The following is a 112,251-nucleotide window of genomic DNA, read 5'->3' on the forward strand; positions in this document are numbered from 1 at the left end:
CCCACACCAAGGCGGCGATTGAAGAGTTGCCGCCTGAAGTGACGCTCTCCTTCGCGCCGGATGCGGGCAATTTGCAGTACTGGGTCAACAAGGCCCGCGAGCAGGGACATGAAGTCCTGATCGAAGTGCCGATGGAATCCTTTGAATATGGCCGCATGAAGATGCATCCGCAGACCCTGCTGGCCGGGGATACAGGGGATCGCAACCTGCCGCGCCTCGAACGCCTCTTGAGCCGGGCGAGCGGATATTTCGGCATCATCAACTACCAGGGCGCCAAGTTCGCGGAAGACCCGGGCGCTGTCGGGCCTGTGCTGCAGACGCTGCGCGACCGGGGCATCGCGCTGGTCGAGGATGGCAGCTTCAAGAATGGGGCCTTTGATCGGGCAGCCATGCGGACACAGGTTAAATTTACGCGCGCGGCGGCGACCATTGATGCGAAGCTGACAGCCGACGATATTCGCACCGAATTGCTGGGGCTTGAAACCCTCGCCAAGGAAAACGGCGCCTCCATGGGCGCGGGATATGCCTTCCCGCTGACCATCGAGATTGCCAAGGATTGGACTCAGGACATGCAGAAGCGCGGGGTCGTCCTTGCGCCGGTATCTGCCCTGGTTTCGGTTGGCCCTGCAGAAAAATCCCAGCCTAAGCGTGTCCAGACTGGAAGCCTGTCGCAGGCTCCGGTAAACCCGGAAGGGTGACGATACCCGCGCCTGATCCCGACCTGTACCGGCCGAATGTTGGCCTTGCACTGTTTTCCAAGGCGGGACACGTCTTCATTGGGCGGCGTATCAATGGCCGGGGCGCGTTCCAGTGGCAGATGCCTCAGGGCGGCATCGACAAAGGGGAGACGCCGCTCGTCGGCGCCCTGCGAGAACTGGAAGAAGAGGTCGGTGTGCCCGAAAAACTGGTCGATGTGCTCGAAGAGACGTCTGACTGGCTGTTCTACGATTTCCCGCCTGACCTGAAGAAGCGCCTGCCCGGGCCCTATATCGGCCAGCGGCAGAAATGGTTCGCCTTCCGGTTCAAGGGCTCTGACAGTGACGTCCGGCTCGACCGGCACACGCCGGAATTCGATGCATGGCGCTGGTCGCGGCTTGAGGACGTGCCGGCGCTTGTCGTGCCATTCAAGCGGCTCGTTTATTCAGAAGTGGCTAATCGGTTCCAGACTTGGACGGACCCGGTTTCCGGCCACAAGGAAGTTCAGGGCTGAACGGTTTTGACAGATAGAGGCGCCACCTGATGACGAAATCCCTGCTGATGATTCATGGGATAGGGTGTGGCGGCGAGGTCTGGCACCGGATGCAACCGGGCTTTGAGGCCGCTGGATGGACCTGTAGCACACCGACCCTGTTCCCGGACCAGCGTGTCCGCGAAAATCCTCCGGCGTCCCTGTCCGATCTTGGGCTCGATGACTATGTAAAATCCATGGCAGACACAGCCCGCCTGATGGCCGACGAAACAGGCGCGAAACCTGCCGTAATCGGCCATTCCATGGGCGGTCTGATCGCGCAGTGCCTGGTCGAGCAGGGGCTGGTGAGCCAGGCGGTCTTCCTGACGCCTGCCCAGCCCAAGGATTGCAGCGCGGTCACGCTGCCTGTCGCTTACACCTTCCTGAACATCCTGATCGGCCGGAACCGGTCCAAGGCTTACAAGGTCTGGGAGTCAGGCTTTCGCTATGGCGTGCTCAACAAGGTGCCGCGCCGCCGCCATGCCGAGATTTATGCCGATGCGCGCTATGATTCCGGAAAGGTATACGGCGACATTGCGGACGGAATCGAGATCGACGAAACCCTGTTCACTGTCCCTACGCTGACCATTGCGGCGACAGCAGATCGCGCAACCCCGGCCAAGGCCGTCCGCAAGGCCGGCGAGAAATATGCGAAGAGCCCGGTGGCCGGAGACTTCCTGGAATACAAGAACAATGCCCACTGGATCGTGGATGAGCCAGGAACGGACAAGGTCGTGGCGGATATTGTTGCCTGGCTGAAAAAGACCCGGCCCGGTCAGTAGCAGTTAAAGAAAAACCCCGACGCATCGCGCCGGGGTTCATTCGTCTTCGATGAAAACGGGCTCAGCCCTTGCCGGCCATGCGCAGGAAGCGGTTGCGCAAATCGGCATCCGATTTGAACACGCCCGTGAACTGCGTGGTGATCGTGCTGACATCCTTGTGGTGGACACCGCGGGTCGACATGCATTCATGCACGGCGTCGATGAGGACGGCCGTCCCCATCGGGGCCAGGCTATCGGTGATGGCGTCACAGATCTGGGCGGTCATGGTTTCCTGCGTCTGCAGGCGTTTCGAGAAAATCTCGACCACGCGCGCCAGCTTGGAAATGCCGACAACTGCGGCAGAGGGCATGTAGGCGACATACGCCTTGCCGAGGAAGGGCGCCATGTGATGCTCGCAATGGCTCTCCACGTCGATGTTACGCAGCATGACGATGTCATCATAGCCCTGCACGTCTTCGAAGGTGCGCGACAGGTATTTCACCGGGTCTTCGTCATAGCCGGAGAACCATTCCTTGTAGGCGTTGACGACCCGTTTTGGCGTGTCGAGCAGGCCTTCACGCCGTGGATCGTCACCGGCCCACGCGATGAGCGTGCGCACAGCTTCTTCGGCCTCTTGAACGGTAGGGCGCTTCATGGGCTCTGCGCGTGCCTTGTCTTTATTGGGAGTGATGGCGTCCATGGCCATAATTGAAGTTTCCTTCGACTGAGGGACGGGGGTCGAGCCGAGGCTTGGTCTGGGAAAGCGTGAAAAAGGCTCCCCTGCCCGGACTTAACGCCCGCCCGGAGTTGCTACCCTCAGGGCGATACGTGGAACATAAGGGCGAGAATGCCCTGTTTCCAGCCCTTTCTACGGTGACGTGGCGCGAGCGGATGACCCCGATCTTGGCTTTTTTGCCTGCTGATGATATCGCCTACAGCATGAAAACAACTCGATTTCCGTGTCCGTCTGCCTGCCGGTGTTGCTGTTAACGCATCAACACGCCATTAGGGCTGGCCAGCTACCCGTAGCGCCAGCGACACGTCCAGACTTCCGAAATCGAGCCCAAAGACCATGACAATCCGCCTTTACGACACCGCCGCGCGCAAAAAGCGCGTTTTCCAGCCGCAGGATCCGGCACGGGTGACGATGTATGTCTGCGGCCCCACGGTCTATAATTACGCTCATATTGGCAATGCCCGCCCGCCCATCGTGTTCGATGTGCTGCGGCGCCTGCTGATGAGGGTGTATGGGGACGATGCCGTGATCTACGCACGCAACATCACCGACATTGAAGACAAGATCATCAAGGCGAGCCTTGCGAGCGGTGAGCCAATTGCCGAGATCACGAAGAAATTCGCGGATATTTACAATGCGGATACGTCCGCGCTGAACGTGCTGTCGCCGAGCATCGAGCCCTGGGCGACCGATCATGTCGGCGAAATGATCGAGATGATCGAGAAACTCGTCCGCAAGAGCTACGCTTATGTCGGCAAGGAAGGCGTCTGGTTCTCCGTCAATTCCATGCCGGATTATGGCAAACTGTCCGGCCGCAAGCTTGATGACAATGAAGCAGGGGCCCGTGTCGCCGTGGACGCCGACAAGCGCGACCCGGCCGACTTCGCGCTTTGGAAATTTGCCAAGGAAGGCGAGCCAGAGGACGCGATCTGGGACAGCCCATGGGGCAGGGGACGTCCCGGCTGGCATATCGAATGCTCGGCCATGGCCGCCAAGCATCTCGGCAAGACAATCGACATTCATGGCGGCGGCATCGACCTCCAATTCCCGCATCATGAAAACGAGATCGCCCAGTCGGAATGCGCGCATGGCGAGATCATGGCGAATTACTGGATGCACAATGGCTTCCTCGATATGGGCGGCGAGAAGATGTCGAAGTCGCTCGGCAATGTCGTCCTGGTCCATGAGCTGCTGGAGCAGTGGCACGGGGAAGTGCTGCGCTTTGCCATGCTGAGCGGCCACTACCGCGCGCCGCTCGACTGGACAGAGGATTTGCTGAAACAGGCCAAGACCACGCTTGACCGGATCTATGGCGCGCTGCGCCGTGTCTGGGACGCTGAAGGCGGCCGGATTGATGATCGCGGCGTCTTCGATGCGCTCTGCGATGATTTGAATACGCCAGAAGCGCTCGCGTCTTTGTCTCGGCTCGCCGGTGAAGCCAATACGGCGGCCGACAAAGGCGATGTGGATGCGATGGCCACGGCGCGCGCAAATCTGCTGGATGCCGGCGAACTCCTGGGGCTTCTGACGCTCACGCCCAAGGCGTGGGAGCAGGGCGGGGATGATGACGGAAATGACCGTATCGACGCGCTGGTGCAGGCCCGCATTGATGCGCGCGCAGCCAAAGACTGGGCCGAGGCCGACCGGATTCGCGACGAACTCGCCGCCAAAGGCATCGAGATCATGGACGGTGCCGGTGGCTCCACCTGGCGACGCGTCTGATTGACATTTGGACTGCATTTGACCCGATGACGGAAGCTTTATTTGACCTTAACACGCCTCTCCTGTGTGGTCGGGTCACGGCCTGAGCGCCCCGTTTTCAATGCACGACGAACTTTCGCCGCCTGCCTCGTGTTTCTGCACGCGTCAGGCGGCTTTTTTTGTCACCGCGCCCAGCCTTGCGCGGCGCAGCTGCGAAGGCCATGTTTCAGGCGATGAGCGAACTTTATCACAATCGTGTTCTCGAACTGGCCGCGGAGATTCCGCATATTGGCGATCTGCCTGATCCGGACGGCTCAGTCCTGAAGGTTTCCCGTGTGTGCGGATCGACCGTGAAGGTCGATCTTACCCTGGATGAGGCCGGCGAGCGGATCACAGCCATTGCGGTCGATCCAAAGGCGTGCGCGCTGGGCCAGGCGGCAACCTCCATTCTGGCTGAGCACGCCATCGGCGCAATGATTGAAGAGGTGTTCGCGGCGCGAGATGCTTTGAAGGGCATGCTGAAGGATAACGGACCCCCGCCAGAAGGCCGGTTCTGGGAACTGCGCCATCTGGAACCCGTAGCCGATTATCCGCCGCGTCATACGTCCACCCTGCTAGCTTTTGAGGCGGCGGTTGCCGCAATCGAAGAAGCCTTGGCAAGCCGCGGTCTTGCGCGCGAGACGGCAGGCTGAGATGGCCGGGTTGCGGCGACGGTCGGCCAATGGTCTGCTCTGGGTCTACAAGCATGGGCCGAGCCAGGTGTTCTACGCCTTCGGCGCGCGGTGCCAGCATACACCGACCTGTAGCGAATATGGCGCCGAATGCGTGGCCCGCCATGGCTGGTGGCCGGGCATATGGATGGGACTGGCGCGGTTCATCCGGTGCCGACCGGGCGGCAGTCTTGGCAAGGACCCCGTGCCGGAAACATTGCCGGATATACCGGCTTGGCAGCCTTGGCGCTATGGCGAATGGTCGGCGCGCAAGGCCATGGAACGAATTGAAAACCGCCAGTCCTCATGCCATATGAAACGAGATGAGTGATATTCGTTGCCTTCCTGGCCCTGTTGGCCTGACCACACGAACTCGCCGGGGTGCCTGACGCGCCCCCTTGGCTGCGCCTTTGTGCGCGCCCGCTTCATGTACCCATAAACAGCCCGAAAGAAGCCCGGATAGGGTCCGAAAACCCCGCCACTGCGCGAGAAAAGCGTATGGGGTGGGAAATCTGGTGAAGTCGCGTTAAGCAGACGCCGGATAAAGGGCCTGACCGGAACCGAATTTGCCGCGCTGTACAGAGCGCAAGAATGCACGAAAAGATTAGACCATGATCAAAGTATCCCTGCCAGACGGCTCCGTCCGCGAATATGAAGAGGGCGCGTCGCCCTTTGATGTCGCAAAATCGATTTCCAATTCCCTCGCCAAGAAGGCGCTTGCCGCCCGGGTTGACGGCGAGCTGAGAGATTTGATGCGCCCGCTCGACGGCGACGCGAAGGTCGAACTCGTTACGGCGAATGATGCCGAAGGCCTCGAACTGATCCGCCACGATGCGGCCCACGTGCTCGCCCAGGCGGTGCAGGAACTCTATCCCGATGCGCAGGTCACGATTGGCCCAGTCATCGATGATGGCTTCTATTACGACTTTGCCCGCGAAGAGCCGTTCTCGACAGAAGATTTCGAAAAGATCGAAGCCAAGATGCGGGCGATCATAGACGCCGACTATCCCATCGTTCGCGAAGTCTGGGACAAGGATCAGGCAATCGAGACGTTCAAGAAGGTCGGCGAAGACTACAAGGCGCAGATCATCGACGACATCATCCCACCGGGCGAGGCGATCACGGTCTACAAGCAAGGCGACTGGTTTGACCTTTGCCGCGGCCCGCACTTGCCCAGCACGGGCAAGCTACCGAAGGCGTTCAAGCTGATGAAGCTGGCAGGCGCCTATTGGCGCGGCGACTCCAAGAACGAGATGCTCCAGCGCATGTACGGCACAGCCTGGGCCAATGAGAAAGATCTCAAGGCGCATTTGCTGCGCCTCGAAGAGGCCGAGAAGCGCGACCACCGCAAACTCGCGACGCAACTCGACTTGTTCCATCTCGACGGTCTCGCGGCCGCCGGGTCCATCTTCTGGCATCCGAAAGGCTACCAGATCTGGCTGCAGATCGAATCCTATATGCGCCGGCGCCTTGATGCCGCCGGCTATGAGGAGATCAAGACCCCGCAATTGATGGATTCCGCCCAGTGGGAGAAATCCGGCCATTGGGGCAAGTATCGCGAGAACATGTTCATCGTGCCGGACTTCATTCCCGAGGGTGACGAAGGCGTGGACATTTCGGTGCCGGAAGACGCCAAGCTGATGGCGCTCAAGCCGATGAACTGCCCGGCCCATGTCGAAGTCTTCAAGCAGGGCCAGAAATCCTATCGCGACCTGCCGCTGCGCCTCGCGGAATTTGGCTGTTGCCATCGCAACGAGCCGCATGGCGCGCTGCACGGGATCATGCGGGTCCGTCAGTTTACGCAGGATGATGCGCACATCTTCTGCCGGGAAGACCAGATCGTCGAAGAGTCTATCCGCTTCTGCCGCCTGCTCGAAAGCGTGTACCGGGATTTCGGTTTTGAGAATATCGCTGTGAAGCTGTCGACGCGGCCGGACGTGCGTGCCGGTGATGACGCCACGTGGGACCGCGCCGAGAAGGGCCTTGAAGAGGCCGTGAAAGCGGCGGGCCTGCCTTGCGAGATCATGCCGGGGGAAGGGGCCTTTTACGGGCCGAAGCTGGAGTTCCAGCTGACGGACGCCATTGGCCGTGTCTGGCAATGCGGTACGCTCCAACTCGACTATGTCCTGCCGGAACGTCTCGGGGCGGAATATACTGCTTCGGACGGGTCCAAGCAGCGCCCGGTCATGCTCCACCGCGCAATCCTTGGCTCGATGGAACGCTTCATCGGTATCCTGATCGAGGAATTCTCCGGGGCATTCCCGATGTGGCTGTCGCCGGTGCAAGTCGTGGTGGCGGCCATCACGGATGCGGCAAATGACTATGCCGAAGAAGCCGCTACCGCGCTCCGCAAGGCGGGCCTCCGCGTCGAGACCGATCTTCGCAATGAGAAGATCAATTACAAGGTCCGCGAGCATTCGCTGCAGAAAGTGCCGATCATTGCCGTAGTCGGAGGCCGTGAAGCCGAGGACCGTACGCTCGCGCTACGCCGTCTGGGCAGCAATGGCCAACAGATGATCTCTCTGGACGATGCCTGCATTGAACTTGCCCAAGAGGCGCTCGCGCCAGACCTGAAATCCGACTGATCCGGATCAGCAGGTGACAGGCACCGCGGAACAGGAAAAGATGCGTGGCATGAGCTACGCACCTTTTCTCGCGGCGGCCTTCCTGTTGTGGCCTTTCACCTGCATAGCCGGAACACAAGGCAATGTGCTCCTGCTCGCGCTTGCGGCCATTCCTGCAGTGTTTGTTGCACGGCCCGGCATCCGGCCTGCGCACTACTGGATGGCAGCTACTGCCTTCCTCGTCTGGGCCGTTGCGAGTGAATACTGGTCACCGGTCTCGCGCGGAATCGTCACTGGAAACCTGTTGGAAGGGGATTTTGCCATTCGGTCTGCCGGATTGCGGATCGCCCTGACACTGATGTTTGCAACTCTCCTCATTGCCGGGACATTGCGCATCGCGCCGGGGCGGGCCCAGATTTCCTCACGCCTCATGTTGGGCGCTGTGTCCGTACATGGCCTGCTCGTGCTGCTTAGCCCGTATCTTGGGGCGGCCGCCATGCCCTTCTTCTATGGGGATGACCCGCTCGAATATTCCTCGGGCTTCCAGAATCTTGACCGTGGCGCCAATGCGTTTGCACTCGTGCTTCCCATCCTTGTTGCCTATCTTGGTGCGCGGTCGGGTATCGCCTGGAAAGGTGTGGCGTTTCTGGTCGCCTTGGCCAGTGCGGCAAGTTTCGCCCTGCTTGGCGCTTCGGCCGCCATGTTCGGCGCCCTGCTCATGCTGGCCGCTTTCCTCATTATACGCCTGTTTCCAAACTATGGCCTGCGCGGCCTGTTTACGGCGGCGGCGGCCTATATCGCGCTCGCGCCCTTCCTGATCGGCGGCCTGCTTCACCTGCTGGAACGGTCCGGCAGGACCTTGCCGGGGTCGTTTCAGTCGCGTGCCTGGTCGTGGGAGGTCGTGATCGGGAAGATACAGGAGGCGCCGCTGACGGGACATGGCATCGAAGCTTCGAAATCCTGGCGGGAGACATATGCGGCCTATCCGGAATGGATGGCGCAATTGCCGGATTTCTGGGCGCACTACCCGGTTGTGCCGGGCCATCCGCACAATATGGCGCTTCAGATCTGGGCCGAAACAGGCTTGGTTGGTGCCTTGCTGATGGCGCTGGCTGTCCTGCTGGTCGGCTGGCGCCTCCCTCCGGGGGGCAGGCTGCGTGCAGATGTCCGCTATGCCATTGGGGGCATGCTGGCGGCGACCTTCTGCCTGTTCAGCTTCTCCTATAGTGCCTGGAATGAGGCCTTCTGGGCGACCCTAGCCCTGGCGGTTGCTGCGCTTGTTCTCCTGTCCCGCCGCGTAAGAGGATCGCTCGGATGACTCTGCCCACCATTACGGCGGTCGTTGTGACCTATCATACCGGTCCGCGGCTGCATGAATGTCTCTATGCGCTGAAGTCCGATCCGGACGTCTCGGAAATTGTGGTGGTCGACAATGGGAACCCGCCGGCGGAGCAGGACTGGATCGCTAATTTCGCTGCGGTGTCAAACAAGGTGCATATTGTCCGTGACGGGACAAATCCCGGTTTCGGGGCAGGGGTCAACAAGGGCGCGGCAGGGGCGCTGGGCAAGCTGCTCCTCGTAATCAATCCGGACGCCGTGCTGCGCCGGGGCTCTCTTGCGAGACTGGTCGGGGCGATGGACAAGCGCGCCGAGCCGGTGCTGGTCGGGGGCAAGATATTCGATATTCATGGCCGCGAAGAACGCGGGGCCCGGCGCAACACGCTGACGCTGATGCGCGCGATGGGATTTGGGAAGTGGACGCTCGAGAACGAGCCATCCCCCCGGGAATCCATAGAGGTCGGGGCCGTCTCAGGCGCCTTCTTCATGATGGATCGCCATGCGTTTCGCAGCATGGGCGGCTTTGATGAAGGCTATTTCCTGCATGTAGAGGATGTCGACCTTTGCCGCCGCGTGCTGAAGGCGGGCGGGAGTGTTGTCTACCAGCCCCATGCGGGCGCGCTGCATTATGGGTCGACATCGGACATTCCCTCTGATGCCGTGATCGAACACAAGGGACGCAGTCTAGTCCGCTATTTCAGGAAGTTCGCAAACGGCCCACTAGAGCGGTTGGTGGTCGTCCTCATCTCGCCGCTGATGGTACGCGCGCTGAGGGCGCGCCGCTAGACGGTCGGGCGCCAGTCCTCAGGGGCCAGTTCGAACCCGCCAAAATGAAATCCCGGCGCAACGATACAGCTGACAAGCGTCCAGGCGCCCAGCGTCTCGGCAGTCTGCCAATGCTGGGCAGGGATGACGCATTGCAGAACCTGCCCAGCGCGAAGGTCAGGACCCAGCGTGATGGCGCGCGCGCCTTGTCCGTCCGGAGGCGATTGTGTCAGGGACAATGGACCGCCAGCGTGCCACAGCCAGAATTCATCTGCGTCCACCCGGTGCCAGGCGGATACTTCATCGGCCTGTAGCAGGTAGTAGATCAAGGTCGATGTGGCGCGGCCGCCCTCTGGCGTGGGCGCCCGGAATGTCTCGCGATAGTGGCCACCTTCCGGATGCTTGATCAAACCCAGCATCCGGATGATTTCATTAGCCCCGAGATCGCCGGAAATGCCGCGCATCAGAAACGATCCTTGCGGCCCCGGATCTCGGCAAAGGTTTCCACCGCGTTGCCGGGGTGTCCCATGGCGGCCTGAAGGGCAGGATCATCCGCCCGCAGGAAGGGGTTCGTCCGGAGTTCCTTGTTGAGTCGCGTTGGTACGGTTGGCAGGCCCTCGGCACGGCGCTCATCAATCCACCGCGCATACTCCTTCAGGTCTTCATTGTCCGGATCGACCGTGACGGCGAACCGGGCATTCGCCTGCGTGTACTCGTGCGCGCAGTAGAGCATGGTCTCAGGCGGCAAGGCTTTCAGCTTGGACAGGCTGTTCCACATCATGTCCATCGTGCCTTCAAACACCCGGCCACAGCCGAGAGCGAAAACGGAATCGCCGACGAAGGCAACGCCCTGATCTGCGAAATGGTAGGCAATATGGCCCAGCGTGTGTCCGGGCACATCGAGCACACGGGCAGGCGCGCGACCAAACTCGACGATGTCGCCTTCGGACAGTTTCACATCAATGCCGGGAATCCTGTCGGCCTCTCCGGCTGGGCCATAGATGGTGCAGTCGGTTTGCTCCTTGATCCTGAGGTTTCCGCCGGCATGGTCCGGATGCCAGTGCGTGTTCAGGATATGGGAAATCGTCCAGCCCATCCGGGCCGCTTCGGCCAGGTATTTTTCGGCGTCCGGCGTGTCGATTGCGGCCGTATCGCCCGAATAGTGTTCGTGGACGAGGTAGCCGTAATTATCGTTCAGGCAGGGAAATTTGTGTATGTCGAGAGTAATCTTCGTCATCAGTGTCTCCTGCAGACCAGACTAGCACAGGCCTTTTCATGCGTCAGGATGCCGTCACTTTGCAACGTTTCTATGCGTCCCCGTTGGGATTGGCGGCAACGCGTATCCTGTCGGGCAAGCTGACGGACCTCTGGGGGGATGCGCGGGGCCTGTCCTTGCTGGGGCTTGGCTACGCCATTCCGGTACTGGAGGCTTTCGGCGCCGCGCCCGGCCGCAGTGTGGCGGCCATCCCGCTCGACCATGGCCCGGTTTCCTGGGATCCATTCGGGCGCGGCAATGCCGCCGTTGCGATCGGCGATGTCCGCCTGCCCTTTCCGGACGGGATGTTCGACCGGGTGATCGTTCTGCACGGTCTGGAGGAAGCGGGCAATCCGCGCGCCTATTTGCGGGAGATCTGGCGGATCACGGCGCCCGAGGGGCGGATCGTGCTGGCCGCGTCAAATAGGTCCGGACTCTGGTCTCGCGCGACCCGGACGCCGTTTGGTCAGGGCCGGCCATGGACACGCGCTCAGCTGATGAATCTGCTCTCTATCGGCTTGTTCCAGGTCACGGCGTCCAGCAGTGCGCTCTACATGCCGCCACTGGCGACCCCTCTCGTCGCATCTGCGGCAGAAGGATGGGAAGTGATGGGCCGAATGCTCGCGCCGGGCCTTGGCGGCGTGGTGCTGGTGGAAGCGGTCAAACGCCTTTACGCGTCTCCGGGGGGCGGTGCGACAGCACCAGTGACCGAAAAAGTGCGTTTGGCACGGCCTGTGACAAGCAATGGCCGCGAAAGCCATTGACGGCCCACCGCGCGCCTCGGTAGTTTAGAAATGACTAATTCGCATTATAGATCAAAGGATTGAGCGCCATGAAACTCGTAACAGCCATCTTCAAGCCGAGCCGGCTGGATGCGGTGATTGACGCGCTGTCCGAAGCGGGCGCGACCGGACTGACCGTCTCGGAAGTGCGCGGATATGGCCGTCAGCTCGGCAAGACGGAAGTCTATCGGGGCGCCGAGTATGAAGTGCGGCTCCTGCCGAAAGTCAAAGTTGAAGTCGCCTGCCCGGCGGCGTCGGCCGAGCGGTATGCCGAAGCCATCACCCAAGCCGCCAATACGGGCACGATCGGGGACGGCAAGATCTTTATCTATGATCTGGACAGCATTATCCGCATCCGTACCGGCGAACGCGACGAGCAGGCTGTGTCAGGCTAGTCCCTGTCTTCTGACTGGAAGCTCGCTTGTTCGGCGCCATGGTGAAGCTGCAAATTCAGCAGCACACCTTTGGCCACGGGAAGCAACCAGAGTGACAGACCGATCACCGCTGCGCACAACACGATGAACGCGATGATCATCGGTGCCAGCGGCAACGGGCTCATTGGCAGCAGGAACAGGAACGGGGCCAGCAGCAGCAGCACGCCAAAGCCGACAAAAAAGGCTGGGCCGTCGGCCGTATCAGCCTCCGACATGTCGCGCCCGCATACGGGGCAGGATTTGTTGAGCTTGAGATAGGAGCTGTACAGCTTGCCTTCGCCGCAATTGCCGCACCGTTGGCGGATGCCGGAAATAATGGGGGAGGGGTTGCTCATGTTCCAAGACCTTTTCTGGTCGTATGACCGGACAAATTTTTGTCTGCGTATGTTCCGTACATAGGAAGCGCGCCGCCTATGTCAGCTGCGGTAGATGGTTGCAGGGACATGTAACCCTTGACCTTGGCCGCTGCATTCCCCACCAGAGCGGGCGCAATCTGTCTGCAGGAACACTATGACCGAACCCGTCTTCACCAAGATCGCCATTATCGGCGCCGGCCTGATCGGTGCGTCCATTGCGCGGGCCGCCCAGGAGTATGGCGCGGCGGAGTCTGTGGTCCTGTATGATGTCAGCGATAATGTGCGCCAGCGCGCGGCAGGTATTGGTCTCGGCAATATAGCGGCGGATCTGGGATCCGCTGTCACGGAAGCCGATTGCGTGTTTCTTTGCGTGCCTGTGGGGGCGCTGGAGGCGGTGGCAGCCGATGCTGTGCCGCTGATGAAGGCCGGTGCCATTCTGACGGATGTCGGTTCGGTCAAGGAACAGGCCGCTTCAGCGCTTTCTGCGGCGGCAGACGGACGCGTCCATATTATTCCGGGTCATCCGATTGCCGGTACCGAGCAGTCCGGTCCGGAAGCGGGCTTTCCGACGCTCTTCCAGAATGCCTGGCACATCCTGACGCCGCTGGCGGAGGGGGATGCAGATTATGCCGAGGCGATCTCGCGACTGGAAGCTTTCTGGACGCAACTGGGCGCAACCGTCGAGACAATGGATGCGGCCCGGCATGACCGCGTGCTCGCCATTACGTCACATCTGCCGCATCTCATCGCGTTCAATATTGTTGCAACGGCATTCGACATGGAAACCGTGGAGCAGGGCGAAGTCGTGAAATATTCCGCAGGGGGGTTCCGGGATTTCACGCGTATCGCCGCTTCCGATCCGGTCATGTGGCGTGATGTTTTTCTGCACAACAAGGATGCGGTGCTGGAATGCCTCGGCCGGTTCTCCGAAGATCTCGCCGCCCTGCAGCGCGCCATCCGCTGGGGGGACGGGGAGACCTTGTTCAACGAATTTACCCGCGCCCGCTCGATCCGGAAGGCAATCATTGATGCCGGCCAGGATTCCGGTGCGGTGAATTTCGGGCGGAACCTGCCCAAGGGAGATGAGGATGAAAGCGCTTGAGCTGACGGAGGAACGCCGCGAGACACTTCGCGGGCATTTGCAGACCCTGTTTGCAACTGAATTCGACGAACGCCTCAGCGCCTTTCGCGCAGACGATATCATAGATTTGATGCTGAAGACGCTTGGGTCGGCCGTCTACAATCAGGCCGTGGCCGATGTGCGGATGCATCTGCAAGGCAAACTGGACGATCTGGATGGCGAAGTCTGGGTCGAGGATGCGGGCTGATGTGCACCTCACGCGCTTGTGTGTAGTGCGCGACTGAACCATCCGGCATGGTCCCGCGTATGAACCGCATGAGACATCAGATTTCCCGACGTTCGCTGCTCCTCACTGGCGCCGCCTCGCTAGGCCTTGCCGCCTGTTCCATCAATTCGACGTCGGAATCGGCTGATGCCGAAAATGCTGACAATGAGGACCAGTTTGCAGAGTCCAAATGGCGGCAGTTGACCGAAGAGGATTGGCGGGCGCGTCTCAGCGAGGCTGCCTTTGCCGTTTTACGGGACGAGGATACGGAGCGACCCTTCACATCTGACCTGAACAAGGAAGCCCGTACGGGAACCTATCATTGCGCGGGCTGCGACCTCGCCTTGTTCTCATCGGAGACGAAATTCGAATCCGGCACAGGCTGGCCCAGCTTCTATGATGTGCTGCCGGGCGCCATGGGCACCAAGTCAGACCGCAAGCTTATCTATGTGCGTACGGAATATCATTGTGCCCGGTGCCTGGGGCATCAGGGGCATGTGTTCGAGGATGGACCGGAGCCGACCGGCTTGCGGTATTGCAACAATGGCGTCGCGCTGACCTTCAAGCCGGCCTGATCCCGGATCACTCGATGATTTTCATTCCTTCGGGGATCACGAATGGCGTGGTGGCGACCCCGACGGTGCCGGCTTCGACCATTTCGCCGGGTCCGCCTTCCCGCCGCTCATAGGCTTTTGCCAATGAGAGATAGGGTGGGACATGGACCCAGCCTGCGCCTCCATCATTCTGCGTGATTTCGAAATGCAGGTGGAATGTCGTTGGCGTGCCGCCGAAATCGTTAGAGACGTAGCCGATATGCTGTCCCGCCTGGACGGTATCGCCGGCTTTTACCTGCAATTTGTCCATGTTCATGTGCATGTATTTGAAGATGCGGCCGCCTGCGCGCAAATTCACGCTGTAGGTGCCGACATGGGAAATGACGCCATCCGACACGGCAACGACCTTGTGGAAGGTGCGATCGCTGGCGGCCGTCCGGCGCAGCGTATTACATTCCTGCGGGGTCCCCACGCGGATGTCCTGACCCTGATGAACCTTTGGCTGGGGACAGTAAGGGGAGGTGCGATTGGCGCTCCGCACTTCGCAGAAATTGTCCCGCCAGGGATAGTCATAGTTGCGGGCATCGCACTGGTCGCCGCCCGCGACGCCGCCGCCAAAGCTGAAGACTTGCGATTGGAGGTATGCAGGCGCCTCCGCGATGGGGAAGACAAGGTCCGGCGCGTAAACAACCTGCTCCGGCGCGCCCTGACCCGAGCCGGGAAGAAGGGCACCAGCCTCGAAATAGCTGAAGGTCGGCTCGACGGGCTCCGGAAGGCTGGCTGTGTCTTCATCCTCGTCAATTGTATCTTCCGGTGTGACATCTGAATCATCCGGTTCGTCGACATCCGGTTCCGTATCTGGGGGCGTGTCCGGATCGGGGGCGACCACGGGACCTGTGTCCTCATCCGGATCAGTAGCCATGTCCGGAGCGTCGGTGCCATCTTCCCCATCTTCGTCCACCGGAGTCGTATCAGGAACAGGATCCGGCTCGTCGGCATCGAGCGAGTCCTCTATGGGCGTATCCGTATCTGCCGCATCCGTGTCAGTCTCGTCCGGAAGGGCGGGATCTGGGGTCTCTGAGGCGTTATCGCCTGCTGGCAGATCGTCTGTGTCGCCAGCCTCCGCATCCGTATCAATGGGCGGCTGGTCTCCATTTCCATATGGATCATCCACGGGGGCGGAGGGTGGCGGTGGGCCAGGGGCCCCCGGCGGTACGGAAGGCCCGGCATCCGGGGTCGCCGGGCTTGGCCCGCCATCTCCCGGAAATCTGACAAAGTCGCAGGCGGCCAGCATCAAGGCTGCGCTCGCCAGCAGCAGCAATCGTGTTGGTTTCATCAACGCGTCCCCGCAATTACAAGCTTGTTGGTCACCTCCAGAGCTTCTTGCTCCGTGATGCAGTCGGCTTCATCCCCCTCAATGGATTTGCACTCGAACTCCACAAAGTAGTCGGCGCCATAGCGCGAGAATGATACTTGCGCTCCACTCATGGTCGGGGTGTAGGTCAGGACAGGCTCGTCTTCTCCATCGCCGGACGTATCCGCTCCAATGACCTCATTCGTGCCGTTGACGATGATGTCGTAATCAATGCCGGGATAGGCTGCGAAATAGCCATCCGACATGGGTTGGAACCGGACGCCGCTTTCCGCACCTTGTGGCACGACTATCCCGGTCGGCAACAGGACGGGGACAGGTGGTGCAGTTCCGCCGGATTCTACCTGGAAACTGGTCTGGCGTTGTTCGGTCGGCGTGGCAGCGAGATCTGCGCGGGCCGCGTCCCAGTCAATCGTCGCCGTGCTGGCCACCATGACCGAGCTTTCGGACTCGTCTGGAAGGATCGTGGCCTCGTCTGGTGTGGCGTCTGGCGCTTCGGTCTCAACCGGGGCCGGCTCGTCACGGTCGCGCGCAACGAGGAAGTCACATGCTGCAAGAGACAGCGTGCATCCGCCCGCAATGAGTAGTGTACGGATAGATGTCATTTGCGTTTGTCCTCTCCGGGATGAGCTACGAAATCGGGGTCCGCATAGGCGACGCCGTCAATTGACAAGATACGCTTGCGAATGTCTTCGATCTGGCCGCGGGTGGGCTCAACGCCCGGAGGCAGCCTGTAGGTCAAATTGATTTCACCGGAATAGCTGGCGCCGACGAGGCGGAAATCCCTTAATGTCGGGATTTCCGCCGCCAGGTCTGCAAAGGCAGCCTCTGCTGCGGCGCGGTCGCGTTTGTAGTTCCGGCAGATCGTGTCGATTTCAGGCCGCCCTTTCAGGCGCACGATGAAGGTCGCTTCCGCGCCGGCCAAGCGAGGGTGCGTGGTCGCGGGGGTCGGCAGGGCCGGCGCGTCACCAGCGGCAGGCGCAGGGCGCAGCTGTTCCACACCCACCGACCCAGCGGGCGGGCGGCTGTCCGTCACCGTCTGCTCGGCAGTTTGTTTCTGTCCAGCCGCGGACTGCCGGCTATCCCGGCTATCATTGGCCACAACGACCAGCCCGACTGCGCTCGCCAACAGGGTGACCCCTGCGAGACCGAGCGGTCCGCCCAGATGGACAGGGGAAGGGCGGCGTTTCGGCATTATTTTTCGCCGCCACCGGTCGACCGCTCCGGCACCATGGCAAGGTCCAGCAGGCCTTGGCCGCATGGCCGCGTGCACATGTCCGGGCTGCCTTCAATGGGCGTCGTGCCCGGATAAAGCGCGCAGGCGCCAGAACATTGCTGGGCGGATCGTGGGCTGGCCGCAGCCAGAAGGGTCGCCTTCAACTCTTCCGGCGTGGCATCCGGGTCGCGCGCCTTCAGCAGGGCGAGCGCCGCCGAGACATGCGGCGCGGCCATCGAAGTGCCCTGTTCGAAGGCGTAGAAGCAATCATCCACAGCCTCGCCGGTGACCGGATCGTAGCAATTTGTTGCGGCCTTCGTGGAGAGCACACCGTCCGGCCGGCCATCGCCATTGTCGTCTCGCGTCAAATCCCCGCCAGGCGCCAGCAGGTCCACTTCAGGGCCGAAATTCGAGTATGGCGCGATATATCCCCGCGCGTCACCCGCGGCGACAGTGATGACATTCGCGCAGCCGCCTGGCGCATAATATTGCGTGGCGACCCGGGCATTGCCAGCCGCTGAGACAACGAGCACGCCACGATCAGTGACGGAGTCGATGGCGTCCTGGAGGGAGGCCGGGCAATACTCGAACAGGCCAATGGACAGATTGATCACATCGGCCGGATTGTCGTTCCAGATCTCATTGCCTTCTTCATCTTCAGCCGGGATCAGACCACCTGCCCAGCGGATGGCGTCATTGATATCGGACAGGCGTCCGCCGCATTTGCCGAGGGCGCGAACCGGGACGATCTTCACATTCCACGCGCCGCCTGCAACACCGGAGGCGTTGTTGGTGGCTGCTGCGCCAATCGTTCCTGCCACATGCGTGCCGTGGAACGTATCTTCCGCAAATGGTACGGATGGATCACAGAGATCGCCGGGGTCGTTCGGGTCGGCGTCGCGGCCGTCGCCATCATTGCCCATGCGCGGGTCGGAGACCATGTCCCAGCCGGGCGCGATATTCGGGGAATCCTTGATGTCGGGATGTTCCAGTTGCAGGCCGGTATCCACGACGGCGACGACGACCTTCTCAGACCCTTCCGTGCCCTGACGGGTCCAGAAGTCCTGGAAGCTGGCGCCGCCAGACGATTCGCCTTCGCCTGTGCCATTGTTCTGGAAATGCCATTGCAGCTCCCAGAGAGGGTCATTCGGCGTGATGGTCGTGTCGGTGATGACAGTCGGTGTCGCATCCGTGCCGGTGGTCGGAGAATCCGGGCGGGGCTTCCGGGCGAACTGGTTCTCGAAGATATAGTCCTTCTCGACATATTCGAACTGTCCGGACTCTCGCAAATCCTTGACGATACATTCTGTGGCCAAAACCGGGCTCGACTGTACCGTCACCATGTCCGGATTGTCCGGGCACTCGATTTTCGCATCGACGGCGAGGAAGTTCTGGAGCGCCCCGCGGGGCGATCCCGCAGGTGTGAACCGGGTCGGGCTCCCGCCATCCTCCCCAATCTGGATGACCATCTGGCCTTCCCGGGACAGGGCCACTTCGCCGCCCATGCCGTACTTGGACAATGTGTCCAGCATCACCGAATTGGCGTCGCGCTGAGCTTTGATGGCATCACGGCTGATCACCGACCGGCGCGCCAGTTTGCGGGCAGCGGCCTTTTCCTGAATGGGGGCTGATTCCAGCGAACGCGGATTGAGTGAGCGGGTCCGCGGCGCGGAGGCTGGCTCCTTCGCAGCCACCTGCTCCTGTTGTTTTGAAGCCTGTTCGATGTCCCGCAACGTCTTGTCGCGCGCCTTCGGATCAAGCTTTACCTTGGGCATGACGCGGGCGGGCTGGACTGACAGGCTGCGGGGGGCAGAAGGGGCTGAGGGCGCTGGGCTGGCTTCAGTCGCGGCCTCGGATTCCATCATCAGCGCGCTCTCGGGCTCAACCGCTTCGTCCGAGAATTCGTCGAACACTTCCGGGTCTTCCAGGAAGACCTCGTCATCCTCGACGACCGCCATGGCTTCGGCAGGGGGGATGTCTTTTGGTTTGGCGATGATGGACCCGACGGCGAACATCGGCCCCGCGCTGGCGGTTTCAAAGTTCATGTCATTGCGCAGCGTACCGGCAATGGCCCGGTCCATGACATCTGCTGCTTCAAGGGGTCTGGGGGAGTCCGGTTCGACAAGGGTCCGGCCACTCAGCTGGTCCATGGTCGCCTCGGCGAGATCACGGGCGCGTTCGAGCCGGGTGTCCTGTTGGTCGCAGGCGGTCAGCGCGAGCAGGCTGGCCAAGGCAGTTCCGAGCACAAGGCGGCCCGGCGTCGATATCAGTTTCCGCAGCATGTGAGATATCCCCGTGTGTTTCCCAAGATACTCCCAGCTCCATAGATTAACCCTTTAGCAAGATTATGACGAGGGTTGGGCATTGTCCAACGTAAACGCATTTTCCAGCTGACAGTTGCGAGCGCCTAAACGAAAAACCGACTGCCCTAGCGGCACCTTTGGCTTGCTGCTGGACATTTCCGGAAGACGGGCCGATGACATGAGAATGAGTGAGGGGCAGACGATTCCACCAGATATGTCCAGGCCAGACCGGCGCGGCGCCTTCTTCCTGTTATTCTTCTCCCTGATGGCCATTGGCGCCGGCAACACGATGCTGATTGCGGCCGTTCTGCCGCCGCTCACCCGGGAGATTGGCCTGCCGGACTGGATGGCCGGGGCCATTTTCGGCCTGTCTGCCTTGTGCTGGTCATTGATGTCGCCGTTCTGGGGCGGACGTTCGAACCGGTGGGGCAGGCGGCCCGTCGCCGCGCTGGGACTCGCCGGGTACGGCATGTCCATGCTGCTACTATTCCTGACCGGGTGGCTGACTCTGTCCGGCGTGCTGACCGGCACCTTCCTGATGTTCGCCTGCCTCGCCATGTCGCGCTCGATCTTCGGCTTGCTGGGCTCCGGCACCAATCCGGCCGCGCAGGCCTATGTCGCCGACCGCACCAGCCAGGCTGAACGCCAATCCGAAATTGCCTTCATCACGTCCGGGTTCAGTGTTGGCACGGTTGTCGGCCCCGCCTTCGCCGCGGCGTTGGTGGCGACACTTGGGCTGCTTAGCCCGCTCCTCCTGACGGCGGTGATCGCCTTCACCATGTCGGCGATGATCTGGTTCCGCCTGCCGGAAGAGCGCGACCCGGTTACGGATGCTACGCAGTTTGACGAGATTCCCGGCGCGCGGGGCCTGTGGCGGTCCGGGCCGGTCCTGCCTTTCCTCGTCTTTGCAGTCTGCCTGTCGTTGACGACCGGCGTCCTGACGCAGGTGTTCGTATTCTCCGTCATGGACAAATTGGGAGTCTCCGGGAAGGAGGCCGCGCAATTCACCGGGCCTGCTTTCACCGTGGGCGCCTTGGCCGTGCTGCTGGCGCAACTTGTGCTGATCCCGCGCCTGAAACTGAAAAACAAGACGCTGATGTGGGGCGGGTGCCTGCCGCTGCTGGTCGGCGCCATCCTGATGGTGTTCGCGAATGATTATGCGAACCTGATCTTGGCCCAGTTCTGCATCGGCCTCGGGCAGGGGCTTGCGCGACCGGGCTTCTCCAGTGGCGCATCGCTTGCTGTGTCACCCCAATTGCAGGGCAATGTCGCAGGCCTCGTGATTTCAGCCAATGGCATGGGCTTTATCATCACGCCGTTCTTTGGCCTGTTCGTCTACGAATATGTGAACCCGCACCTGCCATTCATTTTCTGCGCAGGCTTGCTCACGTTCATGATCCTTTTCGCCCGGTTCGGGCTGAAGGATGGCGTCGGCGAACCTGATGAAGAGTTCGACGACGCCTGATCAGTTCGTGCCTGACGGGGTGGACGCCACGCCGACCGTCGAGTCCGCAGTGACGAGCGCGAGCGCCTGTTTCGTCGGATAGCCGTCGGCGACAAGCCCTCGCGACTTCTGGAATGCCTGCAGGGCGCCTTTGGTCTTGCGGCCCGGGATTCCGTCCACGCCCCCGGCGTCAAAGCCCTGCGCATTCAGGGCGGCTTGCAGGATCTTGATCTCGCTCACGGTGAGGGGCGTCAGATGCGTGGGCCATGAAGCCACCGGTCCGCGTTGCCCGCCCATCGCATCGCCGGACAGGCCGACGGCGAACGCATAGGAGTCGGCATTGTTGTAGGTCTTGAAGGCCTTGAAATTGTTGAACAGCAGATATTTCGGACCTTCCGCGCCAGCAGGGAGCCAAAGCTCGGCGTAATTGGCGCCACCCGTCTCGAAGGCACCGCCCCGCGCGGGCACGAGGCCAGCGCTTGCCCAGGTTTCGATCCGGCGTTCATTGCCGTCTGCGAGGCCAAAATCGAACCCGGTGCGCGCGAGCACTTCAATGCCCCAGGGCTGGTTCAGTGTGTAGCCGGAATGGGCAAGGTAGTTTGCCGTCGAGGCCAGTGCGTCGGCTTCGTTTTCCCAGATGTCCTTCTTGCCATCGCCATCGAAGTCTTCGGCATAAGCGATGAAAGTTGAGGGCATGAACTGGGTGTGGCCCATGGCACCTGCCCATCCGGCGGTGAGATCGTCGCGGTCGGCGTCTCCCTGTTCGAGGATCTTCATCAGGGAGAACAATTCGCGCTCAGCCAAGCTCTGCCTGCGGCCTTCCACAGCCATGTTGGCGAGGACGTTTGGCGCGTCGAAATTCCCTTTGACGGCGCCGAAGCTCGTTTCCATGCCCCAGATCGCGACGATGGCTTCGCGGTCGACGTCATAGGCAGCTTCAAGCGCATCGAACAGGGCCGGGTTTTCCGCGAGGCGCGAGGCCCCGGTCCGGATGCGGCTGTCGCTCATCGGCACGCGCAGATAATCCCAGATCGGCTTTGCAAATTCGGCCTGGTCCTCGATCCCGGTCTGAGCAGGCTGGAAACTCGACCCCAGCCAGAGCTCCAATGGGGAGATTCCTGCCAGGACAGATTTCACGACCTCGCGGTCATGTCCGGCTGCAAGCGCCTTTGCCGAGAAGACGGTGCGCCATGTGTCCATGCCGGCATGGCCCGAGGAGGCGTAGGTGATGGGGCCGGTTTCGGGGGCAGGGGCAGCGATCGGCGGCGGCGCAGCCTGACCCGGCGTGTGGGCGCAGGCCGCAACCAGCCCAGTCATCGCCGCGGCCGCAACAATATGGGAGCGCCTCAGCGCAAACTGTACCATTCTACCAGCTCCTGAAACTGCACGTTCATGACAGCGTGCAACCTTGACTCTTCTTACCGGATTCATTACCCGCTCCGCTTTCCAATTCCTTATGATCCACAGGCTAGGCCCATGAAAGTCCGCTCGTCTCTCAAATCGCTCAAGTCGCGTCACCGCGACTGCAAGATCGTGCGCCGCAAGGGCCGCGTTTACGTCATCAACAAGACTGACCCCCGCTTCAAAGCAAAGCAGGGCTGACGTGAACATGAACAGGCAATGAGGCGGCACTATGGCTGCTGAAATTGCCCTGTTCGACCTTGGGCATGTAGTCCTTGATTGGGACCCTGCACGACTCTACGCGAAGATCATTGATACGCCGCAGGAACGCGCGACGTTCCTGACGGATATCTGCAACATGACGTGGCATACACGACATGATGCCGGCGCCAGCTTTGCCGACAATGCGGCCGACCTGATCCGGCAATACCCCCATTATGAATCGGAAATCCTCGCTTGGGGCCGGCGATGGATGGAGATGTTTGACGGCTATATGGATGGCACGGCCGAGCTGATTGAGCGGCTGGAGGCCCGGCAGGTGCCGCTTTACGCACTTTCCAACATGCCGGCAGAGCCGTGGCAGGAGATGCTTGACGAATTCGAGGTTCTGCGGCGGTTTCGCCATGTCGTCGTGTCCGGCCAGATCGGCCTGATCAAGCCTGGTGCCGCCATTTACCATCACACCCTCGAAAGAATGGGGCATCCTGCCACTGAAACTGTTCTCTTCATTGACAACAGCCTGCCGAATGTCGAAGCGGCCGATGCCCTCGGATTCCGGACGCATCACTTCAAGCATGCGCAGGGCCTGGAAGAGGCATTGGTGCGTGAAGGCCTGCTCTGACAGCAAGTTGAGGTTGCCGCGCCCGTTGCACGGCATAATATCGGATTGATGATAAGAGCGCTCCTCCTGGCAGTCCTGTTTCTTGCGGGCGCGGCACATGCCGAGCCATCGGACGAGATGTTCGAGAAACTGCGTAATGCCCCCAGCGACAGCGAAGCCAATGATGTCGCCATGGATATCTGGGCGTCATGGATGGAATCCGGGTCTCCGACTGTGGATGTCATCATGGAGCGCGGCGTCGATGCCCAGACCGCTGGCGATTTCGAGACCGCGCGCGCTTTTTATGACCGCGCCATCCTGATCAAGCCTGACTATCCTGAAGCGTGGAACCGTCGGGCCTCGATTTTCATGATGAGCGAGAATTATCCCGAAGCGTTGAGAGACCTGAACGAGACGCTCCGGCTGGAGCCGCGCCATTTCGGCGCGTGGTCCGGGCTCGGCATGATGTTCGAAAGCATGGGCTCTCCCCAACACGCGCTGGAAGCCTATCGCGAAGCCATCAAGATCCATCCCCGCATGCAGCAGGCTCTGGTCGCGGAAAAGCGACTATCCAAGCTGGCTGAAGGCCAGGGCCTTTGAGGCGGATGCTCACGGCAACAGCCCTTGGCATCTGCGCGCTCGGCACCGGGGCCTGCGTGACCAGCACAGCCTACAAGAACAAGGTCGAAGCGGCATACCCGCCGATTGGTCAGGCTGTGGCGGTTGGTGGCGAAACCGTCCATGTCATCCAGGAAGGGCAGGCGGGGCCGCCTGTCCTGATGATCCACGGCGCCAGCGCGAACGCGCGCGAATTCACCTGGACCCTCGCGCCCCGGCTGGAAAACACGCATCGTGTCTTCATGGCGGACCGGCCCGGGCATGGCTATTCTGGGCGTCCAGAGGACGCACACAATCTCGGCGTTCAGGCGGCCCAGATGGCAGGCGTTCTTGATGCCCTCGCGCCCGGGGAAAAGACTGTCCTTGTCGGCCATTCCTTTGGCGGGGCGGTCGCCCTCCGGGTGGCGCTCGACCGGCCTGATCTCGTCAAGGCACTCGTCCTGCTTGCGCCGGTGACCCATGAGTGGGGCGGCGGCGGGCAAGCCTGGTACAATTCCTTCGCCGCCCCGCCTCTGGTGGGGCCGGTGTTCAGCCAGCTTTTGCCCTTGGTCGGTCCGGGCCAGCTCGGCAATGGCATCGACGGCGTCTTTGATCCGGCGCCTGCGCCTGAAAACTATTCCGAGAATTCGGCTATCGGGCTTCTGTTCCGTCCGCCAAACTTCCGGGCCAATGCGCGTGACGTGAAAGCGCTGGAGGACCAGTTGGCTGCGCAATCGAAGCGCTATAGCGAGTTGGACATGCCGATCACCGTGTTTTCCGGCAGTGGCGACACGGTGATTTCCCCGAAGCTTCATGTCGGCCAACTGAAGAAACAGGTGGCCGTCAATCTGGTGATCCTGCCGCAGGAAGGGCACATGCCGCATCATGGCGAGGGGGAAGCTGTTGCTGACGCCATTCGCCGTCTGGCCAGCGAGTGAAACTCCCGCTAAGACGCGCCTTCTTTTCTGATCCCGATTCCCAAGGAGCCTCTCATGGACGACGAAGCCTCGATCACCCATCTCACCGAAGCGACCCGCGAGAAACTCCGCCAGACCGTCGCCAAGATCGAGCGTCTGGAAGAGGAGAAGAAAGAGGTCGCCGAGCAGATCAAGGAAATCTACGCTGAAGCCAAGGCCTTCGGCTTTGACACCAAGGCCCTGCGCCAGGTGATCAAGCTGCGCAAGGTCGACCGGGCTGAGCGTGAAGAGCAGGAAATGGTGCTCGACACTTACCTGCTGGCCCTCGGCGAAGCCTGAGCGGGTTTGCCTCCCGCACAATAATCACCATATTCTCTGCTCATGGGCCGAGATGTCGACGAACGCAAGAAACGCGCGGCGCTCCGTAAACTACGGAAGGCGGCAGCGTTGGCTGAGCAGGGGCTCGGCCCGCCCTTGTCTGACTGGGAAAAGCAATTCCTTGAAGAGGTCGAAGAGCGGATCGAGACCTATGGGTCCGCGTTCGCGGATCCTTTGAAGGGGAGTGACGGCGAAGCGCTGTCCAGCCTCCAGCAGATGAAACTGAAAGAGATCGACAAGAAGGCGCGCGGCAAGGCGAAGACCGGCTTTGGCGGAAAGAAAAAGACCAGCAGTTTCAACAAGCGGCCAACACCGCGTGTGCGCCAACTGGACGATGATCTTGTTGATGACGACCCTACGCCCCCAACACCGGAGCCGCCTGTGCGGAGTGCGCCAAAACTGGTGCGCGCGTCAGACTTGAAACCGCCGGATCCGAAACCGCCAATGAAGGAAGCTCCCCAAGTCGAGCCTCCGAAGAAGCGCACGGCCTTCCGTGTCATTGAGGGCGGAAAGCAGACCGAGTAAACCCAAAGCCGAGTTTGGTGCGTATAGTTTCCTGGTTCCCGAAATTGGAAGGACAACTCGCATGAAGACGGTTGTGATCACAGGCGCATCGACTGGTATTGGCGAAGCGACGGCGCTTTATCTCGCCAAGCATGGCTGGTGCGTCTATGCGGGCGTGCGCAAGCAGGCGGATGCCGACGCGCTCCGTGCCAGTTCGGAAGGCGATATCCGTCCGCTGATCCTGGACGTGACCCGGCAGGATCAGGTGGACGCCGCCGTGCGGGAAGTGTCCGCAGCGCTGAAGGGCGAGACGCTGACCGGCCTCGTCAACAATGCCGGCATCGCGAATATGGGTCCGTTGGCAATCCAGCCACTGGATGAGTTCAAGGCGCATTTCGACGTTAACGTCTTTGGCCTGTTGCGCGCCTCTCAAGCCTGTGCACCGCTATTGGGTATGGACCCTGACCGGACAGGCGAGCCCGGCCGGATCATCAACATTACCAGTGTCGGTGGCCGGATATCCTCTCCGTTTCTCGGGGCTTACACCGCCACCAAGCATGCCGTCGAAGCCATGACGGATTCGATGCGCCGGGAACTCGTCATCTTCGGAATTGATGCCATCGCCATCGGGCCGGGCTCCGTGAAGACACCGATCTGGGACAAGGCCGAAGAGGCAAACGCCGATGGCGCGTATGCTGACAGCGCCTGGTCGAACGCCCTGAAAGAATTTGAACAGGTCATGCTGAAAGGTGGCCGGGACGGCCTGCCGCCGGAGCAGATTGCCAAGACGATCGAGATTGCGCTGGAGGACGCGACGCCGCGTGCCCGCTATGCGCCGGTGCCGAACAAGCTGACCAATTGGTATGTGCCGACCCTCCTGCCCAAGCGCATGCTGGACGGCGTGTTCTGGAAACGCTTCGGCATGAAGAAGCGTGGCAAGTAAATTTTCGCGCGGCCATTGACGGACCGCGGGGAAGGCGCGCGCATTCTCCTGAAAACAGAACGGGAGGAATACACACATGGCCAATCTGGACGGCAAGGTCGCCATCATCACGGGCGGTGCCAGCGGCATTGGGCTTGCGGGCGTCGAGACATTCGTCGCGGCGGGTGCGAAAGTCGTGGCAGGGGATATTCAGGACGAAAAAGGCCAGGCGCTGCAGACGCGCTTTGGTGATGACAAGGTCCTGTTCGTCCATTGCGATGTGACGGACATGACCGATCTTGAAGGCATCATGGGCAAGGCCGTCGACCATTTCGGACGTCTCGACATTCTCTGGAACAATGCGGGCCATGGTGGAACGCCCGATACGGTCGAAGAACTGGATCTCGACGCCTATGACCAGACCATGACACTGCTGCTGAAGCAGGTCTTCGCGGGCACCAAATTCGCGATCCCGCACATGAAGGAAAACGGCGGCGCGATCATCAACACATCTTCTATCAGCGCCGTCTGCGCCGGCTATGCGCCGATCACTTATTCGGTTGCCAAGAAAGGCGTTGCCCATTTCTCGAAAGTGGCAGCCGCAGAACTCGCAAAGTACGGCATCCGTGTGAATGCAGTCCTGCCGGGTTTCATTGCCACCTCGATCTTCGGCGCCTCGCTGGGCTTGTCGCGCGAGCAGGCGGACCAGATGGCGGCGATGCTTGTAGACGCAGGCGGCAGCATGCAACCCGCGGGACGGGTCGGGAAGGGCGAAGACATTGCCGAGATGGCCGCGTTCCTCGCCTCCGATGCGGCGAGTTTCATCACGGGCGGGGAATTTCTCGTCGATGGAGGCATGACGGTCGGTCCGCGCCATTCTTGGGATGAGACCGCCGGGGGACCTTTGCTGGACGCGCTGGGTATCACGCCAGAACAAGCTGAACAGATGCGGGAACAGATGGCAGGCTAGAGCGGTTGATGAGGCGCTACGGGTCTTCCGTCAGTGCCTCAAGACCCGGGATTGCCTCCACTTTCTGGAGCAGGGCGGGCAGCGTTTTCGCGCGGGCGACCGGGCGGCCCCGCTCGTCCGCTATTACGAATCCGGTTTTTGACTTACTGAGAGGAAATCGGCGCCAATGGGCGCGGGTCCTGAAAATCCAGACCTGGTCAGGTTCGCGCCCCGATGCGGCCCAGCCGGTCCACATATGATCGGCTGGCAATTCCCGCCAAAGGCGGTCGATCTCGTCAATTTCGGAAGGCGTAAAGCGGCCCATGGATTCTCGCCCCGATCAGTCTCAATCTTCAGACGTAGAGCCCGCCGGTGCGCCGCGCAACATTGAGGGCGCGCTTTGGATGCTCGCATCCGGCGTGACCTTCACGGTGTTCCTGACGCTTTCCAAAATTCAGTCAGCGAGTTTTGATCCGGGCTTTCTGGCCTTCTGGCGCTCCGGCGTGGCGCTCATCGTCGTGATCCCGGTGATCCTCCAGCAGGGTCTCACCGTGATGAAAATTCACCAGCCCGGCCTCATCTTGTTGCGGAGTCTGTTCGGGACGCTGGGCTTTGCACTCGGTTTCTACGCCGTGTCGGACGCGGTTGGCCTGCCACTGTCCGAATTCAATGCGATCAGTTTTTCCCGGGCCATGTTCGTCACCTTTCTCGCGGCAGTCATTCTGAAGGAACGGGTCGGCGTGCATCGCTGGGGCGCCACAATTGCGGGATGTTTCGGGGTCATGATTATGATGCAGCCCCAACTCGGCATCAGCCTGGGCATGGTTCTCGCCGTATCGGCGGCGTTCTGCCTGGCTGGTGCGATCACGCTGGTGAAATCCCTGACGCGTCTGCACAGGCCGGTGACCCTGTTGATCTGGGCAAACCTCCTGTCCTCGATCCTGTTATTGCCGCTCGCCATCCTGAAGTGGCCGGAAGTGGCGCCCTCTGTCATCGACTGGTCCTGGATCGGCCTGATGGGCGTATGCGGTGTGACGGGACAATATTTCTATATTCGCGCCATGAGTATCGGTGACGCCTCCTTTCTCTCGCCCATCGACTATATGCGGCTGCCCATGGCAGCGGTGGTCGACTGGACGCTGTTTCAGGCGTTGCCCGGCTTCTGGACCTGGGTGGGGACAGCGATCATCATTGGGGCGACCTTGTACATCACGATCCGGGAACAGCGCTTGCGGCGCGCGTCAGTGCGATCAACCCGGAAAACTTCTTGAGGTCGAGTATCAGTCGGCGGCTGTCATATCGACCGCGCCCCGAAAGGTCGCGCCCGCTGCGATGAAGCTGAGCACGGCCATGATGGCAGAGATCACACCGTTCCAGCCCGCCATTGACAGGCCGAGAATGTAGAAGGGGGCATCCGTACAGGAGGGTACCTGCATCGGCTTGCTGAAATCCTGGATAGCCATCGGATCAATCGGCCCTTCACCCGAGCAACCTGCCGGTGGGGGGAGCAAGCCCCATTCTACGCCGGAATGGTAGAAGGCCACCACAACGCCAACGACGAAGACGAGACCGATCATCATGTTGAGTGCCACAAGGAAGCGACGCTTTGGAATCCACCGCCAGAGGGCGAGGCCGGTCAGGGTCATGGCGATCAGCGCCCAATAGACTTCCCGTTGCCGCAGGCAGAGCGGGCAGGGGGCAAGATGGCCAAAGATCTCGAAGACATGCGCCGCCGCCAGCATGAAGCCAGACACAGCGACCGCGATAGCTGGCCACTTCCAGTCTTTGAGGAGGGATCGCATGAAGTCCATGTATCAGCTAAAGCCGGGCAGGGTCATGACCACAATGCGGCGCAAGGTCACTTTGTCGTTATGCCTCAGCCAAACAGACTGACGGCGCCGAACATGACCGCGCCGACAAGGCCGCTGACCCATGCCGTGCCGATGGTGAGGCCGGCTATGACCATGAGGCCGTCTTTCTGCATCAGGCCGAAGGAGGCGATGGCGACGGCAAAGCCCGGCACGGTATTGGTCATGGGCAGGGGCACGAGGATCGACGCACAGAATACGCAGAGGAACAGGCCGATGACCCGCTCGGACCGCTTGCCCGTGATCATGGTCAGGCGCGGCCGCACGATCAGTTCGACCCAGCCAAGCCATTTGCGACCGCCTGATGCCATCTGGGTCAGGCCCTTGCGGTCAATATGGCGAGTAGCGAGCTTTTCCGGCATCCAGGGTTGTTCCCGGCCCATCGCCATTTGCGCGGCCAGCGCCATCATGGGCAGCGCCACAACCTGCGGCACGCCATAAAGGAACGGAATGCAACAGGGTAGGGCCAGCAGGAACAGGCCGGCCCCAAACGCGCTCTCATCCAGTTGGTCGAAAATTTCCCGGAGCGAGAACCCTTTTTCGGGCGCCCGTCCAGCGAGCGCCTCGATGGTCTGCAGCAGGGTTTTTTCGGTCGGAAGTTCGGTGGAAGACATATTCCAGCTGTTAGATGTCTTTGATCGCTACGTCGAGTAGATTGACAGGTGACCCGGCTATGCGGCAGGAGAAGCGCTCCCTGCAAAGGGCCTCTGTGGCGGAATTGGTAGACGCGACGGATTCAAAATCCGTTTCTGGTGACAGAGTGCCGGTTCGAGTCCGGCCAGAGGTACCACATTAGCCAACCATCAATATTCGTACTTCTCGATATGTGTCAGCTTGAGCGTATAGGCGGCATCAGCCAGTTCGCTCTCCTGTGTCTCGGTGGTCAGGATGCCCTCGACCCAGACCGCCTGAGCGAGGTCCTTCAGCAGGATCGGCTCATCGGTCGAGACGAAGACGGTCTGGTTCGGCGGCGGCGGTGGTGCGTGGATGCAGGCGCCGAAATAGGGGACCATCAGGAATTCGGCAACTTCGGCTTTTGCACCATATTCGAACGGCACCGTGTATCCTGGTAGCCGGATGGTCTTGCCGTTGAGCTCCTTGACGGTGTTGAATGTGCCGATCTGGACCATGGCGTCTGCGGCTGAGCCTTCAGCGACGCCGCCTCCCCCATACAGCATGGACATCTGGCTCTGGTACATCTGCGCAAGGCGTTCTTCCTCGCCTTCGGGCATCAGGTCTTCCCAGCCGATTTCGGTCACGCCGCGGGCTTCGGCTTCGGCTTTCTTGCGCGCCTGATCGGCGGCGCGGGCGGCAATGGTCGCTTCGCGTTTTGCTTTACGCTCTGCTTCGCTCTCACCAATCTTGTCGCCCACCTGCGGGGCTTCCGCAGTCGATTCTGCTTCAGGGGCAGGGGTACCGGGATCAGTCGGTGCATCGGCTTGCCCGCAGGCGGCCAGCAAGCCTGTCATCAGGGCGGCGGTCAGGAGGGAAGAAATCTGTTTCATGATGCCAATCTAGGATGCGCGGGCGTGGCCCGCCAGTGGGGTTGAGCGGTTCAGAGTCGAATGGACAATCCATCGGCAAGCGACCGGCGAAAGGCCATCCAGGCCGGGATGGCCCCGGCGAGCAGGGCCGCGCCTGTCACCGCCAGCAGCGTATAGAGATCTGTCAGTCCCGGCCCGGTGCCAATCAGGGAAATGCCGTAATGCGCAGAGACGAGTGGGCCGACCACGGCAAGAAGCACGTGAATGAGCAGGATGCCGAGCGCCGCACCGAGGAAACCGACCAGGCCTGCCTCCAGTACCAGGAGCGCAAAGATGTGGCCCGGCCGGGCGCCGACCGCGCGCAGGATCGACATCTCCCGCCGCCGCTCATTCAGGCTGGTCAGGATGGAAGTGAGGATGGAGACGACGCCCACCGCGATGACAAAGATCGAGACCGCCAGCAGGGCGCGCTCGGCAATCGCGGTCACACTCCAGAGCTCTGCGAGCGCCTGTGACGGGATGATCGCCATCAGCGGCTCGCCCCGGTTCGTATTGATCTCGCGCCGTGTAGTGAGAATTGTGCCCCGGCGCTTCAGGCCGAGGAAGATGGCGGTGACGGTCTTCGGCGTCAGGTCGAAGGTCCGGATCGTCTCTTCGGTGATATTGTCGGCGAGCGGATTCTTCGCGCCGGTTTCCCAGCCGACATGAATTGCCGTAATGGCCTCCAGCGAGACATGCACCGTCTGGTCCACGGGGGTTCCTGTAGGAGCGAGGATGCCGACGACCCTGAAGGGGCGGTTTTCGTGCCCTGATCCAAAATCTGCCTGGCCGAGGCCGTGCGACAGGGTCATCGGACTTCCAAGTGTGTAATCCAGCTCGCGTGCCACATCGGCGCCAATGACCGCGTCGAACAAATCTTCGAATTGTTCGCCCTCGGCCAATAGGAGATCCTGATTGCGACCATATTTGTAATGGTCGAAATAATCCGGAGTCGTGCCCATGACGCGGAAGCCGCGATGGCTGTCGCCGAGGGAGATCGGGACGGCCCAATCGACGTCCGGCCGGGCAGCGATTTCCTGATAGGTCGGCCATGAAACCTCGGCCGTCGCGCTGCCCATCCTGAATACAGAGTAGAGCAGCAGATTCACGCTGCCTGTGGGGGCGCCGACGATAAGTTCGGTCCCCGAAATCGTATTGCCAAAGCCTTCGCGCGCGCCGGTGCGAGCCTTGTCCACGCCGAGGAACAGCGCAACAGACAGGGCCACGGCGAGGAGGGTCAACAGGACCGATGCCTTGCGGTTCATCAGGCTTTGCCCGGCCAGGGCGAAGATCGCGCTCATACAGTCATCCCCACGCGATTGATCTCTCCCAAATCCACCGACCGGTCGAAATGGGAGGCAAGGCTGGCATCATGGCTGACGAAGAGGAGCGCTGCGCCCGTGCGCCGGGCTTCTTCGCTGAGCAATTCGATGAAGCGGTCGCGGGCATCTGCATCGAGCGCCGAGGTCGGCTCGTCTGCGATCACGATCTCCGGGCCGCCGATCAGGGCGCGGGCCGCAGCGACACGCTGCTGTTGACCAACCGAGAGGTCAGACACGCGGCGCGCAAGCAGGGTTTCATCGGTCAGGCCAAGACGCGCCAGCAAGCGCCGGGCTTCGTCGTCTTCCTCGCCGCTGATGGCTGCGCGCCGCTTGGGCGAAAACCGCAGGGGCAGGATCACGTTTCCGACCACGGAGAGATAAGGGACGAGATTGAACATCTGGAAGATGACGCCGAGATGGTCAGCTCGCAGGCGATCGCGCGCTGCCGGTTTCAGGCTTGAGAGGTTCCGGCCGAGAACGTTTACCTGGCCTGAGCCAGCTTCCAGAACGCCAGCAATAATACCGAGCAGGGTGGATTTTCCCGATCCGGAGGCGCCGCGGAGGAACAGGCGCTCGCCAGCCTCAAGCCGAAAAGATGCAATGTCGAGCACGTCCTCGCCGGGCGCCCAGGCAAAACGCAAATCCGAGATCGAGACGACAGGCTCTGCCATGTCAGGATACGAAGGGCAGGAAAGGATTGTCCGGCGTGAGCGTCGCGGATGCGGTCTCGGCCGCTTCGCCGAGATAGACGGCATCGACTTCCTCAAAGGCCGGATATTTCTCAAAGCCGGTAAACATCAAACCGTCCAGCTGGCTTGGCCTACGACAATCCCAAACGATTGAAAGCGTGAGCGCAGCATGGTCGCCGGACCGGCGTAGGTCTGCTGACCGTTCGACCAGATCGCACCGCGCATTGCCCATCAGTTCGGTCAGACCTTCGGCATATTGTTCCAGCTCGGTCGATTTCTTCTTTGTCTTTTCAGACAGGCCGTAATTGGCCAGCGGCGCATCAACGGTGATGGTCACGAAATTGGTGTCGAGCGTCACAGCCAGTTCCGCCGCGCCATGCACATGCGCTTCGCCGCCAATATGCTCTTCATGGTCTTCGTCATGGTGGTCTGCTTCTTCCACCGCTTGCGGCATGGTGGTTCGGGCAAGGGAGGGTGCGTCATCGGCCAGAGTTTCCGCTGGAGGCGGAGAGCCTACAGCTGCCGGTTCCGGCTCATAGGGCGCTTCTGCACTACAGGCGACGCTCAATATTAATGCGGCGCAGGCCAGAAGCCAGCTGCTGCCCCGACCCCATGATCGATCCGTCATATCGCTCCCATCGTCCCGCCTGGGGAATTCAGTAAAACCGGAAAATCTTCTCGCAAGCCGAATAATGATACCATATAACACTTCTTCGCAAGGCCGCAGGACGCGGTTATAGACCGCACCTGACTGTTAACGGACCGGCTGACAGCTTTCCATGTTTGAATCCATGCAAGCCCCTTTGTTTTTCGGCTTGATCGCGGCCTTTGTGACCACGGTCGGCCTCATCGCTGTGGCGATGCGGGGCGATTGGAGTGCGCGGTTCTCTGCCGTCATGGGCCTCGCGGCGGCCGGTATGCTCGTCACGCTCAGCCTGTTGCACATCGCGCCGGAAGCGTTCGCCGAAAGCACGCGAGCGCCATACTTCATGCTGGGCGGGTTCCTCGGCGGGCTGATACTGAATTACGGCCTCAACACATTTTTCCCGGAAAGCGTGAATGGCGGCCGGATGGCGGCTGTAACCCCCATAATCGCGATTGCCATTCATTCTTTCATCGACGGCGTAATCTATTCAGTGACCTTCGCTGCGAGCTTTTCCGCAGGCGTCTATGCGGCGGTCTCGCTGATCTTGCATGAGTTTCCGGAAGGCGTGATCGCGTTCGCGATCCTGCGCCGGCACAATTTTTCGAACCGGCAATCCTTCCTGTGGGCCTTTCTGGCCGCATCCGCCACCACGCCCTTGGGCGTGCTGATGTCGTCGCCCTTCATGTATTTCCTGGGAAGCGAGGCGGTTGGCGCGCTTTTCGCGGCCTCTGCCGGCCTGCTTCTCTATGTTGCGACAGGCCCTTTGATGGCTCCGCTGAAGGAGGAGCCGCCGCTCCGCAGCCTGCTGGCCCTGTCGTCCGGGGTGGCCATAGCGCTCGTGCTATCCTTCTTGCCGGTACATGATCATGATGACGACCATCACGAGGCCATCCACATGGAAGCACCACACCCGCTGCCGGACGAGATCTGATGCGGCATCGGCTCATCGCCTTTCTGGCATGCTGCCTGATGGCCTGCCTTGCCGTCACCTCTGCGCCGCAAGCGGCGTTCGCCCACCCGGAAGACGAGCTTTGCCTGCCGGGAGGAGGGATGGACCCCGCTTTGTGCCGGGAGCTTCAGGAACTGGACCGCGCCGGCAACGCAACTGAAACGGGAGACGACGTTCCGGGCGGGGAGATCGAACTCGACCGATCCTGGCTCGAGACGGCGATCTTCTATATCCGCATCGGCTTTGAGCACATCCTGCCGATGGGCGTGGATCATATCCTGTTCGTGCTGGCCCTCTTCCTGTCCAGTCGGCGGATTAAGCCGCTGCTCTGGCAAATCTCCGCCTTCACGCTGGCGCACACTTCCACGCTCGGCCTTGCCGCAGCCGGCGTGATCGCGCCTCCGGCAAGTATCGTCGAGCCGCTGATCGCGCTGACCATCGCCTGGGCCGCCCTTGAGAACATTCTGTTCAAGGAGCCAAGCGGCTGGCGCCCCGCGCTGGTCTTCGGGTTCGGCCTGATTCATGGGATGGGCTTTGCGGGTGCCTTCGGGGATCTCGGTCTGCCGCCTGGCATCTTCTGGCCAGCTTTGATCGGCTTCAATGTCGGCGTGGAGATTGGTCAGTTGGCTGTGATCGGCATGGCGCTTGCAGTGGCCTTGATCATCAGGGGCGTCCTGAAACAGGCAGGCCGGGCAGACCTCTACCGGCCGGTTCTGGTCTGGCCCGTATCCGCGGCTATCGGAGTTATCGGGCTCTGGTGGGCCATCGAACGGGCTTTCCTTAACCCTTAGCCTGACAAAGTGCGCTCCGGCTTGGAACGGAACGCATTTCTATGATCTCTCGCGACTGGATCAGACATTTTGCCCCGGCTGTGCTCGCCTCTGCGATGGCAGGCTGGATCGGGTTTGCCGAACATGCGTCCGCCTATATGCCGCACGAGACGACGCCGGTTGTACGCAGGCCTGCTCCCATATCGGAGGAGCAGGACCTCGCCTCCAAGCAGGTCTATGCTGACGCCGCCGCCTGGCGCGGCGCGGAAGCCAAGCAGGCGCGCAACGCCATGATTGCAGCCTGGCTGGGCGGGCTGAACGATGCCGGTGTGGCCGACTATTCCGTACGCCATCTTGAAAAGGGGCTAATCTACGCGATCCGCTTCCGGAACCCAATCGATGGGGACGACATCCATGCGCTCTGGGTCGCTGTGCCGGATGGCCCGGACCTGCCGTCATCGGTCGTCCTGCGCGCGCCGCACCATGGCGCAACCGACCCGACCATTCTGGAACTGCAGTCGTGTACGTCGCGGCGGACCCTGCAGGTGTCTCATGGGGACCTGCCGACGGAGCAAGCGGAGGCCCGGGCTGTCTCGCAACTCAGCACATATCTTGATGCACCCGATCCGATGCCGATCACGGTGCTCAGCGAAGCGCGTGACATATGCCGCCAGATTTCCCGCGTCCTCCCGACGCCGGACAATTAGGCCGGGTCAGGCAATCTTGCTGAGACGTTCTGCGGCAGTCTCATCGGCATCCCGCATGGTGAACCGCTTGGTGAACTCGGTAACGCGCGGCGCGATTTCGGTCTGAAAACGTCTGCCATTGAACACGCCATAATGACCCACGCCCGGCTGGATATAGTCGGTCTGCATGTCCTCTGGCACCTTCGAGCAAATAGTGTGCGCAGCCTGTGTCTGGCCGATGCCGGAAATGTCGTCCTTCTCGCCTTCAACGGTCATCAGCGCGACGTCGCGGATCAGCTCCGGCTTGACCAGATGCGTGCCGCGATAGCGATAGACGCCGCGCGCAAGCTGGTGCTCCTGGAAAACGCGCACAATGGTCTGCAGGTAGAATTCCTCGGTCAGGTCGAGCACGGAGAGGTATTCGTCATAGAATTCCCGGTGCTTGCCAATATTGTCCCCATCGCCCTCGACGAGATGATTGAAGAAATTCCAGTGCGCATCGACATGGCGCGACCAGTTCATGTTCATGAAGGAGGCAAGCTGGACAAAGCCCGGATAGACACGCCTGAACATGCCCGGATACGGGCCGGGCACTGTGTGGATCATGTTCTCTTCGAACCAGGACAGCGACTTTTCTTCAGACAAGACATTCGGAATGGTCGGGCTGAGGCGCGTATCAATAGGGGAGCCCATGAAGGTCATCGAGGCCGGGCGGGCCGGATCATCTTCCTCGGCCATCATGGCAATTGCAGCAAGGACCGGGGGGCCCGGCTGGCAGACACCAAGCACATGCGCGCCGCCGCCAAGGAATTCCAGCATCGCGCGAATATGGTCGATATAATCGTCCAGATCGAACCGGCCGAGCCAGACGGGTGCCATACGGGCATCCTGCCAATCGGTGATGTAGACGTCATGGGTCGGCAGGAACGCCTCGACTGTGCCGCGCAACAGCGTCGCATAGTGACCGGAGAGGGGGGCAGCAATCAGAAGGCGGGGCTGCGGGCCCAGCTTGTCGGCATTGCGCGCCGCAGCCAGAGCTTCCGGGTCTTTCCGGAAGTGAACAAGATTGCACCAGGGTGAACGCCAAGCCGCCACGGGCGTCACTTCCACTGGTGCACTGTTGATGCGGACGGAGTCGATACGCCATTCGGGTTTGCCATAATAGCGGGTGGCGCTTTCAAATACATCCGCCATCGCGGTCAGCGACCGGCCATAATCGGTTTGGCCGAGCGGGTTTAGCGGAGAGCTCAACGCGGCCCGGCTGGCCCGGGCCGCAACGCGCATTGGCGCCATCGCGGCACGATTGATTTCGACAAGTGAATACAGCATGAGTTACACGCCTTCCATGTTGCAGTGCAACATATGTCTCTATCGGTGCAAGGGCAAACAGATTCGCCAGACACGCATGTGTCCGATCAGCCGTATGATGGTTTCCATCTTCGTGAAAATTGACCGAATTGGACAAGCGGTCACTTAACCGGGACAGGGTAAATTCCTCCCATAATGGAGTGACTGCCATGTTCCTTAAATGCCAGCCTAATCCCCATCGCGGTGGACGCATGACACGGGCGCTCGTTTATGAGCAGGCTCCGGGACAGCGTTTTGCCATTGATGCGGAAATCCTGCACAAACAGCCGGAATTGCTGAGTGATTTTGGCCGATTCATGCACGCGCGGTTCCGCATCCTGGATGCCTTGGCCTATTTCATCTGCCTTGCCGGTGTATTGGCGTCGCTTGCCTTTGTCTGGTGGATGTTCCTGCCGGGAATCGCGATCTGCACCATGATGCTGGCCGTCAACCGGAAGGCCGCCGGTGAGATCGCCCTGAAGGCCGCGCGCAAATCGGCTGATAATTTCCGCAAATTGCACGAAATGGGCTGTCTCTGGCTGGTCTTCGCCTGATCTGTCCTAGATCCGGATCATGCCGAGCACGGCCGAAACGATCGCTACCAGAGTGAACATCAAAGAGAAACTGACTGACACGGCGCGCTGCCCTTTGCGGCTGGTGCGCTCGCCTTTGTGTTTCTTCCCCGGTGTCAGCATCCAGCGGTTTGAGTAGAAGCCGAAAGCTGCCAGCAAGGCCGTCACTGCTGCAGCCCAGCTCGAGGCGAGCAGGAAGAACGCGCCCGACGCCAGCATCATGCCGGCGATGGGCGTGGAGGTCTGCAACAGCAATTCCCGCACATGCCGATCCGCCCGCGAGCCGTCCAGCTTGTCGAAACTGCAATTGGGCGACGCGATGGCCGCTACCCAGGATGAGCCGATGGCCATGGCCCCGGAAAGCAGGCCGAGATGCGTGGCGGTGGCGGCGATTCCTTCGAACATGTCGGGCAATATGCGCCGGATTCGCCGACCAGCCTAGAGAAAGCTTCGGGAGATAACGGACGCGATTATCTTTTCCTCGGCAGGAACCTGCCCGTCCAGCATCAACATGGCGAGGCCATGCACTATGGACCAGGCCTGGAGTCGCTTCACCATCTGCAATTCAGGGGGGGCGTCCGCAGGCAGCACATCTTGCAGCGTGTCCGCGAGCATCGCAAAGCCATTGGTTTGACCGTCCTGATCGCTTTCCAGCGCATTCGCCTGAGGCGCTTTGGACATCATCAATCTGAAGAGCGAGGGATTGGCCAGAGCGAAGCGGACATAGGCCCGGCCCATGGCTTCAAACGCGTCCATTCCGCCGCCGGTTTCTTCTGTCGCTCGCGCGAACGTGTCGGAAAGTTTTTCACTTCCCACCTGGCACAAGGCGCCCAGCAGGGCGGCCTTATTGGGAAAGTGCCGATACACGGCCGTGGCCGAAACCCCCACCTTGCGGGAGATTTCGCGGAGACTCAGCTTCTCGGCGGGGCGTTTGCTTATTTGGGCCAGCCCTTCTTCAATAAGGGCGGCGCGCAAGTCGCCATGATGGTAGCGATTGCCCTGAGTCTCGATGTTGACACTGTTATCATCCGTCGGCATGTTATCAATGTAAACATTGTGGTGCAGACCACAAGCGGAGGAGGGAGCGGCATGCACATGCCGCAACGTATTCCGCCGGGTTTTCAGAGAAATTTTCAGCTTGGCTGAGTGGGGGGACGGGGGACCGCTCTTTGCGGTCCCCTTCCACGTATTCCTAGAGCGCGGCCTCGTAGACCTTCGCATAATCATCTGCACTCATCGGCTTCGGATTGCCGAAATGGGCGAGATCCTTGAGCGCGTATTCGACGACGCCGGGCGCATCCTCTGCCGACAGCCCGATGGCGGACAGGGTGGCCGGAATGCCGATGTCAGCATTCAGTTCCGCAATTGCATCGCCAAGGTCGGCGCCTTGTTTCAGGCCCATGGCCTGGTGCAGGCGGACATATTTCTCATCGGCTGAGCCCTCGTGGAAGCGCAGGATATGCGGCAGGAAGATCGCGTTCAGTGTGCCGTGGTGCAAGCGTTTGTCATGCAGGCGACCCGCCGCGTGCGACAGGGCGTGAACACCACCAAGGCCCTTCACGAAGGCCAGCGCGCCTTCATAGCTTGCCATCATCATGTGCCAGCGAGCGTCGGCGTCTGACCCGTCCTTGACCGCCTTCTTCAGCCAGCCATTACCGACCGCACGGTACACGCCTTCATAAGCGATGCCTTCAGCTGGCGGGTTCACGGTGGGGGACAGCACGGATTCGATGCAGTGCGTGACGGCATCCATGCCGGTGGCCGCCGTCAGGCCCGCAGGCAGGCCAAGGGTCAGATCGGGGTCGCAGATGGCTGTCGCAGGGATCAGGTTCGGGGAGACAATTGTCTCCTTGCGGCCATTCTCAAGGACCAGGACGAGGCCAACAGAAACTTCCGAGCCTGTGCCGGACGTGGTTGGTATGGCGATCAAGGGTGGGATCTTGCCGATCTTCTTGGCGCCGCCGGTGATGGCAGCATAATTCTCCAGCGGTTCGTCATGGCTGACCATCAGGCCGATGCCTTTGGCATGGTCCATGGAAGAGCCGCCCCCAAGCGCGATCAGGCCATCCGCGCCGCATGCCTTGTAGGCGGCAGCGGCTTCCTTTGTCTGTTTCTCGGTCGGGTTCGGGACCGTCTCGGCGAAGACGCCGGCCGGGGCGACGCCCAGCGCATCCTCGACCTTTGCCAGGATGCCCGCTGCCTTGATGCCGGGGTCCGTCACGATGAAGGGGCGGGTCATGCCGAGCTTCTTCGCCGTCCCGGCCAGCTGTTTCAGCGCACCGGAATCGAAGATGCAGGTGGTGAGATAATTGATGACGGGCATGGCATGGTCCTCTTTGGGATGTTTCCTCGCCGACCATCTGCCCCAGCGGCAGCCCCTTGTTCAAGCCTGACCGTGGGAGAACTGGGATGGTACGCCGCAGCATATGGGCGAAAGCCGCCGAATTCGGAACGCACCGAGCCAAAATCACAGGAGAGGGGCGCGGAGGCAATTCGGAACAATACCTAATCGCGGTGCCATGCCGCGCGACACGCGCCCGCGCGTCAAAACGGGTAATTTTATACAGGAAAACATGGGGTTAGGTCTCTCGCATCCGGCGCAGGTAGGTGCGCCAAAACAGGAGTGACATGACATGAAACAGCTTCTCCTAGTCTCATTGGTTGCCGGGGCAACCTGGCTTGGAACGGCGCCTGCCGCATCGGCAGACGACAATCCCTGGATGGTGCGCGGACGCGTTATCGGGGTCTTGCCGGATGAATCCGGCGATCTCTCCGTTGCGGGGGCACAGCTCGCAGGAGATGTGGAGATTTCGAACCAGTATGTGCCTGAACTCGACATCACCTATTTCTTCACCAAGAACATCGCGGCCGAACTGATCCTTGGTGTGACGCCCCACGATGTGAAGGCGACCGGCGTGACGGTTCCCGGCGCGCTGGACAATGCCACCATCGATCTGGGTGATGTCACGCTGTTGCCGCCAACTCTGACGGTTCAGTATCATTTTGTGAACGACAGCCAGTGGAAGCCCTATGTCGGCGCTGGCGTGAACGCGACCTTCTTCTTTGACGAAGATCAAGGCCCGGTGGCGGACGGGATTGACTATGATACCAGCGTCGGCCTCGCCCTTCAGGCTGGCGTTGATTACGACCTTGATGGCGAGCCCGGTGGTTGGGCGATCAATGCAGACATCAAGAAGATCTGGATCAATCCGGATGTGACTGTGGATTTCACCACGGCGCTTGGCGCAACAGTGGATGCTGACGTGGACATCGATCCACTCGTGGTGGGACTGGGGCTCGGATACAAGTTTTGAGCGCCACCTCTTGAGGGCAGGGCTTCCCCATTGGTCCTGTCCTCACTCTCCCCCCTGGGCCGCGTTCTTTCCCGATAACGCGGCCTTTTTTCTGCTTTCTGCAGACCGGTCGTTGCACCCCTCGCCGGCGCGTATACAGATTGCGGCCATGGCTATTCTTTCTGTCAAAGATCTTCGTGTTTCCTTCGACACGCCGGACGGTGTGGTCGAGGCGGTCAAGGGCATCAGTTTCGATGTCGCCAAAGGCGAATGCCTCGGCATTGTGGGCGAAAGCGGCTCGGGCAAGAGCCAGTCCGCGCTCTCTGCTCTGGGATTGCTGGCAGGCAATGGCACGGCGACAGGCCGGATCGAGTTTGACGGCATCAATATGCTGGATGCATCGGACGCCACACTGCGGGAAATTCGCGGTGCCCGGATGTCCATGATCTTCCAAGATCCGCTGACCAGCCTGACGCCGCACATGACCGTCGGCGCGCAGATGCGCGAAGTGCTCGCCCTTCACAAAGGGTTGAAGGGGGAAGCTGCCGATCGGATCTGTGTCGATTGGCTGGAGAATGTGCGCATCCCCGAGGCGGCGCGCCGGATGAACCAGTTCCCGCATGAACTGTCTGGCGGCATGCGCCAGCGCGTTATGATTGCCATCGCCATGCTTTGTAATCCGGAGCTCCTGCTGGCCGACGAGCCGACGACTGCGCTCGATGTGACCGTGCAGGCGCAGGTGCTGGAACTGATGGACGAATTGAAACGCGAAACCGGTACGGGCATCGCTCTCATCACCCACAATATGGGCGTTGTGGCCCGTATGTGCGACCGCGTCATCGTTATGCGTCATGGTGAGATCGTGGAGCAGGGCAGTGTGGACGACATTTTCTACAATCCCCAGGCCGACTACACCAAGATGCTGCTCAACGCTGTGCCGCGCATAGACGAAGCCGATCGACCTGGCCGTCCGGTCCTGTCGGCGCCGCCTGCGCCCGAAATCGAGCCGGTCCTCAAGGTCGAGGACATGAAGATTCACTTCCCGATTTCGGTGAAGGGTGGCCTGTTCGGCAAGACCAAGCCCCTGAAAGCGGTTGATGGCGTTTCGTTTGATTTGAAACCAGGTGAAACACTGGGCGTCGTGGGAGAATCCGGGTGCGGCAAGTCCACGCTCGCGCGCGGCGTTCTGAACCTGATCCCGCCGACCGATGGTACGGTGGCCTGGCTCGGCCGCGACATTTCAAAGGCCAGCCGCCGGGAAATGAATGGCTTGCGCGATGATCTCCAGATCGTGTTTCAGGACCCCCTCGCCAGCCTCGACCCGCGCATGACTATTGGTGCTTCCATTGCCGAACCGCTGCAGGTGCACCAGCCGCGCCTGTCCCGTGCAGACCGGGAAGCAAAAGTGCGCGAGATTCTTCCCCGGGTCGGCCTCGATCCCAATTTGATCAACAGGTATCCGCATGAACTCTCAGGCGGCCAGAACCAGCGTGTGGGCATCGCTCGCGCCATGATCCTGCAGCCGAAACTGGTCATTTGCGACGAGGCGGTTTCTGCACTCGACGTGTCGGTCCAGGCGCAGGTCGTGGACCTGCTGATCGAGCTCCAGAAGGAATTCGGCCTCGCCATGATCTTCATCAGCCATGACCTCGCCGTCGTGCGCCAGATCAGCCATCGGGTCATGGTATTGTATCTCGGCCGCGTGGTGGAGTTGGCCGGGCGGGATGCGATCTATACCGAAGCGCGCCATCCCTATACCAAAGCGCTGATCGCCGCCGTGCCGAACGCCGACCCGACTGGCGAGCGCACCCGTGAACGCCTGCGCCTGACGGGCGACCTGCCGAGCCCGCTCGATAGCCGCGCATCCCTCCGCTTCATGAAGTCGAAACTCATCGATGACGGCGAGGCCGACCAGTACCAGCCACAACTGGTTGAAGTCGGCCCTGGCCATCTTGTGGCGGAGCATGATCCGGTGCTGGGCGGCAAAGGGCTGCGCGTCAGCTGATCTCCCGGCACAGGGCAGGGGACACCGGCCGTAAGCTTGGCTTAAGACGAATATGTCATGGTCAGGCTGTATTATTGCCGGAGTCTGCGCGTCTTGCCCCAATTGATCGGTCTTGTCCTAGTGGTCGTCCTCGTAATGGGCGGCCTTGTCCTGACGGGCGGGCATGGCGCCATGCAGGCGCTTCCCTTCGAGATTGCCCTGATCGGCGGGGCCGCCATCGGCACGATTCTGATCGGCAATTCGCCCAAGGTCGCCAAGGAGGCGTTTGGCGGGTTTGTAAAATCCTTCCAGGGCAGCCGCTGGCAGCGCCCCCAGCACCGTGAATTGCTCGTCCTGTTGTCGACTCTTATGCGCAAGGTCCGGCAGGGGGGCTTTGTCGCTATTGAATCCGATATTGAAGACCCCGACTCCTCGGCTGCGTTTGCGGCGGCGCCAACCGTGCTCTCGGACCCGTCCGTGCGGGACATGATCTGTGATTCCTTCCGCCTCATGGCGCTGGACCTGTCGGACCCGGCGCGCGCCGAGGCACATATGGAACAGTCCGTTGCGTTGCACATCGACCAGCGCATGAAGGCTGTGAATGCGCTCAACACCGTCGCAGACGCCCTGCCAGCGCTCGGGATCGTGGCGGCTGTACTCGGTATCATCAAGACGATGGGCTCGATCGACCAGTCGCCCGCGGTGCTGGGCATGATGATCGGATCTGCACTGCTCGGCACATTCCTCGGCGTCTTCCTTGCCTATGGGGTCGTCGGGCCTGTCGCAGCGCGGTTTGGCCAGATCGTGGAAGACGAGGCCCAGCCGCTGGATGTGATCCGGACCGTACTGTCCGCCTTTGGCGGCGGCGTGCAGCCTGGGATCGCCATTGAACTTGGCCGCACCGCCATTCCGGCGGACCAACGCCCGGATGCGGAATCGGTTGAACGGGCCCAGACCAGCGCCCGTTTTGCCGAGCGGGCTGTCGCTTAGGCGAGCGGCCATTCTACGTTGACCCCGGAAGAATGAAGCCGCATCACCCGTGAATGCCTGATATTCGTTTGGCCACGTTCAATTGTGAGAACCTGATGATGCGGTGCGATTTCGCGCGCTCCGGTCTCGCCAATGCCCGTAGCAGGCTGACGAATGTGGATGACGCGCTCATTGCAGAGCAGGTGGATGCCGTCTTCGATGTGCTCTCCGAGGATGACCGCACCCTGACGGCGCAGGCGCTGGTCGCCACGCATGCAGAAGTATGCGCGCTGCAGGAGGTCGAGAATCTCGTTACCCTGACCGCATTCGACAATCGCTACGTGTCCCGTTGGGCAGGCCGGCCTTTTGGGGAGCGTGTGCTGCACGAGGGCAATGACAGCCGCGGCATCGATGTGGGCCTGTTGTCCTCCCTGCCCATTGTATTCCAGCGCAGCCATGCCCGTGCCACCTTTGGCCGGTTGGGCATTCATCCACCCCGCGGCACCTCTGTGAACGATTATGTCTTCCGGCGTGACTGTCTTGAAGTGGATATTGAGAAGGATGGGCGCCAGCTGACCCTCTTCATCTGCCATTTCAAATCCATGCATGGGGGGCGCAAGCGCACTGTGGCGGTGCGGGAGGCCGAGGCGCAGGCCGTGCGCCGTGTTATCAGCCAGCGCTTCCAGAACCCGGCCGAGGCGGAATGGGTCATTCTCGGGGATTTCAATGATTACTGGGAAGTCGATGGCCGTCCCGCGCGCCCGCACGGGCTGGGACCCCTGGTCGGAGACGGGTTTGCTGTGGACCTTGCCAGCCGTGCGATTGCCAATCCGTATGAACGCTGGACCCATCATTACAGCGGGGACGACACCTATGGCGCCCTTGATCACATCTTCCTGTCCCCACGACTTGCAGCGCTGAATCCCGCCGCGAGTGTAGAGATTGTACGGGCCGGATCGCCTTATCGGGCCGAGAGATATGACGGAATCCGCTTCCCTGGCGTTGGTTGGGTGACGCCCAAGGCATCTGACCATTGTCCGATGGTGACGACTTTAAAATTTGAAGGTCGCCTTGCGGCACCCTAATTTATGTTGGCTGTGGTAAACATGGGGGCCGAGAGGCAGTGTCACGCTTTGATAATCTGATCGAGACGGTGGAGGCCTATCAGGCCCTCGCTGCCGAGAATTATGACCGGATCAGGACCCTGGCCGAGGAGGTGCGCAGTGGATTCTGCGACTATCTTGGGGCCAGTGATGGGGTCTGTGTCCACCTCGTGCCCCCTGCCGGGGCCTACAAGCCGAAGGCGCATGGCGATGCGGCCTTCTCGATCCCACCGCGTGGATTTCGCCTGCTTGGCCCCATTTCATTCGGTTTGGCGGTACGCGTCTCACGCGATACCGACTGGCTGAGGCTGGTTATGGAGTGTCGCAAGATTGGCGACAAGTTCAAGATCCAGATTGAGGATGGTTCGGTATATGAATTCAGCCTACCTCTGAAAGAGGCGAGCCCCGACCCCTTCTACGAACACCTCTATCAGCACATCCTGCTCTGGTTCTCCGACCGAGTCGAACGCTACAAAGAGGGCGATTATGGAACCCGTGAGATCGGGTTCGACTTTGCTGATGACATAAACGCGGCTCAAGCCTAGTTTTTTGATCGCCCAACGGGCAAAATGCACCACGAAACGGGGCTTTTATGGACCAATTCAACTTTGCACTGGCATCCGCCGGATCCAGCGAGCTGATATTCGCCTGTGCCCTGATCGGGGCGCTGGGCATCGGCGCGCAATGGGTTGCCTGGCGTATCCAGGCGCCAGCCATCGTGCTCATGGCACTGGCCGGCCTGGCGGTTGGCCCGCTCTGGACTGTCGTTTTCGGCGAGCCCCTGCTGAACCCTGAGAAGGTGTTCAATGGCGGCAGCAATGAATTGCTGCGGCCTATCGTGTCGCTGGCCGTTGCCGTGATCCTGTTCGAGGGCGGTCTCGTCCTGAAATTCGAGAACCTTAGGGACGCTGGCGCAGCTGTGCGGCGCATGGTGTTCCTCGGCGGCCCGCTGGCTTGGGCGCTCGGTACGTTCGCTGCCCATTATGCCGCCGGTCTCGATTGGGGCAGTTCTGTTGTGTTTGCGGGCGTGCTGGTGGTTACCGGGCCGACCGTGATCATGCCATTGTTGCGTCAGTCCAAACTGGGCGGGCGCACCGGCCAGTTCCTGAAATGGGAAGGCATCGTCAACGATCCCGTAGGCGCCCTGTTTGCCGTTGCTGCATTCGAAATTATCCGCGTGGCGGCGACCGGCGAGTCCATCCTGGGCAAGGGCGCCATGATCATCGTGGCTGCGGCGCTCGGCGTCGGGCTGGGCTTTGCCTTTGGGTGGGCGATTGTACGCGCTTTCCGTCAGGGTTGGACGCCGGAATATCTGAAAGCGCCCATCATCTTCGCGTCGATTATTCTCTGCTATGCGCTGGCAGAAATGATCGAGAAGGAAATCGGCCTCGTCGCCGTGACCGCCTATGGCATGACGCTGGCCAATTCGCGCCTCGCAGGCCTCGCAGAACTCCGAAAGTTCAAGGAAGACATCGCGGTCCTGCTGGTTTCGGGCGTGTTCGTCATCCTGACGGCCAATCTTACGCCGGATGTTATCCGTCGCGCCCTGACCTGGAATACGCTGGCCTTCCTGCTGACCATGCTGTTCGTCGTACGGCCCCTGTCGGTCTGGATTGCCACATTCGGGACGCTGAAACGCAATGAAGCCCTCCTGCTCGGCTGGATTGCGCCGCGCGGGATCGTGGCTGTGGCCGTCTCCAGCCTGTTTGCGACCCTGCTGGAAGATCTCGGTCGGCGCGGGGATTCACGGTTCTATTTCTCCGGTGCGGAACAGATCACCCCGCTGGCCTTTGCGATGGTGTTCGTCACCGTGGTCCTGCATGGCTTTACGATCGGGCCGCTCGCCCGGCGGCTAGGGCTCGCCCGCAAGGAACGGCCGGGGGTTCTCCTGGTGGGTGTGAACCCGTGGAGCATCGATTTGGCGAAAGTTCTGAAGGATGTCGGTATCGAGCCAATTCTGGCCGATAATAACTGGCGTCGGCTCCGGCCTGCACGGGAAGCGGGGCTTAACACCTTCTTCGGTGAAGTTTTGTCGGAAGAGGCAGAGGTCAGACTGGACCATGCGGCCTTCGACCAGGTGGTCGGGCTCTCAGCCAACGAACCCTATAACGCACTTGTTTCGGGCCATTTCGCCCCAGAGCTCGGGCGTCACCGCGTCTACCAATTGTCGGCGCAGGACACCGAGGAGGAAGATCCCCGGGCTATCGGCATGGGGACGCGGGGCCGCACGCTGATCCGCCGGGGCAGGGGCTATGACAGCCTGATCCGCGACCATTATCGCGGCTGGACCTTTGGCAAGACCAAGCTGACGGACGAGTATGACCTTGAGGATTACCGCGAGGATCGGCCGAAAGTGGATCTGATCGCTGAAATTCGCCCGGACGGCACGCTGATTTTCCTCGGGCCGAATCGTGAGGCCAAGGGCGGTGAAGGTGTCACCCTGATCAGCTTTGGTCCGGCCCGTGAGGTCGAGGTGGCAACAGAACCTGAAGAAATCGCTGCGGACTAGGCCCGGCTATATGCCGGCCGCCTGCAGGCCGGCGCCATGCTCACGCAGCCAGGCGCGCTGGTGTTTCCAGTCGTTGCAACAGGTTGCAACATGCGCCCAGAAGCGCGGGGAATGGTTCATTTCCAACAGATGCGCGCACTCATGCGCGGCCACATAGTCGAGCACTGCGGGCGGCGCCATAACGAGGCGCCACGAAAAGGATAGCTGTCCGTCGGCCGTGCAAGAGCCCCAGCGTGAGCGCGTATCCTTGACCGAAATGCCCTTGTAGGCAACGCCCAGCGAGGCGGCGTGGCGGTTGACGGCGCGGGTAATATCGGCGCGGGCCTGCTTCTTCAGGTAGCGTGTCACCCGCAAATGCAGCGTTTCGGGATCTCCGGGGGCACACAAGATGTTGGGCTGGCCCGCCATCATCCGGGCCACGCGTCCCTGACCTTGGGCGGTGAGGCGGCACGGGGCGCCACGATAGGAAATAAGGTTGTTTTCTTCGAATCGCACGACTTCCGGCAGATGCTGGAGGCGCGTCGAAATCCAGTCGATGCGCTCGGCCGCAAAGGCAGCAGCATCCTTGATCTGGCGGCGTGTGGGGGCAATCGCGACGGCTTCCCGGCGACGCTCGTCCAGCCTCAGGATCAGCCGCCGTGCCTTGGAATTGACCTCAAGACGGACGCGGATCTGATCCCCGTCCGGCCCACTCAATGTCACGGTCTGGCCATTGTTGTATGCCATGTTAATAATCTCACTCTAGGTGACGGGCGCAAATGGAACGCTGGCATCAATCATTAAAGGGACCAAACATGAAATATCTGCTCACAGGCGTTGCCGCCATCGCCATGCTTACGGCTTGCGGGGACAAAGACAAGCCGGTTGACGCGGCAGGCTCTGAATATGCCAGCGATGCCGCAAAGGACGTCAAGGCACGCAAAGGCGACCCGGCAACAGCGCCTCAGGCGCTTGCGGCCCTTTCTTTCGACCAGTCGGCCGACAGCCGGGTTTCCTTCGGCAGCAGCAAAGTGGACGGAGACAAGGCGGTTTTCACCGACGTGACCCTGCTGGCCGCCGATGACGACGAGTCTGACGATGATGACGGTGCCCACCTCTCCGGCGCCGATGTGAAGGCGAAGAAACTCGAATTTGACGGCCTCGCCATGATCGACGGCAAGGCAAGCTTCTCCAAAATGGTCATGTCCGACATCTCTCTGGTTCCGACGGATCCAGAAGAGGAAGAAGAGGGCAGCGCGTCCATCGGCTCGATCGAACTGGTGAATCCGTCGCCTGAGCTGGCCGCCTGGGTGGCAAGCGTATTCGCGGATGCCGAACCGGCTGACATGCCGACCGGCGAGGCGCTCGCCTTCGATCTGTGGGCGATGAACGACATGAACATGCAGATCGATGAGGAGGATGGCCAGAACGGCACGTTCCTCGTGGACGCGATTTCGGTCACCGGCATGAAGGATCAGAAAGCTGCCGAAATGCATCTGAAAGGTCTGAAGTTCGACATGTTTGATCCGGAGGATGATACCACGGTCAAGGCAAACCTCGGCAATGTCGACATTCGTGGCTTTGACTGGTCAGTCTTTGTCCCGCAGGAAGGGGAAGATCTGGAAGACAGGTTGGAGTCCGGCTTCATGTCTGGCCTGAACCCGAAAGATGCAGCCAATCCAGGCTACAAGTCTATCAGCTTGAAAGACCTGAATTTCGATGTGTCCGGGGTCAATTTCGACATGCCTTCACTTGTGTCCAATGTCAGCCATGACAAACAGGGGCGCGCGGTGAAAGTGGTTACCGAGCCGGTCAAGATGGTGCTCAATGCCGGAGACGGCGAACTGGGCCAGCAATTGGGCGCGCAGCTGGCGACGCTGGGTTATGAAAAGCTGGAACTGACCATGGCCAGCGAACAGGGCTATGATCCGGATTCAGACATAGTTACACTGGAAAAAGGCAAGAATTACTGGGAGCTGAAAGACGGTTTCCGGCTGAATTTTGGTGCCAAATATGAAGGTGCCAGTGCGATGGCCGCAGCGCAGGCCGAGCAGCATCTCGACGCGTCGGACCCGTCCGCCATGCTGGGCGAAGTGATGGACAAGCTGACCATTCACTCGCTCGACCTGTCGCTGGATGATGACGGCATCGTCAACCGCGCCTTCAACGCCTATGCGGCGCAGAGCGGGGAAGACCCGCAGCAACTACGCAATCAGACGGCTGGCCTTCTGGCCATGGCACCGATGATGGCGTCCGGCTCCGGCATCGACATGGAACTGGCCACAGAAGCTTCTACAGCCCTGTCCAGCTTCATTACCGATCCGAAGACGCTGACCATCAAGCTGCAGCCTACGACACCGCTGAAAGTGTCGGAACTTGCAGAGATCGAGGATCCTTCGACACTGACCAAAGCGTCGCTCGGCTTTTCCGCCACCAACGAATAGGATCAGCTGAATTCCTTGCGAAGCGCGCGCATCCCGGCTGGGTGCGCGCGCTTTTCTTTACCCACAGGTCGAGGCATAGACTTTTCGTCATGAAAATAGCCTTTTTTGGAGATGTGGTCGGAAAGCCGGGCCGGCAGGCTGTCCTGGACCATTTGCCGGGCCTGAAGGCGCGTTTGCGCCTCGATTTTGTAATCGTGAATGCTGAAAACTCTGCAGGTGGTTTCGGTCTCACCAGCGCTATTGCCGAGGAGTTCTTTGCCGCCGGCGCAGATTGCCTGACGCTTGGGGACCATGCCTGGGACCAGCGAGAGGCCCTGACCTATATCGAACGCGAGCCGCGCCTGTTGCGCCCGGCGAACTATCCTCCGGCGGCTCAGGCGCCTGGGAAAGGGGCCAATCTGTTCAGCTTGCCGGACGGCCGGCGTGTCGGAGTGGTTCAGATTCAGGGCAATGTCTTCATGAAGCAGACCCTAAGCAACCCTTTTGCTGCCGTGGATGAAGCGCTTGATTCCATGCCGCTGGGCGCCGTGGCCGATGCCGTTATTGTCGACATGCATTGCGAGGCGACCAGTGAGAAAATGGCGATGGGACACCATTGTGATGGCAGGGCCAGTTTGGTTGTCGGCAGCCATACCCACGTGCCCACAGCGGATACGATGATCCTCGAAGGTGGCACCGCCTACCAGACCGATGCCGGCATGTGCGGGGATTATGACAGCGTCATCGGCATGCAGAAACAGATCTCCCTGTACCGATTCCAGACCCAGTTGCCCGGCGAGCGATACCAGCCCGCCTTGGGGGAGGGGACGCTGTGCGGAACCTATATAGAGACCGACGATGCCACAGGATTGGCAACCCGGATTGAGGCCATCCGCATGGGTGGACGGCTGAGCGATGCGGTTCCAACCTGACGCCCCGGAAGGGCCGTCAAAGCCCTCATCAAGGAAATTGCGGCGATGGATACGATGACAACGCTCAGGCAAATTTTGCGTACCGGCACCGCCGACAGTCATGCCCGCGTGGATGACCTCATCAGCCGGCATGACCTGACCCGCCCGGACGGGTTGGCAGCTTTCCTGTCCATCAACCATCTGGCCTATTCCTGGCTTGCCGAGAACTTGCGCCCACAGGCAGGATTCACAGCCCCGCCCTTGCCATTGGCGGACATAGAAGGCGACCTTGCCACGCTGGGAATGCCTATACCTGTCTGGCGCAACACCCCCGCTATAAAGACAAATCATCCAGTGGGGCTGATCTATGTTGTCGCTGGCAGCCGGCTTGGCGGTACGGTCTTGCACAAGCGCTGGCGAAAGGGTGGAGATCCGCATGTTCAGCGTGCAGGGCGATTCCTGACTCAGATGACAGACCGATCATGCTGGACAGCTTTTCTCGAACAGGTTTCAGCTGCACAGATTGGCCAATCGGAGCGGAATGAGATAGTAGCTTCTGCAAATGCGTGCTTTTCGATTTTCGAAACAGCATGCCTGGAAATGACGAAAGAGACTGCCTATGGCCCGCCACAGCCCTGAAACTGACGGGCCCGCGAGCGATGTCAATTTGACGAATTGCGACCGTGAGCCAATCCACACGATCGGCCGCGTGCAATCGTTTGGCGCCCTGATCTCCATGTCATCAGACTGGATCGTGAACCATGCCTCGGTCAATGTAGATCAATTCATTGGTATAGAGGCGCATGATTTGATCGGTCGACGCCTTTCCGATTGCCTGTCCGCACAGGCCTTGCTGCTGATCCGGTCGCGTATGCCGATGCTGGCATCGCCGGATGCTGTCGAACGCATATTTGGCGTCGAACTGGCGGGTAATGACAAACGGTTTGACCTCTCTCTCCACCTGTCCGGCAGGTCGATCGTGCTGGAGTTTGAGCCGCACAATGACGGTCACGATACAAATTACGTGAATTTCGTGCGCCCCATGGTCGAGCGTATCTCGCGCGCGGAAACTTCCCAGAAATTGTGTGACGATGCCGCACGGCAAATGCGAAACCTGATCGGGTTCGACCGCATCATGGTCTATCGGTTCGCCGAAGATGGGACCGGCGAAGTCATTTCGGAATCACTGAAGCCGGGGATGGAGAGTTTCAAGGGCCTGCATTATCCGGCCTCTGACATTCCCAAACAGGCGCGCGCCCTCTACACTCGGAACTTGTTGCGCATTATTGCCGATGTCTCCGATCCCGGCGTGCCCATCCTGCCGGTCGTGAATCCAGAGGGTCTTCCGCTTGATCTATCGATGAGCGGATTGCGAGCCGTGTCACCCATTCACCTTGAATATCTCGCCAATATGGGTGTCCAGGCCTCCCTGTCGATTTCAATCCTGAAACGGGGCAAGCTTTGGGGGCTGTTCGCCTGCCACCACGAAACGCCTCGCACGCTAAGCTATGAGGTGCGCACGGCTGCGGAGCTTTTTGGCCAGCTTTTCTCTTTCGTGCTGGACCAGAAGGAATCAGACGAAGGCCGGGAAGAGCAGGGGCGTGCCCAGCTGCTACACGATCAGCTGATGGCCCAGCTTGCGGAAGATGCCTCCATCTCGGATAATTTCGAGACCATTATCAATGGCATCAGCTCCGTCATCCCTTATGATGGGGCGGTTGGCTGGGTTGAAGGCAAATTTGAATCGACCGGTCATACGCCGACCAAGGAGGAATTTCTTGGTCTCGTGAACTTCCTCAACACAACGGCGGCAAGCCGTGTCTATCATATCGATAGTCTGGTCAAAGTCTTTCCACCAGCGGCGGAGTTCGTGGACCGGGCGGCTGGCATGCTGGTCTTGCCGGTATCACGCGCGCCGCGAGATTATATCGTTCTGTTCCGGCGGGAGATTGCGAAATCCGTCACCTGGGCCGGCAATCCGGAAAAGCCCGTCTTGCAGGGCAAGCATGGGGATCGATTGACGCCGCGCAAGAGCTTTGAGGCCTGGCAGCAGATTGTAAGAAACACGTCTGCACCCTGGCAGCCGCCCGAAATTCGAGCGGCGGAAGCGCTTCGCCTGACGCTCCTTGAAGTGGTTCTGCGGATGTCCGATGCCGCCCTTCGTGACCGGGCCAAGGCGCAGGAGCACCAGGAGCTTCTGATTGCCGAGCTGAATCACCGTGTCCGGAATATTCTCAGCCTGATTGGCGGGCTGGTCGAACAGAGCGGTACGGAAGCGCGGTCCATTTCCGAGTTTACGCATGTTGTGGGCGGCAGGATTCATGCGCTTAGCCGCGCGCACGACCTCATTACGCGGGAGCAATGGGAGCCTGCTTCGGCGCGCGAACTGATTCGCATCGAAGCTGAAGCTTATCTCGGTGCAAATGCGGAGAAGGTAAAAATTCAGGGTCCGGACGTTCACTTGCGTCCCAAGGCCTTTACCGCCGTCTCCCTTGTCATACATGAGCTGTTGACGAATTCGGCAAAATACGGCGCGCTCAGCGAGGCGAACGGGACCGTCCTGATCATATTTTCCCAACTTCCAGATGGGGGCATGGCAATTGACTGGCTCGAGACGGGCGGGCCCCCCATCCAGTCACCGCCGCTGAGGCGGGGCTTTGGATCAACCATCATTGAACGGTCGATTCCCTATGAGTTGAGTGGCCGGGCCGAACTGAAATTTGAAGTGACCGGCGTGTCAGCGCGCTTTGAGATTCCGGCAGCGCATTTTGATGGATTCACGAATACCATTCAGGAGAAGACAGCGGCCCTTTCGACGGAAAAAGCCCGGCCCAGCCTGTCAGGCCAGGCGCTTGTCCTGGAAGACAATCTGATCATTGCAATGGATGCCGAAGACATGCTCGGTTCGCTTGGGGCAACGGAAGTCTTCGTGGCCGCCAATGTGCGTGAAGCGCTCGCAATCCTGGAAGAACATTCGATCCAGTTTGCCTTGCTGGATGTCAATCTCGGCTCCGAGACCAGCGAGCCGGTAGCCGAGGTACTGCACGCGCGCGGCGTCCATTTCGCGTTTGCGACCGGCTATGGGGATTCCATCGATCTGGCGAAACGGTACTCATCCGTGCCGGTTGTGAAGAAACCCTATGATGTGGCCTCCATTGAGGCGGCGCTGCCGGGATAAACCCAGGGCCCGTCCCGCGCCCGAGGGCGCGGGGACATTGCCTATTTATTCGGTTGCGGCGTGTAGCGCAGGTACGGCTTCACGGCCTTGTAGCCCTTCGGGAAAAGGCGTTCGATCTCATTCGGGTCTGTCAGGGACGGAACGATGATGACGTCGTCCCCATCCGTCCAGTTCACCGGCGTGGCGACCTTGTGGCCATCGGTCAGCTGGAGGCTGTCGATCAGGCGCAGGATCTCGTCAAAATTCCGGCCAGCGCTCGGGGGATAGATGATCGAGGCACGGATTTTCTTGTTCGGATCGACCACATAGACAGCCCTGACCGTGACCTTGGCGTCGGCATTTGGGTGGATCATATTGTACAGTGTCGCGACGCTGCGGTCAGGATCGGCAATGATCGGAAACTGGACGCTGGTATTCTGCGTCTCCTCGATGTCGGAGATCCATCTTTTGTGATCTTCCAGACTGTCGACGGAGATCACCAGGGCCTTTGCGCCGCGTTTCGCGAACTCGTCCTTCAGTTTCGCTGTATAGCCGAGCTCTGTGGTGCAGACGGGGGTGAAATCTGCGGGGTGGGAAAAGAACACAACCCAGTCATCCCCGGCCCATTCATGAAAGCGAATGGGGCCTTCTGTCGTGTTGGCTTCAAAATCCGGGGCGACGTCGCCAATCAGAAGGCTCATATTACCATACTCCTGTCTCTTGATTTCTGACCGGAAAATGGTGCCTAAGAGGAAGCAATCCAATGCGCGACATCTCAAGCTGTCGATAAGTTTTTCTAATGCCCGACCCGGGAAGAAGGAATTGGAATGAAACGCCTGATCCTGATGCGGCATGCCAAGACAGAGCCTTGGGGCGAGGGGGTCGATGATTTCAGCCGCGCACTGACGCCGAGAGGCAAGGAGGATGCCCAGCGCATGGCCGAGGAACTGGTGGCCATGGGGTGGAGCCCCGAGCGCATCCTGGTGTCGAGCGCCAGACGGGCCCGTGAAACCTGTTCAGAAGTAGCAAAAGTGGTCGAGGGCGAGAAAGTCCGCCCGATGGAGTCGCTCTATTTATCCGGTGTGCGCGGTCTGACCGAAGCGATCTGTCACAATGACGGGGCGGGCACACTTATGGTGATTGGCCACAATCCGGGCCTGCATGATTTCTCGATGGAAATTCTACGTGAAGCCGGCAGCCGGGATCATCAGGAGTCGATCCGGTTGATCGAGAAATTTCCGACGAGCTGCTGCGCCCTGTTCGAGAGTGATGAGGAAGGGGCGTTCGTGCCAGCCCATTTCCGTCTGGCCCAAATTCTGCGGGCAAAGGATTTCCGCGAAGCGGATGCAAACTCCTGATACAAAAAACCCTGCCGGTGAAGGCAGGGCAAGAAGCCGGATCGGGCAGGCGAGGTGAGAGAGGCTGGAAGCCTGCCAGACCTGGCTGGGATCAGTTGGATGCGTAGTGAACCTTGGTGAAGGTTGCATCATCCACATAGGCGACGATCTTCTTCATCATCTTGCTTTCACACTGGTTGACCACGAAATTCTTGGCGACCCCGAAGTTCTCGTGTTCGACAGCGCAGCGCGTGTGCACATCCTGGCGGATACGATCATATTCGGCTTTTGCGCCTTCTGTGGTCGACAATTGGGTGCGGTTCAGATCGATTTCCATCTTGAAGTCGTCGGAGGCAGCAAAAGCCGGTGCAGTGGCGATGGATGCGGCGAGGGCAATGGCGGTGAGTGAGCGGATCATGGTGAATCTATCCTTTATGTCTGGTGTGATTAGGGGGCGGGGAGACCGGCGCCACGATCGGTAGGGGAGACCGTTATCGCGGCGCCGGGAGGCAGGCCTAGTGGGCTTCGCGGCGGGCGAAGCGGCGGCGGCGGCGAACCAGAAGATTCTGACGATCCTCCGCTTTGACATCATTGGCCGGCCGGGTCCGGTGAGTTGCCTCTCCGGTCATGATGGAGAGGGCCATCATGTCTTTCGTGGCGGGGGCGGCAATGTCGCTCTGACGGGCGCGGGGGATCATGATTTTCAATTCCTTCTAGCTGTTTGTTGGCTGTCCTTGGCGAGACCATCCCGCCGCCGACACAAACAATCTAGGTTAGATATTATCGAAAATCAATAACTTTTTATCGAAAAATGATAAAATCGAGCATTTTCAAGGCTCTAATATTTGTTGAATATCGATATGCTTGGTCATAACACAAGTCAAGCGCATGAAAAAAAGCTGGAGAAGAGTTCATGCAAAGGATTGCACTGGATCGATACGTGTTCAGGCCTGCCCTTGCAGGTCAAAGCTGAGCTGGACCGGGACCCTACGCTTTGTCGCAATTTTCCGACTTGTCGTCGGTCGCGAAATGCCCAGCTGCCTCGGGGCCACCGCATCAAAGGGGAGGGCGCGTGACTCCCGATGAGGTGCAAGACGGCGCCTGGCTTCCCGCGCTGCCGCTACATGGTCGACCAAGCGCATGGGATAGGACTGCCCCAAAACAATGCCATGCTCGGACAGGACCGATTTCGGAGCTTCCCATGGGTTATGGAGATATGGGTCCGCCAGCTCCGCGAGTTCCGGGACCCATTTTCGGATGAAGGCGCCATTCGGGTCGCGCGTCAGGGATTGCCGGACCGGGTTTGGAATGTAGGAAGGGGTGTCGACGGATACGCCGATCACCTTGCGCGCGTTTCCATAGAACAGTACGGGGTCGAAATCCGTGCAGAGCCGCGCCATGATCTGGCTTGGCCGGGAGGGATCCAGCCAGAGATGGCAGGTGGCAAAGGAGAGCAGCAGGCTGCGCAGTCCGGCCTCGAGATGCCCCGTCGCCTGAAGGCAGCGCAGGCTGGCATCCAGCAACGGGAACCCGGTTTTGCCAGCTGCCCAGGCTGACAGGCGTGGATCCGCCAGGCTGGCATCGTCCCTGCCATGAGCGTCCAGGGGGTGTTTGAAGCCGTTCGCGAGACCCGGTCTCGCGGTGGCTTGGTGAAGCCGGGCCCGTTCGGCCAGTTTCTTGGTGAAGCGATCCAAAGCCGAGGCGAAGGTCTGGTCGCCATCTGCGAGCAGCGCCGTTCGCGCCTTCATCGCACCTTGCCAGATTTCCCGCTCAGATAATGATCCAATAGCCAAATGGGCAGACAGGCGGGATGCGGCCGCATTCTCTGCCATGATGGACAGGTTCGGCTTGCCCGCATTTCGGACGTCACCGGACAGGAAGCGTCGCAATTGGAGAATGGCATTCGTTCGACCGCCGGTTTGCCGGTCCGGACAAATATCCGGATCGAGCCCGAAATCCGAGGCAGCCGGCCAGGTCTCCGATGGGATCGCCAGCGCGGGCAGGGCCCCCGGCGCAGGAAGACGGGCCTCACGCATGCGCTGGAGCCACAAGGCGTCCCAATCGGTATGAGGACTGGTTAAGCCCTGAGGTCCGGCATGCTCTCTCAAAGGGATGCCCGCCTTGAGTGCCCAGTTGCGGACATCGCGCTCCTGCGCGGAGTCGCTCAGGCTATTTTGGAGGGAATGGAAATGAAGCGAGGCAATGCCATGCTGGGCATGCAGGCGGGAGAGAACCTCCGTCGGCGACCCGGAGCGCAAGCAAAGCTGGCTGCCCCGCTGGCGCAAGGCATGATCCAGATCGGCAAGGGATTCGATCAGGAAATCGAACTGCCGGCCAGACGTTTCCGGGCGGTGCCAATGTTCCGGATCGAAGAGATATAACGGCACAATTTGACCCCCCGCCGCACAGGCCGATGTGAGCGCGGCATGATCATGGACCCGGAGGTCGTGGCGAAACCAGACGATGGTGAGCTCAGGCATGGAACAAATATAGAACATTTCGCGAAAGACTCCAAACATTTCTGTCGATCTTCCAATTCATTGCGAAACCGAAACGAATTCAACTTCTGGTTTCTTGAGCGCGGGGATCACTAGCTTTCAATGTCTTCAATGGGCATGGATGGGGCGAATGCGCGGGCGAGATTCCCGCAACACCTTTTTGACAACCTCGCAGAACCGCCGCCCGATGACAGTCTGGCGGAGAGAGCAGCGGAGGCGTTCCCTTCGCGATTCCTCGGTATGTCGGCCAAGACTGGCCTTCACGAGGAGCAGACGCGGTTCATTGGGCAGCTGACGGCGATTCTGGGTATTGGCGGATTGATTGCACCGGGGGCGATACTGGCGTGTCTCGGCGGACTGAGTCTCGTCCTGTTTACGGCCATCATAGCGTACCGCCTTGCGCTCGCGCTGTTCGGCTCCAGCCGCGCCTATCTCCTGACCGACCCGGCGTCTCTCTCATTGCTGCTGCCAAAATATACGATTCTGATCGCGCTGAAGGATGAGGCGGCGTGTATGCCCCAGCTTTCCGATAGCCTGATGTCGTTGGAATACCCTCGCCACTTGCTGGATGTGAAACTGTTGCTGGAGACCGGAGATGCAGCCACAAAGGATGCGATCCATGCACAGATATGGCCGGAAGGGACAGAGGTGCTCGTCCTGCCCCCTGGCAGGCCGCAGACCAAGCCACGCGCCTTGAATTATGGCCTGGCACGGGCGCAGGGCGCCTTCGTTACAGTCTATGATGCCGAAGACCGGCCCAATCCCGGCCAATTAATGGAGGCGGCACGCCGTTTCGCTTGGGATCCGGATCTGGCCTGTGTCCAGGCGCCCCTGGCAGGGAGTGTCCGTTTTGGGAGCTGGTTGTCGCGGCATTGGGCGCTGGAATATGCCATTCAGTTCAACCGCCTGATGCCGGCCCTTGCCCGGCTGGGTATGCCCATTCCGCTCGGCGGTACAAGCAATCATTTTCGCGGACTTATGTAGCAAGCGCACCAACTTCGCGCCTTCCCAGAATCTGCCTGATTTGGGACTCTGTGTCCATGACACATCCAACTCCCCTGACGAAGTGGGGCACCTTAAAGCCCTCTAAAACTGATACCTTCGAGCACACCATCAACGGCCTGCTGACCAAGCGAGCCGAGTTGTTCAACGAAGCCGAGAGACTGAGAGACCGCACAGCCGAGATAAAGAACGACGTGGCCGCGCTGGACCGCGTTCTAGGGACGCTGGGCTATACCGGGGATCTGGATAGCATCATGCCGCGTCAGAAGGTCGTCAGGCTCTTTGGGCAGGGTGAGCTGCTACGTGCCTGCCTGCATGAGCTGAGGCACGCTGACGGCCCTCTTACGAGCCGGGAGATAGCTCGGAGCATCGTGGAGCTACGCGGCGATGACCCGAATGACAGGAAGTACCTGTCGGATATGACGCGGCGGATATCGAAGTGCCTCAGAAAAGAAAGAGCTGCCGGGCGGGTCAGAGCGAAGCAATGTAAAGGACGGTTCTTGATCTGGGAGTCCGTCTGAGCGACGATAGGCTCCCAAGGATGGAGGCCAAAATGCTCGATCAAATCGAAGTTGTTGAAAACCCACGCACACCGGGTGAGTGGATTGTTGAGGGTCAGACAGAGGATGGCGGGATTCGGCGCGCCGTCTTTATCGACGCAGACGCCAAATCCCGCGCTGAGGGCTACGCCGATTTCATGAGGTTTCTACATCAACAGAATCGACACATGTCTGCGGCCTAGAATGGTCATCTCGTGTGTGCCATGGCCCGTCGATCTGAGCCGCGTTTGATACATCATCCACGAACATGCAGCGCCACTCCCCGCCGGGTGGAAGACCGCGAGACGACTCACCCCCATACTGGAAGGTGAGCACTTTATCGCGACCATTCTTAGTGCCGAGCGTATGAGGGCAGACCTCGCGAGGGCGACCTTGGTATACGCACGTTACGGGCTTTTTGGCCAAAATGGCCTGCCTGAACACATCGTAGGACATAAAATAATTCCTTTTCTTGTTAGTTGCATTTGCAACCCCGAAAAGGCTTGACGATTCGCGCGGGTCGTTTCATCTCTAGACTGTGCTGCACACCAAAACCTTTCGAGGTTTACTTACGATCCGAGCCCGCCGCTGAGTGCGAATCAGTTGCGGGCTCAATCGTTATTGCAGCATGATTTGAGAGAAATAGGGAGTCCGCTTTGTTCTTCGTTCGTATTCCATGAACGTTACAGGAACAGTTAGCGCTGCCAGTAACCGGCGAACTCCCGGCTGACAGGTGCGGCCATCGCGTTCCCCAGAACTCGCATAGTCAGATCGCCATTGCTTTCGCGGCGGTGATCTTCCAGCCATGCGGCATGGGTGGCGTACTGGTGAAGGTACTTCGGTGAAACGAAGTGATGCTGACCGCGTACCATGCGGCGCAGGCGGGAGAAGAAGCTCTCGGCATTGTTCGTATGGGTGCCGCAGAGGTCGCTATAGGCTTCCTCGTGGTTGATCCGGCCCATCGCGTAACCGCGTGACAGGTGGTCCCAATGGTTCGCCTCATCGGCATAGATGATCGATCCTGGCTTGACCGTGCGGGCAACCAGATCGACGCCATCGGCTTCGGTCCGGGTCACGAAGGTCAGGGTGCGGCCCTTGCGTGCGCGGACGGCGACCACGACGCGGCGGGTGCCGGTCTGATAACGCTTGCGGCGACGGTCAACACGATCCTTGCGCAGGTTCTTCGGACGGATATGGCCACCGAAATACGCGCCATCAATCTCGACTTCACCTTGAACAGTCGCGCCTTCAACTTCGTCTTGCATGGACTCACGTAGCTTGTGCGCCATGACCCAAGCCGTCTTGTACTGGACGCCAAGCTCACGGCTCAGCTGGACGGCTGAGCGGCCTTTGGAGCCGTTCACGAACAGACAGATAGCGGCGAGAATGTCAGAGAATGAAAGCTTGCGGCTGGCGAAGATTGTGCCGGACGTAACCGAATACTGGCGATAGCAAGCCTTGCACTTGTACTTGCGGCGCGTGGTGATCTTGTAGGACTCGTAGCACCCACAGTCAGGGCACACAGCTACGCCATCCGTCTCCGGCCAGCGGAGAGCGCAGAACGTCTCATACGCTGCATCTTCGCCCGCCTTGTAGATTTGGCGAAGCGACAGGGTGCGCGCTGCAGCAGAGAGGAGGAAGTGTTGTGCCATTTGTCTCGTTTTCGATATCTATGCATCGTATATAGTGCATATTGGTATCGTAGACAAGGGCAAAAGTATCGTTTATGATGCATTCTATATCAGGAGCGATACATGGCAGACAAAAACGAATGGGAAGAGAAGGCCGCAAACCTTCTAAAAGCCCAGCTTAAACTCAAGGGAATCACGTATAGTCAACTGGTTGAAAAGCTGGAGGCTATCGGTGTTGACGAGAAAGAGGCGAACATCCGCAATAAGCTCAGCAGGGGGAAGTTCACTGCGGCTTTCTTACTGCAATGCCTGAGCGCGGTTGGGGTGAGTGAAGTCCGTGTCTGACGATACGGAAAATGCAGAAGAAGACGCCCTGTTTGCGAGGGTTCCTGCAGCGCTTTTGTTTCTAATGGCCGTATTAGCCATACCAGTCTGGATTTCTTACAGCCAAATACACAAAGACGAACGCATAGACGCTAGCTCCCACAAGGAGAAAGTAACCGTCGCGGAATGCGTATCGCCGGACTTTTCCAACGCGATTGAATGCCTGCGACAAGCGGCAGACTCCGAATACGATCAAACTGCAGAATGGTATGATCTGAAAGCCCAACAGGACATGGCCAAGTGGGCGCTGCTCATGTTCGTCGTGACGAGTGTCGGTGTGGGATACATAGCGCTTACTCTGCACACTACTAGCGAAACCCTGGAAGAGGCCCGCAATACAACTCGTGCCGCCGTTGATGGCGCCGCTGCTGCTTGGAAGACTGAAGAGTCCACCCGAGAAATCGGACAAAAGCAGGCCACCGCCTATCTGTATGCGACCTCTGCCAACGTGCCTGTCAGGCAAACGCTCACCCACGGAGTTGACAATGCTTTGCTTAGCGCCCTCCAAAAAAGGGCGATGCTTTCCGTCAAACTCAGGAACATCGGGCAGACAATGGCAAAAAACGTCTACCTGAAGTTTGAGCTGTGTGACGAACAGAATAGAGCGTGGGAGACCCACAGGGAATTGAAGGACTTCAAGTCCCTGCGAACATCGAACATTGCTCCGGGGCAAGATTTCGACGTCATAATCTACCAAGATATACTCAAGGATATCAGGGAGAGCGCGGCTAGCGAGGATCGATTGGAGTACCCACTTCAAATGCGAACGCTGCGTGGGGACATCATCTACGAAGACGTTTTCACAAACATCTTCAGGACCGCGTTTATATTCGTCCTGTTCTACGATATCACCAAGGAAGAGGCCCCCAAAGAGGAAATGCCTTGCCTGCTCATGCCTAACAACGCTCCAGCCTTCGAGAAGGTTGGCGTTGAGCATTACAACGATAGCTAGAAGCTTAATCATTTCCGTCTCCTATTTGGAGCCGGACGAAATGCGGCAGCGCTTGGTGCGCTTGCTACATAAGTCCGCATTTTCGGCGCACAGCCTTGCTGGCTACGGGTGGATGGGACGCATGGAATGTCACAGAAGACGCCGATCTCGGCCTGCGGTTTGCGCGTCTGGGAAAAAAGATCGGGGTCATCGCGCCATCGACAGTTGAGCTGCCGCCCCAACGCCTGGGTGTGTGGATTGGCCAGAGGTCCCGATGGCTGAAGGGCTTTGTCCAGACATGGCTTGTGCTGATGCGCGAGCCGGTGACCGCCGTGCGGGAAATGGGCGTGCTGAGATTTGTGTCCATGCAATTGACGCTGGGCGCCTCCATCCTGTCGGCGCTCCTGCATTTGCCATGGCTCGTCTGGTGCGCGTTCTGCCTCGTTTCTCCGGATGCCCGGGTCAGCCTGATCAGCTGGACGATGCTGCTCATATCCTACGCGGTCGGCGCTGTAACGGCGTTGACCGTGCCCTCAAACACTTTTGCGGTACGGATGAGGGATATCGTGACATTCCCGTTCTATTGGCCCCTTCAATTCATTGCCATGGTGCGAGCGCTCTACAGTCTGGCCAAGCGACCGCATTACTGGGTAAAGACCCCCCGAGAAATGCTGCCAACTCCCGCTGACGGCCAGGACGGGAACTGAGGACCTCCAGGGTTTCTAACGCAAGGTCAGTGCTTGGCGGTGCCTCCTGATAGGCATAAGGTCAGGGCATGTTCCGTTGCCCCTTCAGGAGTCCGATATGGCGTATGATGAATCTGTCGACCTAGAACAGTTCCGCGCAGAAACGCGCGAATGGCTGGAAGAGAATTGTCCGCCGTCGATGCGCACGCCGATGAAGGATGACGAAATCGTCTGGGGCGGCAAGCGCGAAAAGTTCAAGAACCCGGAAGCCAAACTCTGGCTGGAGCGCATGGGGGAGAAGGGGTGGACCTCTCCGGAATGGCCGGCGAAGTATGGCGGCGGCGGCCTGAACCGCGCCCAGAACCGCGTGCTGCAGGAAGAGTTGCGCCGCATCAAGGCGCGCCCGGCGCTGTTCTCTTTCGGTCTCTGGATGTTTGGCCCGGCCTTGCTTGAGTTCGGCAATGAGGAACAGAAGCTGCGTTTTATCCCAGATATCGTAAAGGGTAAGACACGCTGGTGTCAGGGCTATTCCGAACCGGGCGCAGGGTCCGATCTCGCAGACTTGCAGACGCGTTGTGAAGACAAGGGCGATCATTACCTGATCAATGGCCAGAAGGTGTGGACGTCTTACGCTGACAAGGCCGACTGGATCTTCTGTCTCGTGCGCACGGATACGAGTGTGAAGCATGAGGGCATCAGCTTTATCCTGTTTGACATGGAAAGCCCGGGCGTTGAAGCGCGGCCGATCCTGTTAATCTCCGGTGAGAGCCCATTCTGCGAAACCTTCTTCACGGATGTGAAAGTACCGAAGGACCAATTGGTCGGCGAGGTGAATGGTGGCTGGCAGATCGCCAAACGCCTGTTGCAGTTCGAGCGCTCCTCCATCTCCGCTGGCGGCTTTGGCGGCACGGGCGGATCAGGTATCCTCGGGCCGGAAGAGTATGCGAAGATGCATATCGGCACAGACAGTGAAGGCCGACTGATCGATGGCGACCTCCGTGGGCGGATTACTGACCACAAGATGTATGCCAAGGCGTTCAACCTGACCGTCCAGCGCCAGGCTGAACAGGCCAAGGCAGGCCAGCAGGTCGGGCACACCGCCTCCATCCTGAAATACGGTGCGGCTAAGATGAACCAGGACCGGCATGAGCTTCTCGTCGAGGCGCTTGGCACTGAAGGTCTTGGCTGGGAAGGGGAGGGTTTCGACCCGTCCGCCAAGAAGGTCACGCGCCAGTGGCTTCGCTCGAAAGGCAATTCGATTGAGGGCGGCACGAGCGAGATCAATCTGAACGTGATCTCGAAACGTGTGCTCGGACTCAAAGACCACAAATAATCATGTCGTCCACACAGATCATCCTTCTGTTTCTTGGCACGCCGTTCATGGTCGGAGTCCTGGCTCCGTTCTTCCGTGGGCGCTGGCTGGTGCAGTTTGCTGTGTGGGCTATGGCGCTGCTGTCTACCCTTGTCGTCGTCTACGTCTGGGCGGGCATGGAGGCAGCGCGTCTCGAACTGACAAGTATCAGGCTGGCACTTGCTGCGAGCGCCTTGTGGAGTACGGCCGGACTGGCCGGGCTTCTCGTCGGGCGCGAAGCGGAAAACGTGCGGCGCGATGCAAGGAACACCAGGGAAAAACGCAAGGCTTCGGAGATATTCAGATGACATTCCTTTTGACGGAAGACCAGGAAATGCTGCGCGACACCGCGATGGCATTCGCCCGCGACGAGATGCCGGTGACGCGCCTGCGCCAGTTGCGCGATAGCGGCGCAAATGGTGTGGACGCAGAAACGCGCCAGAAATTGGCCGAACTCGGCTTCTTCGGTGTAATCATTCCCGACGAGCCGGGCGGTGAGCATTTCGGGCTGGTCGGTCTGGGCCAAGTGCTGGAAGCGCAAGGCCGCACCTTGGCGCCTACGCCTGTTCTTCAGACGGCCCTGATTGCGGCAAGCGCGCTGCAGCTGGGCGGCAGTGCAGAGCAACAGGCCGAATGGCTGCCGAAGATCGCTGGCGGCGAGGCGAGCTTTGCGTTGGCGCTGGACGAGACGGCGCATTTTAATCCGCTGGGAATAGCCACCGAAGCTGAAAGCAACGGGCAGGGCTACACGTTGAACGGCATGAAGCGGTACGTTCCGGATGCCCATCATGCGGATACGCTGATCGTTGTCGCGCGCACCTTTGGTGAAGCGGGAGACCGTCACGGCCTGACGCTGTTCCTGGTCCCTGCGGACGCAAAGGGCGTTTCCATACAGGCGCTGCATTCCGTTGACTCGCATGGCGCCGCTCATGTCACCCTTGAAGATGTCATGGTGCGCGAAAGCGCAATCATCGGCGCATTGGACAAGGGCGCGGATGTACTTGAGCCTGTGCTGGACCGGGCTGCGATTGGCCAGGCTGCGGAAATGCTGGGAAGTGCGGATGCCGCTTTCGAGATGACGCTGGAATATCTCAACAGCCGGAAGCAATTTGGCCAGCTGATTGGATCGTTCCAGTCCCTGCAGCATCGCGCTGCCAAGATGTTTACCGAACTTGAACTGACGCGGTCCTGCATCTCAGCTGCGCTCTCTGCCGTAGACGAAGGCAAGTCAAATGTCGCTGAGCTTGCAAGCCTCGCCAAGGCGCGGGCCAGCGAACTGGTTCATCTGGTTTCAAACGAGTGCGTGCAGATGCATGGCGGCATCGGCATGACCGATGATGCAGATCCCGGTCTCTACATGAAACGGGCCCGTGTGCAGGAAGCGCTGTATGGGTCTGCGAGTTGGCATCGCGATCGCTATGCGCGGCTTGCCGGCTACTAGCCGAGAGTTCAGCGCAAAGAAAAAGCCGGGAGGGTGAAGACCTTCCCGGCTTTCTTTTTTGTCCCGTGAAGGGAACAGCGCCTAGCCCTTGAGGACAGAGCCCTTCTTGAGCGCTTTGGCGATCAGATAGTACATCACCGGACGATGCTTTGCGCGAACGGACTTGCCGTACTTCGCAACTGCGTCGGCAAGGGCAGCATCTGCCTTGGCTTCGTCCGTTACGCCGAGCTTCTTTGCAATGAAACCCTTCTTGATGCGGCCAAGCTCTTCCTTGTCCGAGGCCGCGACAGTCGCGGAATCGGCTTTGTAGATCGTCGGCCCACAGGCTTTGACGGCTGCATCCAGAAGCGCCATGTCGGAGCGTGTTTCACCAACCTTGTCTTTCAGGTCAGCGATGTACTTCTCCATCAGCACTTCCTTGGGTGAAGGTGCCTTGGCAGGTTTTGTTGTCTTAGGTGCAGCAGCTTTTTTTGGCGCCGCGGCTTTCTTGGCTTTGTTTGCTTTTGCCATGGGAGTTTCTCCTCAATGGGCCCGACGAACGGGCGTGTTTGAATTTACGCAGCTCACAACACGAATCAGTTTGAAACGCAGTTTGCACACTGACCCCTTTTTCCACAGCCTGCCAACCCCTTTTCGGTAGTGCAACCAATTCCTGATAAGTTCGAATACGGATTAAGTGGTGTGGATTTCGCTTTTGAGTTCAGGCGTTCGCAGGTCTGGATACGATTGATTGACCTCTGTGTGCGAGGCGTTCACACCCTTGGAGTTCTGTTGACTGTGAAATGAGGAAGAGATGTTCCGTTACCTGCCCTGGCTTGCGACTGTACTCTTATTGGCCTTGTGCCTTGTGTTCTGGAGACAGCACAATTGGTTGATATACATTGCTGTGGCCATGACGCCCTTGGCGCTCATAGGTCTGTATGACCTGTTTCAGCGCAAGCACACCCTGTGGCGCAACTATCCGCTTATTTCGCGCGTCAGATGGATCGCCGAGGAATTGCATCCCTTCCTGCGGTCTTACATTGTCGAAAGCGCAACAGAAGGGCGGCCCTTCAATCTGGAAGATCGCGCGCTGGTGTATCGCCGCGCAAAGAATGTCTCCTCTGTTGAGCCTTTTGGCAGTCATCTGGATATCGACAAGCCGCCCTATGAATGGTTGGCGCACTCCATTGCAGCCAGGCATCCGGAAGAAGCAGACCCACGTGTGCGGGTGGGCGCCCCGGGTACGGCGCAACCCTATTCTGCAAGTGTCCTAAATATTTCGGCCATGAGTTTTGGCGCGCTTGGGGCGCATGCCATTGAAGCCTTGTCGAAAGGCGCGGCCATGGGCGGCTTCTATCATGATACAGGCGAGGGTGGGGTCTCGCGCTATCACCGGCAGGGGGGAGGTGATCTCGTCTGGGAACTGGGCTCCGGTTATTTCGGATGCCGCGCGGCAGACGGATCATTCGATGCTGCGAAGTTTGCAGACACCGCCAGTGACCCGCAGATCAAGATGATTGAGGTAAAGCTGAGCCAAGGCGCAAAGCCCGGCCATGGGGGTGTGCTGCCTGGTGAGAAGGTCACCCCGGAAATTGCAGAGGCACGCGGTATTGAAGTCGGACTGACATGTATTTCTCCGCCTGCGCACTCTTCCTTCTCGACACCGATTGAGATGCTGGAATTTGTCGCCAGTCTGCGTGACCTGTCAGGCGGAAAACCGGTTGGTATCAAGTTCGCTGTCGGCAATCGCTGGGAGACGCTGGCGATTTGCAAGGCAATGCTGGAGACAGGCCTGCGTGTCGACTTCATGGTGGTGGATGGCGGAGAAGGGGGGACCGGTGCGGCGCCTGCGGAGTTCCTTGACCATGTTGGTGCGCCGCTAAGGCAAGGTCTGGTGCTGACGCGCAATGCGCTGGTCGGGACGGGCCTGAAAGACGATGTGCGTCTTGCCTGCTCCGGCAAGCAGATCAGCGCGTTCTCGATTGCCGCCTCCATGGCGCTTGGCGCAGATTGGGTGAACACGGCGCGTGGCTTCATGTTCTCGCTCGGATGTATCCAGTCCCTGAACTGCCACAACAATACGTGTCCCACCGGAATTGCAACGACCGACAAGACCCGCCAGCGCGGACTGGTTGTCGAGGAGAAGGCAATCCGGGTCAGGAATTTCCAGCGGAACACAGTCCAGGCCCTCATGGAAGTGGTTGGGGCGACCGGGTGCGTACATCCATCTGAACTGACACCGCGCCATGTGATGCATCGGGTGACGGAAGACATCGCCTACACCGCAGAACGCGCCTACCAGCTCGTGCAGCCTGGCCAATTGCTGAGCGCGCCGGATGAGACGCAGCTCGCACGGGAATGGCGCATGGCGCAGGCGCATAGTTTCCAGCCCGCCGACTAGAGGGTGCTAATCGGTCGGAACCAGCGGTCTTTCGTACGGTTCTATGGTACTGCTCACAAAGCGGGCAGGCTGGGGGTTTCTGCACACGGGCGCTACGCTGTGGCTTTGGAAGCGACAGGCCGCGCGCTAGACCCGATGAGACAGGATGGCAATGACAGAACAGAACATTCCAAAAAGCTCACGACTGGTCGCAGTTTCGAACCGCACGGCGGCTGGAGAAGAGAGTCGTGCCGGCGGGCTTGCTGTCGCATTATGGGACACGCTCGCGGATACGCAGGGGCTCTGGATCGGCTGGAGCGGCCGGATTCTCGACTTCCCCAGCAATCGCGCCAGGCGCTCGGAAGAAGATGGGGTTGAGTTCGCCCTGACCGACTATTCCCGTGATCAGTTTGACGGATTCTATCTTGGCTATTCCAACAGCGTCCTGTGGCCTGTCATGCACAACCGGATCGATCTGGCTGTGTTCGATTCCGCATTTTACAGGTTCTATGTCGAGATCAACGAGAAGTTTGCAGAGATTGTGCGGCGTCAGGCAGATAAAACAGACACGGTCTGGGTCCATGACTACCATTTCCTGCTGCTCGGCGACATTCTGCGCGAAGAGGGCTGGCAGGGAAAATGCGGCTTCTTCCTGCACATTCCTTTTCCCGCGCCGGAAGTGTTTCGGGCGATCCCCGAGCATCGCAAGCTGGCCCGGGGCTTATGCGCCTATGACGTGGTGGGCCTGCAATGCCGGAAGGATCTCGCCAATCTCGCGCAATATCTGGAAGAAGAGTTTGGTGCAGAAGAGCAACCGGATGGCAAGTTCAAGGTAGACGGGCGCCTTGTTCACCTGCTGCACTGTCCCATCGGGATCGACAGCTCAGGTTTCGCAGAGGCGGCAACCGCTGAGCCGGCCGCCCGTGCCGCGACGCGCCTGTCCCGGTTTCTCGGCGAACGGGATCTGGTCATTGGGGTGGACCGGATGGACTATTCCAAAGGGCTGCCGCAACGCTTTGAGGGCATGGCCGATTTGTTCGACCGGTATCCGGAGCTGCATGGAAAAATCTCGTTCACACAGATCGCGCCACCTTCTCGTTCCGTCGTGGAAGAATATGCGCAGCTCCGTGAACAACTGGACGCCCTATCGGGGCGGATCAATGGCGATTATGGCGATCTTGACTGGATGCCGATCCGTTATCTTGCACGCGGGTACGACCGGGAAGAGATTGCCGGTCTCTACCGCCTCGCCAAGGCCTGTCTGGTCACCCCCTTGCAGGACGGCATGAATCTTGTTGCGAAGGAATTTATCGCGGCGCAGGACCCCGAGGATCCGGGCGTACTGATCCTGTCGCAATTTGCAGGAGCCGCCGAGCAGATGAAGGAGGCGCTTATCATCAATCCCTATGACAGCTCCGCCATCGCAGAAGCGGTGAAGCAGGCCATCGAGATGCCGCTGGATGAGCGCCGTGATCGTTGGCAGAAGCTCTACACCAATATTGCCGAGCAGGACATTCACTGGTGGCGCCACCGTTTCATGACGGCTTTCGAAGGCGTGCAAGCATGAGCAATGCTCAGTCTTTCCCCCCGCTGCTGGACCGTAACGCAGCCCTGTTCCTCGATTTCGATGGCACATTGTCCCCGCTACAGGACGATCCGGACGCCGTGTTTCTCGAGCCCGGCATGGATGCCATTCTGATGAAAATATCGTCGATGCTCGGCGGGGCGCTGGCCATCCTGTCCGGACGCGATCTGACGGATCTGTCGAAACGCGTGCCAAATGCACTCTGGCGGTTTGGCAATCATGGTCTGCGCGCGGCGGCCCCCGGACATGCAACCACGGACAAAATTCCTACAGCGCCGGACGCTCTGGTAACCAGCCTGATTACCGTCGTGGACTCGCATGCGGGTGTGCGCCTGGAAGAGAAGGGGCCTGTCCTGGCGGTTCATTACCGCGCTGCGCCTGAAAAAGGAGATGAGCTGACCCGCCAATTAGAAGATGTCCTGTCACAGCATTCCGACTATTCCCTGCAATCGGGAAAGATGGTGCTGGAGGCAAAGCCAAGCGGTGCGAACAAGGGCGTCTGCCTGCAAGAGGCGATGGAAACAGCTCCTTTCGCTGGGCGTACGCCGGTTATGATCGGCGATGACAAGACGGATGAAGATGCGTTTCTTGTTGCAAATCGGCTCGGCGGTTGGTCGGTCAAGGTCGGTGAGGGCGACAGCGCAGCAAACTATCGGCTGGGGTCGCACCATGATGTGGCGGCTTACCTGCAGCAAGTGTTAGGAAAAGTATGAGTCTCGATCTTGGTATTGTTGGCAACGGGACGATTGCGGGCCTGATCAATTCGCGTGGTGACTATGAATGGTTCTGCCTGCCGCGGTTTGATGGCGAGCCTGTCTTCAACAAATTGCTTGGAGGAGGGGGCACATTCAGCGTCTGGATGGAGGGGCTGACTAAACGCACCCAATCCTATGACCGGAATACGGCAATCCTGCGCACAAGAATGGAGTCTGAGGACGGCGCCATCCTGGAGATCGTGGATTTTGCGCCGCGCTTCCAGCACAAGGGACGAACATTCCGTCCGGCCAGCCTGGTTCGCAGGTTCGAGGTGATTGCCGGGGCGCCCCAGCTGAAGATTTCCCTGACGCCCGAAACCGATTGGGGCGGGCGCAAGCTCAAGCCCATTCGCGGTGTGAACCATGTACGCTTCATCGACGATGAGTTTTCTTTCCGTGTAACGACAGATGCGCCAGTATCCTACATCCTGACCGAGACCAGCTTTATCCTGGACAAGGATACGACATTCATTCTCGGCGCCGATGAATCCCTGACGGATTCGCCGGGCGTCATGGCGCGGGACTGGGAAGAACGTACAAGACAATACTGGGCGAAATGGGCGCGGAGCCTGGCCATTCCATTTGAATGGCAGGACGAAGTCATTCGCGCGGCCATCACATTGAAGCTCTGTGTTTTTGAAGAGACCGGCGGGATCGTGGCGGCCCTTACCACCTCCATTCCGGAGCATGAGGGGTCATCGCGAAACTGGGACTATCGTTTCTGTTGGATACGCGATGCCTATTTCACCGTGACAGCCCTGAACAGGCTGTCCGGGATGGGCACACTGGAACACTATATGAGGTGGGTGCGGAACATTGTGGCCCACTCGAAAGGTGGCCATATCCAGCCAGTCTATGGCATCGGGCTTGAGGCGGATTTGAGTGAAGACCTGGCGCCGAACTTGCCAGGTTTCCGGGATTCCGGGCCTGTACGCCGCGGCAATCAGGCCGCCGAACACGTCCAGCATGACGTGTATGGACAGGTCGTTCTTGGCGTCTCCCAATCTTTCTTTGATCGTCGCCTGCTTGCTCAGCCCGGCATTGCGGAATTTGAACAGCTCGAGCCCGTCGGCGAGCGCGCCTTTGCTGTCTATGACACGCCGGACGCTGGTATCTGGGAATTCCGGACCATTGCGCACGTTCACACCTCGTCTGCCATCATGTGCTGGGCTGCGTGTGATCGCCTGTCCCGCATCGCCGAACGGCTGGGGCTCGACAATCGCGAGGCCTATTGGAGGGAGCGCGCCGACATCATCCATGAAACCATTCTGGAAAAAGCCTGGAATGAGGATGTGAAAGCCTTTACGGCCGCCTTTGGCGGAACGGATCTAGATGCGTCAGTCCTGTTGATGGCGGAAATTGGTTTCCTGCCTGCCAGCGACCCACGTTACGTCTCGACTGTGGAGGCCGTCGACCGCGATCTCCGGATGGGGGATCATGTGTATCGCTACAAGGTCGAGGATGATTTCGGCAAGCCGAAGACCGCTTTCACAGCCTGCACATTCTGGTTCATTGATGCACTGTACCGGGTCGGACGCGTGGAAGAGGCCCGCAACATGTTCGAGGCCGTTCTCGCCAGTCGAAACCATCTGGGTCTCCTGTCGGAGGATGTGGATCCGGAGACAAACGAGCTCTGGGGGAATTTCCCTCAAACCTATTGCATGGTTGGAATCATCAATTCCGCCGCCCTTCTGAGCAAGCCTTGGGCAGCCGTCACCGGATAATGCGCAGTTTGGGCGAACGCAGCGAGTTCGGCAGTATCAAACACTGAGTTTGTTGAAACGATCCAGCGTCTGTGCGTTGCTGAATGCATGGCCGAAGGTGAGGAATTATTCGACGAAATGCACGGGTTTGGCGAGGGTGTCCGGGCACCCTATGCCAGCTATGGCTGCTGGTTTGACAAGACCACGCCATCTGCCCTGCTGAAGAAGTCGCGCGATGCGCAGACCTTCTTCCGGCGAACCGGCATCACCTTCAATGTATATGGCGACGCGGAGGCGGACGAACGTCTTATTCCTTTTGATCTCGTACCGCGCATCATTGGCGCGAGCGAGTGGGCCCTGCTGGTCCGCGGGATCGAGCAGCGGGTGAAGGCGATCAATGCTTTCCTGTATGACATCTATCACCGGCAGGAGATTGTCCGGGCCGGGCGCCTGCCCGAACGCCTGATCCGGGAGAATGACGCCTTCCTGCCCAAGATGATCGGGTTTGATCCACCGGGCGGGATCTATACCCACATTGTCGGAATCGATCTGGTGCGGACCGGGCCGAACGAATTCTTCGTCCTGGAAGACAATGCCCGCACACCCTCCGGTGTTTCCTACATGTTGGAAAATCGGGAAACCATGTTGAAGATGTTTCCGGAACTGTTCGCTCAGATGTCGGTTCAGCGCGTCTCCGGCTATCCAATGGCGCTGCGCCGGTCGCTTGAACGGTCCGCGCCGCAGCAGGCGTCAGGACGTCCGACCGTGGCGATCCTGACGCCAGGCATCCATAATTCAGCCTATTTCGAACATGCTTTTCTCGCGGACCAGATGGGCGTTGAATTGGTGGAAGGCCATGATCTCCGCGTCGTGGGCGGACGGGTCGCCATGCGGACCACGCAAGGATACGAGCCGATAGATGTGCTCTACCGCCGGGTTGATGATGACTTCCTCGATCCTCTGAATTTCCGCTCGGAATCCATGCTGGGTGTGGCCGGTATCTTTGATGTCTATCGGGCAGGGGGCATTACCATTGCCAACGCGCCTGGCACGGGCATAGCCGATGACAAGGCGATCTATTCCTACATGCCGGACATCGTCGAATTCTATACGGGGCAGGCGCCGCTGTTGAAAAACGTGCCGACATGGCGCTGCGCGGAGGCAGACTCGCTCTCCTATGTGCTCGAACATCTGGACGAGTTGGTCGTCAAGGAAGTGCATGGGTCGGGGGGTTATGGCATGCTGGTCGGGCCGGCGGCCAGCAAGAAAGAGATCGCCGCGTTCCGGAAGAAACTTGAAGCGAGGCCGTCGAACTACATCGCGCAACCGACGCTCGCGCTTTCGACTGTGCCGGTCTTGACGAAAGCGGGCCTGTCGCCGCGTCATGTCGATTTGCGACCGTTCGTGCTCGTATCGTCGGATGGCGTTGAAGTGACTCCCGGCGGGCTGACCCGCGTGGCCATGAAGAAGGGATCGCTGGTCGTAAATTCCAGCCAGGGTGGCGGTACAAAGGACACTTGGGTTTTGAAGGAAGGATAGGTCATGTTGGGCAGGACTGCATCTGGCCTGTTCTGGATGGCCCGGCTGCTGGAGCGCGCCGAGAATACGAGCCGCCTCGTCGAGGCAGGCTTCCGCATGGCGCTCACCCGGTCGCAACCCGGGGAAGAGGAATGGCGATCCGTTCTGGTCACGGCGGGATGCTGCGATGCCTATCTTGAGCGCCATGACACGATCGAGGGAGAGAAGGTCGCCGACTTCGCCCTGCGGGACCGAAGCAATCCGTCGAGCGTGATGTCAGCCCTGCATGCTGCGCGCGAGAGTGCCCGCATGACCCGGACTGCACTGACGCGGGAAATGTGGGAGGCTATCAATGATTTCTGGATGGCCGTCCGCGATGTCCTGAAGCGCTCGCCTTCCGAAGCAGACCTACCAGAAATCCTGACCCTGATAAGGCAGCAAGGCGCGCAGGTAAGGGGCGCCACAACAGGCACCATGCTCCGCAACGACATCTACAATTTCGTCATGCTCGGCATCATGTTCGAGCGGGCCGACAACACCGCACGGATCCTCGATACCAAATACTATGTCCTGTTGCCGTCTAGCGCCTCGGTCGGCTCGTCTCTAGACAACGTACAATGGGAAATGATCCTGCGCTCGGCATCGGCTGAGCGGTCATTCCACTGGCTCAATGGCGGCAATATCACGCCGCGCGCCATTGCAGACTTTCTCATCTTCGACACACGCATGCCGCGCTCGCTGGCATATTGCTACGACACGATCACCTATCAGCTGGACTGGCTGTCCCGGCAGTATTGCCAGCGCCTCGAAACCCATGACCTGGCTGCCTCCCTGGAGGCGAGCTTGACGGCGACGACGATCGAAAGCGTGTTTGAAAACGGGCTGCATGAATTCCTGACAGATTTTCTGGTTCGCAATGCGTCGCTGTCGTCGCAGATCGAAAAAGACTTCAGGTTTGCGGAGTGACAGTATGCGACTGACTGTGGACCACAAATCGACCTATTCATACGAAACCGGTGTTTCCTATGCGCTCCAGCAGGTCCGTAAGCGGCCGGTCAGCTTGCCTTCGCAATCCATCCTGTCATGGGATTTGTCCATTGATGGCGCGCATTGGGAAACAAGCTACACGGACCATCACGGAAACCTGGTGGATTTAATCCAGCTTGAGCCGGGGGTCACGAGCGTTTCGGTGAGTGTGAAGGGTGAGGTGGAGACCCATGACACGTCCGGCGTGATGGGGGGACATAGTCAACTCGTGCCACTCTGGCTCTACGAACGACACACTGAGCTTACAGCGCCCGCAAAGGGGCTGCGTGCGCTGGCAGGCAAGTTCAGCCGCCATCCTGCACAGGATATTGGCGTTCTGCATGAGTTGATGGCAGAAATTGCAGGGGCGGTCGCGTACCAGACCAATGAAACAGACTCGCACACAACGGCAGAGGATGCGCTACAGCAGGGACGGGGCGTATGTCAGGACCATGCACACATCTTCATCGCCGTCGCGCGCCTGCTCGGCTATCCCGCCCGCTATGTCGGCGGATATCTCATGATGACGGACCGGGTGGATCAGGATGCCGGCCATGCTTGGGCCGAAGCCTGGGTGGATGGGCTCGGATGGACCGGATTTGACGTTTCCAATGGCATCAGCCCGGACGCGCGTTACATACAGGTTGCTACGGGGTTGGATTATAGCGACGCCGCGCCCATCAGGGGGCTTGTGTATGGCGCCGGACGGGAAAATCTCGTGGTGTCTATTCAGGTCCAACAGTAGAATGAGTCCAGATATCGATCGGAGAATCATCAGGTGACGTATTGCGTTGCGCTTCGGCTGGACCGGGGACTCATCTTCATGTCGGACACCCGCACCAATGCGGGCATCGACAACATCTCGAAATTCCAGAAAATGTTTACATGGGAGGTGCCCGGGCAGCGCGTCATTACCCTCCTGACGGCCGGCAACCTTGCCACGACGCAGGCCGTGATCAGCCTCTTGGATGAACGTCTCAAGGCACCTGAAGAACGCAATCCCAGCATCATGGCCGCCGACACCATGTTCCAGGTCGCCAGACTGGTCGGGGATACGCTTAAGGAAATCATTCGCACGCAAGGGGATGGCGGGCCTGAATCGGAGTCTACCTTTGGCGCGACGCTCATCGTTGGCGGTCAGATCGCCGGGATGGAGCCGCGCCTGTTTCTTGTCTACCCGGAAGGCAATTTCATCGAAGCCAGCGACGAGACGCCCTTCTTTCAGATCGGTGAGACCAAATATGGTCGTCCGATCCTGCTGAGAGCCTTCAGCCCGGAAATGACCTTCGAGGAAGCTGTCAAGCTGCTCTACGTTTCATTCGACTCGACCCTCAAGGCGAATTTGTCGGTCGGCATGCCGCTGGATTTGCAAACGATCGAAATGGACACCTGCAAGGTCGCGGACAAGCGCCGGGTCGAGGAGGATGATCCGTATTTCACGACGATCTCATCCCGTTGGGGAGATGCCCTCAAACTGGCGTTCAATTCCCTGCCTGACTACGAGTTCTGAGCAGGTCTAAAAAGTGGGTTCCGGAACGTGGTTCCGGTAGAGCTTTTTGGCGAGTTCGACACGTGCGAGCGCGTCCATGCCCTCGATATCAGCTTTCAGCGTCGCATTCAGCAATGGGCGGATGCCAATCCGGTTGGCCACCTGGATGGCCAGGCCGGGGCGCGCATTCAACTCCAGCAGAAGCGGTCCCTTCGTCTTGTCCAGCACGATGTCCGCGCCAAGATAGCCGAGCCCTGTCACATCATAGGCCTTGGCGGCCATTTCCAGCATCGTGTCCCAGTGCGGTACCGAGAAATTCCGAAGCGGGTTGGCCGTGTCCGGATGAATATCGGTTGTCTTGCCGTTCTGCATGCCGCTGAGTGTTTTGCCGGTAACGAGATCCAGTCCGACCCCGACGCCGCCCTTGTGCAAATTGGCCTTGCCGTCGGATTCGGCGGTTGGCAGGCGCACCATAGCGACGGCTGGAATGCCGCGCACCACAATGATGCGAATGTCCGGTACGCCGCCGAACGAAATCGGATTGAAGATTTCGTCGAACTTCACCCGGTATTCGAACATCGCCACGTCAGGTTGGCCGCTGAGGCTGTACATGCCGGACAGGATGTTATTGACGTGGAATCGGATATCTTCGAGCAGGGCGCGCTGACCATTGGAGCGTCGCCAGCCGCCGCGCATCGGTTCCATCAACACCTGGATGCCGTTGCCTTGTGAGCCATTGGCGGGCTTGATGACGACCCCGTCGGGCTTGTCGAGATAGGATTCCAAATGGCGCATGTGGAACGGGTTCGCGATCACGCCATAGAGTTCCGGCGTCGGGATATTTGCCGCGTTCGCAAGCCGCTTGGTCTCCCGCTTGTCATCGACCAGCCGGATGAGACGCCGCGGGTTGAGCTCATTGACGAGCCTGACGTTCCGCTCGTTGATTCCGAGCAGTCCGGCGCGCCGCAATGCCCGGTAACGTCCAATCATTTCCGGTCGTCCAGTTCGCGGAAGCGGATCAACTCGCTGAGCCGAAGGCCTGTATACTTGCCCATCATCAGGCAGATCGCCATGATCACCAGGAGCAGCTCAGGGAAGTTGAACATCAAATATTCGACATGCGTGTTGGTCATGACGAGATAGGCCGCCGCCGCCACGAGAAGGCTGCCGATACCCTGCTTGATGGCTTCAGTTGCAGAATATTCTTCCCATGCGATCGACATGCGCTCGATTGTCATCGTCAGGATGACCATCGGGAACAGGGAAATCGACAGACCGATCCGCTGGCCATTATTGGCCATGATCTGGGCAATGACCGCCATACAGATCACGATGAACACGACCACAGTTGCCAATCGGGGCACCAGCAGAAGTTTGAGTTTCTCCAGATAGAATCGGACCGCCAGGCCGAGCGCGATGAGCGCCGTGAACAGGATCACGCCGTTGACCAGCGCCGTTTCCCGGAATGCGATGCCGATCAGGACCGGCATGAACGTACCAAGCGTCTGCAGCCCAATAAACTGGCGCAGGAAGACCAGCATAAGGATGCCGACCGGAATCGTGACGAGCACCTGGTAGACCAATTGCGTGGTGATGGGCAGGCGGTTGAACGAGAACCATTGCATGGCCGAGCCCTGATCCTTGGCCATGCGCTGCACGACATCCGAGACGTCGGCATTCACCGGTTGCAGGCTGACCTGCAGGTCGAGGTCCGAAATGCCTTCGGCGCGGATGAAATCGTTTGTGCCATGCCAGATAGTGAAAAATTCGCTGGGGTCGGGACCGGGGAAATATCGCCGATCCATGCCGTCTGCATAATATTCAAGCCAGTGACGGATCTCTGCCCGGCGGCGCGCACTGTCCAGATAGACCCCATTTGCGACGCGCGCGGGAATGCCCTGACTGGTCAGGACGTCGCGGGCCAGGGCAAGGCGCGCGATCGGGCGTGCAAGCGTGGGCGACAACAGGGCCTCTACCTCGTCGACATCGCCGTCTACGAAGATTTCTTCGAGCACGAGATCGGCCAGGGATTCGTCATCGGCTGAGCGACGGCGCAAATCTGTCGACCAGACAAGAAAGGCCTGACGTTCAAGATCGTTTTCGGTTTCAGGCGCGGCGCGGCGGAGCTTGCGCTGCATGCTCTCGGGCAGGGGGCTGTCGACGGTCTCGCCCAGCAGGCGTGCCCTGTAGCGAAGCACTTTCCGGTCATTCGGATAGCGATAGGTCCAGATCGCGGTCCGGCCATCCCCTTCGCGGGAATTCAGCCGCAGGCCGAAGGCGCCATTGTAGAACTGCTCCTGCGAGACGCGGCGGTTTTCGCTGTTCGACGGAATATAGGTTTCCAGTCGGACCGGCTGGTTGCTGGTATCGAAATCCAGATAGATTTCAAAATCCCACGTCGTTGTCCGTTCTCCGGGCGTCATGGGGTAATCGAGTTGCAGAACCTTGGTCGCGAAAATTCCAAGCCCAATCGTGGCGAGGAGCAGCGCAAGCAGTCGGGTATGTGTAAAACTATTCACGGTCGTCGTTTTCGCAGCTGCCTTCGGCTATGAACGTCGACGAAGAATCGACAAGCACGCGTGAGGCCATGAATTCACGCCCCACCAGGAAGTCGTATTCGAAATCTTCCCGATCGGCCAGATTAACTTCGGCAAGTCCACTGACCCCTCCAATGCACAGCGGCAGGTGAATCACAGGACGCCGGATGGTACCGCCGGTCTTCAGCTTGATGAGCGCGAAACGGCGGACATTCTGGTCATATCTCACTGTGCGGCCATTCTTGCCGACAAGGCGAAAGCGGACCCAGTCATCTTTTCCGGCTTTGTTGTAGATATGCACATCGCGGGCGAATACGGAGCTGGAATCCGCACCGGTATCGAGCTTGCCCTTCATCTCGAGGCCGAGCTTACCGACATATACATTCTCGACATAGCCCATGACGGCTGAGTCGCTGGTGCGATCCCGGCTGTCGGCAATAGCCGAAATTGCGGGCAATGACAGAATGGCCGCAGCAGCCACGACATGTCTCAGATACTTCACGAGAATACGTTCCTCTTGCCTCGGGGGCGGCAGTTTTTGGTCCCCTAACACGCGAGCCATGTGGACGATAGCTATCGGCTCACTAGGTAGTCCCAGATCGGGACGCTAGGATGACTTAATAGTTCCCCAAACTGACCGATGTCGCCTCAAAAACCTGATTTCGTGGCATTTCTATGGTGAAGAAAGGGAGCGTCTGTGGTCTCGCCCTTGCACGCAGATAGAGTGGCATTGGGGGAATGTGCCAAATTCCTACAAAATTAACCAAAAAATAGAATTTTAAAAAAACTCTATTTCAAGTTGCGTTCTGAAATCACTGCTTTAAAGTGGTAATCGGAGGGAGAGAGCTGCGGCTGTCTCAAGAATGCAGTTGAGTGTTTTGACACGTCTTCGGAGGTGCGGTTCCCTCGCCTGCATTCAAATGTGCGAGTAGCGTGGGAGCCTCGAAGAATTCGGGGTCAGTAAGCAGGAAGGCTTTATGAGTCTGTCGGTGGATCAGGTTCTGGACCGCGTTCGCGAGAATGTGGGGCTATTCGTTCGAGATGGATCCATCCGAACGGAAGAGCAGGGCGCCCGTTCTGTCCCCTTGGCGGCGATATATCCCGAATGGCTCGGAGACGCGGCGTTTGCGCAGGCACACGGAGCCCGGTTCAATTATGTCGTCGGCGAGATGGCCCGCGGCATCGCCACACCGAAAATGGTCATTGAGGCCGTTCGCGCGGGGTGCGTCGGATTCTATGGCAGTGCTGGTCTGAAGCCGGAGACGATTGAAGACGGGGTGCGCGAGATCAAGGCAGGCATTGCGCCGGGCCAGACGGCTTGGGGCGCAAACCTGATCCATTCGCCTCAACAGCCCGGCTATGAAGCACGCGTCGTTGATTTGTTCCTGTCCATGGGCGTCCGTCGCGTTTCGGCTTCAGCATATATGCGCCTGTCGCCCGAAATTGTCCGTTATACCGCGAAGGGGCTGTCCCGTAGCGCGGAGGGACACATAACGCGCGCGAACCATGTCTTTGCCAAAGTCTCGCGCGCGGAAGTCGCCACCCAGTTCATGCAGCCAGCGCCGGACAAGATCCTGAAGGCGCTGGTGGCCGAGGGTCGCATCACGCCAGAACAGGCTGAACTGGCCGCGCAAGTGCCTGTAGCGCTCGATATTACGGCTGAGGCCGACAGTGGCGGCCACACGGACAACCGCTCTGCGGCACCTCTGTTTTCTTCACTCTCGCTCGCGCGTGACCGCGTCGCGGCAGAAACCGGGATCGAGGCCAATTCCATCCGAATAGGCCTCGGCGGCGGTATCGCGACGCCGCACGGCGTGGCGGCAGCCTTCCAGATGGGGGCAGCCTATGTGCTGACCGGCTCCATCAACCAGGCGGCGGTCGAATCCGGCCTGTCCGAACCTGCGCGGCAATTGCTGGCCAAGGCTGGCCCGGCAGATATCGGCATGGCCCCGGCGGCCGATATGTTCGAGCAGGGCGTTGAGGTCCAGGTGCTGAAGCGGGGCACGCTGTTTGCGATGCGGGCACGCAAGCTGCACGCGCTCTACAAATCCGGCGCGTCTTATGAAACCATGGACCAGAAAGATCGCGACTGGTTGGAAGGCGTGCTCGGGGAATCCTTCCAGAGCGCCTGGGAGCAGACGCGGGCCTTCATCACGGGGTCGAATCCAAAGGAGGCGGCCCGCGCCGCAACCGATGGTAACAAGCGATTGGCTCTTGTAGCGCGCCGATACTTGTTCATGGGCGCCCAATGGGCACGGGATGGAGCGCCGGACCGCGTGTCCGACTACCAGATCTGGTGCGGCCCCGCGCAGGGGGCGTTCAATGAATGGGTCGCCGGCACGTTCCTGGAGCCCATCGAGAATCGCACAATCCGCCAGATCGCCCTGAATTTGATGGAAGGCGCAGCGCGCCTGACACGCGCCGGACAGATGCGTGCCAGCGGCATTGCCGTGCCGCCTACAGCGTTCTCTTACACGCCGCGAAAGTTTCTCTGATATGATGAATGACAAGGCCAGCACATCATGAATTCAAAAGCTGCCATTCCGATTGCCATTGTGGGCATGGGCGCGATCTTTCCGGGTAGGGGAGATGTCACAGGTTTCTGGCGCGATGTGTTTGAGGGGCGGGACCTGTTGTCCGACGTGCCCGCGAGCCATTGGCTGGTCGAAGATTATTATGACAGCGACCCGCTGGCCAAGGACAAGACCTATGGCCGTCGCGGTGGGTTCATTGATCCGGTTGCCTTCGATCCCCTGACATTCGGCATCCCGCCCAAGACGATGGAAGGGACCGACACGGCGCAGTTACTTGCGCTGGTCGCCGCCTATGCAACGCTGCAGGATATCGAGCGGGACAGTGAAGGCCGGATCGACAAATCCCGCACCAGCGTCATCCTCGGCGTGGCGTCCGCAACAGAGCTGACCGCTCATATGGCGGGCCGCCTGCAGCGTCCGGTCTGGGTCAATGCAATGCGCGAAGCGGGCTTGCCCGAAAGCGAAGTTCTTGAACTCGCCGAGCGGATCGAGAACCACTACGTCGAGTGGCAGGAAGCCACATTCCCGGGCCTGCTTGGAAATGTCGTGGCCGGGCGGATCGCCAACCGGTTCGATCTCGGCGGCAGCAACATGGTCACGGACGCGGCATGCGCGTCCAGCCTGTCGGCGCTCAGCATTGCCCTGCACGAACTTCGCGCCGGAGACAGCGATACGGTCCTGACGGGCGGCGTCGACGCGCTGAACGACATCCTGATGTATATGTGCTTCTCCAAGACGCCCGCTCTGTCGCCGACAGGCGATTGCCGGCCGTTTTCGAATGCCGCTGATGGCACCATGCTCGGAGAAGGCGTCGGCATGCTGGCTCTGCGCCGACTGGAAGATGCCGAGCGCGACGGTAACACCATCCATGCCGTCATCCGGGGACTGGGCGGCGGCTCCGACGGCAAGGGCACCGCGATCTATGCTCCGGTTCCGGAAGGTCAGGCCCGCGCGCTCAAACGCGCCTATGATCAGGCTGGATATGGTCCGGACGCGATTGACCTCATGGAAGGGCATGGCACAGGCACCAAGGCCGGCGACAAGGCTGAACTTGATGGCCTTCACCTGGTTTTTAGTGATGTTGAATCCGACGAACCCTGGTGCGCGCTCGGATCCGTCAAATCCCAAATGGGACACTCCAAGGCGGCCGCTGGCGCAGCCAGCCTTGTCAAAGTCGTGAATGCGCTCAGTCGGAAGATCCTTCCGCCCACTGCCAAGGTCGAGGAGCCTGCAGATGTTATCAAGGACAGCAGCGTCTTCTACCTGAACACCGAAGCGAGACCTTGGATTACGACGAAGAAACGCCCTCGCCGGGCATCGGTAAGCTCTTTCGGCTTCGGGGGCAGCAACTACCATGTGACGCTGGAAGAATATGTCGGCAAGACCGCGCTGCGGCCGTATCGGGTATTCCCGGCAGAACTGTTCCTGTTCAGTGCGGACTCGCCTGACACCCTGGCGTCAGCAATCGAGGCCAGCGCATCGGGCATGGATGACGCATCGCTGGCGCATGCCGCTTCACAAACACATGCGGGCTTTGAAGCGAAAGCTCCAGCACGGGCTGCGATCATTGCTGAAACCGCAGACGATCTCAAAACCAAGTCGGAAAGCCTGGCGAGCCAGATTCGGGCAGGGGAAGTAGGCATTCGTCCGTTCAAGGCCGATTGCTTTGCCTCACTCGATGCGCCCGTGGATGGCAAGATCGCCTTCATGTTCTCCGGTCAGGGCAGCCAATATGTCGGGATGGGCTCTGATCTGGCCATGGCGTTCCCGGAGGCTCGGGCAGTATGGGATCAGGCAGCCAGCCACAAGCGCACCGGCAAGCTGAGGCTCGACAAATTGTCCTTCCCGCCGGCGGCATTCGATCAGGTCGATTTCGGCGCGCAGACCCAGACCCTAACGGAAATGCAGCATGCCCAACCGGCCATCGCAGCGGTGGCCTTGTCGCAGCTGGGCCTTCTGTCACAGCTCGGCTTGCAGGCAGACATGGCCGCAGGCCACAGCTTCGGCGAGATCATGGCGCTGCATCTGGCGGGCGTCATGGATTCCGATACGGCCCTCACGGTGGCTGCGGAGCGCGGTGCGCTCATGGCCAAGGCGGCGGGCAACACCAAGGGCGCCATGCTGGCAGTCCAGACCGATTCCGCGACAATTGCACCGGTATTGCAGAAGATCGGGCAGGGGCTCGTTCTTGCCAATGACAATGGCCCGGACCAGGTCGTGCTGTCGGGAGCGCAAGACATTGTGGAACAGGCGCGAGTAGAGTGCGAGACACTCGGCTTGAAGGCGCGGATGCTGCCGGTCGCAACCGCCTTCCATTCCGAGATCGTTGCCGAAGCGGTTCCGCCCTTCGCCAAAGTGCTCGCAAAGCAGAAATTACGCGCTCCGAAACTCGACGTCTTCGCGAACGCCACAGCGCAGAAATATGATGCCAAGGTCGCCGACCTTCCGGCCTTCATCTCTGACCAGCTGATCCAGCCGGTACGCTTCCGCGAACAGGTTGAGGCGATGTACGCGGCGGGCGCACGCGTGTTCGTGGAAGTCGGCCCGGGCGGCGTGGTCACCGGTCTGGTGGGCCATATTCTGGCGGACAAGCCCCACCTTGCGGTCTCACTGGATCACAAGCGCCGCAATGGCGTGAACCAGTTCCTGCTGGCCATCGCCACCCTCGGCGTCTCGGGCATCGACCTCGACTATGCCGGCCTGTTCGCCGACCTTCCGGCTCAGCCTCCGAAGCCAGCCCCCTCCAAGCACGCGGTGAAGATTTCCGGCGGCAATTACAACAAGCCTTATCCTCCGGCGAATGGCGCGGCTGGCCGTGCCCCGCCGAATCCGGAAAAGCCGTCCGGGCAGGATCGCCCAGCCGCACAATTTCAATCCACCAGCAATCCCGTCCAGGCGCTCTCTTCCCCACGCCCGGAACACAAAGTCCTTCCAGAACAGACAGGCAGTCCCATGACCCAAGACACATCCTCAAAAGGCCCGGAATACGCCGTGCAATCCCATTCTACTGTGGCGCCAGCTGCGACGGTCTCTGAGCGGATCATGCAGGAAGTGTCCCAGCGCCATGCCGACTACATGTCTGCCATGTCGACGGCCCATTCGGCTTTCCTGAACGTGGCCGCACAGATGGCGGGCCAGGCACCCCTCGAGCCCGCACGTACCCAGGCGCCCGTCGCCTTGCCAGCTCCCGCGCCAGCGGCTCAGGTACAGCCGCAACCCCCGGCCATGGATGTGAAACCGAATGGCGCCTATCGTGAAGTAGAGCCCGCGCCAGTGGCGCCAGCGCCAATGACTGCTCCTGTGCCACAACCAGTCCCGGCTCCAATTCAACCGCAACCGGCCGTTCAGCCTGCTCCGGTGGTGGCCCCGGCTCCAGTACCCTCTGCATCAGTGGGAGATTCCATCAGCCTGGTCCGCGGCATCATCGCCGAGAAGACTGGCTATCCGGAAGACATGCTCGAACCCGACATGGATCTGGAAGGCGAACTCGGCGTCGACTCGATCAAGCAGGTCGAGATCCTGTCGACCCTGCGCGAACGCATGCCAAGCCTGCCGGAGATTGATCCGGAACAGCTCGTGGAGTTGCGCACGATTGCCGCGATTGCGGGCATGATCGACGCGTCGGGTGTCGCCTCGGCGCCTGCACCGGCAATGAGTGCGCCTCCGGCGGCTGTGGCGGCCTCGTCCAATGGCGGCGTAACGGCCGACACGGTCCGGGCCCTGATCGCGGAGAAGACCGGCTATCCGGAAGACATGCTCGAAGATGACATGGACCTCGAAGGAGAACTTGGGGTCGACTCGATCAAGCAGGTCGAAATCCTGTCGGCCCTGCGCGACCAGCATCCGGAATTGCCGGAAGTCGATCCCGAAGTGCTGGCAGACCTTCGCACCATCCGGGCCATCGCAGATTTTTTTGCGTAAGGGGCGGCGGGGCGCCCGCTGCGCTCTCCCGTCCCGGCCCGCCGGCCGGTCCGGTTCCCACCTATGAGAGTTCCGTTCGGGTAGTCTCGCCTGGGCGCGCGCATCCCTTGGTGGCCGCCCAGGAGCTTTCAGCATGGGGACCGTTTGCCGTGTCGGCTGGGGCATCGGAGATCGCAACCGAATTGGTTCAGGCGCTCACCGGACGAGGGGCTCAGGCGGGCCTTCTGGGCGAGAGCGTTCAGGGTGTTCAAACTGTGATCGTAACCGAAGGCCTTTCGCATTTGCCGGTAACGGAACGACACTGGCGGGTTCTGGACCTTTGCAAGCGGCTATATGCGAGCGGTGTTCGGATTGTGATTTTGGAGTATGCGGGCGCTGGCGACTTTGCGCACACTTCCGGTCTGAAAGGCCTCTCCCGCACACTTCGTCAGGAGTGGCCTGATCGGTCCATAGTAACGTGGTCACTTCCTGCTGGCGCGTCGCTGAGCGCACAGGCTGAACTGGTACTTGGCGCGATCGCCTCCAATGCTCCCGAGGCAGATCTCGATGCGGCGGGTGCTTCGGTGATGGAGATCGGTGCCGCACCTGGGCTGGTGCAGGCAACTCCAGCAGATACGAATGTCTGGTTCGTACCGGGCGGGGCGCGCGGTGTGACCGCAGCCTGCGCATCCGAACTGGCGCGTCGGCAAGCGGGGTCGACCTTTGTTCTTGCGGGCCGGTCTGGCATCACGCCCTGGCCAGAAGGATTGCAACCAGCGACCGACATGAAGCTCCTCCGGGGTGCGCTGATCTCCGGAGCCAAGGCGCGCGGTGAAAAACCTGCCTTGCCGGACATTGATCGCCAGGCGCGCGCGCTGCTGGCAGGGCAGGAGATTCGTCACACGCTGGGCACCATCGCGGCGGCCGGGGCGCGGGCTGTCTACCTTCAGGTAGACATGTCTGACCGTGACAGCATTGTCGCTACCGCCCAGCAGATTACGGCTGAATACGGACCGATTACCGGCCTCGTGCATGGGGCAGGGGTACTGGCAGACGGGCTTGCCTTGAAGAAGACGCGAGACGATGTGGAATATGTCTTCGGGCCGAAGGTTGAGGGTCTGGCAAACCTGCTCGCCGCCATAGACCTTTCCCAGCTGCGCCATGTCGGTCTGTTTTCGTCCGCGTCCGCCATCTTCGGCAATACGGGCCAGAGCGACTATGCGATGGCCAATGCATGGCTCAGTGCCGTCGCGCGAAAGCTCGCAGGGCAACTGCCAGCTGCGACCGTCAAGAGTTTCTGCTGGGGCCCGTGGGATGGCGGGATGGTTGACGCAACATTGGCGGGACATTTCGCAACACGCGGCATTTCGCTGATTGGCCTTCAGGATGGTGCACGCATCTTTGCCGACCAGATTCTTCAGGGAGACAAGCAGGACATCGAACTATTGATCGGGGATGAGTGGGCAGGATGACAAGCGATTGCCGATTTGAGCCGATTGCTATTGTCGGTCAGGGCTGCGTGCTGCCGGGGGCCATGAGCCCGGCGGAGCTTGGCGATCTCGTCTTTGACAAGTGCGTGGTCTACGGCCCGGTACCAGCTGACCGGCTTGGGCTTTCGGAAGCAGACGTAGCCTCTCGAAACTATGTGTCCGGTACGGTTCAGGGATTCGAACATGTTTTCGACGAGGCGCGTATCCCGGAAGAGTGGCGCGCGGCTGCCAAGGTCGACCCGGTTTGCGCCTGGTCCCTGTACGCGGCGATAGAAGCGTGGACCGATGCGCGCAAGCCCAAGGTCCGCAAGGGCCGGGCAGGTGTCTTCGTCGCGAACCTCTCCTATCCAAGCGCTGGGCATGCGGATTATGCCGCTCGCCATTGGGCAGGGCAGGGTTCTGCTGACCCGCTCGCACCTTTCAATTCTTCTCTGCCGCCGCATTTGATCGCTCAGGCGCTCGGTCTGTCCGGCCCAGCTTTCTCGCTTGATGCGGCGTGCGCATCGTCGCTCTATGCGCTGGAGATCGCCTGTCGACGCCTTCAATCGCAGGCCATTGATTGCGCCGTCGTCGTCGGCGTCAATGCGGCCGACAATCTGATCCTCCACATTGGGTTCGACGCACTGAAGGCGCTGAGCCCGACCGGCCAGTCACGCCCGTTCGTGAAGGGCGCAGATGGCCTCATTCCCTCCGAAGGCGCCGTCTCGGTTGTCCTGAAGCGCCTGTCCGATGTGAAGAAGAAGGATGTCGTCCATGGCGTGATCCGGGGCATCGGCCTCTCGAATGATGGTCGGCGCAAGGGTTTGCTCGCCCCGTCCGGCGAGGGTCAGACTGAAGCCATGACGCGCGCATACGGAATGGCCGGTGTCGATCCGAAGAGCGTGTCCTATCTGGAATGCCACGCCACCGGCACGCCGACCGGTGATGGTGTCGAGGTGCAGGCATCGGCGGACATGTTCGTAGGCAATGAAAATCTCGCCATCGGGTCCCTGAAAGCCAATACCGGGCATCTTATCACGGCGGCGGGCCTTGCCAGCCTGCTCAAGCTGACCGAAGCGTTCAAGCGCGAAGCCCTGCCGCCTACACCGATCAGAGGTGACCTGATCGAAGTTGCCGGCCGGAACGGTATGAAAGTTCTGGGGGAGGCCGCGCCGTGGGAGCCGCGTCACGGGCTCCGCCGCGCAGCTATCAGCAATTTCGGTTTCGGTGGCAACAATGCGCATCTGGTCCTCGATCAGTATGATCCGGGATCGGACGCTGTGGAAATCCAGGCCAGCCAAGTGTCGAAACAGAACATTGTGATCTGCGGAACAGGCCTGCTTGCTGGTTCCGACAGGGGCGCAGATGCTGTCACGCGTCGGATCATGAACCAGCCGCTGAAACCTTCGGCGCCGTGCCGCAAGGTGGGTGCGGATCCGAAGACCGCGCGGACGCCGCCTACGGATTTGCTTGAGGCGGAACCACAGCAACTCGCCATTGTCGATGTGGTGGAAGAAGCCCTGCAATCGGTCGCGCCCGTAGCGTCCGACCGGGTGGGCATCTTCACCGCCATGGGCTGTGCGTCGGATTCGGCGCGGTGGTTGCTGAGAGAACGCTTGGCATCTCTGGCAGGATTCCCTCCGAACTCTGCGGAGCTTGCCACTGCGCAGGCCCGCATCGCACCACCGCTTCAGGCAGCAACCGTTCTCGGTGCCATGGCGAACATGACCGCCAATCGCGTGACCTATGCGCATGATTTCCAGGGCATGGGTTTCGCGGTATCTGCCGAGGCGGCATCCGGCCTTGCCGCGCTGGATCTCGCCATCGAAGCGCTGCGCTTGGGCCAGCTGGATATGGCCATCGTCGCGGCGGCCGATTTTGCCACCGAACCGGTCCGTGCAGCCGCACTCGCAGACATCGGCATCACAGTGCAACCTGGCGACCAGGCTGCGGCCATTGTCCTGAAGCGGAAACAAGACGCTGAAGCCGCATCGGACCGGATTTTTGGATCTGTCCATGACGTCGACTGGGCAAAGGGCGGGGAATCCGACGCAGGCATCATAAATCGCGTATTCGGCACGGCTCCCTGCGCTTCGGTCGTATTCGAACTGGCCCTGCAAGCGCAGCTCTGCGCACGAGGACACGTGCTGACGGCGGAAGGTGCGGTGCCGGACATCCGGGAAACCTCTCGTCCGGTCGACATCTCAGTTGAAGCGACGCCGCTCAACACCGCTGGCTCCGTCGCATTCCATCCTGCGGACGCGGTGCCCATACCGGACGCGCTGCGGCCGACACCCTTCCTGTTCTGGGCCTCGGCAAAAGACAAAGCGACGCTCGCCGCGCGCATGGCCTCAGGCAAGACCGGGGGCAGGGGCAAATGCCGTATTGCGATGGTTGCACCTACTGTGGAAGCGCTCGCTGAACAGTTGGATTCTGCGCAGCAGATGCTGGAGCAGGGCAAAGCCCCTGTCGGAGACGGCGTCCACTATGGCGAAGGCAAGCCTGAGGGCGAACTCGCCTTCATGTTCACTGGATCTGCGGCCGTCTATCCCCGCATGGGACGTGGTCTGCTCTCGGCCTTCCCGGAATTGCGCCAGCGTCTCGCCAAGCTCGACAAAGCGGACGAGATCGCCCCGCTGCTCGCCAAGGCCAGCCTGACGGAATTCGAACAATTGTGCGCTGGCACGCTGATGAGCCAGGCACACGCAATTCTGTTGCTGGACATTCTCGGTCTCAAGCCGGATGCGGCGCTCGGCCTGTCCCTTGGCGAGAGCAATGCCCTGTTCGCTTTTGGCTTCTGGCGAGATCCCGGCGCTCTGCTGGACGAGATTTCCGATGCCGCCATGTATGAGCGTCATATCGGCGGCGAGTTCGAAACGGCAAAAGAGGCGTGGGGCCCGAACGTTCCGGCGGACTGGACCAATTGGCGTGTCCAGGCGCCGGTTGATGCCGTTAAGCGTGAAGTCGCCAAACATACCGGCGTCGAGATCACGATCATCTATTCGCGAACAGACTGCATGATCGGCGGCCCGGCTGAGGCCTGCCGCAAGATCTGCGAATCTCTAGGGCCCGGCAGCGGCGCAAAGATGCACCAGCATCTGATTGTGCATGCCAAGGCCATGCAGCCCTTCGCGGAGACGTGGCGCAAGCTGCATACGCGCAAGATGCATGATGGGGGCGGGGTGCGCCTCTACGCCAATGCCATCAATGCCGCCTATGAGCCGACCAGCGAAACCTCGGCAGATATGCTGACCCGGCAGGCCGTCGATACGGTTGATTTTCCGCCTACGGTCGAACAGGCATGGAAAGATGGCGTGCGCACTTTCGTGGAGCTTGGCCCGCGCGACACGCTGACCGCCGCACTTGGAAATATCCTTGAAGGCAAGGACTACAAGGCGGTCGCCACCGACCGTATTGAAACAGCGGACTTGGCACAGGTCGCCGACCTTGCCGCCTTCCTGTTCGCAGATGGACGCGCGCCGAAGATGAAGCCCGTTGCAGCAGCGCTGGAGGCCGCGAGGCGCAACAGGACCGTGCGGCCTGCGCCTTGGGCGCTGACACGGGATGTTCCTTACGACATGCCTATTGTTCCGTCCCTGACCCCTGCGGCCCGGATGCCGGTTGCGCCGACTTTGGACACTGTAAGTTATCCTGCGCCATGCCATTCAAAAACCAGCACCACGCCGGTGCCATTCCCCGCGCCGCCGGCAGACCGTCCGCTGCCCGCGCCGCGCAAGGTGACTGCTGGAACAGAGCCACTTCTGCCGCGATCACCCGCAGGACCGCACTGGAACTATCCCGAGATCGAGAAATCCGCGCGTGAGAAGATGTCTGACTTCTTCGGCGCCGCATTCAAACCGCAGGACCAATATGCCCGTCAGGTGCGCCTGCCAGCGCCGCCGCTACTGCTTGTCGACCGGATCACTGGCATCGATGCCGAGGCCGGGGTCGAGAGTACCGGCATCATCTGGACCGAGACGGATTTGAAGCCCGATCAATGGTTTATCCATGACGGTCGCATCCGCCCTGGACCGCTGATCGAAAGCGGGCAGGCCGACCTGACCCTGATCGGCTGGATGGGCGCCGACTTCAAGAACCAGGATGACCGCGTCTATCGCCTTCTGGGGTGTGAGATCACCTTCCATGAGGGCGGCCTGCCGGAGCCGGGCGAGACGCTGCGCTTCCAGATCGAGATCACCGGGCACGCGACACTCGCAGGTGTCCGCATGTTCTTCTTCCAGTATGATTGTATGGCGGGAGACCGCCGCGTCTTTTCCGTGCGAAACGGTCAGGCCGGCTTCTTCAGCGATGACGAACTTGCCTCCGGCAAGGGCGTCATGTGGGACCCCGCCAAGGATGCACCGCCTACCGCAGGCCCCGCGCCATTTGCCGCCGAGGGCGCGAGCCGGAAGCGAGCTTTCAGTGCCAGGGATCTGGACGCTTACCGGGACGGCAATGCCTGGGCGTGCTTTGGCGACGGGTTCGAACTGGCGGCCGCGCAGTCACGTCCGATCCGCCTGCCGGACGACAGGCTGGCCCTCTTCGATGATGTCGAAGCCTTTGACCCCAATGGCGGACCGTGGGGCAGGGGGTATTTGAAAGCCCGCGCGCATGTGCCGGTCGATGCCTGGTTCTATGAGGGGCATTTCCATAATGACCCCTGCATGCCGGGGACGCTGATGGCTGAGGCCGCCGTGCAGACACTGGAATTCTACGCAGCGGCCGCCGGCCTGCTGACCGAACGTGACGGGTATGTCTTCGAACCGATGCCGGGCCATATGGCGCAATTCGTCTGCCGGGGGCAGGTCATTCCGGACACGGATCACGACGTGACCTATGAGGTCTTCATCGATGAGATCATTGATGGAGAAACCCCGGAAATCTACGCGTCCCTTCTGGCAAGCAGTGATGGCAAGAAGGTGTTCTACTGTCCGCGCTTCGGCCTGCGCCTGCGCCGCGATTGGCCCGCGCCACGCATCGCCGACACGCCGATCCGGACGGGCCCGATGGGCGAGAGTCGGGGCGACCACGCCGCATTGCTCGATTGCGCCAATGGCGCGCCGTCGGCGGCCTTTGGCGCAATGTATGACCGGTTCGATACCGAAGGCATCGTGCCCCGTTTGCCGCAAGAGCCATATCACATGATGACGCGGGTTATCGAAGTGTCCACACGGCCGGGCGTGCAGGAAGTTGGCGCAAAGGTTCGCGCCGAATACGACATTCCAGCGGATGCCTGGTATTTCGAGGACAACCGGAATGGGGCCATGCCCTTCGCCGTCCTGTCGGAGATCGCGCTGCAGCCGTGTGGGTGGCTTGCCAGCCATTGCGGTTTTGCCTTGTCCGGTAGCCTGAAATTCCGCAATCTCGAAGGCGATGGTGTCCTGCATCGTGAGCTTCGCCCGGGCGATGGGACGATGGTTGTTGAAAGCGAGCTGACGGCCTTCTCCCGTGTCGGGCCGATGACCATTGTGACCTTCAGCGTTGTGGTCACGCTAGCCTCTGGCGAACCGGTGCTGGACCTGACAACCCAGTTCGGCTTTTTCCCAGCTGCCGCGCTCGTGCGTCAGGCCGGCCTGTCGGCCAAGCCACATTTCTCCGCTGCGTTCGACCTGCCGGGCGAAAAAGTGAAGACGCGCCAGATTGAAAAGCGCCTTGCAGGCGGCAAGATGCGCATGCTGGACACGGTCGACTATTTCAACCCGACCGGTGGAGAGGCCGGGCTCGGCCTGATCCGGGGCCGCCAGGCAGTTGATCCGAATGCGTGGTACTTCAAGGCGCACTTCTATCAGGACCCGGTCCAGCCGGGGTCGCTCGGCCTTGATGCGCTCGCGCAATTGCTGGCGCGCGCCATTCTGCTCAAGGGACTGGATGAGGGCATGAGCGACCCGCACTTTGAAACCATTGCGACCGGCGCGCCGTTCAAATGGAGCTATCGCGGACAGGTGACGCCGGACAAGAAAGAAGTCGTTACCGTGATGGAGATTGTTTCCATAGAGGAACGCGACAAGGGCTGGTTGGTCACTGCGCGGGGCAGCCTGTGGCGGGATGGGTTGCGGGTCTACGAAGTCGGACCATACAGCCTCGCCCTTGTTGATCGCGGCTAGCCGGTTTCGAGCGCAAGGCCGACCATGATTTCCCCATGAAGGGAACAAGAGATCGTGAAGGCGTGGTCTGGAGCCTGAACCTCTGCGTGGACCGTTTCGCCCATTATGAAACGCTCTGGCAGGTCGATGCGGCGCGCGCCCATCCGGAAGCCCTGTCCGGCGGCTTTCATGATGGCCTCCTTCGCCGTCCAGATACGGTAGAAGGGGAGGAGGGCGACGCCGTCTTCAAGCTGGCTCAACAAGCTGGATTCTGACGGTGCGCAAACCATCGATACCATCTGGTGCCAATCTATGGAACGGACTCGCTCTATGTCTATCCCGATCGCTGCCTCATGGGAGAGCGCAAAGGCGGACCAGCCTTCCGTGCGGGATATGGAAAGGCACATGTCCGGATCAGAGGAAAGAAAAGGAGCGCCCAAGGCATCATGTTCGATGATGATCTCCGCCGATTGACGTTCGAGATGGTCGGAAAGCCCGGCGCGCACCGCTCGGAAAGACCGCTCAAGATTGGTGCGCTTCGTGGGGTGGACCAGCTTTTCGAGGCGGGCCTGCTCTGCGCCCGTCAGAGGCGAAGGCGGCTGCGGCGCCACCGAATGGTCCAGCACCCAAGCCGCCAGGTCGGGCCACAATTGCGCCCCGGATTGGGGTGAAGGGAAGGGGATCTGGGTCATGTGAGATGGGCTGCAATAGATATGCCGGTTCGGCGTGAAGCGGAGAGAGGATGAACCCCTCTGCAGCCAAGAATATGCACAAGCCGCGCATTTCCGCTAGAAGGCGGTCTGAACCAGCTCAATATGAGGATCCCGCGCCGAATATGTCTTCCCGTCTGTCATATACATTTTCCATTGCCCCCATGATGGACTGGACCGACCGGCATTGCCGCATGTTCCATCGGAGCCTGTCGAAACATGCGCTGCTCTGGTCGGAAATGGTGACCGCTGATGCCGTCATTCATGGCGACCGTGAGCGCCTGATTGGCTATTCCGACGCCGAGCATCCGATCGTGTTGCAACTCGGCGGCAACGAGCCGGCAAAGCTCGCCGAGGCGGCCGCCATTGCCGAGCAGTTCGGCTATGACGAGGTGAATATCAATTGCGGCTGTCCGTCCGACCGGGTCCAGTCCGGCGCCTTCGGGGCCTGCCTGATGGCGCGGCCGGAGGAAGTCGCAGCGTGCGTCAGCGCCATGCGGGCGCGGGTGTCGATCCCTGTCACGGTAAAGTGCCGAATCGCCATTGATGATCTGCCAGCGGAAGAAACCTTGTTCGGCTTTGTCGAAAAAGTCAGCGCGGCGGGATGCGAGGTCTTCACCGTCCATGCCCGCAAGGCCTGGCTGAAAGGGCTGAGCCCGAAGGAAAACCGGGATATCCCGCCGCTTGATTATGCCCTCGTCGAGCGTCTCAAGGCGGCGCGGCCCGACCTGACCATCATCCTGAATGGCGGGATCACTACAATCGACCAATGCCGCGAGCATCTGGATGTCTTCGACGGTGTCATGCTCGGCCGGGCCGCCTATCAATCGCCTGCCTTGCTGGGAGAGGTGGACGCGGCCCTGTTCGGCAAGGGCGAACCGGTTTCGCCGCAAGCCGCCATTGAGGCTTACCGTCCCTACATGGCTGCGCGTCTGGCCGAAGGGGTGGGCCTGCACGCTATGACCCGCCACATGCTGGGCCTGTTCAATGGCCAGCCGGGTGCGCGGCGATGGCGCCGGACCCTGTCGGAAAAGGCCGTGCACAAGGGCGCCGGTCTCGAAGTGCTCGATGAAGCCTTGAGCGCTGTCCTGCTCGACGCTTGAGGTAAAGAGGTTTCAACTTTTCGGAATTTCGTTCTTTATTTGTTCGCGGCAATCTGTTAACTATTTGCTCCATGCTGACTGGGGTTGGAGATGGTTTGCAGGGTTACGACATTTGCCTTTGAAGGCGTAGACGCCCAGCCGGTGGACGTGCAGGTCCAGATGGCGGGTGGCCAACCGGCCTTTCATATTGTGGGCCTTCCGGACAAGGCGGTCGGCGAAAGCCGGGAGCGGGTCAGGGCCGCCTTTGCCTCGCTCGGCCTCGCCTTGCCCCCCAAACGCGTCATCGTGAACCTCGCGCCCGCTGATCTGCCTAAGGAGGGCAGCCATTACGATCTCGCCATCGCGCTCGCCATCCTCGCCATGATGGGGGTGGTTCCCGCCGACCAGCTGGAATCCTACGCCGCCATCGGGGAATTATCGCTCGACGGCGCGCTGGGCGAAACGCTCGGCGTCCTGCCAGCTGCGATGGCAGCAGAGGCGATGGATCTGCAACTCATCTGTCCCCAGATATGCGGTGCCGAAGCGGCCTGGGCCGGGGGCAGCGTAATCGGCGCCACGGGTCTGATTGCCCTGATCAATCATTTCACGGGGCGCAGCGTGATCAGCCCGCCCCGGCCGGGCGAACTGGCAACGCCGCCAGCAGGCCCGGACCTGCGCGATGTGAAAGGGCAGGAAGGGGCCAAGCGCGCGCTGGAAATCGCGGCCGCCGGGGGTCATAATCTCCTCTTCTGCGGGCCGCCGGGATCGGGCAAGTCCATGCTGGCCCAGCGACTGGCGGGCATCCTGCCACCGCTGTCTGCCCGTGAATTGCTGGAAGTGTCGCAAATCCAGTCGATTGCGGGCTTGCTGGAACGCGGGCGCCTGTCGCGGCGACGGCCGTTTCGCGCGCCGCATCATTCGGCCTCGATGGCCGCCCTCGTCGGTGGCGGCATCAAGGCGAAGCCGGGGGAGGTGTCCCTCGCACATCACGGCGTTCTGTTCCTGGATGAATTGCCGGAGTTTCCGGCGACGGTCCTCGACAGTTTGCGACAGCCTCTCGAAGCCGGGGAAGCTGTCGTGGCACGCGCCAACCGGCATGTCCGGTATCCCGCGCGTTTCCAGCTGATTGCCGCGATGAATCCCTGCCGCTGCGGAGGTGGTCCGGGCGCAGCTGCCTGCCGGCGCGGGCCCCGCTGTGCGCAGCAATACCAGGCGCGGCTTTCCGGGCCCTTCCTTGACCGGATCGACCTCTATTATGACACGCCGCCGGTGACGGCTGTCGACCTTGCTCTGCCGCCGCCATCGGAGGGGTCTGCCGAAGTGCGGGAACGGGTTGCCCGCGCGCGGGATATCCAGACCGAACGCCTCGCTCATCTGGCCAGTGACACCTGCCGATCCGTCAATGCCGACACGCCTCTGCCGGAACTGGAGACATCTGCGGCGCCCGATGAGGCGGGTGCGGCGCTACTGGCTGACGCAGCCGCACGGCTGCAATTGACGGCGCGAGGCTACAGCCGCGTCCTCAAAGTCGCGCGGACGATTGCCGATCTTGAGGGCTGCGATGGTGTGCGGCGGCTCCATATCGCCGAAGCGCTCTCCTATCGGCATCGCCCGCCCGGTATGGCCAAACCGGCTATTTCGCAGCCGCAGGGGGCGGCCTCTGGCGGCCTGGTCGGTTAAATGAATGATAAAGGCTTTGCGATAGGGCTGGCATCCTATGACGGATGCACCCAAGCCCCCCGCCAAGCCGGAAGACACCTTCCTCGCGACGGCCAGCCACGAAATCCGGACGCCGCTCAACGGCATTCTCGGAACCGTTTCCCTGTTGCTGGAGACCGAGCTTGCCCCGGCCCAGCGCGAATATGCCGAAGCCATCCGGATGAGCGGTGCCCGCCTTCTGGATCTGCTCAACAATGTGCTGGATTATGCCCGGCTGGATGCCTCGGCGGTGGAGTTGGAGGTCGAGAATTTCTGCCCGGTCCGGCTTGGCCGCGAAGTGATCGAACTGCTCAGCCCGCGCGCGCATGCAGCCGGGCTCGATCTGGCTGTCCGCGCCCAACCCCTGCCGATGCCGACCTATTCCGGCGATGCAGGCCGTATTCGTCAGATCCTGTTCAATCTGGTGGGGAACGCGCTCAAATTCACCCGGCAGGGCTCGGTCCTGCTGGACATCATCGACCGGCAGGAGGGGCTGGAATTCCGGGTCATCGATACGGGACCAGGGATTGCCGAATCCGACCGGGCCCAGCTGTTTCGCGCCTTTACCCAATCAGCCACGCAAGATGCGTACAAGGATGGCGGCGTCGGGCTCGGCCTCGCCATCGTCAAGCGCCTGACGGAACTCCTCGGTGGGTGGGTGGATATTGACGGCGCCCCGGGCGTGGGCACTGCCTTTACCGTCTTCCTGCCCTTGCCGCGTGCCGACATGCCCTCGACTCATGATCTGCCCAATCTGGATATGACTGTGGGGCTGGTTGGGCTTCCGGGTGCCACCGCGCTCGCGGCCGCCTCGGCCCTGTGCGGATCAAAGGCCACGCCTTACATGATCGATCCGGTTTCGGGCCGGGTCCCCGCCCATGTCGATGTCCTGTTGATCGGGGCAGATCTGCGCGAGAAGCTGGTCAGGGAATTTGCGCGCCAGCGTCCCACCCTGGTCGTGCTGCGCCCTGAAGACCGGGGCGCCATTGAGCGTTTCCGGAGCCTCGGATGTGCCGGATGGCTGGTGCGTCCCCTCCGGGCGTCCTCGATTGCGGAACGCGTCTTTGTCATCCAGTCCGGCGAACAGGCGATTGATGAACCCGTGCAACAAACCGGGGCAGGGCATGTGCTGATTGCCGATGACAATCCGGTAAACGCATTGATCGCACGCCGCGCCTTGGAATCGGCTGGTTTTAGCGTCACTGTGGCCTCCACCGGAAGTGAGGCCGTGGAGACTGCAACGCAAATGAACTTTGCCCTCATCCTTATGGATCTGCGTATGCCTGTGATGGATGGCTTTGAAGCCATGCGGCGCATTCGGGAAACCGGGTCTACTGTGCCCATGATCGCCATCTCGGCAGAAATGAATTCCAGTATCGAACGGCAGGCCCGCGCGGCCGGCGCGAGCAGCGTCGCGGCCAAGCCCCTCGACGCCGAAGCCCTTCGCAGCCTGGCGCTACAGTGGACAAGCGAGCCGGTCCGGCACGAAGGCGCTGCATGAGCGATACGTCGGCGCCCACGCCTCCCGCGGTGCGTGAACCCTCCCGTGCCGTCCGCGCGCTGAAGGCACTGAAGGACCGCCGTATGGCGGCGATGCTGATCCTGTCCTTCGCGGCCAGCATTCCCTATGGCGCTGTCGTTGGTGTCCTCTCTGCCTGGCTGACACAGGAAGGCATCGATACGGACACGATCGGCGTGCTCGCCCTCGTATCTCTCGGCTATTCCTTCAAATATCTCTGGGCCCCGATGTTTGGTCGCGCCCGGAACGTGCCCTTCCTGCGCATTGGCGGGCGCCGGTCCTGGCTGATCGTCTGTCAGTCGGTGATCGCCTTGCTCCTGATTGTGCTGGCCTTCAGCAATCCGCCCCAGAATATCGGCCTGGTGGCACTGATCTGTTTCGTCATCACAATCATTGGTCCGACACATGATCTGATCCTTGATGCCTGGCGCATCGAAGTGGCCCGGTCTGAAGAAGACAAGGACCTCATGTCCGCCCTCTATCAGTTCGGCTACAAATCCGGCGGATTCATCTCCGGCTTCCTGGCCCTGCTGGTCGCCGCGCGCGTCGGATGGACCGTGTCCTATGTAATGATGTCGGTGTTCATCGCCTTGACGGTGCTCGGCAGCTTGCTGGCGCCGGAACCGGAATCTTCTTCCCGCCCCGATACGAGCCGGATGAGTTTCCTGCCCTCGCTTCGCCGCAGGGTGACCTTGCCGGCCGTGGCCGTCGTTGCGGCCAGCTGGCTGGTTGGCTTCACCCTGATCGGGACGTTTGTCGTGCGTAAACTGGCGCTGGGCGCGGATATTTCCTCGCGCGTGTTCGTCTCTGAGCAGGGGCCGATCATTGTCCTGCTCACAGTCGTGCTGCCTGCCGTGGTCGCCGCCTTGCTCGTCTTCACGCAAAAGGCGGTCGCCACCGAGGCGCCACTCCTGATCGCCGGGCAGGGCCGGGGCGACAAGCTGTTGGCAACGCTGTTCCGGGCGATCTTCGATCCATTGATGGAGCTGATTTCCCGGCTCGGCTGGTGGACGATCCTCGTTCTTGCGCTGGCACTGACCTACCGGTTCACGGATGCGGTCTGGGGCTCGTTTGCCTATCCCTTCTACCTGCGCGCCGACCTCGATGCGCTGGGGCACACGCTGGACGATGTGGCCATTGCCTCGAAATTCTTCGGCGTCGTTGCCACCATTCTCGGCTCGCTGATCGGTGCGATGCTGATTGCGGTGCTGGGTCGGATGCCGGTCTTCTTTGTCGGCGGGATCGTCGCAGCGGCGACCAATCTGCTCTATGCGGACCTCGCCGCCGGCTCCGCGACCGTGGACGCCTTCCTCGCTTTCACCCATCTCGACGCGCCCCTGATTACGTTTGCCGACTGGGCGGCAAAACTTCAGCCGGAGGAGGTAGCGCTGGCCTCCGACCAGGGTCAGCGCATGGCGCGCCTGATGGTGACGATCTTTGCGGAAAACATTGCGGGCGGCTTTGCGCTCGTGGCGATGACGGCTTATCTCACCTCCGTGGTCAATCCGCGCTTTGCCGCCGTGCAATATGCGCTGCTTGCCTCGCTCACCATGCTGATCGGCACGCTGGGCCGTCCCTGGCTCGGCGAAATGATCGAGCAGAACGGGTTCTACGATGTCTTCATCATCACCTTCTGGCTCGGGGGTGTCGCCGTGGCGCTCAGTGCCATAGAGTGGGCGCGTCAGGCCTATCTCAAGCGATAGGCGAGGGGCCCGGCTTGTCGGCCCCAAAGTCCGGAGGAATATTCATGCGTTCAGCCCTGATTGCACTCGTCCTGCCTTTCGCTCTTGCGGCTTGCGCGACCTCCCCATCCGCTCCAGCCGGCGTAACGGCCGGGATGGAAGCGAACGAGGCCGCAGCGATTACGGCGATGCTGGAGGCTCAGGACGAAGCATGGAATCGCGGGGATATTCCCGCTTTCATGGACGGCTACTGGAAATCCCCGGACCTTCGTTTCGCGTCCGGCGGAAACATCGCGCGCGGCTGGGACGCGACGCTGCAACGGTATGAAACACGCTACGACACGCCCGCAAAGATGGGCACACTCGTGACGTCCGATTATGAGATCGACATCTTGTCGCCCGACGCCGCTATTGCGCATGGCCGCTGGATGCTGGAGGTCGAAGGCGACAACCCGTCCGGGCTCTACACGCTGGTCCTCCGCAAGATCGAGGGCGACTGGGTGATCGTTTCCGACACGACCACATCTGCCGACTAGCGGGCCGTACTGATCCCGGTAAGAGCCACGCCATGCCTTGGCAGTCGGCGCGGTTGCGGGCAAAACGCCGTATGGCCTCACGACCGAAGGGGACACGGCTCAGACCATGAAACGCGCAACACTCGACATCAGCACCCACAATTCTTCGCTTGAGGGCATGATCGAACGGCCATGGTTCCGGCACCTGGTGATCACGCTTATCATCGTGAATGCGGTGATCCTCGGCGTGCTGACCTATCGGGAAACCCTGCCGCCAAGCCTCGTCGTCTCCCTGGACGTGATCGATCAGGCAATCACATACGTCTTTGCAATCGAAATCCTGCTGAAACTGTTCGTATACCGGCTGCAATTCTTCCGGGGTGGTTGGAACTGGTTCGATTTCATTGTCATCGGCGTGTCTCTTATTCCGGGCAGTCAGGCATTCGGCGTGCTTCGCGCGCTCCGCGTCCTGCGGATTCTCCGGCTCCTGCATATCGTGCCGATGATGCGCCGGATCACCGAGGCGCTGATGAAGGCTTTGCCGGGCATGGGCGCGATCTTCGCGGTACTGGCGCTGATCACCTATGTCGCAGCCGTCATGGCGACGAACATGTATGGCAATACCGAGAATGAGGAGGTCACTGAATTGTTCGGAGATTTGCCACGCTCGGCCTATTCCCTTTTCCAGGTCATGACGATGGATGGCTGGCGGTTCGAAGTCGTCCAGAAAGTCATTGATGACGGCAATCCCTATGCCTGGATGTTCTTCCTGATTTTCATCTTCATCGCCAGCTTTGCCATCCTGAACCTCTTCATCGCATTGATTGTGGATTCCCTGGCCGCCGAACAACAGGCGATCATCGAAGAGGGGCTCGACGAACTCGAAGAGGAACTGGAAGACGAGTTGATGACGGCCGAGAAGGGCCGGGCAGCTGTCCTGACAGCCATTCAGGACATGCGGTCGGAGATTGCGGCTTTGCGTGCGGCAGTCGAGTCGCGACCCAAATAGATGTGGCACGGGGTGAAGCACCAGAATCTAAAAAAGAATTCATAATTGGAACTGTGAGCAGTACTTCACGCATCTGTCAGCATGCCGCGCTCCCAAAATTCGCAAAATAGGGTATAGAATTTCCCCGAATGTCTTTGTGGACCCGACTGCTTGAGGGCGGGCGACGCCTGTTCGACCCTGACAACTCTGACGGCGCTTCTGTCGACGGGAAGGATTTTGCGTGCGCGCCAGACCCGAATGATGTGAGCTTCACGGCGGCCGTAGTTGGCCTCGGTGCCAAGCTCGCCGTTGCTGACGGGACCGTTTCCGATCGGGAAATCATGGTGTTTTCCCGTGTTTTCCGCGTTGCGCCGGAAGATGCAGACAGTGTCCGCCGCGTGTTCAATATCGCGCGCCAGACGGTCCGTGGTTATGAGGGCTATGCGCGCAAGATCGGTCGGAAATACCATACCCGGCCTTGTTTGCTTGAGGGAGTTCTGGACGGTCTGTTCCAGATTGCCGGCGCCGATGGCGTCGTGACAATGGACGAAATGGACTATTTGCGTACCGTCTCCAACGCGTTCGGATTCGACGAGCGGACATTCCGCCGGATCAAGGCCAGCCATCTGGGGCCGGATAGTGACGATCCATATCACATTCTGGGTGTGGCACATGATGCGGAGTTTTCAGACATTCGCGCGGCCTATCGCCAATTGATGGCGGACAATCATCCCGACCGGGTGGTGCAGATGGGCGCCCCCCGCGAATTCGAGGATGCGGCCCATGCCAAGGCGGCGTCGATCACGGCGGCCTATGCGCAGATCCGCACAGAACGGGGCCTGCTGATCCGGGCCGATTGAGGCAATTGCGTGATTTCACATGGTATCCGTATTGCATTCCATTGACGGGGCGCAAAGCTGACGCCATGTTTGCTGTGTAATCGAGAGAGTCATGACCCAAGCAGCTTCCAGTTCCGGCCGTTTCAACATCGCAGACGCGCTTTCGAGCGCGGTCAGCCTTGTGGCGCAGCTGTGTATCGGTCTGCTTCTTGTCCTGTTTGCCAGCCTTCTTGCCGTAATGACGGCCATTGCAGGCGTGTTGCTGGCCTCGGCGGCCCTGTTCATGCGCTATGCAGGTCGCAAAGGTCCGCGCGCTGCCGCACGCGAATCTGGTGATGAGCCGCTCACCCTGGATGCGCGCCGGACGCCACGTGGCTGGACCGTCGAATAGGCCCACTCAAACCGAGCCCGGAACGCCTGCGGACCCTGTCCGTAAATTGTCCATAAAGTATCCATAAATCGCGGGAAAAAGTCCGGAGGGAGTCCGTTATTTTCGGACTCTCGAGTCGTTTCGCGGGCCTGGAAATTCGCAGAGCAAGGTTTCATTTGACATGAATACACTACATCTGTAGTGAGTGGGTGACCAACTTAGCGAGATTGCCATGTCCCAACCCAATCCCTCCGAACTCGCCGTGCTGAAACATTTCTGGTCTGCCGGACCGCAAAGCGCGCGGGAAGTGCATGAGGCCATCGGCCCGGCGCAAGGCTGGAAGCCCTCCACCACGCGCACCGTCATTGCGCGCATGGAAGAGAAGGGGTGGGTCACGCGGGCCGATGTGCATGGCATGGCGGTGTTTACTGCCGCGCTTGACCGGACGGCGACGCTTGGCGGCCTCGTCCGGCATCTTGCCCGTCAGGTGCTGGACATGGACGGGCCCTTGCCTGCGGCGCTGTTTGCCGAGAGCCCGCACCTGTCGGATGCCGAACTCGACGAGCTTGACGCCATCATCAATGCTGCTGCCGGCGACACGGAGGACAAGGCATGAGCCTGCCCGGACTGGTTTGCCTCGCCCTTGGCTGGAGCGCCGCGCTCTGGCTGCTCGCTACCGCGCTTTGCGCGCTCAAGCCTTCGCCCAAGATGGCGCAGGCTATCTGGCGCGGCGCCGCAGCGCTCATGTTCGCCCCCTTCCTCACGTCTGCCTTCATGCCGGGCCTCAGCCAGGTCGCCGGACAGGCGCTGCCGGATATGCCCATGATGGAAGTGCTCAGGGTTCAGCCGGAGGCTGACTTTGTTAAAGCGGCCCAGCCTTCCTTCCGTATGCCTCCAATCGAGACGATGATCCTGTGGGGGCTGGTGGCGGGGTGGAGTGTGCGTGTGCTCTGCTGGGGTATGGGTCAGGCGCGGCTACAGCGGCTGAAGCAGACATCCCGCCCGGTTGTGCGTCCGGTCCGCCATTGGGCCGATGCCATCGGGTTGCGGCGCGTGCCAGCGGTGCGTGTTATCCCGCACGGCGCGCCCTTTCTCGCGGGCATCCTGCGTCCGGTAATATTCATTCCGGCGGCGCTGATCTCGAAACAGCATACCCCCCAGATCATCGTGCACGAACTGGTTCACCTGAAGCGGGGAGACCTGCTGACCCGGCCTTTCGACCGTATGGTCGCAGACCTCTTCTGGTTCTCGCCTTTTGCCTGGGCCATCCGCGAACGGCTCGACTATTGGCGCGAAGCCATTGTCGATGAAGAGACGGCGGACCTGACAGGGGACCGGATTGCCTATGCCCGGGCCCTGACCCAGGTCGCGCGACATGCCCGGCCTGCGCTGATCCTGCCGGTTGCAGCATTCACCCTCAAGAAGGAAGGAACCCTGAAAATGCGCCTGACCCAATTGCTGAGCGAAACCCCGCACCGGCCGAAGCGCCTTGGCCTTGCCGTGGTCGCTGCGCTCGCGCTTGCCGCGCCGCTTGCCCTTGCGCAGGGATCCCTGATCCGTGGCGCAGCCATTCTGCCTGCCGACGCAATTGCCTACAGCCATGCCGTGTTGGACAAGGCCAAACTGACCAGCGCATTCGGTATGCGCAAGCACCCTGTCTCGGGTGAGGCGAAAGAGCATAAAGGCGTGGATCTCGCCGAGGAAGAAGGCAAGCCGGTCTATGCGCCAGTAGCGGCCAGTGTGACCCGCGCGGAGATGACCCGCGGCTATGGCAATCTCGTTGAAATTTCTGCGGGTAATACGGTGCTGCGCTTTGGCCAGTTGAAAGACATCAAGGTGTCTGCAGGGCAATCCGTATCTGCCGGTACGGTTATTGGCTCGCTCGGCCAGTCCGGTCAGGCCACGGGACCGCACCTGCATCTGGAGGTCTGGCGCGACGGCGCGGCTGTTGATCCGATGGCGGAGCAGGGGCTTGTCCTTGCCGACTCGCTGTTCATCACGGAAAATGCGGGGGCTAAAGTTTCGCAACCCCCCTCTGCGCCGCGTGCCCCTCTGACCCCACCTGCGCCCCAGCCGGTTTCTGCCCCGGATGTGGAATTGGGCGGGGATCAAGACGGTGTCCAGGCTTCCGAATTCTGCAGTGGACAAACCAATTGGTTTAAAGACCGTCAGGTTTCAGATGAGTGGCAAGCGCGGATCGATGCTTCACGAATTGCGAATGCGTCTGCGGGCCTAAGTCTTGAAAAGGATTGGGTGCCCGTATCGGTTGACCTGCCAATACCGTCCTATCCGACGGAGGCCGCACTGCAGGGAAAAAGCGGCGCTTGTCTGGTCATGTTCGACCTGGGAACAGATGGGGTGCCAGCAAATAAAATTGCGGAGTGCACTGATCCAGTTTTCAATGCGGAAGCGATAAAGTTGAACAAAGCGACATTCGAGCCGGTGATGAATGACAATGGAAATCTGGCGGAAGTGAAGGGCGTCACCTACCCTCTGGAATTCTGCATAAGCTAGTTCCTCGGAACCTTCCGGACTGGTGGCGCGTCTAGTTGCGACAGGCAGCAGGACGCGCCGCAGGGCAGGAGGTTTCAGTCATGGCATCACCCAAGCCGGTTGGGAAAGCCACACCGATGGTCGGCGGTGTGCTGACATTCATCCTGTTTGGCATTCACCGCCTCTTTGTGGGTCAGATATATTCCCGCTCTGAAGCCATGAGTCTCGTCAAGGCCTTGTCGGACTCCTCCCTCTATTTCGGCGCAGCCATTGCCAGCGCATCTGCCACAATTCTGGCCCTGATGCTCACCATGTTGGGGATGATGCATAATAGCAGTGCGGATATCGGCATCTGGCTGTTCAAGCGCGTGCGCATGATTGCCTGGTTTGCCACGATCAGCCTGTGCAGCGCCGTCGCCTTGCTGACTTTCTCGTCCATCCCGATCGGGGAATTCGAAGACATCCCGACGAACTGGTATGTGCTGTCCTATTACGCCATTGCCACGCTGATGGCTGTTTTGGCCGGCTTGCTGGTGACAAGTATCCTGCTGATCCTCGGCGCGGTGCGGTATCTGGTGAACCGGCTGGCGCCTGAAGTCGAGTAGTCGGGCCTAGCGGTCGAAGAGCTTCGAGACGCTTTCCTCGTTCGCGATCCGGCGGATGGCTTCGCCGAGCAGGGGGGATATGGGCAGGATACGGATAGATTTGGACTTGATTGCATCTTCTGACGGCTGGATCGAGTCGGTCATCACCAGTTCGTCGAGTACGGATTTCTCAATGCGCTGCACCGCATTGTTCGACAGCACGCCATGCGTCACATAGGCGGAGACAGACTTCGCGCCATGCTCTTTCAGGGCGGCAGCCGCGTTTGCCAGCGTGCCGCCGGAATCACACATATCGTCCAGCATGATGCAGCGCTTGCCGGACACGTCGCCAATGATGTTCATGACTTCGGACTTCCCGGCTTCGGGGCGGCGTTTGTCGACGATGGCAAGATCGGCCTCAAGCCGCTTGGCCAGCGAGCGGGCCCGCACCACGCCGCCGACATCCGGCGATACGACGATGAGGTCCTTGGTGCCGTAGCGTTCCTTGATGTCGTCCACCATCACCGGGCTGCCGAAGAGGTTGTCGGTCGGGATATCGAAGAAGCCCTGGATCTGGCCGGCATGAAGATCGACGGTCAGGACGCGGTCGGCGCCCGCGCTGCAGATCAGGTTTGCGACCAGCTTTGCGGAGATTGGCGTGCGCCCATCCGTCTTCCGGTCCTGGCGGGCATAGCCGAAATAGGGGATCACGGCCGTGATGCGTCGGGCCGAGGCGCGCTTCAGCGCGTCCATGCAGATCAGCAATTGCATCAGATTGTCATTGGCGGGGTAGGAGGTGGACTGGATCACGAAGACGTCTTCGCCGCGGACATTCTCGTCGATGCGGACAAATATTTCCTGATCCGAAAACGTCTTCACCTCTGATCGCGTCAGGCGCGTGTCCAGATAATCGGCGATGGCTTCTGCCAATGGCCGGTTCGCATTGCAGGAAAGCAGTTTCATGTTGGAGCGCCCGTGCTGCCCGATTGGTGTCGCTTTTGTAACATAGGGCAGCGAGTCGCAACCTGACTCTTCGGACTTTTTCAGAAAATTACAGCGTAAGCATGATGACTGAGGCATTTCGGCCATAGTCGGGCTCGTTCCGGTGATTGCGCCGACGGTTGGAAAAATAGGCATCTTCCAGCGCGCACGTGTCCAGGCCGGTATCGTGAATGCTGTGCACGCCCAGCCGGTCCAGCCGCTGCCGGCAATAGCCGGGCAGGTCGAAATGCAGGCGGTCGCCCTCGCCCGGAATGAACAAGGCCGCACTTTCGGGAGATTCGGACAGGAATGTGTCGCGGAATTCCGGGCCGACCTCATAGCTCGCCTGCTGGATGGTCGGGCCAATGGCGACGCGAATCCGGTCGGTCCGGGCGCCCAGTTCCAGCATGGCCGCCACTGTCGTGTCCATCACGCCGCCGATCGCGCCTTTCCAGCCGGCATGGGCCGCGCCGATCACGCCCGCCTCGGCATCAGCGAACAGGAGGGGCGTGCAGTCCGCCGTCAGGATGCAGAGGGCAAGGCCTGGTGTCGTCGTGACCATTGCGTCCGCTTCCGGGCGAACGGTCCAGGGCTCGGTGACGTGCATCACATCGGCCGAATGGATCTGGTAGCAGGAGAGCAGGGCGCGCGCCGACAGGGCCGTCCGGATGCGCTCGCGGTTTGTGGCGACGGCGTCGGGGGAATCTCCCGAGCCTTCACCGGCATTCAGGCTGGCATAGAGCCCGCCCGACACGCCCCCGCGCCGCCCAAAGAATCCATGCCGGATGCCATTCAGGCCAGAAAGAGTGTCACTTATTTCATAGGGCGGCATGTCGGTCATGCCCTAGGCGTGGGTCGCTGCGGCGCGCCTGTCAAGCGCGCCGCAGGGCCGAGTCACATATGATACGCCGTCTCACCATGCGTTGCCGAGTCGAGGCCATTCTCTTCATCCTCGGGCGATACCCGGAGCGGAAGGAACAGTTTGATCGCAAACAGGATGGCAGCGGTCACAATGGCCGAGTAAAGGGCGACCACAGCCACGCCGAGCAGCTGAGCGCCAAATTGCGCCCCAACGGACATCCCAAGTCCCGGAGCGAGCGGGCCTGCGGCGGCCAGGAACGGGATGAGCAGGCTGCCGAGCATGCCGCCCACACCGTGGACCGCGAACACGTCGAGACTGTCATCGACCTTGAGGCGCTGGCGGATCAGGCCGACAGCGGCGTAGCAGACGCCTGAGGCCAGGATACCGATAATGATCGCGCCGAGAGGCCCTACCGAGCCTGCAGCCGGGGTAATCGTGGCGAGGCCCGCCACCATGCCTGTGGCGATGCCGACCAGGGTGGGTTTGCGGAAGCTGATCCATTCGATCAGCATCCAGACCAGCGACGCTGTGGCGGCCGAGATGTGGGTGACCAGCATGGCCTGCGCCGCTGTTTCATTGGCGCCGAGGGCGGACCCGGCATTGAAGCCGAACCAGCCAACCCAGAGCATGGCCGCGCCAAGCAGGACGAATCCGGGACTGTGCGGGGGGCGCATGTCTTTCGGAAAATGACTGCGACGCCCCAGCATCAGGGCGAAGACCAACGCAGAAATCCCGGCGGTCGTGTGCACGACGATGCCGCCGGCGAAGTCGATCACGCCCTTGTCGGCCAGCCAGCCGCCGCCCCAGACCCAATGGGCCACGGGCGCATAACAGAGGAGCAGCCAGAGGGCGGAAAAGATCAGCACGGCGGCAAAGTTCACACGCTCGACGAACGCCCCCACGATCAGCGCCGGGGTGATGATCGCGAAAGTCATCTGGAACATGAAGAACAGGGGTTCCGGAATGGTCTGGCCGTCCAGCGGCGCGCCTGTGATCCCGCCCATCATGCTTTTCGCAAAGCCGCCCAGATAGCCGCTTTCGCCCGGCCCGAACGCGATGGAATAGCCGCACATGAGCCAGACCAGGCTGATCAGGCAGGCAATGGCAAAGCAGTGCATGAACACCGACAACAAATTCTTTGCCTGCACAAGACCGCCATAGAACAGGGCCAGCCCCGGAAGGGTCATGAACAGGACCAGCGCCGTCGAGGCCAGGATCCAGGCCGTGTCCCCGGTGTCGGCATGGGCCGGCAGGGCAATGGCCCCGATTGCGGCCACAAGCAGGCCTGCGCGTGTAGCGCCTTGTATTGATGTCAGCATTTCACTCCCCGTTTTTCTTTGTGTTTGGCGAACCCCGCCGGGTTCGTCAATCAGCGGGCAGCGCTCTCGCAGGGACAGGGAGGGTGCAGATATCCACCCGTTTCGGCGGCGTCACCACAAAGGCATCATAGATGCTGTAATCGCGTTTGGAGGTTTTCAAATCTTCCCATTCTGCGCCAGGCGTTGCCATGACTTCCCAGCGCGGACGCAGGTCTTCAGGCATGTCGGCCGCGAGCCCGATGGACACAATCTCATTGGCGGAGAGGGCCTGCGCACGCGCCGCAAAGGCCTGTTCGGATGTGTCCGGATCGGTGAAGGCGCCGATCTCATCCTCCCCCGCCGGCTCCACGCGTTCCAGCCGATTGATATGGGCCATGCCCGAAATGACCCGGCCGAAGATCGTATAGTTGCGGTCGAGATAACGGCGCTGGCCAATCGGAATGAAGAATTCGGTCGAGCCGGAATGCGGCGGCGCATTCCGCGCCATGCCAAGCGCGCCGGGACAATGCAGCAACCATTCCTGCCCGTTCTCGCGGCCGACGGCAAAGCCGTCCCGGTGCCCGACCTGGTTTGCGAACAGATCCGGGTTTCCGAGCGGGGCAAAGCCCTCGGCGTCGAGGGCGCGTTCGGTCTCCAATGGCAAGTCGGCCCAGCCTTCCAGCCTGTGCTCGAATTCCAGCCCGGCCTGGGCGACATGGCCATCGATCACGCGATAGAAGTATTCGCCATTGTAGAGATTGGCCCGTATCGCCTCGCGAAACTGCGCCACATGTTCAGGCGCAGCCTCCGACGCGAGTTCGATGACGACGTCCCCCGACATGGTTTTCAGGATAACAAGATTTTCGGCTCCCACCTCGCGCCACGGCGCGTCCGGGGTGGGGGCGTCGACTGCCGCGAGTTCTGGAGCCGGGTCGGGAGGGGGCTGCGTCTGGCAAGCTCCCAACAGGGACGCGCCAAATGCAACTGTCATGAGCGATATCCGCACCATCTTTGTGTCCTTCCCAAGAAATCATCCGCCTGCTAAGCGCCGCTTATGTATCAGATAAGTGCAAAGGGCGCGCGGACGCCAATCGAATTGGCGTGGGATGCGCTGGCCTGGGCCGATCCGTCGCCTGCGGGCGCGGTCGATGCCAAGGAAGACAGCCGGACGAGCTGGCGGCTCGATGCCTTTGCCGAAACGCTGGAAGACGCCGAAGCGTGCGTGGCAATCATCGAAGAAGCCGCGCCGGACCTCGTCGCGCGGATCGAACAGGTGATCGAACGGGACTGGGTGACGCTGTCACTGGAAGGCCTGCCGCCGGTCAAGGCCGGGCCGTTCATCGTGGCCGGCAGCCATGCCCTTGCGCGCCAGTCACCGGGGAAGATTTCCGTACTGATCGAAGCGGGCCCTGCCTTCGGCACGGGTCATCATGGCACGACGCTGGGCTGCCTTCTGGCGCTGGACGAGGTGCGCCGCCGCCGGTCCATCGGCAAGGTGCTGGACCTCGGGACCGGTTCCGGCGTGCTGGCGATTGCGGCCCTGAAGGCGGGCGCGTCGTCCGCGATTGGCACGGATATCGATCTCGACAGCGTGCTGGTGGCGAACGAGAACGCCCGGAAGAACCATGTCAGCGGCTTTACCGCCCTGCATGTTACGGGTGCCAACACGCCGCGCATTCGTCAGGGCGGGCCATATGACACCGTGTTTGCGAACATCCTGATGCGACCCCTGATCGGGCTCGCACCGGATATTGCGTCTCTCACAGCACCAGGCGGCACAATCATCCTGTCAGGATTGTTGCACCATCAGGCGCCGCCAGTCCGGAATGCGTTTGCCTCCCGGGGGCTCGATTTCCAGACACGTATCCGCGAAGACGGCTGGTCAACGCTAGTGTTCCGGAAACCGGGCCAGGCCCTGCAAGCTCAGTAAGCGGCGCGACGAGCCCAACGGGCGGAGCGGCGGGCCAGGATCTGCGGGCGCTGGCTTTCGGCGCTCTGCAGGGCGTTGACGAAGGCTGGCTCAGCCATCTCATTGACCATCAGCGACCGGCCATGGCCGGAAAGGATTGCCATCTCTGGCGTGGCGATTGTGTTTTGACGTCTCATAGTGCGTCCCTCTTTTTGTATTGTGCGGCGCACAATTTTTTGTGTGGGCGCTATGTAGCGGATAACTCTAAACAAAAAAGCATAGAAAAGCGGAAATTAGCATGAAAAAATGCATAGCTACGATGCGGCTTTCTATGGTCAAAACAGTGCTTTCGCTCTAAGTAAGGGGCATGAGACAGACATTTGATATCAAGGGCGGCCCGCAAGACGGGCGCGCCCATTTGCCCCTCGTTCGCGAACAGCTTGTCGCGCAGGGCATCGACGGCCTTTATGTTCCGCATGATGACGAATACCAGAACGAATACCTGCCGGACGCCAATGAGCGCCTGGCCTGGGTCAGCGGGTTTACCGGCTCGTTCGGCTCGGCGTTCGTCTTCACAGACCGCGCCGTGATCTTTGCCGATGGCCGCTACACGCTGCAGGTCGCCGACCAGACCGATCCGGACCTCTGGGAAGTACAGGCCGTGCCGGAGCCCGGCCCGTTCGGCTGGCTCAAATCACAGGACATGACCGGCAAGCGCATCGGCTATGACCCGAAACTGATGAGCCCGAACGATGTCGCGGCCATGGGCACGGCGGCCAAGGCGGCCGGCGCTGAACTGGTCGCCGTCACGAACAATCCCATCGACCTCGCCTGGGCTGACCGGCCAGACCAGCCCGCCGCGCTGGTCGTGCCGCATGAGGTAAAATTTGCAGGCGTCGCGCATGACGAAAAGCGTGTGCAGATCGGCCAGGACCTGAAAGCTGAAAAGCTCGACGCGGCTGTGATCACGTCGCCGGCGTCCATCGCCTGGGCGTTCAACATTCGCGGCGGCGATGTCAGCTGTACGCCGCTGCCGCTTGGCCGCGCGATCCTGTTTGCCGACGGCTCTGCTGACCTTTTCCTTGATGAAGTCAAAGTGTCCGACGCGCTGCGCCAGCATCTTGGCAACAGCGTCACGCTGCGCCCGCTGCCCGACCTCGAAAAAGGCCTCGCCGAGCTGAAGGGCAAGACCGTCAGCGTTGATCCGGATGTGGCCTCGGCCTGGTTCTTCGACCAGCTCGAACAGGCGGGCGCGACGCCCGTGCGCCAGCGCGACCCGGTTGCGCTGCCCAAGGCCTGCAAGAATGAAGCGGAACTCGCAGGCTCTGCGGCCGCACATATTCGCGACGGCGTGGCCCTGACCCGCTTCCTGCACTGGCTCGATACGGACGCGCAAAGCGGCGAGATCACCGAGATCGACGCCGCCATCAAGCTGGAGGAATTTCGCGAAGACCTCGGCGGGCTGAACGATCTGTCCTTCCCGACCATTTCCGGCGCCGGGCCGAATGGGGCGCTTCCGCATTACCGCGTCTCGACGGCCTCGAACCGCAAGCTGGAGCGCGGCAGCCTCTATCTCGTCGACAGTGGCGGCCAGTATCTTGATGGCACGACAGATGTGACGCGGACGGTGCCGATCGGTGATCCGAGTACGGACATGCGCCGTCACTACACGTTGGTGCTAAAGGGGCATATTTCTCTGGCCATGGTCCGCTTCCCGAAAGGAACGACCGGCACGCATCTTGATGTGCTGGCGCGGCATGCGCTCTGGCAGGCCGGGCTCGACTACCAGCACGGCACCGGCCACGGTGTGGGCGTCTATCTGGGCGTCCATGAAGGGCCGCAGCGCATTGCCAAGGCGTGGAACTCGGTGCCGCTGGAGACCGGCATGATCGTCTCGAACGAGCCTG

Annotated in this window: 109 protein-coding genes and 1 tRNA gene (2 of these 110 cut by a window edge); 74 read left to right on the forward strand and 36 right to left on the reverse strand. The window is 60.5% G+C overall.

Features of this window, described 5'->3' with window-relative positions; translation table 11 throughout:
* The 3 genes in view from V7660_RS01620 to V7660_RS01630 are tightly spaced (at most 29 nt apart) and all read left to right on the forward strand, a layout consistent with a single transcriptional unit that may run on beyond the window.
* Positions 1–698 carry the 3' portion of a divergent polysaccharide deacetylase family protein gene (locus tag V7660_RS01620; protein ID WP_335601374.1) on the forward strand. 598 nt of this gene lie to the left of the window's left edge, so only the last 698 of its 1,296 coding nucleotides appear in the window; the start codon falls outside the window, past its left edge; the stop codon is at positions 696–698.
* Positions 695–1,210, forward strand: a complete 516-nt coding sequence (locus V7660_RS01625; protein WP_335601375.1) for an RNA pyrophosphohydrolase — start codon at positions 695–697, stop codon at positions 1,208–1,210. Before V7660_RS01620 ends, V7660_RS01625 begins: the two co-directional genes overlap by 4 nt.
* Positions 1,211–1,239: 29 nt before the next feature.
* The gene (locus tag V7660_RS01630) at positions 1,240–2,010 is read left to right on the forward strand and encodes an alpha/beta hydrolase (RefSeq protein ID WP_335601376.1); all 771 of its coding nucleotides are present in this window, start codon (positions 1,240–1,242) and stop codon (positions 2,008–2,010) included.
* Between the two features lie 61 nt (positions 2,011–2,071).
* Here the strand turns inward: V7660_RS01630 and folE are convergent, their stop codons facing one another.
* On the reverse strand, positions 2,072–2,689 hold the full coding sequence (folE, locus tag V7660_RS01635; protein WP_348211047.1) for a GTP cyclohydrolase I FolE: 618 nt from the start codon (positions 2,687–2,689) through the stop codon (positions 2,072–2,074).
* A 372-nt stretch (positions 2,690–3,061) separates the two neighbouring features.
* Here folE and cysS point away from each other — a divergent pair, with 372 nt between their 5' ends.
* From cysS to V7660_RS01665, 6 genes are all read left to right on the forward strand, one after another.
* On the forward strand, positions 3,062–4,447 hold the full coding sequence (cysS, locus tag V7660_RS01640; RefSeq protein WP_335601378.1) for a cysteine--tRNA ligase: 1,386 nt from the start codon (positions 3,062–3,064) through the stop codon (positions 4,445–4,447).
* A 158-nt stretch (positions 4,448–4,605) separates the two neighbouring features.
* Positions 4,606–5,118, forward strand: a complete 513-nt coding sequence (locus V7660_RS01645) for an iron-sulfur cluster assembly scaffold protein (protein ID WP_335601379.1) — start codon at positions 4,606–4,608, stop codon at positions 5,116–5,118.
* Between the two features lies 1 nt (position 5,119).
* Positions 5,120–5,467, forward strand: coding sequence for a membrane protein insertion efficiency factor YidD (gene yidD / locus V7660_RS01650; RefSeq protein ID WP_335601380.1), 348 nt, complete (start codon positions 5,120–5,122; stop codon positions 5,465–5,467).
* Between the two features lie 280 nt (positions 5,468–5,747).
* Positions 5,748–7,721: a threonine--tRNA ligase gene (gene thrS / locus V7660_RS01655; protein WP_335601381.1), complete on the forward strand. Its 1,974-nt coding sequence runs from the start codon at positions 5,748–5,750 to the stop codon at positions 7,719–7,721.
* A gap of 49 nt (positions 7,722–7,770) precedes the next feature.
* Entirely contained in the window at positions 7,771–9,018 is a 1,248-nt protein-coding gene (locus tag V7660_RS01660) for an O-antigen ligase family protein (protein WP_335601382.1), read from the forward strand.
* The gene (locus tag V7660_RS01665) at positions 9,015–9,824 is read left to right on the forward strand and encodes a glycosyltransferase family 2 protein (RefSeq protein ID WP_335601383.1); all 810 of its coding nucleotides are present in this window, start codon (positions 9,015–9,017) and stop codon (positions 9,822–9,824) included. Before V7660_RS01660 ends, V7660_RS01665 begins: the two co-directional genes overlap by 4 nt.
* Here the strand turns inward: V7660_RS01665 and V7660_RS01670 are convergent.
* The gene (locus tag V7660_RS01670) at positions 9,821–10,267 is read right to left on the reverse strand and encodes a cupin domain-containing protein (RefSeq protein WP_335601384.1); all 447 of its coding nucleotides are present in this window, start codon (positions 10,265–10,267) and stop codon (positions 9,821–9,823) included. The two genes, V7660_RS01665 and V7660_RS01670, sit on opposite strands and share 4 nt — an antisense overlap.
* Positions 10,267–11,040 carry a hydroxyacylglutathione hydrolase gene (gloB, locus tag V7660_RS01675; RefSeq protein WP_335601385.1) on the reverse strand — a complete coding sequence of 258 codons (774 nt, stop codon included), beginning with the start codon at positions 11,038–11,040 and terminating at the stop codon, positions 10,267–10,269. Before gloB ends, V7660_RS01670 begins: the two co-directional genes overlap by 1 nt.
* Before the next feature lie 38 nt (positions 11,041–11,078).
* On the opposite strand from gloB, the gene V7660_RS01680 reads away from it, so the two are divergent.
* Entirely contained in the window at positions 11,079–11,822 is a 744-nt protein-coding gene (locus tag V7660_RS01680; RefSeq protein ID WP_335601386.1) for a class I SAM-dependent methyltransferase, read from the forward strand.
* Positions 11,823–11,890: 68 nt separating this feature from the next.
* Positions 11,891–12,235, forward strand: coding sequence for a P-II family nitrogen regulator (locus V7660_RS01685; protein ID WP_035547527.1), 345 nt, complete (start codon positions 11,891–11,893; stop codon positions 12,233–12,235).
* On the opposite strand, the gene V7660_RS01690 is transcribed toward V7660_RS01685, so the two are convergent.
* A complete protein-coding gene (locus V7660_RS01690) occupies positions 12,232–12,609 on the reverse strand; it encodes a DUF983 domain-containing protein (protein WP_335601387.1) in 378 nt (125 codons plus the stop codon). The genes V7660_RS01685 and V7660_RS01690 overlap by 4 nt on opposite strands.
* A 175-nt stretch (positions 12,610–12,784) precedes the next feature.
* Between V7660_RS01690 and V7660_RS01695 the strand changes: the two genes are divergently transcribed.
* The 3 genes from V7660_RS01695 to msrB all read left to right on the forward strand — a co-directional run bounded on the left by V7660_RS01695 (position 12,785) and on the right by msrB (position 14,551).
* The gene (locus tag V7660_RS01695) at positions 12,785–13,732 is read left to right on the forward strand and encodes a prephenate/arogenate dehydrogenase family protein (protein ID WP_335601388.1); all 948 of its coding nucleotides are present in this window, start codon (positions 12,785–12,787) and stop codon (positions 13,730–13,732) included.
* The gene (locus V7660_RS01700; protein WP_335601389.1) at positions 13,719–13,958 is read left to right on the forward strand and encodes a DUF2164 domain-containing protein; all 240 of its coding nucleotides are present in this window, start codon (positions 13,719–13,721) and stop codon (positions 13,956–13,958) included. Before V7660_RS01695 ends, V7660_RS01700 begins: the two co-directional genes overlap by 14 nt.
* A 68-nt stretch (positions 13,959–14,026) precedes the next feature.
* Positions 14,027–14,551, forward strand: a complete 525-nt coding sequence (msrB, locus tag V7660_RS01705; protein ID WP_335601390.1) for a peptide-methionine (R)-S-oxide reductase MsrB — start codon at positions 14,027–14,029, stop codon at positions 14,549–14,551.
* A gap of 7 nt (positions 14,552–14,558) precedes the next feature.
* On the opposite strand, the gene V7660_RS01710 is transcribed toward msrB, so the two are convergent.
* From V7660_RS01710 to V7660_RS01725, 4 genes are read right to left on the reverse strand one after another with little or no spacing between them, the layout of a single operon-like run.
* Positions 14,559–15,866, reverse strand: a complete 1,308-nt coding sequence (locus tag V7660_RS01710) for a M23 family metallopeptidase (RefSeq protein ID WP_335601391.1) — start codon at positions 15,864–15,866, stop codon at positions 14,559–14,561.
* Positions 15,866–16,507: a hypothetical protein gene (locus V7660_RS01715; protein ID WP_335601392.1), complete on the reverse strand. Its 642-nt coding sequence runs from the start codon at positions 16,505–16,507 to the stop codon at positions 15,866–15,868. The genes V7660_RS01710 and V7660_RS01715 overlap by 1 nt, the downstream gene beginning before the upstream one ends.
* On the reverse strand, positions 16,504–17,097 hold the full coding sequence (locus tag V7660_RS01720; RefSeq protein ID WP_335601393.1) for a hypothetical protein: 594 nt from the start codon (positions 17,095–17,097) through the stop codon (positions 16,504–16,506). Before V7660_RS01720 ends, V7660_RS01715 begins: the two co-directional genes overlap by 4 nt.
* The gene (locus tag V7660_RS01725) at positions 17,097–19,400 is read right to left on the reverse strand and encodes a S8 family peptidase (protein ID WP_335601394.1); all 2,304 of its coding nucleotides are present in this window, start codon (positions 19,398–19,400) and stop codon (positions 17,097–17,099) included. Before V7660_RS01725 ends, V7660_RS01720 begins: the two co-directional genes overlap by 1 nt.
* Positions 19,401–19,605: 205 nt before the next feature.
* Between V7660_RS01725 and V7660_RS01730 the strand changes: the two genes are divergently transcribed.
* On the forward strand, positions 19,606–20,886 hold the full coding sequence (locus tag V7660_RS01730; protein WP_335601395.1) for an MFS transporter: 1,281 nt from the start codon (positions 19,606–19,608) through the stop codon (positions 20,884–20,886).
* On the opposite strand, the gene V7660_RS01735 is transcribed toward V7660_RS01730, so the two are convergent.
* Positions 20,887–22,230, reverse strand: a complete 1,344-nt coding sequence (locus V7660_RS01735; protein ID WP_335601396.1) for a lytic murein transglycosylase — start codon at positions 22,228–22,230, stop codon at positions 20,887–20,889.
* Positions 22,231–22,341: 111 nt separating this feature from the next.
* Between V7660_RS01735 and ykgO the strand changes: the two genes are divergently transcribed.
* The 8 genes from ykgO to V7660_RS01775 all read left to right on the forward strand — a co-directional run bounded on the left by ykgO (position 22,342) and on the right by V7660_RS01775 (position 27,374).
* Positions 22,342–22,467, forward strand: a complete 126-nt coding sequence (ykgO, locus tag V7660_RS01740) for a type B 50S ribosomal protein L36 (RefSeq protein WP_011648318.1) — start codon at positions 22,342–22,344, stop codon at positions 22,465–22,467.
* A 31-nt stretch (positions 22,468–22,498) separates the two neighbouring features.
* Entirely contained in the window at positions 22,499–23,107 is a 609-nt protein-coding gene (locus V7660_RS01745) for an HAD family hydrolase (RefSeq protein WP_335601397.1), read from the forward strand.
* A 48-nt stretch (positions 23,108–23,155) separates the two neighbouring features.
* Positions 23,156–23,686 carry a tetratricopeptide repeat protein gene (locus V7660_RS01750; RefSeq protein WP_335601398.1) on the forward strand — a complete coding sequence of 177 codons (531 nt, stop codon included), beginning with the start codon at positions 23,156–23,158 and terminating at the stop codon, positions 23,684–23,686.
* 5 nt (positions 23,687–23,691) lie between these two features.
* Positions 23,692–24,621 (forward strand): alpha/beta fold hydrolase, encoded by a 930-nt coding sequence (locus V7660_RS01755; protein ID WP_335601399.1) that lies wholly within the window; start codon positions 23,692–23,694, stop codon positions 24,619–24,621.
* Positions 24,622–24,675: 54 nt separating this feature from the next.
* Positions 24,676–24,939 (forward strand): DUF2312 domain-containing protein, encoded by a 264-nt coding sequence (locus tag V7660_RS01760; RefSeq protein ID WP_034814889.1) that lies wholly within the window; start codon positions 24,676–24,678, stop codon positions 24,937–24,939.
* Positions 24,940–24,981: 42 nt separating this feature from the next.
* Positions 24,982–25,503, forward strand: a complete 522-nt coding sequence (locus V7660_RS01765) for a hypothetical protein (protein ID WP_335601400.1) — start codon at positions 24,982–24,984, stop codon at positions 25,501–25,503.
* A gap of 61 nt (positions 25,504–25,564) precedes the next feature.
* Positions 25,565–26,425: an SDR family oxidoreductase gene (locus V7660_RS01770; RefSeq protein ID WP_335601401.1), complete on the forward strand. Its 861-nt coding sequence runs from the start codon at positions 25,565–25,567 to the stop codon at positions 26,423–26,425.
* Between the two features lie 76 nt (positions 26,426–26,501).
* Positions 26,502–27,374 carry an SDR family NAD(P)-dependent oxidoreductase gene (locus V7660_RS01775; RefSeq protein ID WP_335601402.1) on the forward strand — a complete coding sequence of 291 codons (873 nt, stop codon included), beginning with the start codon at positions 26,502–26,504 and terminating at the stop codon, positions 27,372–27,374.
* 16 nt (positions 27,375–27,390) lie between these two features.
* Here V7660_RS01775 and V7660_RS01780 read toward each other — a convergent pair whose 3' ends face one another.
* Positions 27,391–27,678, reverse strand: coding sequence for a hypothetical protein (locus V7660_RS01780; RefSeq protein WP_335601403.1), 288 nt, complete (start codon positions 27,676–27,678; stop codon positions 27,391–27,393).
* Between V7660_RS01780 and V7660_RS01785 the strand changes: the two genes are divergently transcribed.
* Positions 27,677–28,624, forward strand: coding sequence for a DMT family transporter (locus V7660_RS01785; RefSeq protein ID WP_335601404.1), 948 nt, complete (start codon positions 27,677–27,679; stop codon positions 28,622–28,624). The genes V7660_RS01780 and V7660_RS01785 overlap by 2 nt on opposite strands.
* A gap of 9 nt (positions 28,625–28,633) precedes the next feature.
* Here V7660_RS01785 and V7660_RS01790 read toward each other — a convergent pair whose 3' ends face one another.
* Both V7660_RS01790 and V7660_RS01795 read right to left on the reverse strand, forming a co-directional pair.
* Entirely contained in the window at positions 28,634–29,155 is a 522-nt protein-coding gene (locus V7660_RS01790; RefSeq protein WP_335601405.1) for a disulfide bond formation protein B, read from the reverse strand.
* Positions 29,156–29,229: 74 nt separating this feature from the next.
* Positions 29,230–29,835 carry an exopolysaccharide biosynthesis protein gene (locus tag V7660_RS01795; protein WP_335601406.1) on the reverse strand — a complete coding sequence of 202 codons (606 nt, stop codon included), beginning with the start codon at positions 29,833–29,835 and terminating at the stop codon, positions 29,230–29,232.
* Between the two features lie 89 nt (positions 29,836–29,924).
* Between V7660_RS01795 and V7660_RS01800 the strand changes: the two genes are divergently transcribed.
* Positions 29,925–30,011, forward strand: a tRNA-Leu gene (locus V7660_RS01800).
* A 13-nt stretch (positions 30,012–30,024) separates the two neighbouring features.
* On the opposite strand, the gene V7660_RS01805 is transcribed toward V7660_RS01800, so the two are convergent.
* From V7660_RS01805 to V7660_RS01820, 4 genes are read right to left on the reverse strand one after another with little or no spacing between them, the layout of a single operon-like run.
* Positions 30,025–30,726, reverse strand: a complete 702-nt coding sequence (locus V7660_RS01805) for a DUF3299 domain-containing protein (protein ID WP_335601407.1) — start codon at positions 30,724–30,726, stop codon at positions 30,025–30,027.
* A 50-nt stretch (positions 30,727–30,776) separates the two neighbouring features.
* A complete protein-coding gene (locus V7660_RS01810) occupies positions 30,777–32,045 on the reverse strand; it encodes an ABC transporter permease (protein WP_335601408.1) in 1,269 nt (422 codons plus the stop codon).
* Positions 32,042–32,737 carry an ABC transporter ATP-binding protein gene (locus tag V7660_RS01815; RefSeq protein WP_335601409.1) on the reverse strand — a complete coding sequence of 232 codons (696 nt, stop codon included), beginning with the start codon at positions 32,735–32,737 and terminating at the stop codon, positions 32,042–32,044. Before V7660_RS01815 ends, V7660_RS01810 begins: the two co-directional genes overlap by 4 nt.
* A 1-nt stretch (position 32,738) precedes the next feature.
* Positions 32,739–33,383: a ZrgA family zinc uptake protein gene (locus V7660_RS01820; protein WP_335601410.1), complete on the reverse strand. Its 645-nt coding sequence runs from the start codon at positions 33,381–33,383 to the stop codon at positions 32,739–32,741.
* Positions 33,384–33,534: 151 nt separating this feature from the next.
* On the opposite strand from V7660_RS01820, the gene V7660_RS01825 reads away from it, so the two are divergent.
* The 3 genes from V7660_RS01825 to V7660_RS01835 are packed head-to-tail and all read left to right on the forward strand — an operon-like array spanning position 33,535 to position 35,827.
* Positions 33,535–34,332, forward strand: coding sequence for a ZIP family metal transporter (locus V7660_RS01825; protein ID WP_335601411.1), 798 nt, complete (start codon positions 33,535–33,537; stop codon positions 34,330–34,332).
* Positions 34,332–35,141 (forward strand): HupE/UreJ family protein, encoded by an 810-nt coding sequence (locus tag V7660_RS01830; protein ID WP_335601412.1) that lies wholly within the window; start codon positions 34,332–34,334, stop codon positions 35,139–35,141. Before V7660_RS01825 ends, V7660_RS01830 begins: the two co-directional genes overlap by 1 nt.
* A gap of 41 nt (positions 35,142–35,182) precedes the next feature.
* Positions 35,183–35,827 (forward strand): hypothetical protein, encoded by a 645-nt coding sequence (locus V7660_RS01835; RefSeq protein ID WP_335601413.1) that lies wholly within the window; start codon positions 35,183–35,185, stop codon positions 35,825–35,827.
* A gap of 6 nt (positions 35,828–35,833) precedes the next feature.
* Here V7660_RS01835 and V7660_RS01840 read toward each other — a convergent pair whose 3' ends face one another.
* A complete protein-coding gene (locus V7660_RS01840) occupies positions 35,834–37,135 on the reverse strand; it encodes a polyhydroxyalkanoate depolymerase (protein ID WP_335601414.1) in 1,302 nt (433 codons plus the stop codon).
* Positions 37,136–37,323: 188 nt separating this feature from the next.
* On the opposite strand from V7660_RS01840, the gene V7660_RS01845 reads away from it, so the two are divergent.
* On the forward strand, positions 37,324–37,707 hold the full coding sequence (locus tag V7660_RS01845; RefSeq protein ID WP_335601415.1) for a hypothetical protein: 384 nt from the start codon (positions 37,324–37,326) through the stop codon (positions 37,705–37,707).
* A gap of 6 nt (positions 37,708–37,713) precedes the next feature.
* Here the strand turns inward: V7660_RS01845 and V7660_RS01850 are convergent, their stop codons facing one another.
* From V7660_RS01850 to V7660_RS01860, 3 genes are all read right to left on the reverse strand, one after another.
* Positions 37,714–38,130: a hypothetical protein gene (locus tag V7660_RS01850; protein ID WP_335601416.1), complete on the reverse strand. Its 417-nt coding sequence runs from the start codon at positions 38,128–38,130 to the stop codon at positions 37,714–37,716.
* Between the two features lie 33 nt (positions 38,131–38,163).
* Positions 38,164–38,763 (reverse strand): TetR/AcrR family transcriptional regulator, encoded by a 600-nt coding sequence (locus tag V7660_RS01855; RefSeq protein WP_335601417.1) that lies wholly within the window; start codon positions 38,761–38,763, stop codon positions 38,164–38,166.
* Positions 38,764–38,917: 154 nt separating this feature from the next.
* Entirely contained in the window at positions 38,918–40,048 is a 1,131-nt protein-coding gene (locus V7660_RS01860) for an iron-containing alcohol dehydrogenase (protein WP_335601418.1), read from the reverse strand.
* Positions 40,049–40,358: 310 nt separating this feature from the next.
* Here V7660_RS01860 and V7660_RS01865 point away from each other — a divergent pair, with 310 nt between their 5' ends.
* From V7660_RS01865 to V7660_RS01890, 6 genes are all read left to right on the forward strand, one after another.
* Positions 40,359–41,039 (forward strand): OmpW/AlkL family protein, encoded by a 681-nt coding sequence (locus V7660_RS01865; RefSeq protein ID WP_335601419.1) that lies wholly within the window; start codon positions 40,359–40,361, stop codon positions 41,037–41,039.
* 148 nt (positions 41,040–41,187) lie between these two features.
* The gene (locus tag V7660_RS01870) at positions 41,188–43,023 is read left to right on the forward strand and encodes an ABC transporter ATP-binding protein (protein ID WP_335601420.1); all 1,836 of its coding nucleotides are present in this window, start codon (positions 41,188–41,190) and stop codon (positions 43,021–43,023) included.
* A 93-nt stretch (positions 43,024–43,116) separates the two neighbouring features.
* A complete protein-coding gene (motA, locus tag V7660_RS01875; protein ID WP_335601421.1) occupies positions 43,117–43,992 on the forward strand; it encodes a flagellar motor stator protein MotA in 876 nt (291 codons plus the stop codon).
* A 53-nt stretch (positions 43,993–44,045) separates the two neighbouring features.
* Positions 44,046–45,056, forward strand: a complete 1,011-nt coding sequence (locus V7660_RS01880; RefSeq protein ID WP_335601422.1) for an endonuclease/exonuclease/phosphatase family protein — start codon at positions 44,046–44,048, stop codon at positions 45,054–45,056.
* A 38-nt stretch (positions 45,057–45,094) separates the two neighbouring features.
* Positions 45,095–45,619 carry a hypothetical protein gene (locus tag V7660_RS01885; RefSeq protein WP_335601423.1) on the forward strand — a complete coding sequence of 175 codons (525 nt, stop codon included), beginning with the start codon at positions 45,095–45,097 and terminating at the stop codon, positions 45,617–45,619.
* 47 nt (positions 45,620–45,666) lie between these two features.
* The gene (locus tag V7660_RS01890) at positions 45,667–47,583 is read left to right on the forward strand and encodes a cation:proton antiporter (protein WP_335601424.1); all 1,917 of its coding nucleotides are present in this window, start codon (positions 45,667–45,669) and stop codon (positions 47,581–47,583) included.
* Between the two features lie 6 nt (positions 47,584–47,589).
* Here the strand turns inward: V7660_RS01890 and V7660_RS01895 are convergent, their stop codons facing one another.
* Positions 47,590–48,309 carry a M48 family metallopeptidase gene (locus tag V7660_RS01895; protein WP_335601425.1) on the reverse strand — a complete coding sequence of 240 codons (720 nt, stop codon included), beginning with the start codon at positions 48,307–48,309 and terminating at the stop codon, positions 47,590–47,592.
* Between the two features lie 68 nt (positions 48,310–48,377).
* Between V7660_RS01895 and V7660_RS01900 the strand changes: the two genes are divergently transcribed.
* The 4 genes from V7660_RS01900 (at position 48,378) to V7660_RS01915 (ending at position 54,074) form a co-directional block, all read left to right on the forward strand.
* On the forward strand, positions 48,378–50,006 hold the full coding sequence (locus tag V7660_RS01900; protein ID WP_335601426.1) for a hypothetical protein: 1,629 nt from the start codon (positions 48,378–48,380) through the stop codon (positions 50,004–50,006).
* An 89-nt stretch (positions 50,007–50,095) separates the two neighbouring features.
* Positions 50,096–50,917 carry a TIGR00282 family metallophosphoesterase gene (locus tag V7660_RS01905; protein WP_335601427.1) on the forward strand — a complete coding sequence of 274 codons (822 nt, stop codon included), beginning with the start codon at positions 50,096–50,098 and terminating at the stop codon, positions 50,915–50,917.
* Between the two features lie 45 nt (positions 50,918–50,962).
* The gene (locus V7660_RS01910; RefSeq protein WP_335601428.1) at positions 50,963–51,535 is read left to right on the forward strand and encodes a biliverdin-producing heme oxygenase; all 573 of its coding nucleotides are present in this window, start codon (positions 50,963–50,965) and stop codon (positions 51,533–51,535) included.
* Positions 51,516–54,074 (forward strand): HWE histidine kinase domain-containing protein, encoded by a 2,559-nt coding sequence (locus V7660_RS01915; RefSeq protein WP_335601429.1) that lies wholly within the window; start codon positions 51,516–51,518, stop codon positions 54,072–54,074. Before V7660_RS01910 ends, V7660_RS01915 begins: the two co-directional genes overlap by 20 nt.
* A gap of 41 nt (positions 54,075–54,115) precedes the next feature.
* On the opposite strand, the gene V7660_RS01920 is transcribed toward V7660_RS01915, so the two are convergent.
* Positions 54,116–54,754 carry a peroxiredoxin gene (locus V7660_RS01920; protein WP_335601430.1) on the reverse strand — a complete coding sequence of 213 codons (639 nt, stop codon included), beginning with the start codon at positions 54,752–54,754 and terminating at the stop codon, positions 54,116–54,118.
* Positions 54,755–54,880: 126 nt separating this feature from the next.
* On the opposite strand from V7660_RS01920, the gene V7660_RS01925 reads away from it, so the two are divergent.
* Positions 54,881–55,411, forward strand: coding sequence for a SixA phosphatase family protein (locus tag V7660_RS01925; RefSeq protein ID WP_335601431.1), 531 nt, complete (start codon positions 54,881–54,883; stop codon positions 55,409–55,411).
* 91 nt (positions 55,412–55,502) lie between these two features.
* Here V7660_RS01925 and V7660_RS01930 read toward each other — a convergent pair whose 3' ends face one another.
* The 3 genes from V7660_RS01930 to V7660_RS01940 form a co-directional block, all read right to left on the reverse strand.
* The gene (locus tag V7660_RS01930) at positions 55,503–55,808 is read right to left on the reverse strand and encodes a UrcA family protein (RefSeq protein WP_335601432.1); all 306 of its coding nucleotides are present in this window, start codon (positions 55,806–55,808) and stop codon (positions 55,503–55,505) included.
* A 97-nt stretch (positions 55,809–55,905) separates the two neighbouring features.
* The gene (locus tag V7660_RS01935) at positions 55,906–56,088 is read right to left on the reverse strand and encodes a hypothetical protein (RefSeq protein WP_335601433.1); all 183 of its coding nucleotides are present in this window, start codon (positions 56,086–56,088) and stop codon (positions 55,906–55,908) included.
* 246 nt (positions 56,089–56,334) lie between these two features.
* The gene (locus V7660_RS01940) at positions 56,335–57,888 is read right to left on the reverse strand and encodes an FAD-binding domain-containing protein (protein WP_335601434.1); all 1,554 of its coding nucleotides are present in this window, start codon (positions 57,886–57,888) and stop codon (positions 56,335–56,337) included.
* 240 nt (positions 57,889–58,128) lie between these two features.
* On the opposite strand from V7660_RS01940, the gene V7660_RS01945 reads away from it, so the two are divergent.
* Genes V7660_RS01945 through V7660_RS01955 form a run of 3 tightly spaced genes read left to right on the forward strand, consistent with a single transcriptional unit; the run spans position 58,129 to position 59,632 of the window.
* Complete coding sequence (locus V7660_RS01945; protein WP_335601435.1) at positions 58,129–58,872, forward strand: glycosyltransferase; 744 nt, start codon at positions 58,129–58,131, stop codon at positions 58,870–58,872.
* Between the two features lie 56 nt (positions 58,873–58,928).
* A complete protein-coding gene (locus tag V7660_RS01950) occupies positions 58,929–59,411 on the forward strand; it encodes a hypothetical protein (protein WP_335601436.1) in 483 nt (160 codons plus the stop codon).
* A gap of 32 nt (positions 59,412–59,443) precedes the next feature.
* Positions 59,444–59,632: a hypothetical protein gene (locus V7660_RS01955; protein WP_335601437.1), complete on the forward strand. Its 189-nt coding sequence runs from the start codon at positions 59,444–59,446 to the stop codon at positions 59,630–59,632.
* Positions 59,633–60,124: 492 nt separating this feature from the next.
* On the opposite strand, the gene V7660_RS01960 is transcribed toward V7660_RS01955, so the two are convergent.
* Positions 60,125–61,081 (reverse strand): IS1595 family transposase, encoded by a 957-nt coding sequence (locus V7660_RS01960; RefSeq protein ID WP_335601438.1) that lies wholly within the window; start codon positions 61,079–61,081, stop codon positions 60,125–60,127.
* Positions 61,082–61,183: 102 nt separating this feature from the next.
* On the opposite strand from V7660_RS01960, the gene V7660_RS01965 reads away from it, so the two are divergent.
* From V7660_RS01965 to V7660_RS01990, 6 genes are all read left to right on the forward strand, one after another.
* Complete coding sequence (locus tag V7660_RS01965) at positions 61,184–61,405, forward strand: DUF6471 domain-containing protein (protein ID WP_335601439.1); 222 nt, start codon at positions 61,184–61,186, stop codon at positions 61,403–61,405.
* Positions 61,398–62,396 carry a hypothetical protein gene (locus tag V7660_RS01970; RefSeq protein ID WP_335601440.1) on the forward strand — a complete coding sequence of 333 codons (999 nt, stop codon included), beginning with the start codon at positions 61,398–61,400 and terminating at the stop codon, positions 62,394–62,396. The genes V7660_RS01965 and V7660_RS01970 overlap by 8 nt, the downstream gene beginning before the upstream one ends.
* 68 nt (positions 62,397–62,464) lie before the next feature.
* Positions 62,465–63,082 carry a glycosyltransferase gene (locus tag V7660_RS01975; RefSeq protein WP_335602042.1) on the forward strand — a complete coding sequence of 206 codons (618 nt, stop codon included), beginning with the start codon at positions 62,465–62,467 and terminating at the stop codon, positions 63,080–63,082.
* A gap of 97 nt (positions 63,083–63,179) precedes the next feature.
* Complete coding sequence (locus V7660_RS01980; RefSeq protein ID WP_335601441.1) at positions 63,180–64,394, forward strand: acyl-CoA dehydrogenase family protein; 1,215 nt, start codon at positions 63,180–63,182, stop codon at positions 64,392–64,394.
* Between the two features lie 2 nt (positions 64,395–64,396).
* Positions 64,397–64,720 carry a hypothetical protein gene (locus tag V7660_RS01985; protein ID WP_335601442.1) on the forward strand — a complete coding sequence of 108 codons (324 nt, stop codon included), beginning with the start codon at positions 64,397–64,399 and terminating at the stop codon, positions 64,718–64,720.
* Positions 64,717–65,853, forward strand: coding sequence for an acyl-CoA dehydrogenase family protein (locus V7660_RS01990; RefSeq protein ID WP_335601443.1), 1,137 nt, complete (start codon positions 64,717–64,719; stop codon positions 65,851–65,853). Before V7660_RS01985 ends, V7660_RS01990 begins: the two co-directional genes overlap by 4 nt.
* Positions 65,854–65,934: 81 nt before the next feature.
* Here V7660_RS01990 and V7660_RS01995 read toward each other — a convergent pair whose 3' ends face one another.
* Positions 65,935–66,363: a DUF2853 family protein gene (locus V7660_RS01995; RefSeq protein ID WP_335601444.1), complete on the reverse strand. Its 429-nt coding sequence runs from the start codon at positions 66,361–66,363 to the stop codon at positions 65,935–65,937.
* A 361-nt stretch (positions 66,364–66,724) separates the two neighbouring features.
* On the opposite strand from V7660_RS01995, the gene V7660_RS02000 reads away from it, so the two are divergent.
* The 8 genes from V7660_RS02000 (at position 66,725) to V7660_RS02035 (ending at position 76,312) form a co-directional block, all read left to right on the forward strand.
* On the forward strand, positions 66,725–68,236 hold the full coding sequence (locus V7660_RS02000) for an FMN-binding glutamate synthase family protein (protein WP_335601445.1): 1,512 nt from the start codon (positions 66,725–66,727) through the stop codon (positions 68,234–68,236).
* Between the two features lie 151 nt (positions 68,237–68,387).
* Positions 68,388–69,782 carry an alpha,alpha-trehalose-phosphate synthase (UDP-forming) gene (locus V7660_RS02005; protein ID WP_335601446.1) on the forward strand — a complete coding sequence of 465 codons (1,395 nt, stop codon included), beginning with the start codon at positions 68,388–68,390 and terminating at the stop codon, positions 69,780–69,782.
* The gene (gene otsB, locus V7660_RS02010; protein ID WP_335601448.1) at positions 69,779–70,513 is read left to right on the forward strand and encodes a trehalose-phosphatase; all 735 of its coding nucleotides are present in this window, start codon (positions 69,779–69,781) and stop codon (positions 70,511–70,513) included. Before V7660_RS02005 ends, otsB begins: the two co-directional genes overlap by 4 nt.
* Positions 70,510–72,279: a glycoside hydrolase family 15 protein gene (locus V7660_RS02015; RefSeq protein ID WP_335601449.1), complete on the forward strand. Its 1,770-nt coding sequence runs from the start codon at positions 70,510–70,512 to the stop codon at positions 72,277–72,279. The genes otsB and V7660_RS02015 overlap by 4 nt, the downstream gene beginning before the upstream one ends.
* Positions 72,280–72,366: 87 nt before the next feature.
* Entirely contained in the window at positions 72,367–73,797 is a 1,431-nt protein-coding gene (locus tag V7660_RS02020; RefSeq protein WP_335601450.1) for a circularly permuted type 2 ATP-grasp protein, read from the forward strand.
* A gap of 3 nt (positions 73,798–73,800) precedes the next feature.
* A complete protein-coding gene (locus V7660_RS02025; RefSeq protein ID WP_335601451.1) occupies positions 73,801–74,742 on the forward strand; it encodes an alpha-E domain-containing protein in 942 nt (313 codons plus the stop codon).
* A gap of 4 nt (positions 74,743–74,746) precedes the next feature.
* Positions 74,747–75,547 carry a transglutaminase family protein gene (locus V7660_RS02030; protein WP_335601452.1) on the forward strand — a complete coding sequence of 267 codons (801 nt, stop codon included), beginning with the start codon at positions 74,747–74,749 and terminating at the stop codon, positions 75,545–75,547.
* A 33-nt stretch (positions 75,548–75,580) separates the two neighbouring features.
* Positions 75,581–76,312 carry a proteasome-type protease gene (locus V7660_RS02035; RefSeq protein ID WP_335601453.1) on the forward strand — a complete coding sequence of 244 codons (732 nt, stop codon included), beginning with the start codon at positions 75,581–75,583 and terminating at the stop codon, positions 76,310–76,312.
* Positions 76,313–76,318: 6 nt separating this feature from the next.
* Here the strand turns inward: V7660_RS02035 and V7660_RS02040 are convergent, their stop codons facing one another.
* Genes V7660_RS02040 through V7660_RS02050 form a run of 3 tightly spaced genes read right to left on the reverse strand, consistent with a single transcriptional unit; the run spans position 76,319 to position 79,330 of the window.
* On the reverse strand, positions 76,319–77,281 hold the full coding sequence (locus V7660_RS02040) for an alpha-L-glutamate ligase-like protein (protein ID WP_335601454.1): 963 nt from the start codon (positions 77,279–77,281) through the stop codon (positions 76,319–76,321).
* Positions 77,278–78,810 carry a UUP1 family membrane protein gene (locus V7660_RS02045; RefSeq protein ID WP_335601455.1) on the reverse strand — a complete coding sequence of 511 codons (1,533 nt, stop codon included), beginning with the start codon at positions 78,808–78,810 and terminating at the stop codon, positions 77,278–77,280. The genes V7660_RS02040 and V7660_RS02045 overlap by 4 nt, the downstream gene beginning before the upstream one ends.
* Positions 78,803–79,330: an ATP-dependent zinc protease family protein gene (locus V7660_RS02050; RefSeq protein WP_335601456.1), complete on the reverse strand. Its 528-nt coding sequence runs from the start codon at positions 79,328–79,330 to the stop codon at positions 78,803–78,805. Before V7660_RS02050 ends, V7660_RS02045 begins: the two co-directional genes overlap by 8 nt.
* Before the next feature lie 475 nt (positions 79,331–79,805).
* Here V7660_RS02050 and V7660_RS02055 point away from each other — a divergent pair, with 475 nt between their 5' ends.
* The 4 genes from V7660_RS02055 (at position 79,806) to V7660_RS02070 (ending at position 92,835) form a co-directional block, all read left to right on the forward strand.
* On the forward strand, positions 79,806–81,323 hold the full coding sequence (locus V7660_RS02055; protein WP_335601457.1) for a PfaD family polyunsaturated fatty acid/polyketide biosynthesis protein: 1,518 nt from the start codon (positions 79,806–79,808) through the stop codon (positions 81,321–81,323).
* A gap of 27 nt (positions 81,324–81,350) precedes the next feature.
* Positions 81,351–85,283 (forward strand): beta-ketoacyl synthase N-terminal-like domain-containing protein, encoded by a 3,933-nt coding sequence (locus V7660_RS02060; protein ID WP_335601458.1) that lies wholly within the window; start codon positions 81,351–81,353, stop codon positions 85,281–85,283.
* Positions 85,284–85,432: 149 nt separating this feature from the next.
* Positions 85,433–86,734, forward strand: a complete 1,302-nt coding sequence (locus tag V7660_RS02065; protein ID WP_335601459.1) for an SDR family NAD(P)-dependent oxidoreductase — start codon at positions 85,433–85,435, stop codon at positions 86,732–86,734.
* Positions 86,731–92,835 carry a beta-ketoacyl synthase N-terminal-like domain-containing protein gene (locus tag V7660_RS02070; protein WP_335601460.1) on the forward strand — a complete coding sequence of 2,035 codons (6,105 nt, stop codon included), beginning with the start codon at positions 86,731–86,733 and terminating at the stop codon, positions 92,833–92,835. The genes V7660_RS02065 and V7660_RS02070 overlap by 4 nt, the downstream gene beginning before the upstream one ends.
* On the opposite strand, the gene V7660_RS02075 is transcribed toward V7660_RS02070, so the two are convergent.
* Entirely contained in the window at positions 92,832–93,506 is a 675-nt protein-coding gene (locus tag V7660_RS02075; RefSeq protein ID WP_335601461.1) for a 4'-phosphopantetheinyl transferase family protein, read from the reverse strand. The genes V7660_RS02070 and V7660_RS02075 overlap by 4 nt on opposite strands.
* A gap of 143 nt (positions 93,507–93,649) precedes the next feature.
* Here V7660_RS02075 and dusA point away from each other — a divergent pair, with 143 nt between their 5' ends.
* The 11 genes from dusA to V7660_RS02130 all read left to right on the forward strand — a co-directional run bounded on the left by dusA (position 93,650) and on the right by V7660_RS02130 (position 105,315).
* Positions 93,650–94,627, forward strand: a complete 978-nt coding sequence (gene dusA / locus V7660_RS02080) for a tRNA dihydrouridine(20/20a) synthase DusA (RefSeq protein WP_335601462.1) — start codon at positions 93,650–93,652, stop codon at positions 94,625–94,627.
* Positions 94,628–94,717: 90 nt separating this feature from the next.
* Positions 94,718–96,286 carry a YifB family Mg chelatase-like AAA ATPase gene (locus V7660_RS02085; protein WP_335601463.1) on the forward strand — a complete coding sequence of 523 codons (1,569 nt, stop codon included), beginning with the start codon at positions 94,718–94,720 and terminating at the stop codon, positions 96,284–96,286.
* 37 nt (positions 96,287–96,323) lie between these two features.
* Positions 96,324–97,805, forward strand: coding sequence for an ATP-binding protein (locus V7660_RS02090; RefSeq protein ID WP_335601464.1), 1,482 nt, complete (start codon positions 96,324–96,326; stop codon positions 97,803–97,805).
* Entirely contained in the window at positions 97,802–99,526 is a 1,725-nt protein-coding gene (locus tag V7660_RS02095) for a hypothetical protein (protein WP_335601465.1), read from the forward strand. The genes V7660_RS02090 and V7660_RS02095 overlap by 4 nt, the downstream gene beginning before the upstream one ends.
* A 44-nt stretch (positions 99,527–99,570) precedes the next feature.
* On the forward strand, positions 99,571–100,041 hold the full coding sequence (locus tag V7660_RS02100; protein ID WP_335601466.1) for a nuclear transport factor 2 family protein: 471 nt from the start codon (positions 99,571–99,573) through the stop codon (positions 100,039–100,041).
* 106 nt (positions 100,042–100,147) lie between these two features.
* Positions 100,148–101,029 carry an ion transporter gene (locus V7660_RS02105; RefSeq protein ID WP_335601467.1) on the forward strand — a complete coding sequence of 294 codons (882 nt, stop codon included), beginning with the start codon at positions 100,148–100,150 and terminating at the stop codon, positions 101,027–101,029.
* A gap of 128 nt (positions 101,030–101,157) precedes the next feature.
* The gene (locus V7660_RS02110; RefSeq protein ID WP_335601468.1) at positions 101,158–101,868 is read left to right on the forward strand and encodes a molecular chaperone DjiA; all 711 of its coding nucleotides are present in this window, start codon (positions 101,158–101,160) and stop codon (positions 101,866–101,868) included.
* Between the two features lie 91 nt (positions 101,869–101,959).
* Positions 101,960–102,238, forward strand: a complete 279-nt coding sequence (locus tag V7660_RS02115; protein ID WP_335601469.1) for a hypothetical protein — start codon at positions 101,960–101,962, stop codon at positions 102,236–102,238.
* A 211-nt stretch (positions 102,239–102,449) separates the two neighbouring features.
* A complete protein-coding gene (locus V7660_RS02120) occupies positions 102,450–102,833 on the forward strand; it encodes a BlaI/MecI/CopY family transcriptional regulator (RefSeq protein WP_335601470.1) in 384 nt (127 codons plus the stop codon).
* Entirely contained in the window at positions 102,830–104,731 is a 1,902-nt protein-coding gene (locus V7660_RS02125) for a peptidoglycan DD-metalloendopeptidase family protein (protein WP_335601471.1), read from the forward strand. The genes V7660_RS02120 and V7660_RS02125 overlap by 4 nt, the downstream gene beginning before the upstream one ends.
* 80 nt (positions 104,732–104,811) lie before the next feature.
* Entirely contained in the window at positions 104,812–105,315 is a 504-nt protein-coding gene (locus V7660_RS02130; RefSeq protein WP_335601472.1) for a hypothetical protein, read from the forward strand.
* Between the two features lie 6 nt (positions 105,316–105,321).
* On the opposite strand, the gene V7660_RS02135 is transcribed toward V7660_RS02130, so the two are convergent.
* The 4 genes from V7660_RS02135 to V7660_RS02150 form a co-directional block, all read right to left on the reverse strand.
* The gene (locus V7660_RS02135) at positions 105,322–106,257 is read right to left on the reverse strand and encodes a ribose-phosphate pyrophosphokinase (RefSeq protein WP_335601473.1); all 936 of its coding nucleotides are present in this window, start codon (positions 106,255–106,257) and stop codon (positions 105,322–105,324) included.
* Between the two features lie 88 nt (positions 106,258–106,345).
* Positions 106,346–107,116: a peptidoglycan editing factor PgeF gene (pgeF, locus tag V7660_RS02140; RefSeq protein ID WP_335601474.1), complete on the reverse strand. Its 771-nt coding sequence runs from the start codon at positions 107,114–107,116 to the stop codon at positions 106,346–106,348.
* Between the two features lie 53 nt (positions 107,117–107,169).
* The gene (locus tag V7660_RS02145) at positions 107,170–108,456 is read right to left on the reverse strand and encodes an ammonium transporter (protein ID WP_335601475.1); all 1,287 of its coding nucleotides are present in this window, start codon (positions 108,454–108,456) and stop codon (positions 107,170–107,172) included.
* 46 nt (positions 108,457–108,502) lie between these two features.
* Positions 108,503–109,426 carry a peptidylprolyl isomerase gene (locus V7660_RS02150; RefSeq protein WP_335601476.1) on the reverse strand — a complete coding sequence of 308 codons (924 nt, stop codon included), beginning with the start codon at positions 109,424–109,426 and terminating at the stop codon, positions 108,503–108,505.
* Positions 109,427–109,489: 63 nt separating this feature from the next.
* Here V7660_RS02150 and V7660_RS02155 point away from each other — a divergent pair, with 63 nt between their 5' ends.
* Complete coding sequence (locus V7660_RS02155) at positions 109,490–110,365, forward strand: 50S ribosomal protein L11 methyltransferase (protein ID WP_335601477.1); 876 nt, start codon at positions 109,490–109,492, stop codon at positions 110,363–110,365.
* Here the strand turns inward: V7660_RS02155 and V7660_RS02160 are convergent.
* Positions 110,359–110,541 (reverse strand): hypothetical protein, encoded by a 183-nt coding sequence (locus tag V7660_RS02160; RefSeq protein WP_335601478.1) that lies wholly within the window; start codon positions 110,539–110,541, stop codon positions 110,359–110,361. The two genes, V7660_RS02155 and V7660_RS02160, sit on opposite strands and share 7 nt — an antisense overlap.
* A gap of 170 nt (positions 110,542–110,711) precedes the next feature.
* Between V7660_RS02160 and V7660_RS02165 the strand changes: the two genes are divergently transcribed.
* Positions 110,712–112,251, forward strand: the 5' portion of a protein-coding gene (locus V7660_RS02165; protein WP_335601479.1) for an aminopeptidase P family protein. 272 nt of this gene lie beyond the right edge of the window; the window shows 1,540 of its 1,812 coding nt (coding positions 1–1,540); its start codon is at positions 110,712–110,714; the stop codon falls past the right edge of the window.

This window comes from Hyphomonas sp., assembly GCF_036964145.1.
Classification (GTDB): Bacteria; Pseudomonadota; Alphaproteobacteria; order Caulobacterales; family Hyphomonadaceae; genus Hyphomonas.

Excerpts from the sequence above, each read along its gene's own strand:
- V7660_RS02075 (WP_335601461.1), bottom strand. The coding sequence starts at position 93,506 with ATGACCCAGATCCCCTTCCCTTCACCCCAATCCGGGGCGCAATTGTGG.
- V7660_RS01745 (WP_335601397.1), top strand. The coding sequence starts at position 22,499 with ATGGCTGCTGAAATTGCCCTGTTCGACCTTGGGCATGTAGTCCTTGAT.
- V7660_RS01770 (WP_335601401.1), top strand. The coding sequence starts at position 25,565 with ATGAAGACGGTTGTGATCACAGGCGCATCGACTGGTATTGGCGAAGCG.
- V7660_RS01670 (WP_335601384.1), bottom strand. The coding sequence starts at position 10,267 with ATGCGCGGCATTTCCGGCGATCTCGGGGCTAATGAAATCATCCGGATG.
- V7660_RS02120 (WP_335601470.1), top strand. The coding sequence starts at position 102,450 with ATGTCCCAACCCAATCCCTCCGAACTCGCCGTGCTGAAACATTTCTGG.
- V7660_RS02060 (WP_335601458.1), top strand. The coding sequence starts at position 81,351 with ATGAATTCAAAAGCTGCCATTCCGATTGCCATTGTGGGCATGGGCGCG.
- V7660_RS02070 (WP_335601460.1), top strand. The coding sequence starts at position 86,731 with ATGACAAGCGATTGCCGATTTGAGCCGATTGCTATTGTCGGTCAGGGC.
- V7660_RS02105 (WP_335601467.1), top strand. The coding sequence starts at position 100,148 with ATGAAACGCGCAACACTCGACATCAGCACCCACAATTCTTCGCTTGAG.
- V7660_RS01695 (WP_335601388.1), top strand. The coding sequence starts at position 12,785 with ATGACCGAACCCGTCTTCACCAAGATCGCCATTATCGGCGCCGGCCTG.
- V7660_RS01630 (WP_335601376.1), top strand. The coding sequence starts at position 1,240 with ATGACGAAATCCCTGCTGATGATTCATGGGATAGGGTGTGGCGGCGAG.
- V7660_RS01955 (WP_335601437.1), top strand. The coding sequence starts at position 59,444 with ATGCTCGATCAAATCGAAGTTGTTGAAAACCCACGCACACCGGGTGAG.
- V7660_RS01930 (WP_335601432.1), bottom strand. The coding sequence starts at position 55,808 with ATGATCCGCTCACTCACCGCCATTGCCCTCGCCGCATCCATCGCCACT.
- pgeF (WP_335601474.1), bottom strand. The coding sequence starts at position 107,116 with ATGACCGACATGCCGCCCTATGAAATAAGTGACACTCTTTCTGGCCTG.
- V7660_RS01890 (WP_335601424.1), top strand. The coding sequence starts at position 45,667 with ATGGACCAATTCAACTTTGCACTGGCATCCGCCGGATCCAGCGAGCTG.
- V7660_RS01840 (WP_335601414.1), bottom strand. The coding sequence starts at position 37,135 with ATGCTGTATTCACTTGTCGAAATCAATCGTGCCGCGATGGCGCCAATG.
- V7660_RS01760 (WP_034814889.1), top strand. The coding sequence starts at position 24,676 with ATGGACGACGAAGCCTCGATCACCCATCTCACCGAAGCGACCCGCGAG.
- V7660_RS01995 (WP_335601444.1), bottom strand. The coding sequence starts at position 66,363 with ATGGCAAAAGCAAACAAAGCCAAGAAAGCCGCGGCGCCAAAAAAAGCT.
- cysS (WP_335601378.1), top strand. The coding sequence starts at position 3,062 with ATGACAATCCGCCTTTACGACACCGCCGCGCGCAAAAAGCGCGTTTTC.
- V7660_RS02015 (WP_335601449.1), top strand. The coding sequence starts at position 70,510 with ATGAGTCTCGATCTTGGTATTGTTGGCAACGGGACGATTGCGGGCCTG.
- V7660_RS01870 (WP_335601420.1), top strand. The coding sequence starts at position 41,188 with ATGGCTATTCTTTCTGTCAAAGATCTTCGTGTTTCCTTCGACACGCCG.
- V7660_RS01960 (WP_335601438.1), bottom strand. The coding sequence starts at position 61,081 with ATGGCACAACACTTCCTCCTCTCTGCTGCAGCGCGCACCCTGTCGCTT.
- V7660_RS01865 (WP_335601419.1), top strand. The coding sequence starts at position 40,359 with ATGAAACAGCTTCTCCTAGTCTCATTGGTTGCCGGGGCAACCTGGCTT.
- V7660_RS01880 (WP_335601422.1), top strand. The coding sequence starts at position 44,046 with ATGCCTGATATTCGTTTGGCCACGTTCAATTGTGAGAACCTGATGATG.
- V7660_RS01940 (WP_335601434.1), bottom strand. The coding sequence starts at position 57,888 with ATGTTCTATATTTGTTCCATGCCTGAGCTCACCATCGTCTGGTTTCGC.
- V7660_RS01750 (WP_335601398.1), top strand. The coding sequence starts at position 23,156 with ATGATAAGAGCGCTCCTCCTGGCAGTCCTGTTTCTTGCGGGCGCGGCA.
- V7660_RS01810 (WP_335601408.1), bottom strand. The coding sequence starts at position 32,045 with ATGAGCGCGATCTTCGCCCTGGCCGGGCAAAGCCTGATGAACCGCAAG.
- V7660_RS02055 (WP_335601457.1), top strand. The coding sequence starts at position 79,806 with ATGAGTCTGTCGGTGGATCAGGTTCTGGACCGCGTTCGCGAGAATGTG.
- msrB (WP_335601390.1), top strand. The coding sequence starts at position 14,027 with ATGAGACATCAGATTTCCCGACGTTCGCTGCTCCTCACTGGCGCCGCC.
- ykgO (WP_011648318.1), top strand. The coding sequence starts at position 22,342 with ATGAAAGTCCGCTCGTCTCTCAAATCGCTCAAGTCGCGTCACCGCGAC.
- V7660_RS01700 (WP_335601389.1), top strand. The coding sequence starts at position 13,719 with ATGAAAGCGCTTGAGCTGACGGAGGAACGCCGCGAGACACTTCGCGGG.
- V7660_RS01915 (WP_335601429.1), top strand. The coding sequence starts at position 51,516 with ATGGCCCGCCACAGCCCTGAAACTGACGGGCCCGCGAGCGATGTCAAT.
- V7660_RS01805 (WP_335601407.1), bottom strand. The coding sequence starts at position 30,726 with ATGAAACAGATTTCTTCCCTCCTGACCGCCGCCCTGATGACAGGCTTG.
- thrS (WP_335601381.1), top strand. The coding sequence starts at position 5,748 with ATGATCAAAGTATCCCTGCCAGACGGCTCCGTCCGCGAATATGAAGAG.
- V7660_RS01845 (WP_335601415.1), top strand. The coding sequence starts at position 37,324 with ATGTTCCTTAAATGCCAGCCTAATCCCCATCGCGGTGGACGCATGACA.
- yidD (WP_335601380.1), top strand. The coding sequence starts at position 5,120 with ATGGCCGGGTTGCGGCGACGGTCGGCCAATGGTCTGCTCTGGGTCTAC.
- V7660_RS01825 (WP_335601411.1), top strand. The coding sequence starts at position 33,535 with ATGTTTGAATCCATGCAAGCCCCTTTGTTTTTCGGCTTGATCGCGGCC.
- V7660_RS02095 (WP_335601465.1), top strand. The coding sequence starts at position 97,802 with ATGAGCGATACGTCGGCGCCCACGCCTCCCGCGGTGCGTGAACCCTCC.
- gloB (WP_335601385.1), bottom strand. The coding sequence starts at position 11,040 with ATGACGAAGATTACTCTCGACATACACAAATTTCCCTGCCTGAACGAT.
- V7660_RS01785 (WP_335601404.1), top strand. The coding sequence starts at position 27,677 with ATGGATTCTCGCCCCGATCAGTCTCAATCTTCAGACGTAGAGCCCGCC.
- V7660_RS02085 (WP_335601463.1), top strand. The coding sequence starts at position 94,718 with ATGGTTTGCAGGGTTACGACATTTGCCTTTGAAGGCGTAGACGCCCAG.
- V7660_RS01985 (WP_335601442.1), top strand. The coding sequence starts at position 64,397 with ATGTCGTCCACACAGATCATCCTTCTGTTTCTTGGCACGCCGTTCATG.
- V7660_RS01935 (WP_335601433.1), bottom strand. The coding sequence starts at position 56,088 with ATGATCCCCCGCGCCCGTCAGAGCGACATTGCCGCCCCCGCCACGAAA.
- folE (WP_348211047.1), bottom strand. The coding sequence starts at position 2,689 with ATGGACGCCATCACTCCCAATAAAGACAAGGCACGCGCAGAGCCCATG.
- V7660_RS01660 (WP_335601382.1), top strand. The coding sequence starts at position 7,771 with ATGAGCTACGCACCTTTTCTCGCGGCGGCCTTCCTGTTGTGGCCTTTC.
- V7660_RS01685 (WP_035547527.1), top strand. The coding sequence starts at position 11,891 with ATGAAACTCGTAACAGCCATCTTCAAGCCGAGCCGGCTGGATGCGGTG.
- V7660_RS01905 (WP_335601427.1), top strand. The coding sequence starts at position 50,096 with ATGAAAATAGCCTTTTTTGGAGATGTGGTCGGAAAGCCGGGCCGGCAG.
- V7660_RS01850 (WP_335601416.1), bottom strand. The coding sequence starts at position 38,130 with ATGTTCGAAGGAATCGCCGCCACCGCCACGCATCTCGGCCTGCTTTCC.
- V7660_RS02160 (WP_335601478.1), bottom strand. The coding sequence starts at position 110,541 with ATGAGACGTCAAAACACAATCGCCACGCCAGAGATGGCAATCCTTTCC.
- V7660_RS01835 (WP_335601413.1), top strand. The coding sequence starts at position 35,183 with ATGATCTCTCGCGACTGGATCAGACATTTTGCCCCGGCTGTGCTCGCC.
- V7660_RS01945 (WP_335601435.1), top strand. The coding sequence starts at position 58,129 with ATGTCGGCCAAGACTGGCCTTCACGAGGAGCAGACGCGGTTCATTGGG.
- V7660_RS01735 (WP_335601396.1), bottom strand. The coding sequence starts at position 22,230 with ATGGTACAGTTTGCGCTGAGGCGCTCCCATATTGTTGCGGCCGCGGCG.
- V7660_RS01980 (WP_335601441.1), top strand. The coding sequence starts at position 63,180 with ATGGCGTATGATGAATCTGTCGACCTAGAACAGTTCCGCGCAGAAACG.
- V7660_RS01765 (WP_335601400.1), top strand. The coding sequence starts at position 24,982 with ATGGGCCGAGATGTCGACGAACGCAAGAAACGCGCGGCGCTCCGTAAA.
- V7660_RS01780 (WP_335601403.1), bottom strand. The coding sequence starts at position 27,678 with ATGGGCCGCTTTACGCCTTCCGAAATTGACGAGATCGACCGCCTTTGG.
- V7660_RS01860 (WP_335601418.1), bottom strand. The coding sequence starts at position 40,048 with ATGCCCGTCATCAATTATCTCACCACCTGCATCTTCGATTCCGGTGCG.
- V7660_RS02100 (WP_335601466.1), top strand. The coding sequence starts at position 99,571 with ATGCGTTCAGCCCTGATTGCACTCGTCCTGCCTTTCGCTCTTGCGGCT.
- V7660_RS01720 (WP_335601393.1), bottom strand. The coding sequence starts at position 17,097 with ATGCCGAAACGCCGCCCTTCCCCTGTCCATCTGGGCGGACCGCTCGGT.
- V7660_RS01920 (WP_335601430.1), bottom strand. The coding sequence starts at position 54,754 with ATGAGCCTTCTGATTGGCGACGTCGCCCCGGATTTTGAAGCCAACACG.
- V7660_RS02115 (WP_335601469.1), top strand. The coding sequence starts at position 101,960 with ATGACCCAAGCAGCTTCCAGTTCCGGCCGTTTCAACATCGCAGACGCG.
- V7660_RS01815 (WP_335601409.1), bottom strand. The coding sequence starts at position 32,737 with ATGGCAGAGCCTGTCGTCTCGATCTCGGATTTGCGTTTTGCCTGGGCG.
- V7660_RS02030 (WP_335601452.1), top strand. The coding sequence starts at position 74,747 with ATGCGACTGACTGTGGACCACAAATCGACCTATTCATACGAAACCGGT.
- V7660_RS01775 (WP_335601402.1), top strand. The coding sequence starts at position 26,502 with ATGGCCAATCTGGACGGCAAGGTCGCCATCATCACGGGCGGTGCCAGC.
- V7660_RS02040 (WP_335601454.1), bottom strand. The coding sequence starts at position 77,281 with ATGATTGGACGTTACCGGGCATTGCGGCGCGCCGGACTGCTCGGAATC.
- V7660_RS01855 (WP_335601417.1), bottom strand. The coding sequence starts at position 38,763 with ATGCCGACGGATGATAACAGTGTCAACATCGAGACTCAGGGCAATCGC.
- V7660_RS02155 (WP_335601477.1), top strand. The coding sequence starts at position 109,490 with ATGTATCAGATAAGTGCAAAGGGCGCGCGGACGCCAATCGAATTGGCG.
- V7660_RS01680 (WP_335601386.1), top strand. The coding sequence starts at position 11,079 with ATGCGTCAGGATGCCGTCACTTTGCAACGTTTCTATGCGTCCCCGTTG.
- V7660_RS01730 (WP_335601395.1), top strand. The coding sequence starts at position 19,606 with ATGAGTGAGGGGCAGACGATTCCACCAGATATGTCCAGGCCAGACCGG.
- V7660_RS01990 (WP_335601443.1), top strand. The coding sequence starts at position 64,717 with ATGACATTCCTTTTGACGGAAGACCAGGAAATGCTGCGCGACACCGCG.
- V7660_RS01830 (WP_335601412.1), top strand. The coding sequence starts at position 34,332 with ATGCGGCATCGGCTCATCGCCTTTCTGGCATGCTGCCTGATGGCCTGC.
- V7660_RS01710 (WP_335601391.1), bottom strand. The coding sequence starts at position 15,866 with ATGAAACCAACACGATTGCTGCTGCTGGCGAGCGCAGCCTTGATGCTG.
- V7660_RS01755 (WP_335601399.1), top strand. The coding sequence starts at position 23,692 with ATGCTCACGGCAACAGCCCTTGGCATCTGCGCGCTCGGCACCGGGGCC.
- V7660_RS01795 (WP_335601406.1), bottom strand. The coding sequence starts at position 29,835 with ATGTCTTCCACCGAACTTCCGACCGAAAAAACCCTGCTGCAGACCATC.
- V7660_RS01910 (WP_335601428.1), top strand. The coding sequence starts at position 50,963 with ATGGATACGATGACAACGCTCAGGCAAATTTTGCGTACCGGCACCGCC.
- V7660_RS01950 (WP_335601436.1), top strand. The coding sequence starts at position 58,929 with ATGACACATCCAACTCCCCTGACGAAGTGGGGCACCTTAAAGCCCTCT.
- V7660_RS01820 (WP_335601410.1), bottom strand. The coding sequence starts at position 33,383 with ATGACGGATCGATCATGGGGTCGGGGCAGCAGCTGGCTTCTGGCCTGC.
- V7660_RS01925 (WP_335601431.1), top strand. The coding sequence starts at position 54,881 with ATGAAACGCCTGATCCTGATGCGGCATGCCAAGACAGAGCCTTGGGGC.
- V7660_RS01690 (WP_335601387.1), bottom strand. The coding sequence starts at position 12,609 with ATGAGCAACCCCTCCCCCATTATTTCCGGCATCCGCCAACGGTGCGGC.
- otsB (WP_335601448.1), top strand. The coding sequence starts at position 69,779 with ATGAGCAATGCTCAGTCTTTCCCCCCGCTGCTGGACCGTAACGCAGCC.
- V7660_RS02005 (WP_335601446.1), top strand. The coding sequence starts at position 68,388 with ATGACAGAACAGAACATTCCAAAAAGCTCACGACTGGTCGCAGTTTCG.
- V7660_RS02130 (WP_335601472.1), top strand. The coding sequence starts at position 104,812 with ATGGCATCACCCAAGCCGGTTGGGAAAGCCACACCGATGGTCGGCGGT.
- V7660_RS02110 (WP_335601468.1), top strand. The coding sequence starts at position 101,158 with ATGTCTTTGTGGACCCGACTGCTTGAGGGCGGGCGACGCCTGTTCGAC.
- V7660_RS02145 (WP_335601475.1), bottom strand. The coding sequence starts at position 108,456 with ATGCTGACATCAATACAAGGCGCTACACGCGCAGGCCTGCTTGTGGCC.
- V7660_RS01965 (WP_335601439.1), top strand. The coding sequence starts at position 61,184 with ATGGCAGACAAAAACGAATGGGAAGAGAAGGCCGCAAACCTTCTAAAA.
- V7660_RS01900 (WP_335601426.1), top strand. The coding sequence starts at position 48,378 with ATGAAATATCTGCTCACAGGCGTTGCCGCCATCGCCATGCTTACGGCT.
- V7660_RS01725 (WP_335601394.1), bottom strand. The coding sequence starts at position 19,400 with ATGCTGCGGAAACTGATATCGACGCCGGGCCGCCTTGTGCTCGGAACT.
- V7660_RS01790 (WP_335601405.1), bottom strand. The coding sequence starts at position 29,155 with ATGCGATCCCTCCTCAAAGACTGGAAGTGGCCAGCTATCGCGGTCGCT.
- dusA (WP_335601462.1), top strand. The coding sequence starts at position 93,650 with ATGTCTTCCCGTCTGTCATATACATTTTCCATTGCCCCCATGATGGAC.
- V7660_RS02090 (WP_335601464.1), top strand. The coding sequence starts at position 96,324 with ATGACGGATGCACCCAAGCCCCCCGCCAAGCCGGAAGACACCTTCCTC.
- V7660_RS01665 (WP_335601383.1), top strand. The coding sequence starts at position 9,015 with ATGACTCTGCCCACCATTACGGCGGTCGTTGTGACCTATCATACCGGT.
- V7660_RS02125 (WP_335601471.1), top strand. The coding sequence starts at position 102,830 with ATGAGCCTGCCCGGACTGGTTTGCCTCGCCCTTGGCTGGAGCGCCGCG.
- V7660_RS02135 (WP_335601473.1), bottom strand. The coding sequence starts at position 106,257 with ATGAAACTGCTTTCCTGCAATGCGAACCGGCCATTGGCAGAAGCCATC.
- V7660_RS02150 (WP_335601476.1), bottom strand. The coding sequence starts at position 109,426 with ATGACAGTTGCATTTGGCGCGTCCCTGTTGGGAGCTTGCCAGACGCAG.
- V7660_RS01715 (WP_335601392.1), bottom strand. The coding sequence starts at position 16,507 with ATGACATCTATCCGTACACTACTCATTGCGGGCGGATGCACGCTGTCT.
- V7660_RS02025 (WP_335601451.1), top strand. The coding sequence starts at position 73,801 with ATGTTGGGCAGGACTGCATCTGGCCTGTTCTGGATGGCCCGGCTGCTG.
- V7660_RS02020 (WP_335601450.1), top strand. The coding sequence starts at position 72,367 with ATGGCCGAAGGTGAGGAATTATTCGACGAAATGCACGGGTTTGGCGAG.
- V7660_RS01895 (WP_335601425.1), bottom strand. The coding sequence starts at position 48,309 with ATGGCATACAACAATGGCCAGACCGTGACATTGAGTGGGCCGGACGGG.